General features: G+C 71.8%; 99 protein-coding genes, 3 rRNA genes, 2 pseudogenes and 1 riboswitch (2 of these 105 cut by a window edge). Of the genes and pseudogenes, 49 read left to right on the top strand and 55 right to left on the bottom strand.

Annotation, left to right across the window (positions count from 1 at the left end; translation table 11 throughout):
* Positions 1-23: the final stretch of a gamma carbonic anhydrase family protein gene (locus tag OG448_RS26320; RefSeq protein WP_376115059.1), read on the top strand. It extends 505 nt beyond the left edge of the window; only the last 23 of its 528 coding nucleotides appear in the window; the start codon falls outside the window, past its left edge; its stop codon occupies positions 21-23.
* A gap of 20 nt (positions 24-43) precedes the next feature.
* On the opposite strand, the gene OG448_RS26315 is transcribed toward OG448_RS26320, so the two are convergent.
* The gene (locus tag OG448_RS26315) at positions 44-697 is read right to left on the bottom strand and encodes a DedA family protein (protein ID WP_405557384.1); all 654 of its coding nucleotides are present in this window, start codon (positions 695-697) and stop codon (positions 44-46) included.
* A 158-nt stretch (positions 698-855) separates the two neighbouring features.
* On the opposite strand from OG448_RS26315, the gene OG448_RS26310 reads away from it, so the two are divergent.
* Complete coding sequence (locus OG448_RS26310; RefSeq protein WP_405557382.1) at positions 856-1,527, top strand: MBL fold metallo-hydrolase; 672 nt, start codon at positions 856-858, stop codon at positions 1,525-1,527.
* 6 nt (positions 1,528-1,533) lie between these two features.
* Here the strand turns inward: OG448_RS26310 and OG448_RS26305 are convergent, their stop codons facing one another.
* The gene (locus OG448_RS26305; RefSeq protein ID WP_030808882.1) at positions 1,534-1,986 is read right to left on the bottom strand and encodes a DUF4442 domain-containing protein; all 453 of its coding nucleotides are present in this window, start codon (positions 1,984-1,986) and stop codon (positions 1,534-1,536) included.
* Between the two features lie 129 nt (positions 1,987-2,115).
* Between OG448_RS26305 and OG448_RS26300 the strand changes: the two genes are divergently transcribed.
* Together OG448_RS26300 and OG448_RS26295 are read left to right on the top strand one after the other, a co-directional pair.
* Complete coding sequence (locus tag OG448_RS26300) at positions 2,116-3,111, top strand: hypothetical protein (RefSeq protein ID WP_405557381.1); 996 nt, start codon at positions 2,116-2,118, stop codon at positions 3,109-3,111.
* A gap of 19 nt (positions 3,112-3,130) precedes the next feature.
* Positions 3,131-3,454: pseudogene (locus tag OG448_RS26295) on the top strand (MFS transporter); the annotation flags it as partial.
* 30 nt (positions 3,455-3,484) lie between these two features.
* On the opposite strand, the gene snpA reads toward OG448_RS26295, so the two are convergent.
* The 3 genes from snpA to tuf form a co-directional block, all read right to left on the bottom strand.
* On the bottom strand, positions 3,485-4,282 hold the full coding sequence (gene snpA, locus OG448_RS26290) for a snapalysin (RefSeq protein WP_405557379.1): 798 nt from the start codon (positions 4,280-4,282) through the stop codon (positions 3,485-3,487).
* A gap of 665 nt (positions 4,283-4,947) precedes the next feature.
* Positions 4,948-5,793: a spermidine synthase gene (locus OG448_RS26285; protein WP_405557378.1), complete on the bottom strand. Its 846-nt coding sequence runs from the start codon at positions 5,791-5,793 to the stop codon at positions 4,948-4,950.
* Between the two features lie 61 nt (positions 5,794-5,854).
* Positions 5,855-7,033 carry an elongation factor Tu gene (tuf, locus tag OG448_RS26280; protein WP_405557376.1) on the bottom strand — a complete coding sequence of 393 codons (1,179 nt, stop codon included), beginning with the start codon at positions 7,031-7,033 and terminating at the stop codon, positions 5,855-5,857.
* A gap of 313 nt (positions 7,034-7,346) precedes the next feature.
* Between tuf and OG448_RS26275 the strand changes: the two genes are divergently transcribed.
* Both OG448_RS26275 and OG448_RS26270 read left to right on the top strand, forming a co-directional pair.
* Positions 7,347-8,117: a TVP38/TMEM64 family protein gene (locus OG448_RS26275; protein ID WP_405557374.1), complete on the top strand. Its 771-nt coding sequence runs from the start codon at positions 7,347-7,349 to the stop codon at positions 8,115-8,117.
* A 160-nt stretch (positions 8,118-8,277) separates the two neighbouring features.
* Positions 8,278-9,156 carry an undecaprenyl-diphosphate phosphatase gene (locus tag OG448_RS26270; protein ID WP_405557372.1) on the top strand — a complete coding sequence of 293 codons (879 nt, stop codon included), beginning with the start codon at positions 8,278-8,280 and terminating at the stop codon, positions 9,154-9,156.
* Positions 9,157-9,162: 6 nt separating this feature from the next.
* On the opposite strand, the gene OG448_RS26265 is transcribed toward OG448_RS26270, so the two are convergent.
* The 3 genes and pseudogenes from OG448_RS26265 to OG448_RS26255 all read right to left on the bottom strand — a co-directional run bounded on the left by OG448_RS26265 (position 9,163) and on the right by OG448_RS26255 (position 11,512).
* Complete coding sequence (locus OG448_RS26265; RefSeq protein ID WP_405557370.1) at positions 9,163-9,822, bottom strand: HAD family hydrolase; 660 nt, start codon at positions 9,820-9,822, stop codon at positions 9,163-9,165.
* 37 nt (positions 9,823-9,859) lie between these two features.
* A pseudogene (locus OG448_RS26260) lies at positions 9,860-10,081 on the bottom strand (DUF4291 family protein); the annotation flags it as partial.
* 33 nt (positions 10,082-10,114) lie between these two features.
* Positions 10,115-11,512, bottom strand: coding sequence for an FAD-binding oxidoreductase (locus OG448_RS26255; protein WP_405557369.1), 1,398 nt, complete (start codon positions 11,510-11,512; stop codon positions 10,115-10,117).
* A gap of 466 nt (positions 11,513-11,978) precedes the next feature.
* On the opposite strand from OG448_RS26255, the gene OG448_RS26250 reads away from it, so the two are divergent.
* Positions 11,979-13,310 carry a vanadium-dependent haloperoxidase gene (locus OG448_RS26250; protein ID WP_405557367.1) on the top strand — a complete coding sequence of 444 codons (1,332 nt, stop codon included), beginning with the start codon at positions 11,979-11,981 and terminating at the stop codon, positions 13,308-13,310.
* A gap of 418 nt (positions 13,311-13,728) precedes the next feature.
* Positions 13,729-15,300 (top strand): apolipoprotein N-acyltransferase, encoded by a 1,572-nt coding sequence (gene lnt, locus OG448_RS26245; protein ID WP_405557365.1) that lies wholly within the window; start codon positions 13,729-13,731, stop codon positions 15,298-15,300.
* Here the strand turns inward: lnt and OG448_RS26240 are convergent.
* The gene (locus OG448_RS26240; RefSeq protein ID WP_405557363.1) at positions 15,218-16,129 is read right to left on the bottom strand and encodes a Gfo/Idh/MocA family protein; all 912 of its coding nucleotides are present in this window, start codon (positions 16,127-16,129) and stop codon (positions 15,218-15,220) included. The two genes, lnt and OG448_RS26240, sit on opposite strands and share 83 nt — an antisense overlap.
* Positions 16,130-16,140: 11 nt before the next feature.
* Positions 16,141-17,316, bottom strand: a complete 1,176-nt coding sequence (locus OG448_RS26235; RefSeq protein ID WP_405557361.1) for an FAD-dependent oxidoreductase — start codon at positions 17,314-17,316, stop codon at positions 16,141-16,143.
* 113 nt (positions 17,317-17,429) lie between these two features.
* Here OG448_RS26235 and OG448_RS26230 point away from each other — a divergent pair, with 113 nt between their 5' ends.
* A complete protein-coding gene (locus tag OG448_RS26230) occupies positions 17,430-18,014 on the top strand; it encodes a TetR/AcrR family transcriptional regulator (RefSeq protein ID WP_405557360.1) in 585 nt (194 codons plus the stop codon).
* A gap of 118 nt (positions 18,015-18,132) precedes the next feature.
* Positions 18,133-18,570, top strand: a complete 438-nt coding sequence (locus OG448_RS26225) for a hypothetical protein (protein ID WP_405557358.1) — start codon at positions 18,133-18,135, stop codon at positions 18,568-18,570.
* 7 nt (positions 18,571-18,577) lie between these two features.
* Here the strand turns inward: OG448_RS26225 and OG448_RS26220 are convergent, their stop codons facing one another.
* From OG448_RS26220 to OG448_RS26190, 7 genes are all read right to left on the bottom strand, one after another.
* Positions 18,578-19,099: a hypothetical protein gene (locus tag OG448_RS26220; RefSeq protein ID WP_405557357.1), complete on the bottom strand. Its 522-nt coding sequence runs from the start codon at positions 19,097-19,099 to the stop codon at positions 18,578-18,580.
* Between the two features lie 125 nt (positions 19,100-19,224).
* Entirely contained in the window at positions 19,225-19,908 is a 684-nt protein-coding gene (gene ung / locus OG448_RS26215) for a uracil-DNA glycosylase (protein WP_405557355.1), read from the bottom strand.
* Between the two features lie 80 nt (positions 19,909-19,988).
* Positions 19,989-21,578, bottom strand: a complete 1,590-nt coding sequence (locus OG448_RS26210; RefSeq protein WP_405557354.1) for an ABC transporter substrate-binding protein — start codon at positions 21,576-21,578, stop codon at positions 19,989-19,991.
* A 199-nt stretch (positions 21,579-21,777) separates the two neighbouring features.
* On the bottom strand, positions 21,778-22,539 hold the full coding sequence (locus OG448_RS26205) for an SDR family oxidoreductase (protein WP_405557352.1): 762 nt from the start codon (positions 22,537-22,539) through the stop codon (positions 21,778-21,780).
* 37 nt (positions 22,540-22,576) lie between these two features.
* Positions 22,577-23,338: a 3-oxoacyl-ACP reductase FabG gene (fabG, locus tag OG448_RS26200; protein ID WP_030808836.1), complete on the bottom strand. Its 762-nt coding sequence runs from the start codon at positions 23,336-23,338 to the stop codon at positions 22,577-22,579.
* 144 nt (positions 23,339-23,482) lie between these two features.
* Positions 23,483-23,932 carry a DUF3037 domain-containing protein gene (locus OG448_RS26195; protein ID WP_391297851.1) on the bottom strand — a complete coding sequence of 150 codons (450 nt, stop codon included), beginning with the start codon at positions 23,930-23,932 and terminating at the stop codon, positions 23,483-23,485.
* On the bottom strand, positions 23,929-24,693 hold the full coding sequence (locus OG448_RS26190; RefSeq protein ID WP_405557350.1) for a HipA family kinase: 765 nt from the start codon (positions 24,691-24,693) through the stop codon (positions 23,929-23,931). The genes OG448_RS26195 and OG448_RS26190 overlap by 4 nt, the downstream gene beginning before the upstream one ends.
* 73 nt (positions 24,694-24,766) lie before the next feature.
* Between OG448_RS26190 and OG448_RS26185 the strand changes: the two genes are divergently transcribed.
* The gene (locus OG448_RS26185) at positions 24,767-25,156 is read left to right on the top strand and encodes a VOC family protein (RefSeq protein WP_405557349.1); all 390 of its coding nucleotides are present in this window, start codon (positions 24,767-24,769) and stop codon (positions 25,154-25,156) included.
* Positions 25,157-25,214: 58 nt separating this feature from the next.
* A complete protein-coding gene (locus tag OG448_RS26180; protein ID WP_405557347.1) occupies positions 25,215-26,444 on the top strand; it encodes a cytochrome P450 in 1,230 nt (409 codons plus the stop codon).
* Between the two features lie 6 nt (positions 26,445-26,450).
* On the opposite strand, the gene OG448_RS26175 is transcribed toward OG448_RS26180, so the two are convergent.
* Entirely contained in the window at positions 26,451-27,053 is a 603-nt protein-coding gene (locus OG448_RS26175; RefSeq protein WP_405557346.1) for a ScbR family autoregulator-binding transcription factor, read from the bottom strand.
* Between the two features lie 413 nt (positions 27,054-27,466).
* Between OG448_RS26175 and OG448_RS26170 the strand changes: the two genes are divergently transcribed.
* From OG448_RS26170 to OG448_RS26160, 3 genes are all read left to right on the top strand, one after another.
* The gene (locus OG448_RS26170; protein WP_405557345.1) at positions 27,467-28,183 is read left to right on the top strand and encodes an HAD family hydrolase; all 717 of its coding nucleotides are present in this window, start codon (positions 27,467-27,469) and stop codon (positions 28,181-28,183) included.
* Between the two features lie 132 nt (positions 28,184-28,315).
* The gene (locus OG448_RS26165) at positions 28,316-28,747 is read left to right on the top strand and encodes a Rieske 2Fe-2S domain-containing protein (protein WP_405557343.1); all 432 of its coding nucleotides are present in this window, start codon (positions 28,316-28,318) and stop codon (positions 28,745-28,747) included.
* Between the two features lie 16 nt (positions 28,748-28,763).
* The gene (locus OG448_RS26160) at positions 28,764-29,234 is read left to right on the top strand and encodes a pyridoxamine 5'-phosphate oxidase family protein (protein ID WP_405557341.1); all 471 of its coding nucleotides are present in this window, start codon (positions 28,764-28,766) and stop codon (positions 29,232-29,234) included.
* A 4-nt stretch (positions 29,235-29,238) separates the two neighbouring features.
* On the opposite strand, the gene OG448_RS26155 is transcribed toward OG448_RS26160, so the two are convergent.
* Complete coding sequence (locus OG448_RS26155; protein WP_405557339.1) at positions 29,239-30,141, bottom strand: LysR family transcriptional regulator; 903 nt, start codon at positions 30,139-30,141, stop codon at positions 29,239-29,241.
* Positions 30,142-30,215: 74 nt separating this feature from the next.
* Between OG448_RS26155 and OG448_RS26150 the strand changes: the two genes are divergently transcribed.
* The gene (locus OG448_RS26150; protein ID WP_405557337.1) at positions 30,216-31,157 is read left to right on the top strand and encodes a DMT family transporter; all 942 of its coding nucleotides are present in this window, start codon (positions 30,216-30,218) and stop codon (positions 31,155-31,157) included.
* A gap of 5 nt (positions 31,158-31,162) precedes the next feature.
* Here OG448_RS26150 and OG448_RS26145 read toward each other — a convergent pair whose 3' ends face one another.
* Positions 31,163-32,491 (bottom strand): aminotransferase class I/II-fold pyridoxal phosphate-dependent enzyme, encoded by a 1,329-nt coding sequence (locus tag OG448_RS26145; protein WP_405557335.1) that lies wholly within the window; start codon positions 32,489-32,491, stop codon positions 31,163-31,165.
* Between the two features lie 48 nt (positions 32,492-32,539).
* Here OG448_RS26145 and OG448_RS26140 point away from each other — a divergent pair, with 48 nt between their 5' ends.
* Entirely contained in the window at positions 32,540-33,241 is a 702-nt protein-coding gene (locus OG448_RS26140) for a pyridoxamine 5'-phosphate oxidase family protein (RefSeq protein WP_405557334.1), read from the top strand.
* A 15-nt stretch (positions 33,242-33,256) separates the two neighbouring features.
* Here OG448_RS26140 and OG448_RS26135 read toward each other — a convergent pair whose 3' ends face one another.
* The gene (locus tag OG448_RS26135) at positions 33,257-34,264 is read right to left on the bottom strand and encodes an EamA family transporter (protein ID WP_405557332.1); all 1,008 of its coding nucleotides are present in this window, start codon (positions 34,262-34,264) and stop codon (positions 33,257-33,259) included.
* A 70-nt stretch (positions 34,265-34,334) separates the two neighbouring features.
* A complete protein-coding gene (locus OG448_RS26130) occupies positions 34,335-34,886 on the bottom strand; it encodes a Clp protease N-terminal domain-containing protein (protein WP_405557330.1) in 552 nt (183 codons plus the stop codon).
* A 220-nt stretch (positions 34,887-35,106) separates the two neighbouring features.
* Between OG448_RS26130 and OG448_RS26125 the strand changes: the two genes are divergently transcribed.
* Positions 35,107-35,280, top strand: coding sequence for a hypothetical protein (locus tag OG448_RS26125; protein WP_405557328.1), 174 nt, complete (start codon positions 35,107-35,109; stop codon positions 35,278-35,280).
* A 24-nt stretch (positions 35,281-35,304) separates the two neighbouring features.
* Here OG448_RS26125 and OG448_RS26120 read toward each other — a convergent pair whose 3' ends face one another.
* Positions 35,305-35,928, bottom strand: coding sequence for a PadR family transcriptional regulator (locus OG448_RS26120; protein ID WP_405558967.1), 624 nt, complete (start codon positions 35,926-35,928; stop codon positions 35,305-35,307).
* Between the two features lie 152 nt (positions 35,929-36,080).
* On the opposite strand from OG448_RS26120, the gene OG448_RS26115 reads away from it, so the two are divergent.
* The 5 genes from OG448_RS26115 (at position 36,081) to OG448_RS26095 (ending at position 40,056) form a co-directional block, all read left to right on the top strand.
* Positions 36,081-36,767 (top strand): SMI1/KNR4 family protein, encoded by a 687-nt coding sequence (locus OG448_RS26115; protein WP_405557326.1) that lies wholly within the window; start codon positions 36,081-36,083, stop codon positions 36,765-36,767.
* Positions 36,768-36,846: 79 nt separating this feature from the next.
* Positions 36,847-37,584 carry a VOC family protein gene (locus OG448_RS26110; RefSeq protein ID WP_405557324.1) on the top strand — a complete coding sequence of 246 codons (738 nt, stop codon included), beginning with the start codon at positions 36,847-36,849 and terminating at the stop codon, positions 37,582-37,584.
* 64 nt (positions 37,585-37,648) lie between these two features.
* Positions 37,649-38,230, top strand: a complete 582-nt coding sequence (locus tag OG448_RS26105) for a DinB family protein (protein ID WP_405557322.1) — start codon at positions 37,649-37,651, stop codon at positions 38,228-38,230.
* Positions 38,231-38,337: 107 nt separating this feature from the next.
* Positions 38,338-39,168 carry an ammonia-dependent NAD(+) synthetase gene (gene nadE, locus OG448_RS26100; protein ID WP_405557320.1) on the top strand — a complete coding sequence of 277 codons (831 nt, stop codon included), beginning with the start codon at positions 38,338-38,340 and terminating at the stop codon, positions 39,166-39,168.
* A 75-nt stretch (positions 39,169-39,243) separates the two neighbouring features.
* Positions 39,244-40,056, top strand: coding sequence for a PhzF family phenazine biosynthesis protein (locus OG448_RS26095; protein WP_405557319.1), 813 nt, complete (start codon positions 39,244-39,246; stop codon positions 40,054-40,056).
* Between the two features lies 1 nt (position 40,057).
* Here OG448_RS26095 and OG448_RS26090 read toward each other — a convergent pair whose 3' ends face one another.
* Together OG448_RS26090 and OG448_RS26085 are read right to left on the bottom strand one after the other, a co-directional pair.
* A complete protein-coding gene (locus OG448_RS26090; protein ID WP_405558965.1) occupies positions 40,058-40,825 on the bottom strand; it encodes a CPBP family intramembrane glutamic endopeptidase in 768 nt (255 codons plus the stop codon).
* Positions 40,826-41,009: 184 nt separating this feature from the next.
* Positions 41,010-42,527, bottom strand: coding sequence for a glutamate--cysteine ligase (locus OG448_RS26085; protein ID WP_381075166.1), 1,518 nt, complete (start codon positions 42,525-42,527; stop codon positions 41,010-41,012).
* A 578-nt stretch (positions 42,528-43,105) separates the two neighbouring features.
* Between OG448_RS26085 and OG448_RS26080 the strand changes: the two genes are divergently transcribed.
* The 9 genes from OG448_RS26080 (at position 43,106) to OG448_RS26040 (ending at position 51,506) form a co-directional block, all read left to right on the top strand.
* Positions 43,106-43,690 carry a hypothetical protein gene (locus tag OG448_RS26080; protein ID WP_405557318.1) on the top strand — a complete coding sequence of 195 codons (585 nt, stop codon included), beginning with the start codon at positions 43,106-43,108 and terminating at the stop codon, positions 43,688-43,690.
* 374 nt (positions 43,691-44,064) lie between these two features.
* Complete coding sequence (locus OG448_RS26075; protein WP_030808771.1) at positions 44,065-44,265, top strand: DUF5999 family protein; 201 nt, start codon at positions 44,065-44,067, stop codon at positions 44,263-44,265.
* Between the two features lie 184 nt (positions 44,266-44,449).
* On the top strand, positions 44,450-44,980 hold the full coding sequence (locus OG448_RS26070) for a universal stress protein (RefSeq protein WP_405558963.1): 531 nt from the start codon (positions 44,450-44,452) through the stop codon (positions 44,978-44,980).
* 349 nt (positions 44,981-45,329) lie between these two features.
* On the top strand, positions 45,330-47,282 hold the full coding sequence (locus OG448_RS26065; RefSeq protein ID WP_405558961.1) for an amino acid transporter: 1,953 nt from the start codon (positions 45,330-45,332) through the stop codon (positions 47,280-47,282).
* A 68-nt stretch (positions 47,283-47,350) separates the two neighbouring features.
* Entirely contained in the window at positions 47,351-47,749 is a 399-nt protein-coding gene (locus OG448_RS26060; protein WP_405557316.1) for a molybdopterin-binding protein, read from the top strand.
* Between the two features lie 491 nt (positions 47,750-48,240).
* Positions 48,241-49,062: a molybdate ABC transporter substrate-binding protein gene (gene modA, locus OG448_RS26055; RefSeq protein WP_405557314.1), complete on the top strand. Its 822-nt coding sequence runs from the start codon at positions 48,241-48,243 to the stop codon at positions 49,060-49,062.
* Positions 49,059-49,913 (top strand): molybdate ABC transporter permease subunit, encoded by an 855-nt coding sequence (gene modB, locus OG448_RS26050; RefSeq protein WP_405557312.1) that lies wholly within the window; start codon positions 49,059-49,061, stop codon positions 49,911-49,913. Before modA ends, modB begins: the two co-directional genes overlap by 4 nt.
* A gap of 59 nt (positions 49,914-49,972) precedes the next feature.
* Complete coding sequence (locus tag OG448_RS26045; protein WP_405557311.1) at positions 49,973-51,058, top strand: ABC transporter ATP-binding protein; 1,086 nt, start codon at positions 49,973-49,975, stop codon at positions 51,056-51,058.
* A gap of 28 nt (positions 51,059-51,086) precedes the next feature.
* The gene (locus OG448_RS26040; RefSeq protein WP_405557310.1) at positions 51,087-51,506 is read left to right on the top strand and encodes a molybdopterin-binding protein; all 420 of its coding nucleotides are present in this window, start codon (positions 51,087-51,089) and stop codon (positions 51,504-51,506) included.
* Positions 51,507-51,567: 61 nt separating this feature from the next.
* On the opposite strand, the gene gcvP is transcribed toward OG448_RS26040, so the two are convergent.
* Positions 51,568-54,453 carry an aminomethyl-transferring glycine dehydrogenase gene (gene gcvP / locus OG448_RS26035; protein WP_405557308.1) on the bottom strand — a complete coding sequence of 962 codons (2,886 nt, stop codon included), beginning with the start codon at positions 54,451-54,453 and terminating at the stop codon, positions 51,568-51,570.
* Between the two features lie 174 nt (positions 54,454-54,627).
* Positions 54,628-54,722, bottom strand: a riboswitch (glycine riboswitch).
* Positions 54,723-54,841: 119 nt separating this feature from the next.
* On the opposite strand from gcvP, the gene OG448_RS26030 reads away from it, so the two are divergent.
* Complete coding sequence (locus tag OG448_RS26030; RefSeq protein WP_350907416.1) at positions 54,842-55,216, top strand: PRC-barrel domain-containing protein; 375 nt, start codon at positions 54,842-54,844, stop codon at positions 55,214-55,216.
* Between the two features lie 10 nt (positions 55,217-55,226).
* Here OG448_RS26030 and OG448_RS26025 read toward each other — a convergent pair whose 3' ends face one another.
* From OG448_RS26025 to OG448_RS25965, 13 genes are all read right to left on the bottom strand, one after another.
* On the bottom strand, positions 55,227-56,597 hold the full coding sequence (locus OG448_RS26025; RefSeq protein ID WP_405557306.1) for a DNA polymerase IV: 1,371 nt from the start codon (positions 56,595-56,597) through the stop codon (positions 55,227-55,229).
* A 75-nt stretch (positions 56,598-56,672) separates the two neighbouring features.
* The gene (locus tag OG448_RS26020) at positions 56,673-57,356 is read right to left on the bottom strand and encodes a MerR family transcriptional regulator (protein ID WP_086695648.1); all 684 of its coding nucleotides are present in this window, start codon (positions 57,354-57,356) and stop codon (positions 56,673-56,675) included.
* A gap of 263 nt (positions 57,357-57,619) precedes the next feature.
* Positions 57,620-58,093, bottom strand: a complete 474-nt coding sequence (locus tag OG448_RS26015) for a bifunctional nuclease family protein (RefSeq protein WP_004002801.1) — start codon at positions 58,091-58,093, stop codon at positions 57,620-57,622.
* Positions 58,094-58,190: 97 nt separating this feature from the next.
* Entirely contained in the window at positions 58,191-58,928 is a 738-nt protein-coding gene (locus OG448_RS26010) for a MerR family transcriptional regulator (protein WP_405557304.1), read from the bottom strand.
* A gap of 43 nt (positions 58,929-58,971) precedes the next feature.
* Positions 58,972-59,844 (bottom strand): FHA domain-containing protein, encoded by an 873-nt coding sequence (locus tag OG448_RS26005; RefSeq protein WP_405558959.1) that lies wholly within the window; start codon positions 59,842-59,844, stop codon positions 58,972-58,974.
* A gap of 82 nt (positions 59,845-59,926) precedes the next feature.
* Positions 59,927-60,802, bottom strand: a complete 876-nt coding sequence (locus OG448_RS26000; RefSeq protein WP_405557302.1) for a DUF881 domain-containing protein — start codon at positions 60,800-60,802, stop codon at positions 59,927-59,929.
* 5 nt (positions 60,803-60,807) lie between these two features.
* On the bottom strand, positions 60,808-61,140 hold the full coding sequence (locus tag OG448_RS25995; protein ID WP_030808725.1) for a small basic family protein: 333 nt from the start codon (positions 61,138-61,140) through the stop codon (positions 60,808-60,810).
* Positions 61,137-62,060, bottom strand: a complete 924-nt coding sequence (locus tag OG448_RS25990; RefSeq protein ID WP_405557300.1) for a DUF881 domain-containing protein — start codon at positions 62,058-62,060, stop codon at positions 61,137-61,139. Before OG448_RS25990 ends, OG448_RS25995 begins: the two co-directional genes overlap by 4 nt.
* Before the next feature lie 101 nt (positions 62,061-62,161).
* Positions 62,162-64,657 (bottom strand): sugar phosphate nucleotidyltransferase, encoded by a 2,496-nt coding sequence (locus OG448_RS25985; protein ID WP_405557298.1) that lies wholly within the window; start codon positions 64,655-64,657, stop codon positions 62,162-62,164.
* Between the two features lie 91 nt (positions 64,658-64,748).
* Positions 64,749-65,381, bottom strand: a complete 633-nt coding sequence (locus OG448_RS25980) for a CDP-alcohol phosphatidyltransferase family protein (RefSeq protein WP_031181999.1) — start codon at positions 65,379-65,381, stop codon at positions 64,749-64,751.
* A 108-nt stretch (positions 65,382-65,489) separates the two neighbouring features.
* Positions 65,490-65,606 (bottom strand): 5S ribosomal RNA (gene rrf / locus OG448_RS25975).
* A gap of 83 nt (positions 65,607-65,689) precedes the next feature.
* Positions 65,690-68,812 (bottom strand): 23S ribosomal RNA (locus OG448_RS25970).
* A gap of 293 nt (positions 68,813-69,105) precedes the next feature.
* Positions 69,106-70,631: ribosomal RNA gene (locus tag OG448_RS25965) — 16S ribosomal RNA — on the bottom strand.
* The 16S, 23S and 5S rRNA genes sit together here, the layout of an rRNA operon.
* 587 nt (positions 70,632-71,218) lie before the next feature.
* Here OG448_RS25965 and OG448_RS25960 point away from each other — a divergent pair.
* Complete coding sequence (locus OG448_RS25960) at positions 71,219-71,668, top strand: PTS glucose transporter subunit IIA (RefSeq protein ID WP_086696027.1); 450 nt, start codon at positions 71,219-71,221, stop codon at positions 71,666-71,668.
* Between the two features lie 88 nt (positions 71,669-71,756).
* Complete coding sequence (ptsP, locus tag OG448_RS25955) at positions 71,757-73,427, top strand: phosphoenolpyruvate--protein phosphotransferase (protein WP_405557296.1); 1,671 nt, start codon at positions 71,757-71,759, stop codon at positions 73,425-73,427.
* 76 nt (positions 73,428-73,503) lie between these two features.
* Here ptsP and OG448_RS25950 read toward each other — a convergent pair whose 3' ends face one another.
* Both OG448_RS25950 and OG448_RS25945 read right to left on the bottom strand, forming a co-directional pair.
* Complete coding sequence (locus OG448_RS25950; RefSeq protein ID WP_405557295.1) at positions 73,504-74,397, bottom strand: hypothetical protein; 894 nt, start codon at positions 74,395-74,397, stop codon at positions 73,504-73,506.
* 27 nt (positions 74,398-74,424) lie between these two features.
* Positions 74,425-75,630 (bottom strand): MFS transporter, encoded by a 1,206-nt coding sequence (locus OG448_RS25945; protein ID WP_405557293.1) that lies wholly within the window; start codon positions 75,628-75,630, stop codon positions 74,425-74,427.
* 111 nt (positions 75,631-75,741) lie between these two features.
* Here OG448_RS25945 and OG448_RS25940 point away from each other — a divergent pair, with 111 nt between their 5' ends.
* Positions 75,742-77,061, top strand: coding sequence for an aminotransferase class I/II-fold pyridoxal phosphate-dependent enzyme (locus OG448_RS25940; protein ID WP_405557292.1), 1,320 nt, complete (start codon positions 75,742-75,744; stop codon positions 77,059-77,061).
* 7 nt (positions 77,062-77,068) lie between these two features.
* Here the strand turns inward: OG448_RS25940 and OG448_RS25935 are convergent, their stop codons facing one another.
* The gene (locus tag OG448_RS25935; protein WP_405557291.1) at positions 77,069-79,036 is read right to left on the bottom strand and encodes an acetoacetate--CoA ligase; all 1,968 of its coding nucleotides are present in this window, start codon (positions 79,034-79,036) and stop codon (positions 77,069-77,071) included.
* A gap of 211 nt (positions 79,037-79,247) precedes the next feature.
* Between OG448_RS25935 and OG448_RS25930 the strand changes: the two genes are divergently transcribed.
* Positions 79,248-81,569 (top strand): glycoside hydrolase family 31 protein, encoded by a 2,322-nt coding sequence (locus OG448_RS25930; RefSeq protein ID WP_405557289.1) that lies wholly within the window; start codon positions 79,248-79,250, stop codon positions 81,567-81,569.
* Here OG448_RS25930 and OG448_RS25925 read toward each other — a convergent pair.
* The 6 genes from OG448_RS25925 to OG448_RS25900 all read right to left on the bottom strand — a co-directional run bounded on the left by OG448_RS25925 (position 81,563) and on the right by OG448_RS25900 (position 89,983).
* Positions 81,563-82,096 carry an NUDIX domain-containing protein gene (locus tag OG448_RS25925; protein WP_405557287.1) on the bottom strand — a complete coding sequence of 178 codons (534 nt, stop codon included), beginning with the start codon at positions 82,094-82,096 and terminating at the stop codon, positions 81,563-81,565. The two genes, OG448_RS25930 and OG448_RS25925, sit on opposite strands and share 7 nt — an antisense overlap.
* A 75-nt stretch (positions 82,097-82,171) precedes the next feature.
* Complete coding sequence (locus OG448_RS25920) at positions 82,172-82,780, bottom strand: GTP-binding protein (protein WP_405557285.1); 609 nt, start codon at positions 82,778-82,780, stop codon at positions 82,172-82,174.
* Entirely contained in the window at positions 82,758-86,420 is a 3,663-nt protein-coding gene (locus OG448_RS25915) for a hydantoinase B/oxoprolinase family protein (RefSeq protein ID WP_405557284.1), read from the bottom strand. The genes OG448_RS25920 and OG448_RS25915 overlap by 23 nt, the downstream gene beginning before the upstream one ends.
* Positions 86,421-86,444: 24 nt before the next feature.
* Complete coding sequence (locus tag OG448_RS25910; protein WP_405557282.1) at positions 86,445-86,843, bottom strand: DUF742 domain-containing protein; 399 nt, start codon at positions 86,841-86,843, stop codon at positions 86,445-86,447.
* 9 nt (positions 86,844-86,852) lie between these two features.
* Positions 86,853-87,287, bottom strand: a complete 435-nt coding sequence (locus OG448_RS25905; protein WP_405557280.1) for a roadblock/LC7 domain-containing protein — start codon at positions 87,285-87,287, stop codon at positions 86,853-86,855.
* Positions 87,284-89,983 carry a nitrate- and nitrite sensing domain-containing protein gene (locus OG448_RS25900; RefSeq protein ID WP_405557278.1) on the bottom strand — a complete coding sequence of 900 codons (2,700 nt, stop codon included), beginning with the start codon at positions 89,981-89,983 and terminating at the stop codon, positions 87,284-87,286. The genes OG448_RS25905 and OG448_RS25900 overlap by 4 nt, the downstream gene beginning before the upstream one ends.
* A gap of 415 nt (positions 89,984-90,398) precedes the next feature.
* Here OG448_RS25900 and OG448_RS25895 point away from each other — a divergent pair, with 415 nt between their 5' ends.
* Complete coding sequence (locus OG448_RS25895; RefSeq protein WP_405557277.1) at positions 90,399-90,929, top strand: hypothetical protein; 531 nt, start codon at positions 90,399-90,401, stop codon at positions 90,927-90,929.
* A 32-nt stretch (positions 90,930-90,961) separates the two neighbouring features.
* Here OG448_RS25895 and OG448_RS25890 read toward each other — a convergent pair whose 3' ends face one another.
* Together OG448_RS25890 and OG448_RS25885 are read right to left on the bottom strand one after the other, a co-directional pair.
* Positions 90,962-92,134: an NAD(P)/FAD-dependent oxidoreductase gene (locus OG448_RS25890; protein ID WP_405557275.1), complete on the bottom strand. Its 1,173-nt coding sequence runs from the start codon at positions 92,132-92,134 to the stop codon at positions 90,962-90,964.
* Between the two features lie 30 nt (positions 92,135-92,164).
* Positions 92,165-92,488: a bifunctional 3-phenylpropionate/cinnamic acid dioxygenase ferredoxin subunit gene (locus tag OG448_RS25885; protein ID WP_405557273.1), complete on the bottom strand. Its 324-nt coding sequence runs from the start codon at positions 92,486-92,488 to the stop codon at positions 92,165-92,167.
* A 385-nt stretch (positions 92,489-92,873) separates the two neighbouring features.
* On the opposite strand from OG448_RS25885, the gene OG448_RS25880 reads away from it, so the two are divergent.
* The 6 genes from OG448_RS25880 to OG448_RS25855 all read left to right on the top strand — a co-directional run bounded on the left by OG448_RS25880 (position 92,874) and on the right by OG448_RS25855 (position 101,421).
* On the top strand, positions 92,874-93,617 hold the full coding sequence (locus OG448_RS25880; RefSeq protein ID WP_405558957.1) for an IclR family transcriptional regulator: 744 nt from the start codon (positions 92,874-92,876) through the stop codon (positions 93,615-93,617).
* Positions 93,618-93,865: 248 nt separating this feature from the next.
* Positions 93,866-94,951 carry an S-(hydroxymethyl)mycothiol dehydrogenase gene (locus tag OG448_RS25875; protein ID WP_405557271.1) on the top strand — a complete coding sequence of 362 codons (1,086 nt, stop codon included), beginning with the start codon at positions 93,866-93,868 and terminating at the stop codon, positions 94,949-94,951.
* A 47-nt stretch (positions 94,952-94,998) separates the two neighbouring features.
* Positions 94,999-97,476, top strand: a complete 2,478-nt coding sequence (locus OG448_RS25870) for an FAD-dependent oxidoreductase (RefSeq protein WP_405557269.1) — start codon at positions 94,999-95,001, stop codon at positions 97,474-97,476.
* 36 nt (positions 97,477-97,512) lie between these two features.
* Entirely contained in the window at positions 97,513-98,682 is a 1,170-nt protein-coding gene (gene solA / locus OG448_RS25865) for an N-methyl-L-tryptophan oxidase (protein WP_405557268.1), read from the top strand.
* Positions 98,679-99,809 (top strand): aromatic ring-hydroxylating dioxygenase subunit alpha, encoded by a 1,131-nt coding sequence (locus OG448_RS25860; protein ID WP_405557266.1) that lies wholly within the window; start codon positions 98,679-98,681, stop codon positions 99,807-99,809. Before solA ends, OG448_RS25860 begins: the two co-directional genes overlap by 4 nt.
* A gap of 61 nt (positions 99,810-99,870) precedes the next feature.
* Positions 99,871-101,421, top strand: a complete 1,551-nt coding sequence (locus OG448_RS25855; protein WP_405557264.1) for an APC family permease — start codon at positions 99,871-99,873, stop codon at positions 101,419-101,421.
* A 57-nt stretch (positions 101,422-101,478) separates the two neighbouring features.
* Here the strand turns inward: OG448_RS25855 and OG448_RS25850 are convergent, their stop codons facing one another.
* From OG448_RS25850 to OG448_RS25835, 4 genes are all read right to left on the bottom strand, one after another.
* Entirely contained in the window at positions 101,479-106,131 is a 4,653-nt protein-coding gene (locus OG448_RS25850) for a hypothetical protein (protein ID WP_405557263.1), read from the bottom strand.
* A 52-nt stretch (positions 106,132-106,183) separates the two neighbouring features.
* On the bottom strand, positions 106,184-107,056 hold the full coding sequence (locus tag OG448_RS25845; protein WP_405557261.1) for a hypothetical protein: 873 nt from the start codon (positions 107,054-107,056) through the stop codon (positions 106,184-106,186).
* A gap of 124 nt (positions 107,057-107,180) precedes the next feature.
* A complete protein-coding gene (locus OG448_RS25840) occupies positions 107,181-108,710 on the bottom strand; it encodes a hypothetical protein (RefSeq protein WP_405557259.1) in 1,530 nt (509 codons plus the stop codon).
* 107 nt (positions 108,711-108,817) lie between these two features.
* Positions 108,818-109,510 carry a GntR family transcriptional regulator gene (locus OG448_RS25835; protein WP_405557258.1) on the bottom strand — a complete coding sequence of 231 codons (693 nt, stop codon included), beginning with the start codon at positions 109,508-109,510 and terminating at the stop codon, positions 108,818-108,820.
* Positions 109,511-109,678: 168 nt separating this feature from the next.
* Between OG448_RS25835 and OG448_RS25830 the strand changes: the two genes are divergently transcribed.
* Genes OG448_RS25830 through OG448_RS25810 form a run of 5 tightly spaced genes read left to right on the top strand, consistent with a single transcriptional unit; the run spans position 109,679 to position 114,092 of the window.
* On the top strand, positions 109,679-110,983 hold the full coding sequence (locus OG448_RS25830; protein ID WP_405557256.1) for an MFS transporter: 1,305 nt from the start codon (positions 109,679-109,681) through the stop codon (positions 110,981-110,983).
* Positions 110,980-111,819: a putative hydro-lyase gene (locus OG448_RS25825; RefSeq protein ID WP_405557254.1), complete on the top strand. Its 840-nt coding sequence runs from the start codon at positions 110,980-110,982 to the stop codon at positions 111,817-111,819. The genes OG448_RS25830 and OG448_RS25825 overlap by 4 nt, the downstream gene beginning before the upstream one ends.
* A gap of 28 nt (positions 111,820-111,847) precedes the next feature.
* Positions 111,848-112,615, top strand: a complete 768-nt coding sequence (locus OG448_RS25820) for a LamB/YcsF family protein (protein WP_405557252.1) — start codon at positions 111,848-111,850, stop codon at positions 112,613-112,615.
* Complete coding sequence (locus tag OG448_RS25815; RefSeq protein ID WP_405557251.1) at positions 112,612-113,229, top strand: allophanate hydrolase subunit 1; 618 nt, start codon at positions 112,612-112,614, stop codon at positions 113,227-113,229. Before OG448_RS25820 ends, OG448_RS25815 begins: the two co-directional genes overlap by 4 nt.
* Positions 113,226-114,092 carry a biotin-dependent carboxyltransferase family protein gene (locus OG448_RS25810; protein ID WP_405557249.1) on the top strand — a complete coding sequence of 289 codons (867 nt, stop codon included), beginning with the start codon at positions 113,226-113,228 and terminating at the stop codon, positions 114,090-114,092. Before OG448_RS25815 ends, OG448_RS25810 begins: the two co-directional genes overlap by 4 nt.
* Positions 114,093-114,125: 33 nt before the next feature.
* Here the strand turns inward: OG448_RS25810 and OG448_RS25805 are convergent, their stop codons facing one another.
* A protein-coding gene (locus OG448_RS25805) for a HEAT repeat domain-containing protein (protein ID WP_405557247.1) crosses the window boundary here: on the bottom strand, positions 114,126-114,618 show its final stretch. The gene runs 926 nt beyond the window's last position; 493 of the gene's 1,419 nt are visible here — the last part of the coding sequence; its start codon lies off the right edge, out of view — the gene reads right to left on this strand; it ends in the stop codon at positions 114,126-114,128.

Raw genomic sequence — 114,618 nt, 5'->3', positions numbered from 1 at the left:
CCCACCGGGCCGTGCACGAGTAGGAGGGCTGCGGGCGGGGCCCCTACGCCTGGTCGGCGCCGACCGGCTCGGCCTCGGGGGCCTCCGCCGTGGACTCCCCGCGCTTGGAGCGGCGCTTCATGACCACGAAGGAGCCGAGGCCGACGACGATCGCGGCGACCAGCGCCACCCAGGAGAACCGCTTGAGCCAGTCCTCCGCGACCATGCCGACGTAGTAGACGACGGCCGTGGTGCCGCCCGCCCAGACGACGCCGCCGAGGACGTTGGCGATCAGGAACTTCCAGTACGGCATGCGCAGGACGCCCGCGAGGGGCCCGGCGAAGATGCGCAGCAGGGCGATGAAGCGGCCGAAGAAGACCGCCCACATGCCCCACTTCTCGAAGGACCGCTCGGCGGTGGCGACATGCGCCTCACCGAAGTGGCGCGGGAACTTCCGCCCCAGCCAGGTGAGCAGCGGGCGCCCGCCCTTGCGGCCGATCGCGTACCCGATGGAGTCACCGATCACCGCGCCGGCCGTGGCGCAGGCGCCGAGGACGAACGGGTCGATACCGGTGTGCTGGGAGGACATGAGCGCGGCCGAGACGAGGACGATCTCGCCGGGCAGCGGGATGCCGAGGCTCTCCAGCCCGATCACCAGGCTCACCAGGGCGTAGACGGCGACAGCGGGCACCGAGTCGAGCCATTCCTGCACGTGCACCGCGGTTCCTCCCAGTCACTGTCGCACCCTGCCGGGCGCGCCGTACACGCGCACCCCTGGGAAGGCTACCCGGTCGCCGCACACCGCCGACGGGCACGGCCGCTGAGCCCACGGCGAACGAGCGCATGGCCGCGCGGGCGGACGCGCAGGCTGGAGGCATGGACCTGATCGAGGTACTGCCCACGCTGCACATGCTCCGCTTCCCCGTGGGGGCGGCCTACCTGTGGCGGGACGGTGACGAACTGACCCTGATCGACTCCGGTACGGCCGGCGGCGCGGCGGAGATCGAGGAGGTGCTCGCCGGAGAGCTGCGGCGGATCGTGCTCACGCACTGGCACGAGGACCACACCGGTTCGGCGGCCGACCTCGCCGCCAGGCACGGGGCGGAGGTGGTGGCGCACCGGCTGGAGGCGCCGGTGATCCGGGGCGAGGCGGCGGGGGCGCCGCCGGTGCTGGAGGAGTTCGAGATCCCGATCCGGGCGGGAGTTCCGGCGCTGCCCCCGGCTCCTGTGTGCCGGGTGGACCGGGAGGTGGAGGACGGGGACGTGCTGGAGTTCGGCGGCGGTGCGGTGGTGGTCGCGGTGCCCGGCCACACGGACGGGTCGATCGCCGTCCACCTGCCGGGGCCGGGGGTGTTGTTCACCGGCGACGCGGTGGCCAACGTCGGCCGGACCGTCCTGGGCGTCTTCAACACCGACCGCCCGCGGGCCGTCGCGTCGCTGCACCGGATGGCCGCGCTGGAGGCGGACACGGCGGTCTTCGGGCACGGCGACCCGGTCGTCCACGGCGCGGCGGCGGCCCTGCGGGCAGCGGCCGCCGCGACTCGGTGAGGGACGTCAGCCGTTGGGCCGCAGGGTCCAGACCACCGTCATCTCGCCGGAGACGGCGCCGTCCTCGCGCTGGATGGTGATGGCGACCGGGAACTCGGGGCGGCTGCCCGCGTCCAGTTCCGCGACGACCTCGGCGGCCGGGCGGCCCAGGGTGGCGGTGGCGGTCACCGGGCCGAGGGCGAGCTTCTTGTAGTCGATCTCGGCGCGCACCGCGAGCGGCACGGCCCGCGAGAGCTGCTCGCCGAAGGCGGTCAGCACGATGGCCCCGCTCGCGGACTCGGCCAGCGTGAACATCGCGCCGGCGTGCGGGCCGCCCAGGTGGTTGTGGTACTCGGACTGGTCCGGCAGCCGGAGCACCGCGCGCTCGGGGGTGACCTCGATGAACTCCAGGTTCAGGGTCCGCACCATCGGCACCGCGGCGGCCAGCATGTCGCCCATGGAGGCGCTCTCAACTGTCATGACCGCGATGTTACCGACGGGTAGCGGACCTGGCCAGCCCACCCCCTTCCCCGGTTCCCGCCGTTTCGGTACGCCCCTGACGAGGGACGGTGACCGAAACGTGTCCCGTGGCGCATTAGGGTTCTGGCCATGTGGCCAGGAGAGCAGCCGCCAGGGGGCGCGCAGAACCCGCAGGACAACCCGTACCAGCAGTCGGGTTACCAGCAGCCGAATCCGTATCAGCAACCCGGCTACCAGCAGTACCCGCAGCCGAACCCCTACGGGCAGCAGCCCCAGTGGGGTCCGCCGACGCTGCCGCCGCACAAGCCGGGGGGCGGGAGCAACCGGGTCAAGGTCGTCGCCATCGTGGCGGCCCTCGCGGTCGTCGTCACCGCCGGGGTGACGGGGTATCTGGTCCTCGGGTCCAAGGACGACGGCCACGACGAGGCCAAGGGCGGGAAGAAGACCAGCCAGTCGCCCACGCCCGAGCCGTCGGTGAGTTCGTCGGCGCCGGACGACAACCCGCGTGGCGGGGAGGGGGAGAAGCCGGTCGTCGCGGGCTGGAAGGTCGTCGTCAACCCGAAGTTCGGCACCGCGTTCGACGTGCCGCCACAGTGGCAGCTCGAGTCCACGGACACCTCCTACTTCATGGAGGACCACGCGGACGACGACAAGCTGATCACCTCGGTGTCCGCGCCCGCCGTCTACAAGTCCAAGTGGTGCACGGACGACAGCGACAAGGACGGCCGTACGGAGGACACCTCGCTGGCGGTGGCCGGTACGCGCGGTGAGAGCGGCGCGAAGAGCCCGGAGCAGGCCGCCGTGATGCGGGTGCCGTGGTACGTCTACGGCGGCTACACCCAGCCGGACAAGAAGAGCCTGACGTTCGACAAGAAGACCAAGCCCTTCACCACGTCCTCGGGCGTCAAGGGCGCCTACGCGTGGGCGCGTTCGTCGGGCAGCCCGCAGAAGGGCAAGTGCGCGAGCGACGGCAAGGCGATCTCCTTCGCCTTCCGCAACTCCGCCCAGGACATCGTGTCGTTCGACCTCTACGGCGCCAAGGGCGTGAAGGAGGAGGTCGACACGGCGACCATCATGAAGATCCTGTCCTCGGTACGCCTGCACGGCGACCCCACGGAGAGCTGACGGACGGCGTGTCATCGGGTTGGCAGTACCGGGGTCGCCCGGCCATAGTCGGCCGGTGATCCCGGACCCCTCCTCGCGCCCCTCCTGGGCGGGGTCGCAATACCCGCTGCTGACCGCCGCGGCCGTCGTCACCAGCCTCGGTGCCCACGGGTCGCTGACAGCGGCCGCGTTCGCCGTGCTGGACGCGGGCGGTGACGCCGGGGACGTGGGTCTGGTGGCCGAGGCCCGCACCCTGCCGCTGGTGGTGTTCCTGCTCATCGGCGGCGCGGTCGCGGACCGGCTGCCCCGACACCGGGTGAGGGTCGCGGCCAACGCCCTCAACTGCGTATCCCAAGGCGCCTTCGACTGATGGGTGACCTGCTGTTGCCGTGGATCAGCCGATACGGATCAGGACGGGTGCCGGCGCGGTGATCGCGGGCGTGCTGGGAGCCCGGGCAGCGCCCCTGATCGGTGCCTCGCCCCCACCGGCGACACCGCCTGTGAGCGGGCCGGCGGTTTCCGGTGATCGTGCCTTGCCCGGGTCCTGCGCGAGTCCGTTGGCCCACAACTGGTCGACACGGGAGCGCTCGGTGCCGTTCGGGTAGCGATTGGTGCAGGACGGGCCGGCGGCGCCTCCCGACATCAGCTCGCTGCACGGCCCGCCGTAGTCGTCCGGCAGGCCCAGCACGTGCCCGGTCTCATGGGCGACGACGCGGACCGAGTCGTACTGCTGGTTCTGGGTGTAGTCGAGGAAAACGTAGCCACTTCCGTGGTTGTTGGTGGAACTGTAGGACCCGCGCGGGTCGTTGCCCTCGCGGTAGGAGAAGTCGGCACCACCGCTCGACGCCTCCTGCAGCTTGACGTTGGACTCGGAGCTGTTCCAGATCGAGGCCGCGCTCGCTATCTGCGAACGGAAGCTCGGTGCCTGCGAGGCGTCGTAGTAGACGGTCACCGCCTGCGCATTCGGCTGGGCGGCACGCTTCTCGGTAACGGATTTGAGCACGGCCTCGAAGAACGCCTTGTTGTTCGCGGCCTCCTCAACCGACCCGGAGTACCGCGCCACGGAGGTACCGGTGGCAGCGGACGCGGTGTCGGCCGTCTGGGCACCGGCCGGCACCGCCGCGCCCAGCGCGCTGGAGGCCAGACCCAGACCGAGGGCGAGGAACCTCGCGGACGTTCGGGACGACTTCATGTGAGGGCTCCTACTCACTCGGTGACGTCGAGCGCCCGGTGTCCGGTCAGCTGCGTGTGACCACCGGTTCCGAACTGCGGCGACGTCCTGTGGGGCGTCATTCTTAGAGCGGCTCGACAAAGAGCGCAAAGGGTCCTCGCCACTACGTCGCCTCGTAGGTCCCCGGACCTCGCCAGGGCAGGGACGGGTCTTCGGTCCATACACGGCGGACAGGAGGGAAGCGCTGTCGCGGCGTCAGAAGCCCTACGTCAGCGGGCAACGAGGCGTGCGGACCGACCGGGGGCATCCCAGGACGTGGGGCGGGATCAACATCCGGGCCAAGACGGACAAATCCTTAGATGTCTTCCATGTTGTGTCTACTAAGCGAGCCGGTTGGTCGGCGGGGCGCTGTGACCGACGCCACAGAACAGGAGCTTCCGCTTCCTTCGCGCCCCACCGGCCCTGGGGCACACCCCCAGGGCACCCTCGGAGCTGGACGGCATCCTCACCGCTGAGCCGCGTCGCTCAGTCCCGATCGGGACGGAGGCCGGGCCCGGCGAGCGTCGGCCTTCGGCCGCACCCCGGCTCTGTGGGGCACCTCGGCGCTCATCGTCGCCGCCACAGCCCTGGTCCTCCTGATCCCGGACATCCGGCGACTGCGCCGCAGGGACACGACGAAGGCGGTGTCAGCCGATACCGAAGGCGCCTGCCGGGGGCTGGGGGGACGGGACGGCGTCGGTGTCGGAGAGGGGGCGGGCCGAGCCGATGAACTTGCTCAGCACCGGACCGTGTTCGACGCGCGCCGGGAAGGCGTCGGCGGCTGTGCGGCGGGTCAGGGGGGCTGTGTTCAGGGGGGCGTGGGAGGCGAGCAGGACCGCGTTGCCGAAGCGGCGGCCTCGTAGGACCGCTGGTTCGGCGATCAGGGCCAGGTTCTCGAACAGGGCGGTGAAGTTGGCCAGTTGGGAGCGGAGGAAGGTGAAGGGGGACGCGTCGGCGAGGTTGGCGAGGTAGAGGCCGTCGGGGCGGAGCACGCGTTCCGCTTCTCGGGCGTAGTCCAGCGAGGTGAGGTGGGCCGGCACTCGGGAGCCGCCGAAGACGTCCGCGATGACGATGTCGGCGCTGTCGTCGGGGGCAGACTCCAGCCAGGCTCGTGCGTCGGCGGCGTGGGTGGTGATGCCCGAGGCGGGCGGCAGCGGGAGGTGTTCGGTGACCAGGTCGAGGAGGGCCTGGTCGGCCTCGACCACGTCCTGCCGGGAGCCGGGCCGGGTCGCGGCGACGTACCGGGGCAGGGTGAGCGCTCCCCCGCCCAGGTGCAGCACGTCCAGCGTCCGGCCGGGCTCGGCCGCCACGTCGAGGGCGTGGCCGAGCCGCCGCGCGTACTCGAACTCCAGGTGCTCCGGCTCGTCCAGGTCGACGTAGGACTGCGGAGCCCCGTCGACGGTGAGCAGCCAGGCCCGGTCCCGGTCGACGTCGGGCATCAGCTTGGCGGTGCCGTGGTCGACGGCCCTGGTCACGGGTATCGGTTCGCTCACCCGGCCATTGTCGCCGGTACGACGGGGTGCGCGGAGCCGAGCCCCGCGCACCCCGTGCCGCTCAGCCGACCGAGGTGACCGTCCCCGCGCCCACGGTCCGGCCGCCCTCGCGGATGGCGAACCCGAGCCCCGGCTCCAGCGGCACCTCCCGGTCCAGCTCCACGGTCATCTCCACCGTCTCGCCGGGCCGGGCGACCGCCGCCTCGCCGAGGCCGATGTCCCCGGCCACGTCCGCCGTGCGGATGTAGAACTGCGGCCGGTACCCCGTGGACAGCGGCTTGGTGCGGCCGCCCTCGGACCCGGCGAGCACGTACACCCGCGCGGTGAACCGCCGGCTCGGCACCACACTCCCCGGCGCCGCGACGACGTGCCCGCGCCGGACCGCGTCGCGCGGCACCCCGCGCAGCAGGATCGCCACGTTGTCCCCGGCCTGCGCCTCCGGCATCGGCTTGCCGAAGGTCTCCAGACCGGTGACCACGCTCGCCGCACCCTCGACGCCCGCGCCGAGCACCTCCACCCGGTCCCCCACGCGCAGCGTGCCCCGCTCGACCGCGCCGGTGACGACGGTCCCGCGCCCGGTGATGGTGAGCACGTTCTCCACCGGCAGCAGGAACGGCGCGTCCAGATACCGCTCGGGCATCGGCACGTAGGTGTCGACCGCGTCGAGCAGCGCCTCCACGGACGCCGTCCAGCGCGGGTCGCCCGCGAGCGCCTTGAGCCCGGAGACCCGTACGACGGGTACCGACTCGCCCGGATACCCCTGGGCGGTGAGCAGTTCGCGCACCTCCAGCTCGACCAGGTCGGCCAGTTCCTCGTCCCCCGCGTCGGCCTTGTTGAGCGCGACCACGATGTGGTCGACCCCCACCTGCCGGGCGAGCAGCACGTGTTCGGCGGTCTGCGGCATGATCCCGTCGAGCGCGGAGACGACCAGGATCGCCCCGTCGAGCTGGGCGGCGCCGGTCACCATGTTCTTCACGTAGTCCGCGTGGCCGGGCATGTCGACGTGCGCGTAGTGCCGGGTGTCGGTCTCGTACTCGACGTGCGCGATGTTGATGGTGATGCCGCGCGCCGCCTCCTCCGGGGCCCGGTCGATGCGGTCGAACGGCACGAACGTGCCGGTGCCGCGCTCGGCGAGCACCTTGGTGATGGCGGCGGTCAGGGTGGTCTTGCCGTGGTCGACGTGGCCCATGGTGCCGATGTTCAGGTGCGGCTTGGTGCGCACGTATGCCGTCTTGGGCATGGCTGTCCCTCGTGGTCTTGGTGGTGCGTGGAGAGCACGGGACCCCTGGAACTCGCCGACCCTCCCCTCGCGGGGTCCGCCGGACTTTCCGGAGAGGGTCAGCTTCGGGCGCCGTCGACGGCTGCCACGAGGACGAGGACGGCAGCCTTCGGCGCGTCCGCGACTGCGGATGCTGCGAGGAAGGCGTACCGGAACATGACGCAGATCATGGCGGACGCGTCGTCCCACGTCGAACGGTTTTCCGCGACCTTCGGAGCGTCAACGGCCGTGAACCATACGCCGATCACACCCCTGTGTCGGTTACTGTCGCCGAATGCCCGATGCCACCACCCGCTCTGGGGGCACCGCCACGGCCGTTCCCCCGGTCGTAGTCCTGAGGCCGACCCCAGCCGTGCCCCTCACTCCCGTCACCCCCGCCGGTCCCGCCGTACGCGCGTGGCCGTCCGCACATCTCCGCCTCGCCCTGCTGCTCACCCTGCTCGCGGCCGCGGCCACCGCCGTCCTGGTCTTCGACCCGCAGCGCCTGCTCACCGAGGGCTGGCCGCCGCAGCTCGGCGGGTTCGCGGCTGCCGGGGTCTTCGCGCTGGCGTACGGGCTGTGCACCGTGGCGTTCGTCCCGCGCCCCCTGCTCAACCTGGCGGCGGGCGCGCTGTTCGGCTCCACGCTGGGGCTGACCTCGGCGCTGGCGGGCACGGTGCTGGGCGCCGGGCTGGCCTTCGGGCTCGGGCGGGCGCTCGGGCAGGACGCGCTCCGTCCGCTGCTGCGCGGGCGCTGGCTGAAGGCGGCGGACGGGCAGCTCAGCCGGCACGGGTTCCGCTCGATGCTGGCGGCCCGGCTGTTCCCGGGGGTGCCGTTCTGGGCGGCCAACTACTGCGCGGCCGTCTCCCGCATGCGCACGCTGCCGTTCCTGGTCGCCACGGCGCTCGGCTCGATCCCGAACACGGCCGCCTACGCCGTCGCCGGGGCCCGCGCCTCCGCCCCGACCTCCCCCGCCTTCCTCATCGCGCTGGCCGTGATCGGGCTGCCCGCGCTGGCCGGTACCGTGCTGGCCTGGCGCAAGCGCCACCATCTGCGCGCACGTTGACGCCACCGCCCGGACCTCCCTGGTCCACGCCCCGGCCCACTGGCGTTCATGACCATCGCATGACCAACCCCCTGTGAAGGCTTTGCCATCGGCGCCCGCTACGCTGCCCTGCGTCGCATGATCACCCCTACGCTCCCCAGCGCTTGGACGCCACACCTCCATGTCTTGGTTTGAATCCCTCGTCCTCGGACTCGTCCAGGGGCTCACCGAGTTCCTGCCCGTCTCCTCCAGCGCGCATCTGCGGCTGACGGCGGCCTTCTCCGGCTGGCAGGACCCCGGCGCCGCCTTCACCGCGATCACGCAGATCGGTACGGAGGCGGCGGTCCTCATCTACTTCCGCAAGGACATCGGGCGGATCATCTCGTGCTGGTTCCGCTCGCTGTTCGACAAGTCGATGCGGCACGACCACGACGCGCAGATGGGCTGGCTGGTGATCGTCGGCTCGATCCCGATCGGCGTGCTCGGCGTGACGCTGAAGGACCAGATCGAGGGGCCGTTCCGCGACCTGAGGATCACGGCGACGATGCTGATCGTGGTCGGCGTGATCATAGGCATCGCCGACCGGCTGGCGGCCCGCGACGAGTCCGGCGGCCGGCACCGCAGCCCCCAGCAGCGCAAGACCCTCAAGGACCTCGGCATCCGCGACGGCCTGATCTTCGGCCTCTGCCAGGCGTGCGCCCTCATCCCCGGCGTCTCCCGCTCCGGCGCCACCATCAGCGGCGGCCTCTTCATGGGCTACAAGCGCGAAGCCGCCGCCCGCTACTCCTTCCTCCTCGCCATCCCGGCCGTCCTCGCCTCCGGTGTCTTCGAGGTGAAGCACTCCCTGGGCGAGAACAGCGAGGTGGCGTGGGGCCCGACCCTCTTCGCCACGGTGATCGCCTTCGCGTCCGGCTACGCGGTGATCGCCTGGTTCATGAAGTGGATCTCCAACAAGAGCTTCATGCCCTTCGTCTACTACCGAGTGGCCCTGGGCATCATCATCATCGCCCTGGTCACAGCGGGCGTCCTGAGCCCGCACGCGGCGGAGTCGGCGGGCTGAGCCACCTCATGCCGAGCTGTTGAACTCCCTGATCAAGCCCGACAGTTCCAGCAGGCTCTCGACGCGGAACAGGGGAAGGCGCTGCGCGTCCTTCGTCGTCCAGGTCAGCCTGGCCCACGGGCCCCGGTGGAGCAGGGCCGTGTGCAGGCCGGCCGCTGCCGCGGGGCGGATGTCGTTGTCCAGGCGGTCGCCCACGTAGAGGATCTCGTCCGGTTCCGCCGGGACCAGGGAGGTCAGGCGGGCGAAGAAGGCGGGGTCGGGCTTGGCGACGCCCCAGTCGGCCGTGGTGCCGATGAGGTCGACGTCCGTGGCGAAGAGTTCGCGCAGGAGGCGGGCGGCGTGGGCTTCCTGGTTGCCGGCGATGCCGAGCCAGAGGCCGTCCGCGCGGAGGCTGGTCAGGGTGTCGCGGACGTCGGCGTACACGTCGGACTCCCCGAACACCTCCGGCATCCCGGCGTCGGCCCGCCGCTCCCGCTCCGCCGCGAGGTCGAAGCCGGGCCGGAACTCCTCGAACACCTCGCGGTGATCACGCCCTTGGGCCACCACCGCGCCGAACGCCGCCGAGAACGTGTGCCGGGGCACGCCCAGCCAGTCGGCCCAGGTCCCGTACTCCGTCGTCTCGTCCACCAGACACTCACCGACATCGAAGACCGCAGCGCGAATCATGGTCGCCAGGGTAGTGCGGGCACCCCGCCCCCGTGATCTACGCGCCCAGGTGAGTCAGCAGCCCCTCCACCACCGGGTACGGCCGCTCCGCCGGCAGCAGTGCCCTCGCCTCCGCCACGCGCCCGGCCCGTACCGCCCCGTGGACCTCCCGCGCCAGCGGAGTCACGTCCCGGATGCCCACGATCCACTCGTCCGCATACCGCGCGGCCGCCTCTCCGGTGAGCCCGAGCCGAAGGGAGCGGTGGGGCAACGGTTTCAGGTTGCCAGGTCCAGCATTCTGGAGTCGGGCCGCTCACGAGGTGGCGGGTGGGATGTTCTGGTTGGCGTGGAAGAAGTTGTCGGGGTCGTAAGTGTGCTTGATCGCGGCGAGCCGGTCGTAGTGTTCACGGTACGTACCCCGGACCCGGTCGGCGCTCTCCTCCTCGCCAAGGAAGTTGATGTAGGCGCCGCCCATGGAATAGGGGTGCAGATCACTCCAGTAGTCGACGCACCACTGGCGGACCAGGCCGGCGTTGGCGGGCTCGGGGTCGATGCCCGCGATGACGCCGGACCACGTGGCATGTCGATAGGCCCAGGCCGTGTCGTCTGCATCGACCCGGCGGGTGGCCCCGTCGATCGGGTACAGGTGCATCGTGGACAGGCCGGTTGGGAGGTTCTGGCCGTACGTCTCGTGTACGGCGATGGCCTCGTCGGGGACCGCGTCGAAGAAATCGCCGCGCCAGTACCACTGCAGCCCCTTCGGCATCAGCCCGTCGAACATGCTCTGCACGGCGGGGTAGGGCATGGGAGTGGTGAAGTGGAACACCGGCGGCCCGGGCGCGTTCACGACGGTCAACGCCTTCTCCAAGCGATCCCCTTCCAGGTCACCTGTGGAGCACCACACCACGCCACACACCTTCCGTCCGTGGATCGGCTCGGGGAAGGGCGGCCCGGGCGGTACCGTCAAGAGGGCGAAGAAGCCGCTGAGTTCCTCGGGCGCACCGGGCAGGAACTCCCGGTACCACTGGAGCACTTCACGAGTGCGGTCGACGGGCCAGACGGTCACCGCGAGGCCGACGGTGTCCACGGGGTGCAGCTGGAAGGTGAACGACGTGACCACGCCGAAGTTGCCGCCGCCGCCCCGCAGCGCCCAGAACAGGTCCGGGTGGTCGTTCTCCGATGCGGTGACGAACGTGCCGTCGGCGAGGACCACGTCGGCGGACAGCAGGTTGTCGATGGTCAGGCCGTACCTGCGGGTCAGATGCCCATGCCCGCCGCCGAGGGTGAGACCGCCGACCCCGGTGGTCGAAACGATCCCGGCCGGAGTGGCCAGGCCGAACGTGTGGGTCGCGTGGTCGAGGTCGCCCCACTGGCTTCCGCCGCCCACGCGCGCGGTCCTCGTCTGCGGGTCGACGTCCACCCAGCGCATCGGCGTCAGGTCGAGCATCAGCGCGTCGTCGGCTACACCCAGCCCCGGACCGCTGTGTCCGCCCCCACGCACCGTCAACTCCAGCCCGGTGTCCTGGGCGAACGAGAGCGCCGTCCTTACGTCCGCCGCGTCGACGCACCCCGCGATCACTGCCGGACGCCGGTCGATCATGGCGTTGTAGACGCTGCGGGCCTCGTCATAGCCCGCTTCTCCCGGAGCGAGGACGGGTCCCCGCAGTGCCTCACGCAGACTCTCAAGAGCCGGTCCGTTGATGCCGCCCATGCTCGAGCACCCTTCTGCTCACGCGCGCGGAGCGCTGACCGGGAGGGCTGCGAGGGGTGTACGACGCAGATCCGTGTGACCCTGCGGCGAGGACCAGCAGCAGAGGTCAAGCACCCCGCACCAATATTGTCCGGCTGCCCGCCGAGTCCCGCACGTCGGCCGTCGGCCCGAACGACGCTCAGTCCGCCGGAGCCCTCACGGACCGCGGCCTGGGTTCGCGCCTGCCCCTTGCAGCGCGGTTCGCCGGGGCCGGAGGTGGGCGCAGGGTCCGTCCGGCGATCTCCTTGCAACGGGCGGTGAGGCGTCCGAGGGCGCCATCGGCCTGTCCGGTTCGCGGCGAGGTGTCTTGCTCGCGCAGTGGGCCGTTGCTATGCCTTGGGCACTCAACTCCAGGGAGCACGCTGTGTATCAAGAGCCCCCTCTTCCCGCTCCTCCGCGTTCACGTGCCCGGGGATTCATCTGTGCCGTGGCGGCGATCGCCCTCGTGACGCTCACCGCCGCGACAAGTCCTCCCGACGCGCACACCCGGACCGCGGCGGACCCGGCAGCCGTGGTCCGCGAGTGGAACGCCATCGCCACCGACACGATCAAGACCAGCCTCGGCCCACGCCCCTCGGGGCAGGCAGCGATCTGGGAGGGATTCGTCTCCGTCGCCGTGTACAACGCCGTGGTGGGGATCGAAGGCGGCTACGCCCTGTACAAATGGCACGAGCGCGGTCCGGCCAAGGCATCCTCCGCGGCGGCCGCCGCCACCGCGGCCCACGACATGCTGCTCACCTACTTCCCCGCCTTCAAGGAGCGGCTCGACACCGCCTACGCGGACTCGCTCGCCGCTCTTCCGGCCGGTCATACCAGAGACCAGGGCGTGGACTACGGAAAGCGCGCCGCCGCCCGCATCATCGAACTCCGGGAAGGGGACGGAAGGTTCGCGGACGTTCCGTTCACCGCTGCCCCGGCACCGGGGGTCTGGCGGCCCACCCCGCCCGCGTTCCAGCCCTTCATCGACACCTGGCTCGCCAGGCTCCGCCCCCTCCTGCTCGCCTCCCCGCGGCAGTTCCGGCCCGGCGGACCACCCGCCCTCTCCTCGGCCGCTTACGCCGAGGATGTCCAGGAGCTGAAGACCATGGGCGTGAAGAACGGCTCGGGCAGGAGCGCGCAGCAGACCGAGACCGCCCTCTTCTTCAGCGGCAACCTGGTCGAACAGGTCCAGATCGCCGTACGGGACCACGCCGCCCGGCACCGGCTCGGCATCGCCGAGACGGCCCGGCTGTTCGCCGCGGTGAACGCGTCGGCGACCGACGCCGTCGTCACGGCATGGGACGCCAAGCTCCACTACGGCACCTGGCGGCCGATCACCGCCATCCGCCTCGCCGACACCGACGGCAACCCCGCGACGACGGCGGACCCGGCCTGGGAGCCGCTGCTCCTCACCCCACCACACCCGGACTACGTCGCCGGTCATACGACCGTCGCCGCCGCCGTGGCACGCGCCCTGACCGGCGTCCTCCGCACCTCGCACATCGACCTCTACGTCCCCTCCGAGGTCACCGGCACCACGCGGTTCTACGGGTCCGCCGACGACCTCAACCGGGACGTCGTCGACGCGCGTGTGTGGGGCGGCGTCCACTCCCGCACGGCGGACGTAGTCGGCTGCCGGGCCGGCACCCGCGTGGCCGCCTGGGCGCTGGACCACTACTTCCAGCCGGTCGCCAAGGACGGCACCCAGCCGTCCCTGCCGACGCGAGCGGCTCGGCAGGACAGCCTCGCCGAGCCGGAGTGCGGCGACGGCACCGACTGAACCACAGAGGCGCAGAGGATCCGGCGTCGAACCGGGTCCTCTGCGGATCCTGCCTCGAGCACTGGATCAGCGGGGAGACATTTCCCTTGCAGGGGCCACCCACTTCCGACAGTAGGTAAAGGGCCGTGAACTCGCCTTGATGTCCCACGTCATCCGGGACCGGCTCCACGCGGCGGGGGAAGCGACCCTCGCGGGCCGCCGGGACACCGAGCTCGGGCCGGTACGCCTGGTACACCGTGGGCGTGTGAGCCGCGCGGATGCGGAACTTCGGTTCTGGGGGCGGTGGGTTGGTCGATCATGGGACCAGATTCCGCCACCTACGGCCCGGCCTGCCACCTCATATCGCCCGCCGTCCCCTGTCGTAGCTCGCGCGAGGCGCGCACACTGGGGGTGAGGGCCCTGGGGAGGGAGACTCCGGATGAGGAGCACGAGGTCGTTCGGCCGGCTGCGGGACTCCCCCTGGCCGCGCTCCGGCGCCGCCGCCCTCGCGGGCGCGCTGCCCGTGCTCGCGTTCCCGGCACCCGCGCTGTGGTGGTTCGCCTACGTCGCCCTCGTCCCGTGGATCGCGCTGGCCCGTACCGCGCCGACCGGACGCCGGGCCGCGCTCGACGGCTGGTGCGGCGGGCTCGGGTTCATGCTGGCCGTGCACCACTGGCTGCTGCCGAGCCTGCATGTGTTCATCTTCCTGATAGCGGCCCTGCTGGGCGCGCTCTGGGCACCCTGGGGCTGGCTGGTGCGCCGCTTCCTGGGCGGCACCCCCTCCCCCGGTCGCGCCTCGGCCGCCCTGCTCGTGCTGCCCTCGGCCTGGCTGGCGGTGGAACTGGTCCGTTCCTGGCAGGGTCTCGGCGGCCCGTGGGGCATGCTCGGTTCCACCCAGTGGCAGGTCGGGCCGGCGCTGCGCCTCGCCTCGGTGGGCGGGGTCTGGCTGCTCAGCTTCCTGGTGGTCGCCGTCAACGTGGCGCTGACGGTGCTGATTTCGGTCCGCGCCTCCCGCGTCCCCGCCGTCGCCTCCCTGATCGCCACCGCCGCCGCGACGAGCGCCGCCTACGCCTGGGCTCCGCGCGCGGACGTGGACGGCCGGGCGCGGATCGCGGTCGTCCAGCCCGGCGTGTACGACGGCCCCGAGCAGCGGTTCGCGCGGGAGGAGTCGCTGACCCGGCAGTTGGCGGGGCGGGACGTGGACCTGATCGTCTGGGGCGAGAGCAGCGTCGGCCATGACCTCGGCGACCGCCCCGACCTGGCCCGCAGGATCGCCGCGCTGTCCCGGCAGACCGGCGCCGAGGTGCTGGTGAACGTGGACGCGCGCCGCTCCGACCGCCCGGGCATCTACAAGAGTTCGGTTCTCGTCGGCCCCGACGGCCCCACCGGCGACCGGTACGACAAGATGCGGCTGGTCCCGTTCGGGGAGTACATACCGGCCCGCGCGCTGCTCGGCTGGGCCACCTCGGTCGGCAAGGCGGCGGGCGAGGACCGGCACCGGGGCACGGAGCAGGTCGTGATGGACGCCGGGCGCCTGCGGACAGGCCCGCTGGTCTGCTTCGAGACCGCGTTCCCCGACATGGGCCGCCACCTCACCGAGGACGGCGCGGACGTGCTCCTCGGCCAGTCCGCCACCTCGTCCTTCCAGCACAGTTGGGCCCCCGAGCAGCACGCCTCGCTGGCCGCGCTGCGGGCCGCCGAGACCGGCCGCCCGATGGTGCACGCCACCCTGACCGGCGTCTCGGCCGTCTACGGCCCGGACGGCGAACGCGTCGGCCCCTGGCTCGGCACCGGCGCGAGCGCCGCCCAGGTGTACGACGTACCGCTGGCGCACGGCGTCACCCCGTACGTGCGGCACGGCGACTGGCCGGTGGGCGGCGCGCTGCTGGTGCTGGCGGTGCTGGGTGTGACGGAGGGCGTGCGGACGCTCAGGCCGCGCCGGACGGGTCCTGAGCCGCTCGTACCACGCGCTCGCACAGCTCGTGAGTCGCCAGCGCGTCCCGTGCGCTGAGCGGCTGACCCGCGCGGACGGCGTCGAGGAAGGCGAGGACGGCGCCCTCGATGCCGCGCTGCCGGGACACCGGGACCCAGTCGCCCCGGCGGCGCACGGTGGGCTGGCCCTTGTGGTCGATCACCTCGGCGAGGTTGATCACCTGGCGCTTGGTGTCCTGCCCGGAGACCTCCAGGATCTCCTCGGCCGAGCCGCTGAGCCGGTTCATCACGCCGAGCGCGGTGAAGCCGTCGCCGGAGAGCTGGAGCACGACGTGGTGGAGCAGCCCGTCCTCGGCACGGACCCGCACCGTGACGTCGTCCACCGGGCCGGGGACCAGGAAGCGCAGGGTGTCGACGACGTGGATGAAGTCGTCCAGGATCATCGAGCGCGGTTCCTCGGGGAGACCGACCCGGTTCTTCTGGAGCAGGATCAGGTCGCGCGGGTGCTCCAGGACCTGCGCGTAGGCGGGGGCGTAACGCCGGTTGAAGCCGACGGAGAGCGGCACGCCCCGGCGCTCGGCCAGCTCCACCAGCTTCTGGGAGTCGGTGAGTTCGTAGGCGAGCGGCTTGTCGACGTAGGTGGGGACGCCCGCCTCCAGGAGCCGGGTGACGATCTCCGGGTGGACGGCGGTGGGCGCGTGCACGAAGGCCGCGTCGAGACCGGCGTCCAGCAGCGAGTCCAGCGTCTCGTGCCGCTGCCCGGCGGGCAGGTGCAGCGAGTCGCCCACGGCGGCGAGGGTGGCGGGGGTGCGGGTCTGGAGGTGGAGGTCGAGGCCGGGCTGTGTGCCGAGGACCGGCAGATACGCCTTCTGCGCGATGTCGCCGAGTCCGATGCAGCCGACCTTCACCTGTGTTCTCCCTACCGCTGTCCCACGTTCTCGTCCTCGGAAGCATACGGCGGGCGCCAGTCGGCGATGCCGTCGAAGGACCGCAGCAGCAGCGCGGGGGCGGCCTTGGCAAGGGCGGCCACGGCGGTGTCGCGGACGGTTACGGCCGCGCGGCCGCCCGCCATGTTGAGGCGGGCCGCCCGGACGGCCTGGCGGGCGATGCCGGTGGTGCGCGGGAGCCGGGCCGCGGTGTACGCGGCGAGGTCGGCGCCGTGGTGGGCGAGCACGACGGCGTCCTCGACGGCCTGGTTGCCGCCCTGCCCGAGGGTCGGCGGCATGGCGTGCGCGGCGTCACCGAGGAGGGCTACGCGGCCGGAGTGGAAGGCGGGCAGCGGTTCGGCGATGTGGTGGACGTCGTGGCGGAGCACGTCCTCGGGGCGGGCGGCGGCGAGCACGACGGGGATCGGGTCGTGCCAGTCGCCGTACCGGCGCAGCAGTTCGGCCCTCTCGTCGTCCGGGGCGCGCCGTCCTGCGGGGGCGGTGGCGGCCGCGTAGGCGTAGACCCGTCCGTCCTTGAGCGGGTGGGTGCCCCAGATGCGGCCCCGGCCCCAGGTCTCGTGCGAGGCGAAGTGTGCGCCGGGCACCGGGATCAGGAGGCGCCAGGTGGTGAAGCCGGCGTACACCGCGCCGGGGTGGGCGGGGAACAGGGCTGCGCGGACAAGCGAGTTGACGCCGTCGGCGCCGATCACGAGGTCGGCCTCCCACACCTCTGCGCCTACGGTCACTTGGGCGGGCCGGTGGGTGTCGCCGGGGTGGGTGAGGGTGGCGGGGGACGCCGTGCGGACGGTGCCGGGCGGGAGGAGGGCGGCGAGGCGGTCGACCAGGGTGGTGCGGGGCAGCAGGACGAGGGGGCCGCCGAAGCGCGCGGCCAGCGCCTCGGGGTCGGACTTGGCCAGCCAGCGGCCGCCCGGGGTGCGCAGTCCGCCCTCGCCCTGCCAGGCGGCCAGGTCGCGGATCTCGTCGCCGAGGCCCAGCGTGTCCAGCGCGCGCAGGGCGTTGGGCGCGAGCGAGATGGCGGCGCCGACCGGCTCCAGCGAGGGCGCCCGCTCCAGCACGGTGACGTCCCAGCCGCGCCGGTCAAGGGCGGCCGCCGCGGTGAGACCCCCGATGCCGCCGCCGATGACCAGCGCCCGCGCCGCCTTCGCCATGACTCCTCCATGGAACGTGGGACTACTCCTGTAGTGGACCTCCACCGTACTACGCCCGTAGTGCCACCACCAGCCCCGCCGGGGTGCCACCGTCCCCCGGATAGGGTCGCCCCATGTCCGCACCCAGCCCGTCCCGCGCCGACCTCGTCGCCGACACCGCCCTCGCCCTGCTCGCCGAGCGCGGCATGCGCGGCCTGACGCACCGGGCCGTGGACGAGGCGGCCGGACTCCCCCTGGGCTCCACCTCGAACGTGGCCCGCACCCGCCAGGCCCTCCTCGAACTGGCCGTACGCCGGCACGCCGAGCGAGAGGCCCATCTGCTGGCCCCGGCCGGGATGCCCGACCCGGCGGGCGGCCCGGACGCCCTGGCCGACGCCCTCGCCCTGGCGGTCCACCGCTCCCTCACCGAGGGCCGCCCCCTCCTGATCGCCCGGTACGAACTCGCCCTGGAGGCCACCCGCCGCCCCGAGTTGCGCGCCTACTACGACGCCACCGGCGCCGTCTTCCGGGACCACCTGACCACCCTGCTCCGCGCGGCGGGCTCCCCCGCCCCCGAGCGCCACGTCCTCTCCCTCATCGCCTGGGCGGACGGCCTCATGTTCACCTGCGCGGTGGGCACCTTCAGCAACCGTCCGCCGGGCCTGGACGAAGTGCGGACCGGGCTGCGGGAGTTGCTCCGCGGCATGCTCGGTCACTGAGCGCGCGTCACCCTGCGTCCGCGCCACGCCCTCCCCGCGGGGCGAGAGATCACTCGTGTGGGGCATCGCGAGCACGTCGGTGGTGGATGGCGGGCGCAGGGGTGCGCAGAGTGGGCGGGTGGATCGAACTTCGTCTGCCGCGGCGCTGCTGGTGGCCGTCACGACTCTGACCGGGTGTATGACCGTGCACGGGCCGGCGGTGCCCGCTTCGGGGCCGGGCGGCCCGCCCTCGCGGGCGGCGGCGGCCCGGCCGGACGGGAGCGCGCTGCCCCGCATGGACCAGGAGCCGGGGCAGGAGTCGCTGGAACGGACCGGCCCCTCCCCCAGCGCCGAGAAGCCGCACCGCCCGGCGCCCGCCGTCGTGCCCGAGCCCCGGCGGACGCCCGTCGCCCCGGCCCCCCGCCGGGCGTACCCGGACCGGCCGCGCGCCGACACCCCGCACGCGCCCCGCGCAGTACCGCAGATCCCGAACGTGTGCGCGCTGGGCAAGAAGTACGGCGGCTGGCCCAAGAACAGCCCGCAGTCGACGATCTGCGAGCGGGCGTACGGGCGCTGAGCGCCGGCTAGTTCACCGGCCGCTGTCTCGGCGGTCCCCAGCCGTCGCCCTCCGCGGGGCCGGTGTCGGGGAGGCGGAGTTCCAGGCGGCTGATCGCGGCCCGGACGCCGGTGCCGTAGCCGTCGTCGGGGAGGGTGTCGGCCGCGCGGCGGGCGCGGCGCAGATGGGTGCGGGCGGCGTCGGCGCGGTCCAGCTTGAGGTAGTCGGCCGCGAGGCTGAGGTGCAGCGAGGGGTAGAAGCCGCGCACGCTCGCGGGGTCGGCGCCGGGGCGGCCGTCGGTCAGCTCGTCGGCCGCCGACAACGCCCTCAGGTCCCAGGCGAGTTCGTCCGCCGGGTCGTCCTGGGTGTCGGCCAGGTAGTGGGCGAGGGTGCAGCGGTGCAGCGGGTCACCGGACTCGGCCGTCTCGGCCCACAGCTCCAGCAGCCGGCGCCGGGCCTCCTCGCGGTCGCCGCCCCGGTGCAGCATGACGATCTGCCCGATCCGGCCCAGCAGGGCATCGGGCGCCGTCTGCTCCTGTCGCTCCGCCACCGCGCCCTCCGGACCCGTCATCCGGCCGCTCGTCGGCCGTCCGCCCATGACGCTAACCGCAGCCGGCGGCGATCCCGGGCAGGCGGCCCCGAACGGAACGGTGAGACCGCCTGGCCGGTCCCCGGTCAGCCCAGGTCGGGGATGCGCCAGTCGATCGGCTCGTGGCCCTGCGCGGCGACGGCCTCGTTGATCTGGGTGAAGGGGCGCGAGCCGAAGAACTTCTTCGCGGACAGCGGCGAGGGGTGCGCGCCCTTGACCACCACGTGCCGCGTCTCGTCGATCAGCGGCAGCTTCTTCTGCGCGTAGTTGCCCCACAGCACGAAGACCGCCGGGTCGGGACGGTCGGCCACCGCGCGGATCACCGCGTCCGTGAACTTCTCCCAGCCCTTGCCCTTGTGCGAGTTGGCCTCGCCGGAGCGCACGGTGAGCACCGCGTTCAGCAGCAGGACGCCCTGTTCGGCCCACGGCATCAGATAGCCGTTGTCCGGGACGGGCAGGTCCAGCTCCTGGTGCATCTCCTTGTAGATGTTCCGCAGCGACGGCGGGGTCTTCACACCGGGCCGCACCGAGAAGCACAGGCCGTGTCCCTGGCCCTCGCCGTGGTACGGGTCCTGGCCGAGCACGAGCACCTTGACCTTGTCGTACGGCGTCGCGTCCAGCGCCGCGAAGACCTCCTCGCGCGGCGGGTAGACGGGACCCTTCGCCCGCTCCTCCTCGACGAACTCCGTCAGCTCCTTGAAGTACGGCTGCTGGAGTTCGTCGCCCAGAACGCCCTGCCAGGACTGGGGCAGCATGGCGATGTCGGTCACGTCGGTCCCTCACGATCGGCGGTCACTTCCAAGGCTTCAGAACCTACAGGCGACCACTGACAACGCCGACGGCAGGCCGCTCACCAGCTCGTCTTCCGGTTCAGCTCCCACATCATCATGATCGTCGAGGGGTCGAGGGCGCGCTCGCCCCCGGAGATGTCCTCGCTCGCGGCGATGTACTGGCGCCCCTGCCAGAGCGGGATCAGCCGGGCGTCGTCCACCATGATCCGCTGGGCGGCCGTCAGGTCCTTCACCACCTGAACCCGGTCCCCCTGCGCCCGCGACCGGGGCAGCAGCTCGCCGGTGATCTTCTTGCTCACGTAGGGGGTGCCCAGCGCGTTGTGCTCGCCGACGAAGGGCGCGATGAAGTTGTCCGCGTCGGGGAAGTCCGGGAACCAGCCCCGGCCGAACACCGGGTACTCCCCCTTCTGGTAGCCGGTCACATAGGTCTTCCAGGGGCGGGCGCGCAGGGTGATGGTGAACAGCCCGGAGTCCTCCAGTTGCCGCTTCAGCTCCCGGAACATCACGCCGGTCTCGGAGCCGTAGCGGTCGGAGGCGTACCAGAACGTGAGCGGGACCCGCTGCTTGATGCCCGCCTCGGCGAGGATCGCGCGGGCCTTGCCGGCGCTGGGCTCGCCGAAGCGGTCGAAGTAGGAGGTGGCGTGGCCGGTCAGGCCCTTGGGGACCATCGAGTACAGCGGTTCGACGGTGTCCCGGTACACCTTGTGCGCGATGGCGCCCCGGTCCACGACCTGGGCTATGGCCTTGCGCACGGCGGCGTTCCCGGCCCAGCGGTCCTTGGGGTTGAACACCAGGTAGCTGATGTCGGTGCCGGTGCCGTCGACCAGTTGCAGACCGGCCGGGGCCTGCTGCTGGAGGGTGAGGATGTCGTCGGCGGCGAGTCCCCGGTAGGTGACGTCGATGCGCTTGTCGCGCAGGGCCTTGACCATCGCGGCGGAGTCCTGGAAGTACCGGATGGTGACCGCCCGGTTCTGCCGCTCGGCGAAGCCCTCGTACCGGTCGTTGCGCACCAGCACGGCCTGCTTGCCCTCGTCGTAGGACTCCAGCCGGTACGGGCCGGAGCCGTGCACGTCCGTGTCCTTGCGCAGCGAGCCCGCGGGGTACTCGCGCGGGTCGACGAGGGACATGGCGGGGGTGGCGAGGACGAACGGGAAGGTGGCGTCGGGCTTCTTGAGGTGGAAGACGATCTCCCGCGCGCCGGCGGTCTCCACCCGGTCCAGCCCCTCCAGCAGTCCGGCCGGGCCGCTCGGGGCGTTGATGGTGCGGATGCGGTCGATGGAGTGCCGGACGGCCTCGGCGTCGAGCGGGTGGCCGTCGGCGAACTTCAGCCCGGCACGCAACTTGCAGCGGTAGGTGCGGCTGGTGGAGTCGGTGAAGGAGCAGCTCTCGGCGGCGTCCGGCTGGGGGGTGGTCGCGCCGTTCGGGTAGGCCAGCAGGGTCTGGTACACGTTGCGGAACAGTTCCCAGGAGCCGTCCCAGGCGCCCGCCGGGTCCAGGGTGCTCGGCGCGCTCGTCGTCCCCACCACGATCGGGCTGCTGTCGTCCGGGCCGCCGTCGGAGAGCAGTCCGCAGCCGGGCAGCAGGGTGATGAGGGACGTCAGGGACACGGCCGCCGCGACCCTGCGCCGGACTCTGTTCCGCTTGAACACGCGCTCGCTCCTCGATCCGCCGTACCAAGGCGGCAGACCATACCGCAGCCCGAGACCTCCTGAACCTCCCCTGAAACATGGGTTGTTGAACGGTTATGGGATGACTACGTTGTCACGGTCGCGACCCCCTCCGGAACGCGCACGGGCGCCGCTCCCCCTGAAGGGGAACGGCGCCCGTGGTGGCGCGTGCCGGACGGGGTCAGCCCACCCCGGCGTTGAGGAAGATGCCGCCGTCCACGACGAGCGTCTGACCGGTTACCCAGTCGGACTGCGCGGAGGTGAGGAAGGCCGCGGCCCCGCCGATGTCGGAGGGGACGCCGAGCCGGCCGAGCGGGTAGGCGGCGGCCGCCTCCTCCTCCCGGCCCTCGTACAGCGCCTCGGCGAACTTGGTCTTCACGACCGCCGGGGCGATGGCGTTGACCCGCACCTTCGGCGCGAACTCGTGCGCGAGCTGCTGGGTCAGGTTGATCATCGCGGCCTTGCTCACGCCGTACGCGCCGATGAACGGCGAGGGCGCGATACCGGCGACGGAGGCGATGTTGACGATCGCGCCGCCGTTCTCCCGCTGCCAGGCGTGCCAGGTCTTCTGGGCGAAGCCGAGCGCCGAGATCACGTTGGTCTCGAACACCTTGCGGGCCACGTCCAGGTCGACGTCGGCGATGGGGCCGAAGACCGGGTTGGTGCCCGCGTTGTTGATCAGATAGTCGACGCGGCCGAACGCTTCCATGGCGCGTTCGACGGCCTCGGTCTGGTGGGCGAGGTCGTGGGCCTTGCCGGCGACGCCGATGACGCGGTCGGCGCCGAGCCGCTCGACGGCCTCCTTCAGCGCCTCCTCGTTGCGGCCGGTGATGACCACGCGGTCGCCGCGCGCCACCAGGGCCTCCGCGACACCGTAGCCGATGCCCCGGCTGGCGCCCGTGACGAGCGCGGCCTTGCCGGAGAGTGCGGGGAGTTCAGTCATGTCCGTGTGCTCCAGGGTTCCTCGGGGTCCGGACCGGCTAGTCGAGCGGTCCGCCCGCGACGTACAGCACCTGGCCGGAGACGAATCCGGCCGCCTCGCCGGTGAAGAAGGCGATGGCGTTGGCGATGTCCTCGGGCTCACCGACGCGCTGGACCGGGATCTGGGTGGCGGCGGCCTTCTTGAAGTCGTCGAAGCCCATGCCGACGCGGTCGGCCGTGGCCTTGGTCATCTCGGTGGCGATGAAGCCGGGGGCGACGGCGTTGGCGGTGATGCCGAACTTGCCCAGCTCGATGGCGAGAGTCTTGGTGAAGCCCTGCAGACCCGCCTTGGCGGCCGAGTAGTTGGCCTGGCCGCGGTTGCCGAGCGCGGAGGACGAGGACAGGTTGACGACCCGGCCGAAGCCCGCGTCCACCATGTGCTTCTGCACGGCCTTGGTCATCAGGAACGAGCCGCGCAGGTGCACGCCGAGCACGGTGTCCCAGTCGGACACGCTCATCTTGAACAGCAGGTTGTCGCGGAGCACACCGGCGTTGTTGACCAGGATGGTCGGCGCGCCCAGCTCCTCCGCGATCCGCGCGACGGCGGCCTCGACCTGCGCCTCGTCGGAGACGTCGGCACCGACCGCGAGGGCCTTGCCGCCCGCCGAGGTGATCTTCTCGACGGTGTCCTTGCAGGCGGCCTCGTCCAGGTCGACGACGGCGACGGCGTGACCCTCGGCGGCCAGCCGGACGGCGGTGGCGGCGCCGATGCCGCGCGCCGCGCCGGTGACTACCGCGACCCGCTGTTCTGTGGTGGACATTGCTGCTTCTCCTCGCCCTTGAGAGAACCCGGCCGGTCCGGACCGGACCCGCCGTGCGGTGAGCGACCGCTTAGTACCTTCAGCACCCGTGACGCTAGAAGCCCTGGCACCCGGTGTCAACGGGACACCGGGCGGTGTGATCCATTACCTCACCAGGAGGTCCAGCAGACGCTCCGTCTCGGCCACCGGGTCGGCGGTCAGCCCGGTGTGCACCGGTCCGGGTCGCACGACCGTGGAGCGGGGCGCGATCAGCCAGCGGAAACGCCGCCCGGCGTCGTCGCCGGCCGCCTGCCCGGCCTCCTCCCCGCCCGCGCAGATCCGCTCCACCGCACCGAGCGCGGCCCGCACCCCGGCCACGTCCGCGTCCGGGTCGAGCGCGAGGAGCCGGGCCTCGTCCAGGTGGGTGCGGGCGCCGACGTAACCGCGGGCGCGGCAGTAGACGATCACGCCCGCGTTGATCCGCTCGCCGCGCTCGACACGGGGGACGACCCGCAGCAGGGCGTACTCGTACACCTCGCGGTCGCCGCCCTGGCCGCCCCGGATGATGTGGCGCTCGACCACATCTCCGGCCATGTGGATGTGGTGCTCGCTCACTTGCTCTCCTTGAGGCCCTCGATACGTTCGTGGACGGTGCCCGCGCGGGCGAGCAGCGGGCGCGCGTAGGCACGGCGCAGGTCGTCGGGGGTGTCGAAGCCGGGCTCGTCGGCCAGCCAGGCGTCGGGGATCTGGGCGGTGACCTCGGCGAGCAGCTCCTCGGTGACCAGGGGGGCCAGGTCGGCCGCTGCGGCGGTGACGTCGGGCGCGAATCGGGCGAGGGCGTGGTCGGCGGCGTCGTAGGGCCGGGCGGCGGAGGCGTCCACGGAGGGCCAGTTGTGGTGCCAGATCATGGTGGCGCCGTGGTCGATGAGCCACAGCCCGCCCCGGTGCACCAGGAGGTTGGGGTTGCGCCAGGAGCGGTCGACGTTGTTGACCAGCGCGTCGAACCACACGATCCGGCCCGCCTCCTCGGGGTTGACCGGGAAGGCGAGCGGGTCGTAGCCGAGGGCGCCGGAGAGGAAGTCCATGCCGAGGTTGGCGCCCCCGCTGGCGCGCAGCAGGTCCTGCACCTGCCGCTCGGGCTCACCCAGTCCGAGCACGGGGTCAAGGCCGACGGTCACCAGCTCGGGCACCCGGAAACCGAGGCGCCGGGCGAGTTCCCCGCAGACGACCTCGGCGACCAGGGTCTTGCGGCCCTGCCCGGCGCCGGTGAACTTCAGGACGTAGAGCCCGAGATCGTCGGCCTCGACGAGCCCCGGCAGCGAGCCGCCCTCACGCAGGGGCGTGACGAACCGGGTGGCGGTGACTTCGGTCAGCATTTGCCCAGGCTATCTCGCGTACGACGACCCACCTCGGCCCCTGTTCCGGCCCCGCTCCTGCGAGGATCGGCGCATGACGAACACTCCGCTGCGCATCAACGCCCTCATCGTCGACGCCGCCGACCCCGAGCGGCTCGCCGCGTTCTGGTCCGAGCTGCTCGGCAGGCCGGTCGTGGGCCGCACGGGCCCCTACGTATGGCTCCGGCGCGAGGACGGCCTGGGCCTCGGGTTCCAGCGGGCCGACGGCCCCAAGTCCGGCAAGAACCGCGTGCACTTCGACGTCACCGCCGCCGACCCGGCCGCCGAGCAGCGGCGCGTCGAGGCGCTCGGCGGGCGCCGGCTGACCGAGTACGACGAGGGCGGGTTCCTGGTGATGGCGGACCCGGAGGGCAACGAGTTCTGCGTCATCCCCGACGGCCCCTTCGAGCTGGACGACGACGGCCGCGCCCACTACCTCGGCTGACCCGCCACCCCTACGATCGGCGACGCACCCCTCCCGGCCGTACGACGTCAGGAGCACCATGGAGACCTCGCCCTCCGGAGCCCCGCACCGCCTCTACCCCGCCGGGGGCTGCCCGCACGCCGACAACGCCCGCCTGCTGGCCCGCGGCGCGGTGGCGCCCGTCGAACTGCCGGGCAAGATCGAGGGGATGGCCGTCCTGGGCCACGACGCGCTGCGGGAGTTCCTCCAGCATCCCGACGTCGCCAAGGACGTGAGGCACTTCAAGGCGCTGCACGAGGGCCGGATCACGCCCGGCTGGCCGCTGCTGACGTTCGCCACCGTGCGCGGCATGACCACGGCCGACGGGACGGACCACCGGCGGCTGCGGTCCCTGGTCAGCCGGGCCTTCACCCCGCGCCGGGTGGACGGACTCCGGCCGCGCGTCGAGGAGTTGACCGACGCACTGCTGGACGACCTGGCGGCGGCCGACGGCGTCGTCGACCTCCGGCAGCGCTTCGCGCTCCCGCTGCCAATGGGTGTCATCTGTGAACTCCTCGGTGTGGACGAGCAGTTCCGTGACCGTCTGCACCGGCTCAGCGATCAGGTGGTGGCGACCGACATCGGGCCGGAGGCCGCGCTGGCCGCCAACCGCGAACTCGTCGCCGTCCTCGGCGAGATAGCCGCGAGCAGGGCCGCGCACCCCGGCGACGACCTGACCAGCGCCCTCATCGCGGCCCGTGACGAGGACGGCGACCGGCTCGGGCAGGAGGAGCTGATCGGCACGCTGGTACTGCTGATCGTGGCCGGGCACGAGACCACCCTGAACCTGATCACCAACGCCGTACGTGCCCTGTGCGCCCACCGCGACCAGCTCGACCTGGTCCGTTCCGGGGCTGCGAGCTGGGCCGACGTGGTGGAGGAGACCCTGCGCTGGGACTCGCCGGTGAGCTACTTCCCGTTCCGCTACCCGGTACGGGACCTCACCGTCGACGGTACGACGATCCCGGCGGGCACCGCGGTCCTGGCCGGCTACTCCGCCGCCGGACGCGACAAGGCGGCGCACGGCCCGGACGCCGACCGTTTCGACGTCACCCGCCCGGCCCGCGCCGACGCCGTGCGCAACCTGTCGCTGGGGCACGGCGCCCACTACTGCCTGGGCGCTCCGCTGGCCCGGCTGGAGGCCACGGTCGCGCTGGAGCGGCTGTTCACCCGCTTCCCGGACCTCGAACTCGTCGTGCCGGAGGAGGACCTGCCCCGGCACGCCGGCTTCGTGGGCAACAGCGTGCGGGAGCTGCCGGTGCGCCTCTGACCGGCCTCAGCGCTTGGGTGCCGCCTGGAGGGACGGCAGGGTGAGGTGCCACCACTCGGCCAGGCGGGCGGTGATGGGGGCGGTGCCCTCCAGCGCCTCGGTCAGCGAGCAGAGGCCGAAGAAGGCGCGCACCAGGGCGCGGGCGGTGGGGGCGGGCCTGATGTGCGGGGCCAGTTGGCCGGTGGCCCGTGCCTGGGCCAGCAGGCGGGTGGTGGCGGCGGTCCAGAGGGCGAAGGGATCGGGGAGCGTGGTGTTGATGACCTCGCGCTCGGCCCACAGCCTGGCGCCCCCGCGTGTCACGGGGTCCTCGGCCAGGGCTTTGGCGATGTCGTAGCTCAGCGCGACCAGCCGGTCCATCGGCGGGACCTTGTCGTTCGTATACCGGGCGGTGAGTTCGGGCCAGGTGGCGAAACGATCCTGGACGACGGCGAGGGCGATGCCCTCCTTGCTCGCGTAATGGAAGTACACGGCGCCGCTCGTCCGCCCCGACCTGCTGCTTATGTCGTTGACGCTGGTGCCCGCGTACCCGCGTTCGGCGAAGAGGGAGGCAGCCGCCTCCAGGAGTGATCGGCGCGTTGCCCTGGCCCGTTCCTGCAACGTCCCGTCCACCCTCGCTCAATGTTCCCGACGCCGAAGAATGTAGTGCGCCCGCGTGCGCCGGGGGCAACCCGCAACCACACTCGCGCGGTAATTGCGCATTTCTTTCGAGGATGAACGCTGGCGAGTGGTAAAGGGTGCGCAACCCCACCGATTCGGTACTTCGCCGGTGGAGCGGCGGCCCTCGTGCATGGGGGACGGCCTTGTAGCGAACATGCCTCAACTGTGGTTTCACACAAAGCCGTTGGCGACCCCGGTGACCACTCCCGCCTCCGCTCGCCCCGAGTGCGCATACACCCCGAAACCCCTCACCGTCGATAACTCTTTGTAGTCATTTCTTCACTCTGAGCATGCAAATAACGTAGCCGACACGATGTTTCCGTTTCCCGAGCTATGCCGGGAATGCCCGTTCCAGGGAGGTCATTGTGTCCACCACGGGCCATCATCTGCTGGGCTGGTCCCCCAAGGCCGTCGTCTTCGACTGCGACGGCACGCTGATGGACAGCGAACGCCACTGGCAGGAGGCCCGCAGCCGGGCCTTCCGGGGCTTCGGCCTCCAGGCCCCGCCCGGCTTCGCCGACCAGGCCAAGGGGGTGCACTACGCCGACTGCGGGCGGCTGATGGCCGAGGCGGTGCACAAGCCGGAGCTGACCACCGACCTCACGGCGGCACTCCTCCACCACTTCCTCGCCCTCGTCGCGGACGACCCGGTGACGATGCCGGGCGCCGTCGAACTCGTGCGGCTGCTCTCCGGCAGACTCCCCCTCGCCGTGGCCAGCAACTGTCCCTCGGAGGTGGTGGAGGCGAGCCTCGAACGGGCCGGGCTGCGCGGCCACTTCGCGCACATCGTCGTCCCCTCCGCGACCCCGGCCGGCGAGACGGGTACGGTCCGCCCCAAGCCGTGGCCGGACGTGTACGAGACGGCGGCCCGGCTGTGCGGGGTGCGCGCGGAGGAGGCACTGGCCGTCGAGGACTCGCTGACCGGCGTGGAGTCGGCCGGCCGTGCCCGGCTGCGCGTGCTGGGCGTCGGTCCCCGGCCGGACGGGGACGACGCCCACCGGGCCGACCTGTGGGTACCGGCGCTGCACACACCGGAGTTGCTGACCTGGGTGCACACCTGGGCGCCGCCCGCCGCGAGTTGATCCGGGGTACGGCTCTTACGCCGCCCTCATGCCCGGGCGGCGAGGATCGGGGCCGTCGATGAACGTCAGGTGCCACGGGGCCGTACCCCTGGACGGATCAAGAACGCTCACCCCGGCGGAAGGAAACGCCCCATGACCAGCGCAACGCCCCGACCCACTGCCGGACCGGACCGGCGTACCGTGATCGCGGCAGCGGGAGCGGCCGGACTCACCGTGGCGCTGGCGGCCTGCGGTTCGGACGACGGCGGTTCGGACGCGGTCGGCTCCGGTTCCGCCGGGGACGCCCTCGCCAAGACCGCCGACATCCCGGAGGGCGGCGGCAAGATCTTCAAGGACAAGGGCGTGGTGGTCACCCAGCCCAGCGCGGGCACGTACAAGGCCTTCTCCGCCAAGTGCACGCACCAGGGCTGCGCGGTGGGCAGTGTCGCGGACGGGGTGATCGTCTGCCCGTGTCACAACAGCCACTTCTCGGTGGCGGACGGCAGCGTGAAACACGGGCCGGCGACGGCTCCGCTGCCCGAGGAGAAGATCACCGTGGCCGGCGACGAGATCAAGCTGGCCTGACCGGGAAGGGGGCCACATGACCGTCACGCAGCAGCGCCGGGGCCGGAAGATCATGATGACGCCCGGTGAGCTGGACGAATTCCTGACCAGTCAGCGCACCTGCCGGGTGGCGACCGTCTCGGCGGACGGCACCCCGCACGTGAGCGCGCTGTGGTTCGCCTGGGACGGCACCTCGCTGTGGCTCTACTCCGTGGTGCGCAGCAGACGCTGGACCCAGCTCCGGCACGACTCCCGGGTGGCGGTGGTCGTCGACTCCGGTGAGGAGTACGACCAGTTGCGCGGGGCCGAGCTGTCCGGGCGGGTGGAGTTCGTGGGCGAGGTGCCCCGCACCGGGGAGCTGTGCGCCGAACTCGACACGGCGGAGACGCTGTTCGCGCGGAAGAACTTCGGCATGGACGAGATGCCGCACGACGGCCGGCACGCCTGGGCCCGACTGACCCCGGAGAAGGTCGTGTCCTGGGACTTCCGCAAGCTCAGCGGACGTTGAGGGTTCAGCCGAGCCGCGCGGCCGCCGTGCGCAGGGCGTCGACGGCGGCCCGGATCGAGGGCCGTCGGTCGGCGTCGGCGCGCCACAGCACGTAGACGTGCCGCCGCACCCGCTGCTTGAGCGGGACGAGGGCGACGCCGGGCGGTACGGGGTCGCGGCCCAGCAGGGGTGCGATGCACACGCCGAGCCCGGCGGCGACCAGCGCCAGTTGGGTGTGGGTCTCGCCCGCGCGGTGGCCGACGAGGGGTTCGACACCCTTGGAACGCAGGGTGAACAGCAGCCACTCGTGGCAGAACTCGCCCTCGCCCCAGGTGATCCACTCGTCCCCGGCGAACTCCGCGAGGTCGACCTCGTCCCGGCCGGCCAGCGGGTGCCCGGCGGGCAGGGCGACCTCAGCGGGGTCGTCCAGCAGGGGTTCCTTGACCAGGCCGTCGGGCACCGGCATCGGCTTGTTGTACCAGTCGAGGACGACCGCGAGGTCCAGGTCGCCGCGCGCGACCCCGGCGACGCCGAGTTCCGGCTCCAGCTCGCAGGAGCGGAGCCGCAGGGCGGGGTGCTGGGTGCGCAGTGTGGCGAGCGCGGCGGGGAAGAGGCCCCGGGCGGCGGTGGGGAACGCGGACATCCTGAGTTCCCCGGCGACCTGGCCCCGGTGTGCCTCCAGGTCGGACTGGGCCAGCTCGACCTGGGAGAGGATGCGGGCGGCGTGCTCGGACAGCAGGCGTCCGGCGTCCGTGAGCCGTACCCCGCGCCCGTTCTTGGCGAGCAGGCGCTGCCCGGCCTCCCGCTCCAGCTTGCCGAGCTGCTGGGACACCGCGGACGTGGTCACGTGCAGCGCCTCGGCGGCGGCGCTGACCGAGCCGTGCCGGGCGAAGGCGTGCAGGGTGCGCAGGCGCTCCAGGTTCAACATGTAAGCGATCCTAAACGGTACCGCGCTTGGATTCTCGATTGTGCTACGAAGTTGCGTCCAGCATCTTTGACGGCATGAGCACGGTCACCCCTTCCCGGACCCAGTCCCCCGCTGACACTTCGACCCCCGCACGCCCGCCCCGTCTGCTCGACTGGCGGCTGCGCTTCGGCCTGCTGTCCCTGATCTGGGGCTTCAGCTTCCTGTTGATCAAGGTCGGTACGGGAGCGTATGCCCCCTTCCAAGTCACCTTGGGTCGCCTGCTGTTCGGCACACTGGTGCTCGTGGCGGCCATGGCCGTGAAGCGGGAGCGGCTGCCGCGCGGCGCCCGTACCTGGGCCCACCTGACGGTGGCCGCGTTCTTCCTGAACGCCCTCCCCTTCTCCCTCTTCGCGTTCGCCGAGCTGACGATCCCCTCCACGCTGGCCGGCATCTGCAACGCCACCTCCCCGCTGTGGGGCATGGCCTTCTCGCTGGTGGCCCTCTCCGAGGACCGCCCCACCCGCATCCGCGTCGCCGGACTCGGCCTCGGCTTCCTCGGTGTCCTGACGGTTCTCGGCGCCTGGCAGGGCTTCCACGGCCTGGACGCCCGAGGCACCGCCCTGGCCCTCCTGGCCTCCCTGAGCTACCCGGTCGGCTGGATCTACGTCCGCCGCACCCTGGCCGGCACGACCAATTCCCACCTCTCGATGACGGGCGCGCAACTGCTCCTCGCGACGCTCCAACTCGCGCTCGTCACCCCGCTGTTCACCAGCATCCCGGCCCACTTCCCGGTAGTCCCGCTCCTCGCCGTCGCCGCCCTGGGCGCCCTCGGCACGGGCGTGGCGATGCTCATCCAGTACGGCCTCGTCGCCGAGGTCGGCCCCACCACGGCCCAGATGGTCACCTACTTCGTCCCGGTGATCGCCACCGTGGCCGGAGTGACCATCCTCGGCGAATCCCTCCGCTGGACCACCCCGGTGGGCGCGGCGATCGTCATCGCGGGGGCGGCACTGACCCAGGTCAGGCGTAAGGGCTGACCGCCCTACCCGTACGACCGCCCCGGAGACGGCCGCACCGCCGCCGCCACCGCGTCCGCCAGCGGGACGATGTCCGCCTCGGCCAAGGGCGAGACCGTGATGCGAACGGCGGGTGGGGAGTTCAGGCGGAAACGGGCGCCGGGGGCCACGGCCCAGCCGGACTGGAGGAGGCGGGCGACGGCGCCGGTCTCGTCGGGGACCGGGACCCAGACGTTCATGCCGCTGCGGCCGTAGGCGGTGACGCCGCGCTCCGCGAGGGCGTCGAGCAGCCGCCCGCGGCGCGTGCTGTAGGACGCCGCCACCTCCGGGCCCACCGCGCCGTCGGCCCAGAGGTGGGCGACGGCGTGTTGGAGCAGGTGGCTCACCCAGCCGGGGCCGAGCCGCTGGCGTCCGCGGACCAGGTCGACGGTGCGGGCGTCCCCGGCGAGGACGGCGAGCCGGAGGTCGGGGCCGTAGGTCTTGGAGACGGAGCGGACGAAGGCCCAGTGCGGGGTGGCGCCCGCCAGGGGGTGGGCCGGGAGGTCGACGAAGCCATGCCCGTGGTCGTCCTCGATCAGCACGGTGCCGGGATGCTCGCGCAGCACGGCACGGAGTTCGCGGGCGCGGCCGGCACTCACCGAGGCGCCCGTGGGGTTCTGGGCGCGGGTGGTGACGAGCAGGGCGCGGGCGCCGGAACGCAAGGCGGCGTCCAGCTCTGCGGACAGCGGCCCCGCGTCGTCCACGCCGACGGGCACGGGCCGCAGCCCGAGCGCCGGGATCAGGTCCAGCACGCTCCCCCAGCCGGGGTCCTCCACGGCGACGGCGTCGCCGGGCCGCAGATGGGCGGCGAGGACGCGTTCGATGGCGTCGAGCGAGCCGGAGGTGAGGGTGAGCGGCCCGGCCGGAACCCCGTCGGCGTCCAGTGCGGCGCGGGCCGCGCGGACGAGGTCCGGGTCGGCCGGGTCGTCGCCGTACAGCGCCGGGGCGCGGTCCGCGCGGGCGGCGGCCTCCGCGAACGCCGGGCCGAGGGCGGGCAGCAGCGCCGGGTCGGGGTTGCCGGTGGACAGGTCCCGCGCACCCTCCGGCACGTCGAGGCGCAGCTCGTCGCGGCCGGTGGTGGCGGGCTTGGGGCGGACCCTGCTGCCCCGGCGGCCGGCGGTCTCGATCACCCCGCGCTCGCGCAGGGTGCGGTAGGCGGCCGCGACCGTATTGGGATTCACGTCAAGCCGGGCCGCCAACTCCCGCATGGGTGGCAGCGGTTGGCCCGGCAGCAGCTCTCCCGAGCCGACCGCGTGTTCGACGCTGGCCGCGATCTCCGCTGCGCCACGCCCCTGAATCGGATACTCTCCTAGCACAAACGTAATTATGCACTAGTGCAATACAGCAGTCCAGGGAGGGCCGCCATGCAGGGCACCGGACAGGCAGCGCCGCAGGCCGACTACGCACCGACCGACCGCACCGTGCCCACCAGGGCCCCGCAGCGTGCGTCGTACGACAAGGAGGCGGTGCACGCGATCCTCGACGAGGGCTACCTCTGCCACCTCGGCTTCGTCCGCGACGGCGCCCCGGTGGTGCTGCCCACGCTGTACGGCCGGGTGGGCGAGCGGCTCTACGTGCACGGGTCCACGGGTTCGCGCCCGCTGCGGATGACCGGCGCCGCCGATCCGGGGCTCCCGGTGTGCCTGACGGTCACCCATGTCGACGGCCTGGTGCTGGCACGCTCCGCCTTCCATCACTCGATCAACTACCGCTCGGTGGTGGTGCACGGCGTCGCCCATGAGGTCACCGATCCCGAGGAGCGCCGGATAGCGCTGGACGCCGTGGTGGACCAGGTCGTGCCGGGCCGCTCGACCGACTCCCGCCCCGCCAACCGCAAGGAACTGGCGGCGACGGCGGTGATCCGGCTGGACCTCCGGGAGGTCTCGGCCAAGGTCCGCACCGGCGGCGTCAACGACGAGCCGGAGGACCTCACCCTGCCGCACTGGGCCGGAGTCGTCCCCGTACAGAAGACCTACGCGGCCCCGCTCGCCGACGCCGACCTGGCACCCGGCACCGAACTGCCGGACTACCTGACGGAGTTGACGAAGAAGGCCCCCACCGCCTGACACGCGCCCGGGAGCCTAGGCGGCGGTGCCCCGCGCCGACAGCTCCCGTTCCGCGCCGCCCGCCGCGACCGGCTCGTCCAGCCCCTTCGCCGGCGCGGAGGACTGCGCGATGAACGCCCCGAGGAGGACGACCGCACCCCCGGCCACCTGCGGCAGCGACAGGTGCTCGCCGAGCAGCACCCAGGCCAGCACGGTCGCGATGACCGCCTCCAGACACGCGACGACCCCGGCGACCTGCGGCGACAGTCGCCGTACCGACAGCACGCCGGTGACGTAGGCGGCGACCGTCGCGACGAGCACGATCCAGGCGAGCAGCGCGAGGGCGGGCACCGGGGTGCCGTCGAGGTGCGCGGTGCCGGTCAGCACCGAACGGTCCATGGTCCAGGGCCGCGCCACGAGGGTGAGCACCACGGCGCCGACCATCAGGCCGTACGCGATCACGCCGAGCGGGTCGGGCGCCCGCTCCCCCGCGTCGCCGCCCTGGTCGGACAGGACGAAGTAGCCGACCTGGCAGCAGGCGGCACCGAGGGCGAGCAGCAGGCCGAGCGCGTCGAAGCGCAGCCCGGACCACACCTCGACCACGCAGGCGAGCCCGCCGGCCGCGAGGACCACGCCGAGCGCGGCCGCCCTGGTCACCGGCCGCCGCTGCACGAACCGCACCCAGCCGAGCACCAGCGCCGGGGCCAGGTACTCCACGAGCAGCGCGACGCCGACCGGGATGCGGGAGAGCGCGGCGAAGTAGCACGCCTGCACTCCGGCCACCGCGAGCAGCCCGAACCCGGCGAGCAGCGCCGGGCGCTGCCAAAGCAGCGCGCGGTGCCGCACGGCGAGGGGCAGCATCACCAGGGCGGCGCCGGTGACCCGGAGCCAGACGACGTGCAGCGGGTCCAGGCCCGCTTCGATCAGCGGCTTGGCCGCGACTCCCGACCCGCCGAAGGCCAGGGCGGAGACCAGCGCGAGGCTCAGCCCGGCGCCTCGGCCGTGGCCGCTCCCACTGTTTCCGGACGTACGCACGCGCAACATGATGACAGGCGATGACATGAGCGTCACCCCCGTTGACACCTGTCTCAGGGGGTGGACGCGGGTGCGCGTCTCAGCGGCCCGTGGTGCGAGGTGCCTTCCTGGCGGCCAGGGCGCCCGCCGGGATTCCGGCGTGCTCCAGCACCTCGACGGCACGGGAGCGCGGGTCGGCCACCAGGGCGGCGAGCAGATCGAGGCCGGTGGCGTGGAGTTCGCCCCGGCGGGCGGCGGTGTGCCGGGCGTCCCGCATGGCCTCGGCCGCGAGGGGCGACCAGCGCTCGGGGCCCTCGAAGGTGCCGTCGCCCCGCACGGGTCTCGGTACGGCACCCGGCGCGCCGCCGCCCTCCGCCACGCGCTGCCAGCCGAGCCCGTAGCCGATGCTGCGCTGCACCAGGTAGCCGAGCACTCGCACCAGTGGGGGACCGATGGCGGCACGGGCCTCGGGGTCCGCGTCGAGGAGCGAGTGCAGCAGGTGGGCGGTGTCGATCTGCCGGTCGCCGTCCCGCACGGCGCGGCGGCGGGCACCGGCGACGACCGCGGCGAGCGTCGCGTCGAGTCCGGTGTCGTCCGGTGCGCCGGCGCCGCCCTCTTCGGGGACGGCCCGGCCGGCTGTACGGGGTTCCACGGCCCCACCCCATCAGTCACGGCGACCCCTTCACATCCGCGAGGGGAACCATTCGCGCGTCCCACGCAGAGTGGAGACCCGCGTACGCCGTCTCCTCCTCACGGATGAGGCCGCGCCTTCTGCCTCGGGGGCGCGTCCGGCCCGTCGCGCGCCCCGGCGCAACCGCACGGCTCCCTCACACGTCTCACATGAAGTGGAGGAACGATGCCCGTGCTGGCTGGTGGGCCTGCCGGCGGTCGACGGCAAGCAGTACGTCTACCGGGTGTACGCCCCGGGGGACGCACTGCCCGCCGACCTGTTCTGGGACGCCTGGCACTGCCATGACGAGGGCCCCTTCCCGCGGGCGTGGGACCTGTTCGACGCGGCGGTGATACGCCGGGTGCCGGTGGCCTGAGCCCCGGCCCTCGCGGGCAAGGGCTCAGTCCTCGTCGGCGAGGATGAGGTACAGCCTCTTGCGGGCGTCGTTGAGGACGGCCAGCGCCTTGTCCCGCTGTTCCTTGGTGCCGGTCTTCCAGACCTGCCCGAAGGCTTCCATCAGGCCGGACCCGGCCTGGCGGATCTCGCTGAGCGCCTCCCAGTCGACGCCCCGCGAAGCCTCCTCCCAGGGGGCGTCCGGCCCCTCCTCGGCGGCGGTGCGGCCGGCCTCGGTGAGCGCGAACAGCTTCTTGCCGCCCTCACTCTCGCTGGCGATCAGGCCCTCGTCCTCGAGCAGTTGCAGCGTCGGGTAGACCGAGCCGGGGCTCGGCTTCCACGCGCCACCGCTGCGCTCGGCGATCTCCTGGATCATCTCGTACCCGTGCATCGGCCGGTCCTTGAGCAGCGCCAGGATCGAGGCCCGCACATCGCCACGCCGCGCCCGTCCCCTCGGCCCGCCACGCCCCCGGCCGCCCCCGAAACCCGGCCCACCGAACATCGGCCCGCCGAACCCGGGTCCCCCCGGACCGAAGGGCCCGAACGCCCCCCGCTCCCCCTCGAACCCACCCCGGTCGTGCCGCCCGGGACCGGCACCCCAGTGCCCTCGCTGAAATCCATGCCCGTGCATCACGATCACTCCGTTCTGTCGTCGATCCATCACATCCGATCGCGTTCCTTACGCGACACGTCGACGATATATCGGCAACACCCTCACCGACAAGCCCCTGCGTGAAGAAGAGCGCGGCCCGGCTGTCCGAGCGGCGGGCTACGCTCCGCGACATGGATGACCAGTCGTGGGTGGGCGTGCGGGAGCGCGTGGAGGCATTGGCGGCCGCACCGGTGCAGGACGGACCGAGCCCCGCCGTCTTCGGAGCGAACGGCCACCGTTTCCACCTCGATCCGGTCCTGTCCCCGGCGGACCTGGCCCATCTGGAGGCGCGCATCGGCGTCGAGTTGCCACCGGAGTACCGGACGTTCCTGCTCCAGGTGGGCGCCGGAGGCGCGGGACCCGCCTACGGGGTCTTCCCGGTGCGGCGGACGGATGGCGTGTGGCGGTGGGCGGGTGACGGCGCGGACCTGGCCGACTGGTCCCGACTGGCCGAGCCGTTTCCCGCGGAACCGCTGGACCCGGCGGCCCTGAAGGCGCTCGTCGGGCAATGCCCCCGGGAGGAGGACTTCGAGGACGGCGACGGGACCGAGGACTTCGACGCCGCCTACGAGGCGTGGGACGAGCGGTGGGAAGAGGTGATGTGGAACCCGGAGCGCACGGTCGGCGCGATCGTCCTGTGCCACCAGGGCTGCGCTCTTCGGCAGTGGCTGGTGATCAGCGGTCCCGAACGGGGACGGATGTGGAACGACGACCGGGCGGACGATGTGGACCTGGCCCCGCTCCTGGACGAGGACGGCCGGCCGGTGACGTTCGCCCGCTGGTACCTGGACTGGCTGGGCCACGCCGAACGTAGCTGACGACGACCGAGGTTCGCTGTCCCAGGACACCGGGAAACCGGCTGGCCGCCCCTCGCCACGCGGGCATACGATCGCCCGCATGACGACGCGTCTGGTGCAGATTTCGATGAAGGCCCGGGACAAGTCCGCGCTCGGCCGGTTCTGGGCCGAGGCGCTCGGCTGGCAGGTCACCGGGGACACGCCCGACGAGACGAACGTCGAGCCGGAGGGCATCACGTACCCCTCCCCCGAGGCCGTCTGTATCGACATCCTCGACGTCCCGGTCCCCAAGACGGTGAAGAACCGCGTCCACCTCGACCTCGCCACCACCTCCGAGGCCCACCGTGCGGAACTGCTCGCCCGGCTGGCGGAGTTGGGCGCCACCCCCGCCGACATCGGCCAGGGCGACGTCCCCTGGACCGTCCTGGCCGACCCCGAGGGCAACGAGTTCTGCGTACTCGAACCCCGGGAGCTGTACCGGGACACCGGCCCCGTCGCCGCGGTGGTCGTCGACTGCGCGGACCCGCACGCCATGGCCCGCTTCTGGGGCGAGGCCATGGACTGGAACGTGCACGAGGTCACCGACGACCTCGCGCGCCTCCGTTCCGCCAAGGCCGTCGGCCCCTACCTCGAGTTGGTCCGCACCCCCGACGCGAAGACCGGCCTGAACCGCGTCCACTTCGACCTCCGCCCCTACCCCGGCGACGACCTGGCCGCGGAGGCGGACCGCCTCCGCGCCCTCGGTGCCACCGACCTCGACTTCGGTCAGGGCGACGTCTCCTGGACAGTCCTCACCGACCCCGAGGACAACGAGTTCTGCCTCCTGGTCCCGCTGTGATCCGCACCGCGACCATCCACCGCCGGGAGACCCCGGCCGACGACTTCCGGGACGGACCCACCCCATGACCTCCCCCGACCCCAAGGCCGACCTGCTCCGCTACCTGAGGTCCGCCCGTGAAGCCCTGCTCTGGAAGCTCGACGGGCTCTCGGAGTACGACGCCCGTCGCCCCCTCACCCCGACCGGCACCAACCTCCTGGGCCTGGTCAAGCACGCGGCCGGGGTGGAGCTGGGGTATCTCGGGGACACCTTCGGGCGGCCCTCGGGGCAGCCGCTGCCGTGGCTCGCGGAGGGCGCCGAGGTCAACGCGGACATGTGGGCCACCGCCGAGGAGTCACGCGCGGACATCGTGGGTCTGTACCGCCGTGCCTGGGCGCACGCGGACGCGACGATCGAGGCGCTCCCGCTGGACACCGTCGGCCGGGTGCCCTGGTGGCCGAGCGGCCGGGACGAGGTGACCCTGCACCACGCCGTCGTACGCGTCCTCGCCGACACCCAGCGGCACGCGGGGCACGCCGACATCGTCCGGGAGCTGGTGGACGGCACCACCGGGACGGACCGGGGCAACGCCGGCATGCCGTCGGACGACCCCGCCTGGTGGGTGGTGCACCGGGCACGGGTGGAGCGCGCGGCGCGGGAGGCGTGACCCGTCGCGGGAGGCGTGACCCGTCGCGCACCGGCCCGCCCGGCGTTTGCCAGAATGGCACCGGCCCGCAGGTGAGGGCCGCCGCCGAAGTGTGAGGAACGAGCAGCATGACCGACCTGGCCCCCACGCCGCTGCAGAAGGAGATCGCCCGCGAGCTCCAGGTGCCCGAGTTCTTCGACGCGGAGCAGGAGATCGAGCGCCGGACGGCCTTCCTCGCCGAGCGCCTGACCTCCACGGGCCTGCGCTCACTGGTGCTCGGGATCAGCGGCGGGGTGGACTCGACCACGGCGGGCCGTCTGTGCCAGCTCGCGGTCGAGCGGGCCCGCGCGGCCGGCCACGAGGCGACCTTCTACGCGATGCGGCTGCCGTACGGCGTCCAGGCCGACGAGGCCGACGCCCGGCTCGCGCTGGAGTTCATCCGCCCCGACCGCACCCTGACCGTCGACATCCGCCCCGCGAGCGACGCGGCGCTGGACGCGGTCGTGGCCGGCGGCGTGGTCTTCCGCGACGCGTACCACCAGGACTTCGTGCAGGGCAACATCAAGGCCCGCCAGCGCATGATCGCCCAGTACGCGGTGGCCGGCGCCCAGGACGGCCTGGTCGTCGGCACCGACCACGCGGCGGAGGCGGTCTCCGGCTTCTTCACCAAGCACGGCGACGGCGCGGCCGACGTCGTCCCGCTCACCGGCCTCACCAAGCGCCGCGTCCGCGCCGTGGCCGACGCCCTCGGCGCCCCCGCCGAGCTGGTCTGGAAGACCCCCACCGCCGACCTCGAGACCCTCGACCCCGGCAAGGCCGACGAGACGGCCCTCGGCGTCACCTACGACGACATCGACGACCTCCTGGAAGGCAAGCCGGTCCCGGAGCCCGCGTACACCACCATCGTCGACCGCTACCACCGCACGGAACACAAGCGCCGGCTCCCGCTCGCTCCCTGAGCCCCCGCCCGGCCAAGGCCACCCGTCCTGAACTGGCCTTGGCCGTGCGGTCGTGCGACCCCCTAGGGTCTGCGCATGCGCATCCGAATCGTCGACGCCTTCGCCGACCGCCCCTTCACCGGCAACCCCGCCGGGGTCCTGCTCCTGGACGACGTGTTCCCGGACGACGACTGGCTCCAGCAGGTGGCCGCCGAGGTCAACCACTCCGAGACGGCTTTCGCCCACCGGCTGCCCGAGGGCGGCGAGGCCGACTGGGCGTTGCGATGGTTCACCCCGGTCACGGAGGTGGCGATGTGCGGACACGCCACCCTCGCCACCGCACACGTGCTGTACACCACCGGCGCCCACGAGGGCCTCGTCCGGTTCGCCACGCGCAGCGGGGTGGTCGTCGCCACGCCGCACGAGGACGGGGAGATCACCCTGGGCTTCCCCACCGCGCCGCTCACCGAGGTGGAGATCCCCGCAGGACTCGCCGACGCGCTGGGCGCCGAGCCGGTGGCCGCGTTCGACACCGGGCCGAACGTCGGGGACCTGCTGGTGGAACTGGCCGACGAGAAGACCGTGCTGGAGCTGGCCCCGGACCACCGGGAACTCGGCGGCTGCTCCAGCCGGGGCGTGATCGTGACCGCCCGCGCCGAGGACCCCACCCTGGGCTCCGACTACGTCTCCCGCTGCTTCTTCCCGAACGTCGGCATCGACGAGGACCCGGTGACCGGCAGCGCCCACACGGCACTCGCCCCCTACTGGACCCCCCGCCTGGGCCGCGACGACCTCACCGGTCTCCAGGCATCCCGCCGCACCGGTCTGATCCACACCGGCCTGCGCGGCGACCGCACCCTGCTCCGGGGCCGCGCGGTCACCGTCATGGACGGCGAACTCCTGGCGTAGCTCAGGGAGTCGGCAGCCAGCCCACCTTGCCCGCCAGCAGGGCGTATCCGACGAAGGCGCCGATGTCGAGCAGCGAGTGGGCGACGACCAGCGGGCCGACCCGGCCCCAGCGGCGGTACAGCCAGACGAACACCACGCCCATCACCATGTTGCCGATGAAGCCGCCGATGCCCTGGTAGAGGTGGTACGAGCCCCGCAGGACCGCGCTGGCCACCAGCGCGGTCCCCGGGCTCCAGCCCAACTGGCCCAGCCTGCGCAGCAGATAGCCGACGACGATGACCTCTTCGAGCACCGCGTTCTGCACCGCCGACAGCACCAGCACCGGGTACTTCCACCACACGTCGGGCAGCGCCTCGGGCACCACGGTGAGGTTGAAGCCGAGACCGCGCGCGGCCAGGTAGAAGGCGATCCCGGTACTGCCGATCACGGCCGCGACGGCGGCGCCCCGCGCCAGGTCGGACCAGGGCCGCCCCCGGTCGAAGCCGATCACGCGCAGGCTCTCGCCCTCCCGGCACAGCAGATACGCGACCAGCGCCACCGGCACCAGCGCGGACGCGATCCCGAAGAGCTGCCAGGCCAGGTCGAGCCAGGGCCGGCCGGGCGCGGCGGAGGCGTTGAGGGTGGCGGCCTGGTCCTTGAGCCCGCCGGGCTTGGTGACCGAGCCGATGAAGCTGATGAGCGCGGACACCCCGCTCGCCCCGAGCGAGAGCGCCAGCACGATCAGCGTCTCGTCCCGCAGCATCCGCCGGGAGGGCTGCTGCCATGCCATGGACTCGGCCACCGGTTCCGCCTCCACCCGCGTTCCGGGCGCCGGGCGGCTCGACCTGCCCCCGCGCGCCTGCGTTCGGGCAAAGGATCGCAGAAGGACCCGGCCGGCCCGCGCACCGGGTGGCACACGGCACGGCCGTACGCGGACGGAACACCCGCGTACGGCCGTGACCCCGGAAATGCCCTCAGCCCAGCGGCACCGGCTCCGGCAGCCCCACCGGCCAGGTGTGCACCGGTTCCCCGGCGTGCATCAGCTCGGCGTACCGGCGCGTCGTCGCGGCGAGCGCCTCCTCCCGGCCGTGGCCCTTCTCCAGCGCCCGGTGGAAGGTGGCCGCCTGCCAGGAAGCGCCGTTGACCCGCTTGCGGCAGCGCTCCTCGATGACCCCGAGGTAGAAGTCCCGGTCGGCCGCCTCGATCCCCCACGCGTCCAGTCCCGCGGCGGCCATCGGCAGCAGCTCGTCGCGGACCAGGGTGACGGCGTCGACCTCGGCCGTACCGCCGTAGCGGCCGCGCCGGGGCCAGGTGAAGCGGGCGTCGATGCCGTACCGGCAGGCCGCGTCGAAGTTGGCCTCGGCGGCCTCGAAGGGCAGCCGGGTCCACACCGGGCGGGACTCCTCGGCGAGCGCGCGCACCAGCCCGTAGTAGAAGGCCGCGTTGGCGATCACGTCGGTGATGGTGGGCCCGGCGGGCAGCACCCGGTTCTCCACCCGGAGGTGGGGAACGCCGTCGGCGATGTCGTAGACCGGGCGGTTCCAGCGGTACACCGTGCCGTTGTGCAGGACGAGTTCGGCCAGCTTGGGCACTCCGCCGGCGTCGAGGACCTCCAGCGGCTCCTCGTCGTCGCAGATCGGCAGCAGGGGCGGGAAGTAGCGCAGGTTCTCCTCGAACAGATCGTGGGCGGAGGTGATCCAGCGCTCGCCGAACCAGGTGCGCGGCCGTACGCCCTGGGCCTGGAGTTCGGGCGGGCGGGTGTCGGTGGCCTGGAGGAAGAGCGGCGGCCGGGACTCGCGCCACAGCTCGTGCCCGAACAGGAACGGCGAGTTGGCGCCGACCGCGATCTGCGCGGCCGAGGCCGCCTGCGCCGCGTTCCACACGTCGGCGAACCGGTCGGGCGTCACCTGGAGATGGAGCTGCACGGAGGTGCAGGCCGCCTCGGGGACGATGGAGCGGGAGGTGCAGCGCAGATGCTCCACGCCCTCGATGTCGAGCCGGAAGTCCTCACCGCGCGCGGCGACGATCTGGTCGTTGAGGAGGGCGTACCGGTCCACTTCGGAGAGGTTGGACGAGACCAGGTCGTCCCGGCCGAGCGTGGGCAGGATGCCGGTCATCACGATTCCGGCGTCCACCTCGCCCGCCTTGCGGTCGGCGTAGGCGAGGGAGGTGCGCAGCTCCTCCGCGAGCCGGTCGAATACCCGGTCGCCCAGCCGGTGGGGGGCTATGTTGACCTCCAGGTTGAACATGGCGAGTTCGGTCTGGAAATCGCGGCTGGCGATCCGCTCCAGTACCTCGCCGTTCAGCATTTTCGGCATACCGTCGGGGCCGGCGAGATTCAATTCGATCTCCAGTCCCATCAGGTTCTTGGGACGGTCGAACCGTTTCTCGGCCAGCAGTCGCTCCAGTCCCGCCAGGCACTTCTGGAGCTTTTCGCGGTAGCGCTGGCGATCGGACAGGTCGAACGGGCCTGCCACGACCTTCTCCCCCATGGAAGTGTCCCTCCTCGGATGGGCGGCCCGAGGGTCCGGCCGCCGGGGCTCCCGGATCGGTTGGGATGATGCCCAGCGGAAGCGATCGATAACGCCGCATCCGGCCTCGCCGCCCATTATTCTGACGGAAGTGTCCTGCGGCACATTCACGAGGCATGCCGCATCACGCATCTTCGGGTGCCCTGATCGCCTCGTGAAAAACGCCGACGACAATCGGCCGACCGCGCGGGCGGGGTACGACGAGGTCAGGGGACCCCTGCGGCCGGGAAATCGGGATGTTCAGCACGTATCCGCGACCGGATATCGCCTTGCTCGGACTATGGGAATCGGATAGCCGAAACAACGGGTGAACACGTGTCGTATAAACTTCGCGGACAGGGCCGAAGGATGGTTCCTCGGTACCGGTTTCTGACGCGTTTCCGCCGCATTCCGGCCGTCCGGTGACGACCGGCAGATCTCCGTCGCAGTCGCGTCCGCTCCGGACCCCGCCGCCCCCGGCCCTCCACCTGTGAGCAGACAGTGCCGTCCGCCCCACCCTCATCGCGCCGCCGCGCCTGTCGAACGAGAGGCGACCCACCATGCCGCTGCACGTGCCCCCCGCGCCCGCGCCCGCACTGCACTCCGTCCTCACGGCCCTCGGTTCCCCCACCGCGGTCCGTGAGGCGCGCACCCCCACCCTGCGTGCCGCGCAGGGTCCGGTCACGCCCGAAGTCCCGCTCGCCCTGCACGTGTTGGACCACATCACCCCCGAGGGCCTGTCCGCGACGCGGCTGACGGGCTGGCGGTTCGTCATCCGGGCCGGCGACCGCCCGGTCGCGGCGGCCGACACCGTGCTCACCCCGGACGGCTGGGCCTTCTCGCACTTCTTCGAGGGCCCCTACATCCCGTCCACCGAGCGGGCGCTCCAGCAGGCCGAGGCACTGCTCCAGCCCTACCAGCCGCGCCTGCTGTCGGTGCCGGGCCTGTACATGCTCACGCTGTGGCTGCACGGTGACCCCACCGCCGACCCGGCCGAGGGCCACCCGGTGGCCACCGACCTCCTCGTCCCGCTCGCCCCGGCGCCGCCCGGCATCCGGGCCCACCGGCCGCACCGGGTCTCGGAGTTGCTGCCCGTGCTGACCCATCGTGCGACTCCCGTGCCCCTTCTCGGCTCACCCGCCTGACCGACCCCCCGCGTACCCCGCTTCCCGGCGCGGAAGCGGGGTACGGTCTTTTCTCCGGGTACGCCGGATTTCTGCCCGGGGTGCGGGTATTTTCCGTGAGCCCCACACATTTCGCTCGTGCGAGTAATTGCCCGCTCCTACGAGCGAATAGGCGCCACTCCACCGAATGGACTAGCCCTTTCCGGTCACACCGAACCACCCAAAGGGACAGTGGGGTTGGATTGAACCGTCCGCGCGGGTGACACGTCATGAACGAGTAAGGAGCGGTGCTGCGAAATCCCTGCGGAACGACGCCCAGCGGGCAACACTGGATTCCGACCGATGTTTCACCACGGGGGACGGACATGACCACGACAAAGCGAGAGATCCCGCCCATGTGCCAGCATCAACCGACCTGCCCGCCAGCCGAGTCCGCCGACCGCGAGTCGGCCCGTCTCGTGGCGCACCACCCGGAACAGGGGTGGAGTCTGCTGTGCAACGGCGTTCTGCTCTTCGAGGACACCGGTGAGCTGCTGCCCGACGGCCGGGTCATCGCCCCCCACCGACCGCTCGGCGCACTCATGACCGCCGCCTGAGCAGCATCCGGGCGGGCCGGCGAGGCCGCCCGACGATCGCAGGGGCCGGACGCACACATGGTGCGCACCGGCCCCGACTCGCGTCCGGGGCCGGCGAGCGGGGCGCCGGCTGGTCGAATCGGCCGGACGGGAGTGGGATGGAACAAGGATGCGCGAGCGGTCCGTCCCCGAGGAGCGTGAAGTGATGTCCGGTTACGACGCCCCCCTGGCCACGCGGGTGGTCGTCGGTGTGAGCGGGTCCCTGGGCAGCGTCACGGTCCTGCGCCGGGCCACCGCGCTCGCCCACCGCCTGGCCGCCGAGCTGTGGCCGGTGCTGGCCTGGACGCCGCCCGGCGGTGATCCGACCGGCCGGCGCTCCGTCGTCGCCGACCCGCTGACCGAGGAGTGGCAGCGGATGGCGGAACACCGGCTGACCTCCCTGCTCGACGACCTCTTCGGCGAGGAGGGCCCCGGCCTCCCCCTGCACGCGGTGATCGTGCGCGGCACGCCGGGCCGGGCGCTGCTGGCGGTCGCGGACCGCGAGGACGACCTGCTGGTGGTCGGCGCGGGCCGCCGCGGGCTGCGCCGGGCCTTCTCCGGCCGGGTCTCCCGGCAGTGCCTCGCCCGCGCCCGCTGCCCGGTGCTCGCGGTGCCGCCCTCGCCGCTGGAGTCCGACCTGACGGCCGTCCACCGCCGCAACGCCTGGCACTGGCGCCTGGACATCCGCGGCCTCTGACCCCGATGCGCTGGGCTGCGGACCACCCCCGCGCGGGGCAGCATGGACAAGGTGCGGACGACCGCCCGACGATCTTGCCCGAGATGACGCTCGGTGTCCGCTCCCGGAGCCCAGAACACCCCTCCCCCGGCGCCGCCCGCACACCGCGCCTCCTGTCCACACAGGCTCCGGGCCTTCACTTATGGGCGCGTCAGCAGCCCCCGTCGGCCCATTCTTAACGCAGGATTGACGCCTCCCCGGCCCGGAATCCATGGGGCAAGCGTCACTCTCCGCATACGCTGGTCCGGCTGTCCGCGTGACCGCAGGCAGTGACCGCAGGCAGCCGAGCCGCACCACCTGGAGCACGCCGATGGCCACGACCGAGCACCCTCCCAGCCGTCTGCGCGGCTGGATGCTGCAGGGGCTCTCCGACATGGGCAAGCGGGGCGGCCTGACCGGTCCGCACGCCGAGCCGGAACCCCCGCACCGGGGCCAGCGCTGGTGGCGGGTGATGTGCCTGACCGGCGTCGACTACTTCTCCACCCTCGGCTACCAGCCCGGCATCGCCGCCCTCGCGGCCGGCCTGCTCTCCCCGCTGGCGACCATCGTGCTGGTCGTCGTCACCCTGGCGGGCGCCCTCCCGGTGTACCGGCGGGTGGCACAGGAGAGCCCGCACGGGCAGGGCTCCATCGCCATGCTGGAACGGCTGCTGTCCTTCTGGAAGGGCAAGCTGTTCGTGCTGACCCTGCTGGGGTTCGCGGCCACCGACTTCCTGATCACCATCACCCTCTCCGCCGCCGACGCCTCCACCCACCTGGTGGAGAACCCGCATCTGACCAGCACCCTGCACGGCCACCAGATGCTCATCACGCTGATCCTGGTGGCGCTGCTCGGCGCGGTCTTCCTCAAGGGCTTCCTGGAGGCCATGGGCGTCGCGGTCGCCCTGGTCGGCATCTACCTCGCGCTCAACCTCGTCGTGGTGATCAGCGGCCTGTGGCACGTGCTGACCGCCGAGCACGTGGTCACCGACTGGACCGACGCGCTGACCGTCCAGCACGGCAACATCTTCGTGATGATCGGCGTGGCCCTGATCGTCTTCCCCAAGCTCGCCCTCGGCCTCTCCGGCTTCGAGACCGGCGTCGCCGTGATGCCGCACGTCCAGGGCGAGGAGGGTGACACCGAGGAACGCCCGGCGGGCCGCATCCGGGACACCAAGAAGCTGCTCACCACCGCCGCCGTGATCATGAGCTGCTTCCTGATCACCACCAGCTTCATCACCACGCTGCTCATCCCGGCCGCCGAGTTCAAGCCCGGCGGCCAGGCCAACGGCCGCGCCCTCGCCTTCCTCGCCCACGAGTACCTGGGCAACGCCTTCGGCACGGTCTACGACGTCTCGACCATCGCCATCCTGTGGTTCGCCGGCGCCTCCGCCATGGCCGGCCTGCTCAACCTGATGCCCCGCTACCTCCCCCGGTACGGCATGGCCCCGCACTGGGCCCGCGCGGTACGCCCGATGGTGATCGTCTTCATCCTGATCGCCTTCCTGGTCACCTGGCTCTTCGACGCCAACGTGGACAAGCAGGGCGGCGCCTACGCCACCGGTGTGCTGGTGCTGATCAGCTCGGCCGCCATCGCGGTGACCATCGCCGCGCGCAAGGCCGGCCAGCGCGGCTGGACCATCGGGTTCGGTGTCATCTCCGCGGTGTTCCTGTACACCACGGTCGCCAACGTCATCGAGCGCCCGGACGGTGTGAAGATCGGCGCCTGCTTCATCGCGGGCATCATGCTGGTCTCCCTGCTGTCCCGGCTGGCCCGCTCCTTCGAGCTGCGGGTGACCAGCGTGGCGATGGACTCGATGGCGGAACGGTTCGTCCGGGACATGGCCAGCCGGAAGATCCGGTTCATCGCCAACGAGCCCGACAACCGCGACCGGGCCGAGTACCGCGACAAGATCGAGCAGATCCGTACCGACAACGACATGCCCGAGCAGGAGGACTTCGTCTTCGTCGAGGTCACGGTGGCCGACCCCTCGGAGTTCGAGACGTGCCTGACGGTGCGCGGCGAGGTCCTGCACAACCGCTACCGGGTACTGACCGTGGAGTCCTCCTCCATCCCCAACGCCCTCGCCGCACTGCTGCTGCACGTACGGGACCTGACCGGGCGTACGCCGCACATCTTCTTCGAGTGGACGGAGGGCAACCCGTTCGCCAACTTCCTGCGCTTCTTCCTCTTCGGCCAGGGCGAGGTCGCCCCGGTCACCCGCGAGGTGCTGCGCGAGGCGGAGCCGGACCGGGCCCGCCGCCCCCGCGTGCACACCGGCTGACCCGTCCGGGCACTGTCGCGTCCCGCGCGGCGCCCGGCCCGCCGACCTCTCGATCTATGGTGACCAGCATGCAGTCCTACACGATCGGCCAGGCAGCCCGGCTCCTCGGCGTGAGCTCCGACACCGCCCGCCGCTGGGCCGACGCCGGGCGGATGGCCACCCACCGGGACGAGTCCGGGCGGCGTCTGATCGCCGGCCAGGACCTCGCCGCGTTCTCCGTCGAGCTGGCCCAGTCTGGCGGGACGGCCGAGGAGGAGACCTCGGTCACCTCCGTGCGCAACGCGTTCCCCGGCATCGTCACCGCCATCAAGCTCGGCGACGTGGCCGCCCAGGTGGAGATCCAGGCGGGCCCCCACCGGCTGGTCTCGCTGCTCACCCGCGAGGCGGTCGACGAAATGGGGCTGGAGGTCGGCATGGAGGCCACCGCGCGGGTGAAGTCGACCAACGTGCACGTCGACCGCTTCTGAGCGGCCCCGGAAGCGGGTCCGGGTGCCGCCGGCCCGTCAGCTCGCCGCGAGCGACGCCCGGTCGGCCGGCAGGGGTGCCGCGGCACCGAAGTGACAGCCTCCGTCGACCCGGATGCCGGTGCTGCCGCTGATGTGCCGGGCCCCGCAGCGGTCCCGCGGCAGCACCCACACCGCGGCCAGGCCGGGTCCAGCGGCGTCCCGTCGATCGTGACCGCCGGCAGGGCGGGGGCGTCCGCGAAGTCCGGGCCGATCTCGGCCCGGCTCAGCACCGCCCGATGACCGCCCAAGCTGGTGTCCGCTTCGAACTGCGGCCCCCGCACACCTCCGGACAACGCATATGCCAGCTCCAAGTAACTACTTCACAGCTCATGCGATATGAAACCTGACTTACGTCTGGCAAATGCGGCGGTATCATCGGCCTCGTGGCCGATCCCCGGCCCCCTGGAAAGGCGCGAGCGTTGTTCCGCCGACACGAGGAGTAGAGGACCGTGATGACCCGTTCCGCACGCCGGACCCGCCGGATGCTGCCGCTGGCCGGTGCGGGAGTCGCCGCCCTCCTGGCCCTCAGCGCCTGCTCCCACCCCGACGGGTCCACGACCGCCCAGGCCGGCAGCTCCGATTCCGCCTCCCCCAAGCTGTCCGGCACGGTCACCGTGTTCGCGGCCGCCTCCCTCAAGGAGAGCTTCACGACGCTGGGCAAGCAGTTCGAGCAGCGGCACCCCGGCACCAAGGTCGCCTTCAACTTCGGTGGCAGCGACACCCTCGCCGCCAGCATCACCAGCGGCGCCCCGGCGGACGTGTTCGCCGCCGCCAGCCCCAAGACCATGTCGATCGTCACCGACAAGAAGGACACGACGAGCGCCCCGTCGACCTTCGCCCGCAACCAGCTCGAGATCGCCACCCTGCCGGGCAACCCCGACAAGGTGTCCTCGCTGAAGGACCTCACCGACCCGGGGCTCAAGGTCGTCCTCTGCGACAAGACCGTGCCGTGCGGCGCGGCCGCACAGAAGGTGCTCGACGCCGGCGGCATCAAGGTGACGCCGGTCTCCTACGAGCAGGACGTCAAGGCCGCTCTGAACAAGGTGGAGCTGAAGGAGGCCGACGCGTCCCTGGTCTACAAGACCGACGTGAAGTCCGCCGGCGGCAAGGTCCAGGGCGTGGAGTTCCCCGAGTCCAAGGACGCGATCAACGACTATCCGATCGCCCCGCTGAAGAACACGCAGAACGCCGACGCGGCCGCCGCCTTCATCGCCCTGGTGAAGTCACCCGAGGGCCAGAAGGTGCTGACCCAGGCCGGCTTCCTCAAGCCGTGACCGAGCTGAAGCAGGCCGCCGCCGCGGCCCGTCCCAGTAAGGACGGCCCGCGGCGCCCGCGTGTCCGCGCCCATCGTGGCGTGCCGGTCGCGCTGCTGGTGCCGGGCCTGCTCGCCATGGCGTTCCTGCTGGTGCCGCTGCTCGCCCTGCTGGTCCGCGCCCCCTGGCGCAGCCTGCCGTCCCAGCTCACCAGCACCGAGGTGTGGCAGGCGCTCCAGCTCTCCCTGATCAGCGCGACCGCGGCCACCGCCGTCGCCCTGGTGCTCGGCGTGCCGCTGGCCTGGCTGCTGGCCCGTACGGAGTTCCCCGGCCGGGGTCTGGTGCGGGCGCTGGTGACCCTCCCGCTGGTGCTGCCCCCGGTCGTCGGCGGTGTCGCGCTGCTGCTCGCGCTGGGCCGCAACGGCATCGTCGGCAAGTCGCTGGACGCCTGGTTCGGCATCACCCTGCCGTTCACCACCGCCGGTGTGGTCATCGCGGAGGCGTTCGTCGCCATGCCCTTCCTCGTCATCAGCGTCGAGGGCACCCTGCGGGCGGCCGACCCGCGCTACGAGGAGGCGGCCACCACGCTCGGCGCGTCCCGCTTCACCGCGTTCCGCCGGGTCACCCTGCCGCTGATCGCCCCCGGCATCGCGGCCGGTGCCGTGCTGGCGTGGGCCCGCGCGCTCGGTGAGTTCGGGGCCACGATCACCTTCGCGGGCAACTTCCCCGGCCGTACCCAGACCATGCCGCTCGCGGTCTACCTCGCCCTCCAGAACGACCCGGAGGCCGCCATCGCGCTCAGCCTGATCCTGCTGGCCGTGTCCATCGCGGTGCTGGCCGGCCTGCGGGACCGGTGGATGAGGGGAGCGTGACGGTGCCGCGAGGACGGAGGACACCGACCACGACGGCGCCGACGGAGGACGACCGCCCCATGACCGACATCGACGCGCCCTCCGCCCTGCTGAAGGCGGCGGACGACCAGGGTCTCGACGCCCGTCTCGTGGTCGACCGGGGCACCTTCCGGTTGGACGTGTCCCTGCGCGCGGCCCCCGGTGACGTGGTCGCGCTGCTCGGCCCGAACGGTGCGGGCAAGACCACCGCTCTGCGCGCCCTCGCGGGCCTCGTCCCGCTCTCCGAGGGCCATCTGCGGCTGGACGGCACCGCCCTGGAGCGCATCCCGCCGGAGAAGCGTCCGGTCGGCGTGGTCTTCCAGGACTACCTGCTCTTCCCCCACCTGACCGCGCTGGACAACGTGGCCTTCGGGCCGCGCTGCCACGGCACCGGCAAGGCCGAGGCCCGCGCGCAGGCCGCGGCCTGGCTGGAGCGGATGGGCCTGACCGAGCACGCGGGCGCCAAACCCCGCCGTCTCTCCGGCGGCCAGGCCCAGCGGGTCGCGCTGGCCAGGGCGCTCGCCACCCGGCCCCGGCTGCTGCTCCTGGACGAGCCGCTCGCCGCGCTGGACGCCCGTACCCGCCTCGAGGTCCGCTCCCAGTTGCGGCGGCATCTGGCCGAGTTCGAGGCGGCCGCCGTACTGGTGACGCACGATCCGCTGGACGCGATGGTGCTCGCGGACCGGCTGGTGGTGGTCGAGCACGGCCAAGTGGTGCAGGAGGGGACGCCCACCGAGATCGCCCGGCACCCCCGCACCGACTACATCGCGCAGTTGGTCGGCCTCAACCTCTACCGGGGCGAGGCCGACGGGCACGAGGTACGGCTGGACGGCGGGCCGTCGATCACCACCACCGAGGACCTGTCGGGGCCGGTGTTCGTGGCGTTCCCGCCGGTCGCCGTCACCCTGTTCCGGGACCGTCCGACCGGGGCGAGCGCCCGCAATCTGTGGCGCTGCGAGGTGGCCGGTCTGGAGACCCACGGCGACCAGATCCGCGCGGACCTGACCGGGGAGATCCGGCTCGCCGCCGATCTCACCACGGCGGCCGCCGCCGAGCTGGACCTGCACACCGGGGCGCCGGTCTGGGCGACCGTCAAGGCGACGCAGACCCACGCATACCCGGCATAAGGCCGCTCAGCCACTACGGTGTGGCCCCATGAGCATGAGCATCCGCAACCAGCTTCCCGGCACCGTCACGGCGGTCCACCCCGGCGAGGTCATGGCAACCGTCAAGATCCGGCTGGACGGCGGTCAGCAGTTGACCGCGGCGATCACCGAGGAGGCCACCAAGGAACTCCGGCTGGCCGAGGGCACGCCCGTGCACGCCCTGGTGAAGGCGACGGAGGTGTCCCTGGCCACCGGGCCGGTCGACCACATCTCCATCCGCAACCAGCTCGCGGGCACGATCAGCGAGATCACCATGGGCACGGCGATGGCCTCGGTGAAGGTCGCGGTGCCGGGCGCCGAGGTGACGTCGGCCATCACCCACGAGTCGGCGGCCGAGCTGAAGCTGGCGGAGGGCGACTCCGTGGTGGCGCTGATCAAGTCCACCGAGGTCTCGCTGGCCACGGCCTGAGCGGACACGAGGAAGGCCCCCCGCCCAGAACCGGGCAGGGGGCCTTCTCTCATACGCGTGCTCAGTCCTCGTACACGTCCAGCGGCGGGCAGGAGCAGACCAGGTTGCGGTCGCCGAACGCCTGGTCGATACGGCGCACCGGCGGCCAGTACTTGTCGGCGGCCGAGACCCCGGCCGGGAAGACGGCCTCCTCACGGCTGTACGCGTGCGTCCACTCGCCGCCCAGGGCGGCCGCGGTGTGCGGGGCGCCGCGCAGCGGGTTGTCCTCGGCGGGCCAGACGCCGGAGGCGACCTTCTCGATCTCCGCGCGGATGGCGATCATCGCGTCGCAGAACCGGTCCAGCTCGCCCAGGTCCTCGGACTCGGTCGGCTCGATCATCAGCGTGCCGGCCACCGGGAAGGACATGGTCGGCGCGTGGAAGCCGTAGTCGATCAGGCGCTTGGCCACGTCGTCCACGCTGACGCCGGTCGCCTTGGTCAGCGGGCGCAGGTCGATGATGCACTCGTGCGCGACCAGATTGCCGGGGCCGGTGTAGAGCACCGGGAAGTGCGGCTCCAGGCGCTTGGCGATGTAGTTGGCGGACAGCACGGCCACCTGGGTGGCGCGCTTGAGGCCCTCGCCGCCCATCAGACGGACGTACGCCCAGGAGATGGGCAGGATGCCGGCGCTGCCCCAGGGCGCCGCCGAGATCGGGCCGACGCCCGTCTCCGGACCGGCCGCGGGCTGCATCGGGTGGTTGGGCAGGTACGGCGCCAGGTGGGCGCGGACCGCGACCGGGCCGACGCCGGGGCCGCCGCCGCCGTGCGGGATGCAGAACGTCTTGTGCAGGTTCAGGTGGGAGACGTCACCGCCGAAGTGGCCCGGCTTGGCGAGACCGACCAGGGCGTTGAGGTTGGCGCCGTCCACGTAGACCTGGCCGCCCGCGTCGTGCACCCGGGCGCAGATGTCGGCGACGTGCTCCTCGAAGACGCCGTGCGTCGACGGGTAGGTGATCATCAGCACGGACAGCTCGTCGTGGTGCTGCTCGATCTTCGCGCGCAGGTCCTCGATGTCGATCTCGCCGTCCCCGGCGGTCTTCACGACGACGACCTTCATCCCGGCCATCACCGCGCTCGCGGCGTTGGTGCCGTGCGCGGAGGACGGGATGAGGCAGACGGTGCGCTGCGCGTCGCCGTTGGCCCGGTGGTAGGCGCGTACGGCGAGCAGCCCGGCCAGCTCGCCCTGGGAGCCGGCGTTGGGCTGGAGGGAGACCTTGTCGTACCCGGTGACCTCGGCGAGCCGGTCCTCCAGCTCGCGGATGAGGGTGAGGTAGCCCTCGGCCTGCTCGGCGGGGGCGAAGGGGTGCAGCGCGCCGAACTCGGGCCAGGTGACCGGCTCCATCTCGGTGGTCGCGTTCAGCTTCATGGTGCAGGAGCCGAGCGGGATCATGCCCCGGTCGAGCGCGTAGTCGCGGTCGGACAGCTTGCGCAGGTAGCGCAGCATGGCCGTCTCGGAACGGTGCTCGTGGAATACCGGGTGGGTGAGGTAGTCGTCGGTGCGCAGCAGCGCCTCGGGCAGGGTGTCCTGGGCCGCGCCGTCGAGCGCCTCGATGTCGCCCTCGACGCCGAAGGCGGCGAAGACGGCCTCGAGCCGGGCCCGGTTGGTGGTCTCGTCGCAGGCCATGGAGACGTGGTCGGCGTCGACGAGGCGCAGGTTGACCCCGCCCTCGCGGGCGGCGGCGACGACCTCGGCGGCCCTGCCGGGCACGCGCGCGGTGAGGGTGTCGAAGTAGGCGCCGTGCACGATCTCGACACCGCCGGCGCGCAGGCCCTCGGCGAGGATCGTGGCGTAGCGGTGAGTACGGCCGGCGATGGTCCGCAGGCCGTCGGGGCCGTGGTAGACGGCGTACATGCCGGCCATGACGGCGAGCAGCACCTGGGCGGTGCAGATGTTGCTGGTGGCCTTCTCGCGGCGGATGTGCTGCTCGCGGGTCTGGAGCGCGAGGCGGTACGCGCGGTGCCCGTCGGCGTCGACGGACACGCCGACCAGGCGGCCGGGCAGGCTGCGGGCGAACTTCTCGTGCACGGCCATGTAGCCGGCGTGCGGCCCGCCGAAGCCCATGGGCACGCCGAAGCGCTGGGTGGTGCCGATGGCGATGTCCGCGCCCAGCTCGCCGGGCGAGGTGAGCAGGGTGAGCGCGAGCAGGTCGGCGGCGACGGTGACGAGGGCGCCCAGCTCGTGCGCCTGCTCGATGACCGGCTTCAGGTCGCGTACGGCACCGGAGGCGCCGGGGTACTGGAGCAGGACGCCGGTGACGGCGCGCTCGGCGATGTCGGCCGGGATGCCGTCGCTCAGGTCGGCGACGACGACCTCGACGCCGGCCGGCTCGGCGCGGGTCTCGATGACGGCGATGGTCTGCGGCAGGGTGTCCGCGTCGACCAGGAAGAGGCCCTTCTTGTTCTTGCCCATGCGCCGGGAGAGCGCCATCGCCTCGGCGGCGGCGGTTCCCTCGTCCAGCAGGGAGGCACCGGAGGTGGGCAGCCCGGTGAGGTCCGCGACCATCGTCTGGAAGTTCAGCAGGGCTTCGAGCCGGCCCTGGGAGATCTCCGGCTGGTACGGCGTGTAGGCCGTGTACCAGGCGGGGTTCTCCATGACGTTGCGCAGGATGACCGGCGGGGTGAAGGTGCCGTAGTAGCCCAGGCCGATCATGGAGCCGAGGACCTGGTTGTGGTCGGCGAGACCGCGCAGCTCGGCGATCACCTCGGCCTCGGTGCGGGCGCCGGGCAGGTCGAGGGCGTCGGCGTTCTTGATCACGTCCGGCACCGCGGCGGCGGTCAGCTCGTCGAGGGAGCCGTAGCCGACCTGCGCGAGCATCTTGGCCCGCGCCTCCTGGTCGGGCCCGATGTGGCGGTGCTCGAAGGGGATGCCCGCTTCGAGTTCGGCGAGCGGGATGCGAGGGGCGGTCATGTGCGGAGGCCTCCTGGTCTGACGCGACCTGCGAGGGGCACCACGGCTCGGGTGCCCACCGGCCTCCCCCTCTGTCATCTCGTACCTGAGAGCTTCGCCGGGGGCCTGCGGACCCCGACTTGCACCGTCGGTGAGAGCGGGAGCCGTGACGCCCGCCCTGCTTTCCAGAGTGACCTCGTCCGTGCGGTACGGGGGCCTGAGAGATTCCGGGGAGGAGTTGCTCCTTCGGCGCCTCCGAATGGCTCGGAGGACTCTCCCGCACGGGGTCAGCAGCCGAGTTCAGCCTACCAGCGGGGTCCTGAGCGCGGCGTTCGAGTGGCCGCCCGGCTGATTCTGCTCTTTTGTAGTGCTTACGGATGAGTTGCGACCATGTGGAGGGAGAGGGATCGTGCAGACCGACATCGATCCGCGCAGCCTGATCGGCCGCAAGGCGTTCGACCGCGCCGGCACCAAGATCGGCACCATAGACGAGGTGTACCTCGACGACGCGACCGGCGTCCCGGAGTGGGCGGCGGTGCGCACCGGCCTCTTCTCCCGCGACGCGTTCGTCCCGCTGGAGCCCAGCGAGCTGGTCGACGGCGCGCTCCGCGTCCCCTTCGAACGCGCCCTCATCAAGGACGCCCCCGACTTCGGCGTCGGCCGCCACCTCTCCCCCGAGCAGGAACTCCAGCTCTACCACCACTACGGCCTCGACGTGGGCCCCTCCGCCAGGCCCACCCCGGACCGTGACTTCGGCAAGGTCGCGGGCACCGAGGAGTCCTGAGCCCCTCCCCTCATCCGGCGTCCGTCTCCCCCTCCGCAGCGGCCGCCTCCACCTGAGCCACCAGCGGGAGCGGGTCGGCCGGTTCCAGGCCGGCGTCGTCGGACCGGAACGTCCGTACCCGGCCCGGCGCCGAGAGCGGAGTCTCGAAGCGCACCGTGACCCGCCCCAGGCCACTGCCCTGCACCCACCCGTGCCCGTACTCCGGGTGCCGTACGTCCTGGCCCGCCCGCCACTCCGGCGCGGCGGGCTCGGATCTCTCCGGGCCGAAGTCGGGGGCGCTCTCCTCCGGGGTCTCCTCGGCCAGCTCCCCCGCCGCCTGGGCGAACAGGTCCTCCTGGGTGTAGTCGGCCAGCCCGGACACGCCGACGCCCAGCAGCCGGACCCCGCCCGTGGTGTCGACGGAGTCCAGCAGCCGCGCGGCCGCCTCCCGGATGACGGCGGGGTCGTCCGTGGGCCCCCGCAGCGTCTCGGAGCGGGTCAGGGTGGAGAAGTCGTAACGCCGCACCTTGAGCACGATGGTGCGGCCGGAGAGACCGGCGCCGCGCAGCCGCCGTACGCACCGGTCGGCGAGCCGGCGGACCTCAAGACCGATGCGCAGCCGGTCGTGGATGTCGACGGCGTAGGTGTCCTCCACCGACACCGACTTGGCCTCGCGCTCGGCCACCACCGGCCGGTCGTCGCGGGCCAGCGCCATCGCGTACAGCGCGTGCCCGTGCGCCTTGCCGAGCAGCCGGACCAGTTCGTCCTCGCCCGCCTCGGACAGTTCCAGCACGGTGGTGATCCCGGCGCGCCGCAAGTGGTCGCCGGTGGCGGGGCCGACGCCGGGCAGGGTGCGCACGGGCATCGGGGACAGCAGGGCGCGCTCGGTGCCCGGTTCGATGAGGACCAGGCCGTCGGGCTTGGCCCGCTCCGAGGCGATCTTGGCCAGCATCTTGGAGGCGGCGAGCCCCACCGACCCGGTCAGTCCCGTCACCGCCCGGATGTCGGCGCGCAGCCGGGCCCCGGTCTCCCGCGCCGACGCCTCGTCCCAGGCGACGTTCCCGGCCTCCAGGTCCACGAACGCCTCGTCCAGGCTCAGCGGCTCCACCAGCGGGGACAACTCCCGCAGCAGCGCCATCACCTGGTCGCTGATCGAGCGGTACAGCGCGAAGCGCGGCATGAGGTACGCGGCGTTCGGCGCGAGGCGCCGGGCCTGCGCGGTGGGCATCGCCGAGTGCACCCCGAACACCCGTGCCTCGTACGACGCGGTCGCCACCACCCCGCGCGGCCCGATCCCGCCCACCACGACGGCCTTGCCGCGCAGGCTCGGCTTGGACGCCTGCTCCACCGAGGCGAAGAAGGCATCCATGTCGAGATGGAGGATGGTGGGCGCGTTTCTCACAGGTCCGATGCTGCACCACACCACTGACAACGGCCCCACGCGGGGACGCCCTGTGGAAAACGGTGCCGGCCGGTCTCAGACGGCGCGGTTGCGCCGCCGCGCCAGTTCATCGGCCGGGTTGTGCCCGATGAGCGTCTCACCGGTGTCGACGCGCTCGCCGTGGAGCTGGGACAGGGCGCTCTCCACATCCCGCCAGACCACGCCGACGGCGATCCCGAAGATGCCCTGGCCGCCCTGGAGCAGCGCGTGGACCTCGTCCGGGGAGGTGCACTCGTAGACCATGGCGCCGTCGCTCATCAGGGTCATACGCTCCAGGTCGCGGAACCCGCGCTCCCTGAGGTGCTGCACGGCCGAGCGGATGTTCTGGAGCGAGACACCGGTGTCCAGGAACCGCTTGACGATCTTCAGCACGACCACGTCGCGGAAGCTGTACAGCCGCTGGGTGCCCGAGCCGTGCGCGGGCCGTACGCTCGGCTCGACCAGTCCCGTACGGGCCCAGTAGTCGAGCTGCCGATAGGTGATCCCGGCGGCCGCACAGGCCGTGGGACCGCGGTATCCGATCTCCTCGGACGTCATGGCCGCCGCCCCTTCACCGTCAGGCACCACCGTCGGCCGCTGCGGAGCGTGATCGGCCACGCCGCCGAGCTGTGGGTGTCCCCCGCCCGGTCGAAACCGTGCGCTCGGGGGAAGGTACGGGCCGCTGTCCCCGAAACCGTGTCCGGGGGCACCCCCAGCCGTACCGTCGCCGCTCATCCTCACGCCGACCTCCGTCCTTGACCTGCCTTGTCGACGGTAGGCAGTCACCAGGGGTGCGTCAACGATCGCCACACTCGGCACGCCGAGTGATAATCACCCTGAGAGTGGTTTCTCGTGTCCCACCGCGGGGAAAGGCTAGCCGAATGCGCTCGCGGAGAGGCGTAGGACGCTCTCACGGGACGTTGGCATGTGCCCCCGCGCGGGCGTCACGGTGCGCCACGAGCCGGCCGGATGCGGACCCTTCGTCCACCCGGCCGGCCCCGGCGTCACTGGCTGCTGGTACCGAAGTCCTCGGGCGAGATCTGGTCGAGGAACTCGCGGAACTTCTCCACCTCGTCCTCCTGCTCGTCCGGGATGGCGATGCCCGCGTCGTCCAGCACCCCGTCACTGCCGTAGATCGGCGTGCCGGTGCGCAGGGCGAGCGCTATGGCGTCGGACGGCCGCGCGCTCACCTCGACCCCGCTGGCGAACACCAGCTCCGCGTAGAAGACGCCCTCTCGCAGATCGGTGATGCGTACTTCGGTCAGCTCCTGGCCGACCGCCTCCAGCACGTCCTTGAACAGGTCGTGCGTCAGCGGACGCGCGGGAGCCATGCCCTGCTGGGCGAAGGCGATCGCCGTCGCCTCCCCCGGCCCGATCCAGATAGGGAGGTAGCGGTCGCCTCCCACTTCGCGCAGGAGCACGATCGGTTGGTTGGAGGGCATTTCGACCCGGACACCTACGACATCGAGCTCGTTCACACAGCAACCCTAGGCCGTGCTCGGGACGTTTGGGTAGTCGGGCAGGGAACAGGTGGGCGATCCGGCGCAAGCCGACCGGGTGGGGGCACACCGCCCGTCAGGGCAGCCGTACCCCGAGCGCGGCCTTCACGAGCGCCGAGTGCAGCTTCATGGTGAGCGCCGCCAGCTCCTTGGTACGGGCCTCCGCGAGCGTCCTGGTCTGCGGATTGCGGTGCCGCTTCAGGGGGGCGACGACCTGGTCGACCAGCCCCGCCTCTCGCTCGGCGGCCGCCTTCATCACCCGCAGGTGGCGGGGTTCGATACCGAACCGGCCCAGTTCGGCCACCAGCGCGGCCACGGTGACGGCCTCGGCGTCGTACACGCCGTCGGCCAGGGGGGCGAGGAGCCCGTAGGACTCCCACTCGCGCAGTTCGGCCTCGTCGATGTCGGCCGCCGCCAGCAGTTCGTCCCGGCCGATCCGGGCGACCGTGGACCGCTCGGGCTCCTCCGGCTCGCCGTCGCCGCTGCGCTGCCGGCCGACCAGGGGCAACGGGGCGGCCTCGCCGCGCTCCATGGCGTCCAGATGCTCCCGGATCACCTTGAGCGGCAGATAGTGGTCCCGCTGCATCCTGAGGACATGGCCGAGGCGATCCACGTCACGGGAGCTGAACTTGCGGTACCCCGAGGGGGTCCGCTGCGGCTCGATGAGCCCCTCCGACTCCAGGAAGCGGATCTTGGAGATGGTGACTTCGGGGAATTCGTCGCGCAGCACGTTCAGCACCATGCCGATGCTCATCAGCCCACTGTCCCTGGCGGCGGTACCGCTTCCGGCACCGCCGCTCGGTGTTTGAAGCATGGACCTTCCCTGGGGTTCCCCCGGACGGGCGTCCGGGGGTGGGTCAGACTCCTTGCCGGCTCGCGTAGAAGACCAGCCGGTACTTGCCGATCTGCACCTCGTCACCGTTGGCCAGCGCCACCTGGTCGATCCGCTCGCGGTTGACGTAGGTGCCGTTGAGGCTGCCCACGTCGGCCACCGTGAAGGAACCGTCGGGCGAGCGGCGGAACTCCACATGGCTGCGGGAGACCGTCACGTCGTCCAGGAAGATGTCGCTCTGCGGGTGACGCCCCGCCGTGGTCAGGTCGCTGTCCAGGAGGAAGCGGCTGCCGGAGTTCGGACCCCGGCGGACCACCAGCAGTGCCGAGCCGATCGGCAGCGCGTCGACCGCCGCCTGCGCCTCGGGCGACAGCATCGGCATCGCCGTCTGACCGGTCACCTCGGAGTCGTACGCCTCGATGCCGGAGATGGAGATCGTGGAGGTGGTCTCCGACGGACGCTCCGGCGCCACACCGGGACGCAGGGGCGCCCCGCAGTGGGAGCAGAAGCGGGCGTTCTCCGCGTTGCGGTTCCCGCACCTCGTACACACCAGGTCCGACATGGACGGAGCCTCCTGCCGCGACGGTTGCCCGAAACCTATGCCGCCGCCCTGGCCAGGGTCAACGGACGCCGCGCCCTGTCCACCGGAAGTGCCACCACCCGGACCAGTCACCTGGTCCCGGAACAGCGGACGCTGCCCTTCCTCGTCGGGCTGTGCGCGATGACGGGCCGTCGCGTTGTCGTTGCCCTCTCGCGCGCTCTTGCCGAACAACTTCCCAAACAACTTCACGGGCGATTCCCCTTGACCGAAACAGACCCGCCCGTGGGGCAGGACGAACCCAGAATGCCTACACCGACCGATCCGGACATCTTCACAACGTCCGTATCCACCCGACAGTTTCCACCACGCACCACCCCTTCGGTGCGGCGACCCCCCGCAACCTCATGCCCCCGCCCGACGCCGCCCATGCACCGCCGGTTCACCGGGAGGACGACCGAGCGTAGTCAGGCAGCTTCGCTTGCCGCAAGGCATCCACGACGATCTTGTCCGAGCGCTCCACACTCACCGTGGCCTGCTCCTTCTCCAAGCTCTGCACCACGCCTCCAGGGATGTTCAACGCCGGTTCGAGGTCCTGCGGCTTGCCGATGACCTCGAAACGATAAGGGGCGTTGATCTTGTTCCCGTCGACCGCGACGCTACCGTCTGTATCCGAGAAGTATGTGTTCGCCACCACGCGCACCCCATTGACCTGTATCGCCTCGGCACCGGCCGCGCGCAGTTCCTGGATCGCGTCGAGCAGCATGTCGGACTCGACGGCTCCCTTCGTGTCCTGGACGGTCATGGTGATGCCGGGACCGGTGGCACCCACGGTGCCCGCGAGTATGCCGAGTTGGCGCTCCTTCTCGGCGGTCTGCCGGCGCGCCTCGGCGGCCTGGTCCGAGCTGCTCTGCAACTCCTGACGCTGCTTCTCCAGTCCCTGCTTCTCGTCCTCAAGACGCTGAGTACGGTCGTCCAGTTCATCGAGGATGCGGACCAGATCCTCCTGGCGGGCCCCGCGCAGCGCGCTGTCGCCGTCGCTGTTGGAGGCCACCTGCACGGCCAGCCCGAAACCGAGCCCGAACAGCAGCAGCGCCACGATGAGTTGGGCGCGCGTCAGCCGGGGCGGCCAGAGACCGTCGATCAGCCGCTGACGCCCGGTGAGCTGCGGCTGGGGCGCCTGCTCCGACGCGGGCCCGGCGGGAGCGGGTTCGGGCGCGGGCTCCGGGGCCGGCCGGGGCGCGGGGGCTTGGGGCGGCAGTTCCGCGGGCAGTTCCTTGCGCAGCCCGTTCTCCGGCCGCTCCTCCTGGTCGCTCATGCCGGTCACGCCCGGAAGACGTGGCGCCGGATCGCCGCCGCGTTGGAGAAGATCCGGATGCCCAGGACCACGACGACACCGGTGGACAACTGCGCGCCCACGCCCAGCTCGTCGCCCAGGAACACGATCAGCGCGGCCACGACCACGTTGGACAGGAACGACACCACGAAGACCTTGTCGTCGAAGATGCCGTCCAGCATCGCCCGCAGCCCGCCGAACACGGCGTCCAGCGCCGCCACGACGGCGATGGGCAGATACGGCTCGACCACCGCCGGAACCTCGGGCCGGACCAACAGTCCGGCCACCACTCCCACGACGAGGCCCAGTACGGCGATCACGATGTGCCCTTCTCAGTCTTCTCGGCCTGCTCGGCGCTCGGCTGTGCTGTTCGTACGATCACACTCGGTGCGGCGGGCAACCGGACGTCGCCCTCCGCGGAGATGGCGGTGCGGATACCGAAGTTGTCCTGGAGCGCGTGCAGATACAACCCGTCGGCGCTGTTCTGGAACGCGGTGCTCAGCTTTTGCCCGTCCCCCACCGCCAGCACCGTGTACGGCGGCACCAGCGGCCTGTTGTCGACCAGTATCGCGTCACCCGCGGCCCTGATCGCGGACAGGGCGGTCAGCCGCTGCCCGTTGATGGACACCGCCTCCGCGCCGGACGCCCACAGCCCGTTGACCACGCGCTGCATGTCCCGGTCACGCACCCGCCCGGTGTCGGAGAAGCCGGCGGACTCACGCGGATTGGTGCCGTCTCCCCCGGTGCTCGCCTCCTTGGCGTCGTTCACCACGAGCTTCACGCCTGGCCCACGTACGGCGGTGGCACCCGACAGCAGGCTCACGAGGTCCGCCTGGCTGCCCCCGGTCTGCCGCAGCGCCGCCCGCTGCCGTGCGCCGACGTCCTCACGGAGCTGGTCGACACCGCTCTCCAGCTTGTCCGCGGCGGTGGTCTCCCGGTCGATGCGGTCGATCAGCTCCTGGCGCTCCTTGGCCACCACGGGCGCCGCGACATGCGCCTGCGACGCCCCGACCGTCACCACCAGGGCCGCGAGCACGAGGCCGCCCGCTAGGCCCAGCTTGGCGCGGAGGGTCTTCGGCAGACCGCCCTCACCCGCGGACTTCCTGCGCGCGGCGGCCTCGGCGTACCCGTCGTCGAGGCTGTGGTCCATGACGCTGGTGATCAACGACATGGAGGCGTCCGGACGCCTCGGCCGCGCGGGGCTGCTCCGAACGGGGGGTTGCTGCGGCATGCCGCACATCGTCGCATGCCGCGAGCGGTGTCTTCGAACGAGCCCCATACACCTGCCGGACAGCACCCCCAGCGGGGACACTGTCCGGCAGGTTCACAGCGTTGTGGCGATCAGCGTCCGGCGCTGTCCACCACGGCCGACCACTCGTCCAGCAGGGCCTGCGCGGAGGCGTCGTCGGGGCCCTCCGCCCACAGGTGCGTGACCGCCTCGGCCGGGTCGGGCAGGACCATCACCCAGCGGCCGTCGCTCTCCACGACCCGCACGCCGTCGGTGGTGTCCACGGAACGGTCGCCCGCCTCCTCCACGACCCGGCGCATGACCAGACCCTTGACCGCCCACGGCGTCGCCAGGTCCCGCTTGAGGACATGGGCCCGCGGAATCCGGGCGTCGATCTGGCTCAGCGTGAGCTGTGTCCGCGCCACCAGCCCGATCAGCCGCACGAACGCCGCCGTGCCGTCGTAGACGCTGCTGAACTCGGGGACGATGAAGCCGCCCTTGCCGTCACCGCCGAAGATGGTCTCCTCCTCGCCGCCGACCCGTGTGAGGTCGTCGGGCGAGGTGGTCGTCCACTCCACCTGGGTGCCGTGGTACGCGGCCACCTGCTCCGCGATCCGGGTGGTGGTCACCGGCAGCGCCACCCGGCCGCTGCGGCGCTCGGCGGCGACCAGGTCGAGCATCACCAGCAGCGCCCGGTCGTCCTCGATGATGCTGCCCTTCTCGTCCACGAGCGACAGCCGCTCGCCGACCGGGTCGAACCGCACCCCGAACGCCGCCCCGGAGGACGCCACGATCTCTCCGAGCCGCTCCAGGCCCTTGCGCCGCATCTCCTCGGTCTCGGTGGGCCGGGACTCATCCAGACCGGGGTTGATGGTCAGCGAGTCCACGCCGAGCTTGCCGAGCAGGCTGGGCAGGACCAGGCCGGCGCTGCCGTTGGAGGCGTCGACGACGACCTTCAGCCCGGACTCGGCGATCCCGGTCGTGTCCACGTTCCGCAGCAGCGACCCGGTGTAGGAGTCGTAGACGCTCGACGGGAAGTACAGGTCACCGATCTCGCCGGGGAACGCCCGCCGGTACTCCTGGCGCGCGAACACCCGGTCCAGCTTGCGCTGGCTGCCCTGGGAGAGGTCCGCGCCCTTGGCGTCGAAGAACATGATGTCCACGGAGTCCGGCACACCCGGCGAGGTCCGGATCATGATGCCGCCGGAGCTGCCCCGCGCGGTCTGCTGCCGGGCCACGGGCAGCGGCACGTTCTCCAGGTCACGCACGTCGATCGCGCTCGCCTGGAGCGCCGAGATCACCGCGCGCTTGAGCGCACGGGCGCCTCGGGAGTGGTCACGGGCCGTGGTGACCGTGGTGCCCTTCTTCAGCGTGGTCGCGTACGCGCCGGCCAGCCGCACGGCCAGCTCCGGCGTGATCTCCACGTTCAGGATGCCGGTGACCCCGCGCGCCCCGAAGAGGTGCGCCTGGCCCCTGGACTCCCAGATGACCGAGGTGTTGACGAAGGCGCCGGCCTCGATGGTCTTGAACGGGTACACCCGGACGTTGCCCTGGATGATCGACTCCTCGCCGATCAGGCACTCGTCACCGATGACCGCGCCGTCCTCGATCCGCGCGGCCCGCATGATGTCGGTGTTCTTCCCGATCACACAGCCGCGCAGATTGCTCTGCTGGCCGACGTACACGTTGTCGTGGACGACGGCCTTGTGCAGGAAGGCACCGCTCTTGACGACCACGTTGGAGCCGATGACGGAGTGCTCGCGTATCTCCGCGCCCGCCTCGACCTTGGCGTAGTCACCGATGTAGAGCGGCCCGCGCAGCACCGCGTCGGGGTGCACCTCGGCACCCTCGGCGACCCAGACGCCGGGCGAGATCTCGAATCCGTCGATGTCGACGTCGACCTTGCCCTCGAGAACGTCGGCCTGGGCCTTCACATAGCTCTCGTGGGTGCCGACGTCCTCCCAGTAGCCCTCGGCGATGTAGCCGTAGATGGGCTTGCCTTCCTTCATCAACTGGGGGAAGACATCTCCGGACCAGTCGACGGGGACATCAGGATCGACATAGTCGAACACCTCGGGCTCCATCACGTAGATGCCCGTGTTCACCGTGTCGGAGAAGACCTGGCCCCAGGTCGGCTTCTCGAGGAAGCGCTCGACCTTGCCCTCCTCGTCCACGATGGTGATGCCGAACTCCAGCGGATTGGGGACCCGGGTCAGGCAGACCGTGACCAGGGCTCCCTTCTCCTTGTGGAAGTTGATCAGCTCGGTGAGGTCGAAGTCGGTCAGCGCATCACCGGAAATGACGAGGAAGGCGTCGTCCTTGAGCGCGTCCTCGGCGTTCTTGACGCTTCCGGCGGTACCGAGTGGCTTCTCCTCATTGGCATACGTGAGCTCCATGCCGAGTTCTTCGCCGTCACCGAAGTAGTTCTTGACGAGCGACGCCAGGAACTGCACGGTGACCACGGTCTCGTTGAGCCCATGCTTTTTGAGCAACCTGAGCACGTGCTCCATGATCGGGCGGTTCGCCACAGGCAGGAGCGGCTTGGGCATGCTAGAGGTCATGGGGCGCAGGCGTGTGCCTTCGCCTCCGGCCATCACGACGGCCTTCATGTCGGAAGCGTCCTCCTCGAAGAGACGACGGTCTAGCCGACTTCACCCGCCAAGATTGTCCCGCACTTTTACGTCGCGGGCCATCGAAGCGTCACGTCGTGGACGATCGCGGAGTTCCGTCGGCCAACGAGTCCGCGCGCACCAGACGGCGGACCTGGACCATATAAAGCACTCCTGCCCACCAATACAGGGTTGTACCCCATCCGGCGAACGCCCATCCGAAAACAGCGGCGAGTGACGCGATCCAACCGCTTCCGTCACTGAGCAGCAGCAACGGGAAGGCGTACATCAGGTTGAAGGTGGCCGCCTTGCCGAGGAAGTTCACCTGGGGCGGCGGATAGCCGTGCCGGCGGAGGATGCCGACCATCACCAGCAGAACCAGTTCTCGGGCCAGCAGCAGCGCGGTCAGCCACAACGGCAGGATCTCCCGCCAGGTGAGGCCGAGGAGCGTGGAAAGGACATAGAGCCGGTCGGCGGCCGGGTCGAGAAGCCGGCCGAGGCTGCTGACCTGGTTCCAGCGCCGGGCGAGCTTGCCGTCCAGATAGTCGCTGACTCCGCTCAGTGCCAGGACCAGGAGAGCCCAACCATCACTCTTGGGGCCTCCGAACTCCGGCCTGAGGATCAGCCACAGGAACAGAGGGACACCGGCGAGCCGAGCCATGCTGAGGATGTTGGGGATGGTGAGGACCCGGTCCGTCTGGACGCGGGTCTCCTGGACCTCCACCCGGAAGCCTCCTGTACGAAAAGTGCCGACAATGCCCCTGACCCTACCGCAACGCAAAAAAGCTCCGGCTCTCGGGCTGTATGCCCAAGAGCCGGAGCTGTAAAAGGAGTTCGGCGGCGTCCTACTCTCCCACAGGGTCCCCCCTGCAGTACCATCGGCGCTGTGAGGCTTAGCTTCCGGGTTCGGAATGTAACCGGGCGTTTCCCTCACGCTATGACCACCGAAACACTATGAAACTTTCAAACCGTCATGTGTGGCACATGAGGCTGTTCGTGGTTTCAGAACCAACACAGTGGACGCGAGCAACTGAGGACAAGCCCTCGGCCTATTAGTACCAGTCAACTCCACCCGTTACCAGGCTTCCATATCTGGCCTATCAACCCAGTCGTCTACTGGGAGCCTTACCCTCTCAAGGAGGTGGGAATACTCATCTCGAAGCAGGCTTCCCGCTTAGATGCTTTCAGCGGTTATCCCTCCCGAACGTAGCCAACCAGCCATGCCCTTGGCAGGACAACTGGCACACCAGAGGTTCGTCCGTCCCGGTCCTCTCGTACTAGGGACAGCCCTTCTCAATATTCCTACGCGCACAGCGGATAGGGACCGAACTGTCTCACGACGTTCTAAACCCAGCTCGCGTACCGCTTTAATGGGCGAACAGCCCAACCCTTGGGACCGACTCCAGCCCCAGGATGCGACGAGCCGACATCGAGGTGCCAAACCATCCCGTCGATATGGACTCTTGGGGAAGATCAGCCTGTTATCCCCGGGGTACCTTTTATCCGTTGAGCGACGGCGCTTCCACAAGCCACCGCCGGATCACTAGTCCCGACTTTCGTCCCTGCTCGACCCGTCGGTCTCACAGTCAAGCTCCCTTGTGCACTTACACTCAACACCTGATTGCCAACCAGGCTGAGGGAACCTTTGGGCGCCTCCGTTACTCTTTAGGAGGCAACCGCCCCAGTTAAACTACCCATCAGACACTGTCCCTGATCCGGATCACGGACCCAGGTTAGACATCCAGCACGACCAGACTGGTATTTCAACGACGACTCCACACACACTGGCGTGCATGCTTCACAGTCTCCCAGCTATCCTACACAAGCCGAACCGAACACCAATATCAAACTGTAGTAAAGGTCCCGGGGTCTTTCCGTCCTGCTGCGCGAAACGAGCATCTTTACTCGTAGTGCAATTTCACCGGGCCTATGGTTGAGACAGTCGAGAAGTCGTTACGCCATTCGTGCAGGTCGGAACTTACCCGACAAGGAATTTCGCTACCTTAGGATGGTTATAGTTACCACCGCCGTTTACTGGCGCTTAAGTTCTCAGCTTCGCCACAACGAATTGTGACTAACCGGTCCCCTTAACGTTCCAGCACCGGGCAGGCGTCAGTCCGTATACATCGCCTTACGGCTTCGCACGGACCTGTGTTTTTAGTAAACAGTCGCTTCTCGCTGGTCTCTGCGGCCACCCCCAGCTCACCGTGTAAAACGGATCACCAGTGATGGCCCCCCTTCTCCCGAAGTTACGGGGGCATTTTGCCGAGTTCCTTAACCATAGTTCACCCGAACGCCTCGGTATTCTCTACCTGACCACCTGAGTCGGTTTAGGGTACGGGCCGCCATGAAACTCGCTAGAGGCTTTTCTCGACAGCATAGGATCATCCACTTCACCACAATCGGCTCGGCATCAGGTCTCAGACTATGTGCAAGGCGGATTTGCCTACCTTGCGTCCTACACCCTTACCCCAGGACAACCACCGCCTGGGCTGGACTACCTTCCTGCGTCACCCCATCACTCACCTACTAACCGCTTGGGCCGGCGGCTCCACCACTTTCCATTCCCCGAAGGGTCCGGAACGGCTTCACGGCCTTAGCATCACGATGCTCGATGTTTGACGCTTCACAGCGGGTACCGGAATATCAACCGGTTATCCATCGACTACGCCTGTCGGCCTCGCCTTAGGTCCCGACTTACCCTGGGCAGATCAGCTTGACCCAGGAACCCTTAGTCAATCGGCGCAAACGTTTCTCACGTTTGTATCGCTACTCATGCCTGCATTCTCACTCGTGAACCGTCCACAACTCGCTTCCGCGGCTGCTTCACCCGGCACACGACGCTCCCCTACCCATCCATACAGGCGTTGGCCCTATTGTATGAATGACACGACTTCGGCGGTACGCTTGAGCCCCGCTACATTGTCGGCGCGGAATCACTAGACCAGTGAGCTATTACGCACTCTTTCAAGGGTGGCTGCTTCTAAGCCAACCTCCTGGTTGTCTCTGCGACTCCACATCCTTTCCCACTTAGCGTACGCTTAGGGGCCTTAGTCGATGCTCTGGGCTGTTTCCCTCTCGACCATGGAGCTTATCCCCCACAGTCTCACTGCCGTGCTCTCACTTACCGGCATTCGGAGTTTGGCTAAGGTCAGTAACCCGGTAGGGCCCATCGCCTATCCAGTGCTCTACCTCCGGCAAGAAACACACGACGCTGCACCTAAATGCATTTCGGGGAGAACCAGCTATCACGGAGTTTGATTGGCCTTTCACCCCTAACCACAGGTCATCCCCCAGGTTTTCAACCCTGGTGGGTTCGGTCCTCCACGAAGTCTTACCTCCGCTTCAACCTGCCCATGGCTAGATCACTCCGCTTCGGGTCTTGAGCGCGCTACTGAATCGCCCTATTCGGACTCGCTTTCGCTACGGCTTCCCCACACGGGTTAACCTCGCAACACACCGCAAACTCGCAGGCTCATTCTTCAAAAGGCACGCAGTCACGACGCACTGAGTAAACTCAATGCGCGACGCTCCCACGGCTTGTAGGCACACGGTTTCAGGTACTATTTCACTCCGCTCCCGCGGTACTTTTCACCATTCCCTCACGGTACTATCCGCTATCGGTCACCAGGGAATATTTAGGCTTAGCGGGTGGTCCCGCCAGATTCACACGGGATTTCTCGGGCCCCGTGCTACTTGGGTGTCTCTCAAACGAGCCGCTGATGTTTCGACTACGGGGGTCTTACCCTCTACGCCGGACCTTTCGCATGTCCTTCGCCTACATCAACGGTTTCTGACTCGTCCTGTCGCCGGCAGACGACAGAAGAGAGATCCCACAACCCCGCACACGCAACCCCTGCCGGGTCTCACACGTATACGGTTTGGCCTCATCCGGTTTCGCTCGCCACTACTCCCGGAATCACGGTTGTTTTCTCTTCCTGAGGGTACTGAGATGTTTCACTTCCCCTCGTTCCCTCCACACTGCCTATGTGTTCAGCAGCGGGTGACAGCCCATGACGACTGCCGGGTTTCCCCATTCGGAAACCCCCGGATCAAAGCCTGGTTGACGGCTCCCCGGGGACTATCGTGGCCTCCCACGTCCTTCATCGGTTCCTGGTGCCAAGGCATCCACCGTGCGCCCTTAAAAACTTGGCCACAGATGCTCGCGTCCACTGTGCAGTTCTCAAACAACGACCAGCCACCCATCACCCCGAACCCTTACGGTCCGAGTGCACTGGGGCCGGCGACTGAGGAAAACCATTCCCTCAGACACCCAACAGCGTGCCCGACACTCTCCCCACCCTCGTCCGTTCCACGCCGAAGCAGTACTAGGAGAAAAGCAGTGAGTGTGCCGAATAATCAACGTTCCACCCATGAGCAACCAGCATCGAACATTCGCCGATGTACTGGCCTCTGACCGAGCGAACTCGGTAAGAAGTGCTCCTTAGAAAGGAGGTGATCCAGCCGCACCTTCCGGTACGGCTACCTTGTTACGACTTCGTCCCAATCGCCAGTCCCACCTTCGACAGCTCCCTCCCACAAGGGGTTGGGCCACCGGCTTCGGGTGTTACCGACTTTCGTGACGTGACGGGCGGTGTGTACAAGGCCCGGGAACGTATTCACCGCAGCAATGCTGATCTGCGATTACTAGCAACTCCGACTTCATGGGGTCGAGTTGCAGACCCCAATCCGAACTGAGACAGGCTTTTTTAGATTCGCTCTACCTCACGGTTTCGCAGCTCATTGTACCTGCCATTGTAGCACGTGTGCAGCCCAAGACATAAGGGGCATGATGACTTGACGTCGTCCCCACCTTCCTCCGAGTTGACCCCGGCAGTCTCCTGTGAGTCCCCATCACCCCGAAGGGCATGCTGGCAACACAGAACAAGGGTTGCGCTCGTTGCGGGACTTAACCCAACATCTCACGACACGAGCTGACGACAGCCATGCACCACCTGTACACCGACCACAAGGGGGGCACCATCTCTGATGCTTTCCGGTGTATGTCAAGCCTTGGTAAGGTTCTTCGCGTTGCGTCGAATTAAGCCACATGCTCCGCTGCTTGTGCGGGCCCCCGTCAATTCCTTTGAGTTTTAGCCTTGCGGCCGTACTCCCCAGGCGGGGAACTTAATGCGTTAGCTGCGGCACCGACGACGTGGAATGTCGCCAACACCTAGTTCCCACCGTTTACGGCGTGGACTACCAGGGTATCTAATCCTGTTCGCTCCCCACGCTTTCGCTCCTCAGCGTCAGTAATGGCCCAGAGATCCGCCTTCGCCACCGGTGTTCCTCCTGATATCTGCGCATTTCACCGCTACACCAGGAATTCCGATCTCCCCTACCACACTCTAGCTAGCCCGTATCGACTGCAGACCCGAGGTTAAGCCTCGGGCTTTCACAATCGACGTGACAAGCCGCCTACGAGCTCTTTACGCCCAATAATTCCGGACAACGCTTGCGCCCTACGTATTACCGCGGCTGCTGGCACGTAGTTAGCCGGCGCTTCTTCTGCAGGTACCGTCACTTTCGCTTCTTCCCTGCTGAAAGAGGTTTACAACCCGAAGGCCGTCATCCCTCACGCGGCGTCGCTGCATCAGGCTTTCGCCCATTGTGCAATATTCCCCACTGCTGCCTCCCGTAGGAGTCTGGGCCGTGTCTCAGTCCCAGTGTGGCCGGTCGCCCTCTCAGGCCGGCTACCCGTCGTCGCCTTGGTGAGCCATTACCTCACCAACAAGCTGATAGGCCGCGGGCTCATCCTTCACCGCCGGAGCTTTTAACCGCAGACCATGCGATCCGCAGTGTTATCCGGTATTAGACCCCGTTTCCAGGGCTTGTCCCAGAGTGAAGGGCAGATTGCCCACGTGTTACTCACCCGTTCGCCACTAATCCCCACCGAAGTGGTTCATCGTTCGACTTGCATGTGTTAAGCACGCCGCCAGCGTTCGTCCTGAGCCAGGATCAAACTCTCCGTGAATGTTTACCGGTAATCCGGTGCACACACACGAGAGCGGAACCATCGGAGGAATAGTCCGATGGTTCACAGCGTCCTCGCTGTGTTTTTTCAAAGGAACCTCGTCCCAGTCAGTGACTGGAGACGGGGTTATCAACATATCTGGCGTTGATTTTTGGCACGCTGTTGAGTTCTCAAGGAACGGTCGCTTCCTTTGTACTCACCCTCTCGGGCTTTCCTCCGGGCTTCCCTTCGGTGTTTCCGACTCTATCAGATCTTTTTCCGATCCGATTTCCTCGGTGCTTTCCAGGTTTTCACTTCGGCGTTTCCGCTTCCGCGTTTCCCTTTCCGGCGGTCCAAACTCTAGCAGGGTTTTTCCGTGTCCCTGACCAGTCGTTCGCAAGCATGCGAGAACTGATCCCGAGATAGGATCTGACGAGTTTGGGTGCTGCCGAGGATGGGCGCGCTGTCGCGCCGCCCGGTCTCAGGCAGGACGATGACTGTACACAAGTCCTGACGACGACGCAAACCCCCGAGGATGGTGGTCTAGACCACTAGCTGCTAACTTCTCTGAGGAACCGCCACCTACCCCACTCATCGGGAGGCCCCCCATGACCAACGTGACGTCCCCCCTCGCCGGACGCGCCATCGGACTGGCCAACGTGCCCGATCCGGTCTTCTCCGGGGCCATGGTGGGCCCCGGTACCGCGATCGACCCGGTGCGTGAGCCGTCCGAGGTCGTGTCCCCCGTGGACGGCGTCGTCGTCTCCCTGCACCCGCACGCGTTCGTCGTGGTCGACGAGAGCGGGCACGGTGTGCTCGTCCACCTCGGTATCGACACGGTCCAGCTCAACGGCGAGGGCTTCGAGCTGCTCGTGAACAAGGGGGACACCGTCGCACGCGGCCAGGCCGTCGTGCGCTGGGACCCGGCCGCTGTCGAGACCGCCGGCAAGTCCCCCATCTGTCCCGTCGTCGCGCTCGAGGCCACGGCCGAGTCCCTCGCCGAGCTGCGTGAGACCGGTGACGTGAAGACCGGCGACAGCCTCTTCTCCTGGTCCTGATCTCCTTGTCCTGACGGCTCGGCCGTCCTACGGCATGTTCGACAACCAACGCGGCGGCGGGGGCCGCCGCATTAGCGGAGACGGTGAGATGGAGACAACGCTGCGAGGCGTCGGTGTGAGCCACGGTGTGGCGATCGGCGAGGTCAGGCACATGGGCACGGCGGTGCTGGAGCCGCCGGCCAAGCAGATCCCGGCTCAGGACGCGGAGCGCGAGCAGGGCCGTGCCCGGCAGGCCGTGGACGCCGTGGCCGCCGACCTGACGGCACGCGGCAATCTGGCCGGCGGCGAGGCACAGGCCGTGCTGGAGGCCCAGGCCCTGATGGCCCAGGACCCCGAGCTGATGTCCGACGTGGACCGGCGGATCGCCGTGGGCAGCACCGCCGAGCGCGCGGTGTACGACGCGTTCGCGGCGTACCGCGAGCTGCTCGCCAATGCCGGTGAGTACCTGGCGGGGCGGGTGGCCGACCTGGACGACGTGCGCAACCGCATCGTGGCGCGGCTGCTCGGTGTGCCGATGCCGGGGGTGCCGGACAGCGACCACCCCTATGTACTGGTGGCCCGTGACCTGGCTCCCGCCGACACCGCGCTGCTGGACCCGGCGCTGGTGCTCGGCTTCGTGACCGAGGAGGGCGGGCCGACCAGCCACAGCGCCATCCTGGCGCGGGCGCTCGGCGTGCCGGCCGTGGTCGCGCTGCCCGGCGCCGGCGAGCTGCCGGAGGGCACGTTGATCGCGGTGGACGGCAGCTCGGGCGACATCTTCGTGAACCCGACCGAGGAGACGACGGCCCGGCTGGAGTCGGCCGCCGCCGAGCGGAAGGCCGCGCTGGCCGCGTCGAGCGGACCAGGTGTGACGGCCGACGGGCACAAGGTGCCGTTGCTGGCCAACATCGGCGGTCCGGCGGACGTGCCGGCCGCACTGGAGGTCGGGGCCGAGGGTGTGGGTCTGTTCCGCACCGAGTTCCTGTTCCTGGACGACAGCAAGAACGCGCCGTCCGAGGAGAAGCAGGTGACGGCCTACCGGCAGGTGCTGGAGGCGTTCCCCGAGGGCCGGGTCGTGGTGCGGGTGCTCGACGCGGGGGCGGACAAACCGCTGGAGTTCCTGACGCCGGCGGACGAACCGAACCCGGCGCTCGGTGTGCGGGGTCTGCGGACGCTGCTGGACCACCCGGAGGTGCTGCGGACGCAGTTGACCGCGCTGGCGAAGGCCGCCGAGGGACTGCCGGTGCACCTGGAGGTCATGGCGCCCATGGTGGCGGACCGTGCCGACGCCAAGGCGTTCGCGGTCGCCTGCCGGGAGGCTGGGCTGCGGGCGAAGTACGGCGCGATGGTGGAGATCCCGTCGGCCGCGCTGCGGGCGCGGTCGATCCTGCGGGAGGTCGAGTTCCTGTCGCTGGGCACGAACGACCTGGCGCAGTACACGTTCGCGGCGGACCGGCAGGTGGGCGCGGTGTCGCGGCTCCAGGACCCGTGGCAGCCCGCGCTGCTCGACCTGGTCGCGCTGTCCGCCGAGGCGGCGCGGGCCGAGGGCAAGAGCTGCGGGGTGTGCGGTGAGGCCGCGTCCGACCCGCTGCTGGCGTGTGTGCTGACGGGTCTGGGTGTCACCTCCTTGTCGATGGGCGCCGCGTCGATCCCGTATGTGCGGGCGACGCTGGCGAAGCACACGCTGGCGCAGTGCGAGCGGGCCGCGGCGGCCGCGCGTACGGCGGACAGTGCCGACGAGGCGCGGGCGGCGGCTCAGGCGGTGTTGTCCGGCGAGTAGCCGGCTCCCCGCGCACGTCTGTGTTCGTGGTGGTCAGGGGCGTCCCATCCTTCGGGTGGGGCGCCCCTGGCGCGTTTCAGTGGTGGTGTCCGCGGTCCTGGTCGTCGTCCGTGAGGTCGGGGGCGGCTCGGTAGTCGACGCCTGATTCCGGGGCGATGAGGTCGCCGGTGTCGATGTCGGTGCAGTAGGCGTCGAAGACCTCGGAGGCGGTGAGCGGCTGGAGGTGCCCGGCGCGCAGGCGCCAGCCGTGGACCCGGTCGGGGCGGTCCGGTGCGCTGACGCGGATGACGAGTCCGCCGGGGCTGCGGGTGGCGAGGCCGAGGGCGAGGACGCTGGTGAATTCGAGTGCTTCGGCCTGGTCGGGTTCGGCGGTGCCGTGGGCGTCGGCGTCGGCGTGGAGGACGGCGACGAGGGTTTCGGGTGGTCCGGCGACGCTGCACACGAGGTGCTGGGCGCCGGGTGGCGCGGTTTCCAGGACGCGGGCGAGGAGGGCGGAGGCGCGGATGAAGGCGGCGCGGCCGATGTCCTCGCCGCAGGTGGCGCAGGGGCCGAGGCGGGTCAGGAGGGTGGTGGCGTACTCCCAGGTGGCCTGGCGGACGGCTTCGCCGACGAGGGCGGGCAGGAGTGCGGTGAGGGGTTCGCCCTCGTAGGGGATGGTGGGCCCGAGGGCCGCGAGTTCGGCGGTGAAGCGGCCGCGGCTGGCGGGGGCTTCGGGGTCGATGCCGGTGGCGGTGCAGAACTCGGCGTACTCCTCGGGGTCGAAGAGGGCGAGTGCGGTGTGACTGCCTTGCGCGGCGCGGGATTTGAGGACGGCTTCCATCTGGCGCAGGTAGGTGGTGTGGTCGTCGAAGGTGAAGCTGCGGTAGCGCCGCATGGCGCGGAAGTCGTGTTCGTCGGTGAGCAGGCCGACGGTGCCGGCGATCTCGCGGCGCAGGACGCGTCGCATGGTCTGGTGGTCGGTGTGCGCCATGGTTTCCCCCTGTGTGTGCGCTGTCGATCAGTGCTCACTCACCGTAACCGGGGGCACTGACAACGGGGGCGGGCGGAGTCGGTCGCGGACCAGGCGGTGCTGGACTCCGCAGGTCAGGGCGATGGTGGTGCCCAGGGCGGTCCAGCCGAAGGGACCGAGGGTGAGGGCGGCGGTGACGGCGAGCGGGCCGAGGGAGCGCTGTGCGGCCTGGGCGAGGCCGTGGACGCCGAGGTAGGTGCCCTGGGCGTCGTCGGGGGCGAGGGCGACGGAGAGCTCCCAGGAGACGGTCGCGTGCAGCATCTCGGCAAGGGTGAAGAGGGTGGCCGAGGCGGTGAGCAGGCAGGTCGCGCGGACGGGGTCACCGGTGGTGGAGAGGGTCATGGTGAGGCCGCCCAGGGCGAAGAGGGCGGAGAGCGGGAGGAGGAGCCGGCGGGACGCTTCGGTGGTGGCGCCGAAGCGGGCGAGCGGCACTTGGAAGGCGACGACCAGCGCGCTGTTGAGCACGAGCAGCAGGGGTGCCAGGCCGTGCGGGACACCCGGGGTGTGGGCGATCCAGAGCGGCAGGCCGATCTTGAAGTAGGTGTCGTCGAGGAAGAGCACGGTCTCGGTGCCGACGTAGGCGAGGTAGGTGCGGTCACGCCAGGGGGTGCGGGGGCGGGCGCGGGGTGTGTCCTCGGCGGTGGCGGCGACGCGGCTCGCGGACGGGGGGTCGGCGCAGGTGAGGGTGAGGAGGGCGACGAGGACGAAGGAGAGCGCGTCGCCGGTGAGGAGCCAGCGGTAGGCGGTGGTGGTGCCGAGGGTGAGGGCGGCGGCCGCGGCGAGGCCGCCGAGGGCCCAGCCGGCGTTGGCGGCGGTGCGGTTGACGGCCTGGTAGCGGACGCGGTCGGGTCCGGCGACGCGGGTGGCGTAGAGCTTGGTGAGGATGCTGGCGGCGCGGTCGCCGAGGGCGCCGAGCGCGGAGTAGGCGACCAGCAGGCTGTAGCGGTCAGTGGTGAGGAGGGCGAACGAGGCCACGGAGCGCAGGAGTTGGAGCGCGATCAGGACGTGGGTGAGGCGGAAGCGGTCGGCGAGACGGCCGCCGAGGGGTGCGCCCGCGATACCGAGGGCGCCGGAGACCGCGGCGAGGGTGCCGATCTGGGCGGCGGAGAGGTGGGAGACGTAGGTGAAGTACAGGACCGAGACGGAGGCCCACAGGCCGCTGCCGATCCGGTCGAGGAGGGTGACGGTGAGCATCCGGCGTCCGTCGCGGCCTCCCGGTATGCGCGCTCGATGGTTGGCTGCGCCGGGCTTCGCGGCCACGGTTCCCCCTTGCCTCGACTTATGTACTGATACATAATCATCTACGTGGCAACACAATATGAGATCAGTGGTACGACCGCCAAGGGGATTACGCGTTCCGTCGAACGGGGCGTTTCCGAGGGCGCGTTGGCACCGGGGGCCGCTCTGCCTCCGGTGCGGCGGCTCGCGGAGGAGCTGGGGGTGAGTGCGGGCACGGTGGCCACCGCGTACAAGGAGCTGCGGCGGCGCGGGATCGTGGTGACGCTCGGCCGGGGCGGGACGGTCGTGGCGGAGGCCCCTTCGGTGGCGTCCCGGCGCCCGCCCAAGGTGCCGGAGGGGCTGCGGGACCTGGCCGGCGGGCACCCCGATCCGGCGCTGCTACCCGCGCTGGTGCCGCCCTCGCGCCTCTCCCCCGGTGTCCGCTCGCACCGCTCCAGTCCCCGGCTCGCTCGGCTGGAGGACGCGGTGCGTGAGTGGATCGGGGCGGACGGGGTGCCGGTGGAGCAGGTGACGTTCGCGCACGGGGCGCTGGACTTCGTCGGCCGGGTGCTCTCGGCCGAGCTACGGCCGGGGGACGCCGTGGCGATGGAGGACCCCGGCTATCACCATCTGCTGGACCTGGTCGCGGCGTTGGGCTTGCGCGCGGTGCCGGTCGCGGTGGACGGCGAGGGGATGCGCCCGGCGGAGCTGCGGGGCGCGCTGCGGGCCGGGGTGCGCGCGGTGGTGCTCAGTCCACGGGCGCAGAATCCGTTCGGCGGTGCCTTCTCACCAGCGCGCCGGGACGCGCTGGCCGAGGTGCTGCGGGAGGCGCCGGAGGTGCTGGTGCTGGAGAACGACCACGCCTCCGACATCGCCGGCGCGCCCCTGCGCTCGCTGGCCGCGACGGGTCTGGCCCGCTGGGCGCATGTCCGGACGGTGAGCAAGTTCCTGGGCACCGACCTGCGGTGGGCGGCGGCCGCGTGCGACCCGGTGACGCTGGCCCGGCACGACGGACGGCTGCTGCTGACCTCGGGCTGGGTCAGTCACCTGCTCCAGGAGACGGTGCACGGCCTGCTCACGGACCCCGCCACGGGCGCGCTGGTGGCACGCGCGCGTGCGGAGTACGCGCTGCGCCGGACCGCGCTGGCCCAGACGCTGGGAGAGCGGGGCATCCCGGCGCACGGCGAGAGCGGGATGAACCTCTGGGTGCCGGTGCGGGACGAGTCGGCCGTGGTGAACGGGCTGCGTTCGCGCGGCTGGTGGGTCGCGGCCGGGGCGCGGTTCCGGCTGGCGTCGGCGCCGGGGGTGCGGATCACGACCACGGAGCTCGAGCCGCCGGAGGCGGTGCGGCTGGCCTCGGACTTCGCGGCCGTGCTGGGCGAGTCCGAGGCCACCTACGGGGGCTGAGGCCGAGTCAGGCGCGCTTGCGGGCGAGCTGCTCGTAGAAGCCGAGCAGGGTCAGGTCGTCGATGGAGCCGGGGTTGACCGCCTTCTCCAGCGGGGTGCCCTGGAGGAGGCGTTTGACCGGGACCTCGATGCGCTTGCCGGTGAGCGTGTGCGGGACGCCGGGCACCTCGATGATCTCGTCCGGGACGTGCCGGGGCGAGAGCTGTTCCCGGATGGCCTTCTTGACGCGGTCCCGGAGGGCGTCGTCCAGGGCGGCGCCCGGGGCGAGGTGGACGAAGAGGGGCATCCAGTAGCCGCCGTCGGGCTGCTCGATGCCGATGACCAGGGATTCCTTGATCTCCGGGAGGCGCTCGACGACCTCGTAGATGTCGGCGGAGCCCATGCGGACGCCCTGGCGGTTGAGGGTGGAGTCGGAGCGGCCGTGGATGATCACCGAGCCGCGTGAGGTGACGGTGATCCAGTCGCCGTGCCGCCACACGCCGGGGTAGACGTCGAAATAGCTCTCGCGGTACCGGCTGCCGTCGGGGTCGTTCCAGAAGCGGATCGGCATGGAGGGCATGGGGTTGGTGACGACCAGCTCGCCCACCTCGTCCACCAGCGGCGCGCCGCTCGGGTCCCAGGACTGGAGGTCGGTGCCGAGGCCGGGTGCCTGCAGTTCGCCGGTGTACACGGGCAGGGTGGGCACGGCTCCGGCGAAGCAGGAGCAGACGTCGGTGCCGCCGCTGACGGAGGCGATCCACAGGTCGTCGCGGACCTCGTCGTGCAGCCAGCGAAAGCCGTCCGGGGGCAGCGGGGAGCCGGTGGTGGCGACGCACTGGACGGTGGAGAGGTCGAAGTCGCGGGCCGGGTGGACGCCCGCTTTCCGGCAGGCCATGACATAGGCGGCCGAGGTGCCGTAGAGGGTGGTGCCGGTGCGTTCGGCGACGCGCCACTGGGCGCCGGTGTCGGGGTAGCCGGGGCTGCCGTCGTACAGGACGATCGTCGTGCCGGTGAGCAGGCCGGAGACGAGGAAGTTCCACATCATCCAGCCGGTCGAGGTGTACCAGAAGAAACGATCCTCGGGGCCGAGGTCGCAGTGCAGGCCGAGCTGCTTGAGGTGTTCGACGAGGATGCCGCCCTGCGACTGGACGATGGCCTTGGGCAGGCCAGTCGTGCCGGAGGAGTACAGCACCCACAGCGGGTGGTCGAAGGGGACCTGCTCGAAGACCGGCTCGGTGTCGCCGGCCGTCAGCTCCGCCCAGTCCAGGGCGCCCTCGGGGGCCTCGGTGCCGAGCAGCGGGATGTGCACGACCGCGCGCAGGGTGGGCAGTTCGCGACGGAGTTCGGCGACGGTCTCGCGGCGGTCGTGCTCCTTGCCGCCGTAGCGGTAGCCGTCGACGGTGAACAGGACGACGGGCTCGACCTGCTGGAAACGGTCCAGGACGCTGCGGGCGCCGAAGTCGGGCGCGCAGGAGGTCCACACGGCGCCGACGGCGGCCGTGGCGAGCAGGGCGACGACGGCCTCGGGGATGTTGGGCAGGTAGCCGCTGACCCGGTCGCCCGGGCGGACGCCGAGGTCGCGGAGGCGGGCGGCCAGCGCGCCGACCTGGCGGCGCAGTTCGCCCCAGGTCACCGGGCGGAGCTCGTGGCTCTCGTCGACGTACAGCAGCGCGGGCTCGTCGGCGCGGTCGGCGGCGGCGCGCAGGGCGTGCTCGGCGTAGTTGAGGGTGGCGCCGGGAAACCACTCGGCGCCGGGCATGGCGCGGTCGCCGAGCACGCGCGCGTAGGGCGTCGAGAAGCGGACGTCGAACCACCGGGTGACGGCCGTCCAGAAGTCCTCCGGCTCGGCGACGGACCACTGGTGCAGCGCCGGGTAGCCGCCCTCGGCCGGGGCGCCGTGGTGCTCGGCGGCCCATGCCTGGAACCGGGTGATGCGGGCACGGGCGATCCGCTCGTCGGTGGGCTGCCAGAGCGGCTGCGGATGCGCGGTGGACATGATGCGGCTCCCGGACTGTACGCGTCGTTGCGTCGTCCGCGCACGGCTGAGGGGTGCGCGGGACAGGGCTGACAGGGACGATGCCATGTGATCGACTTCGGCACCAGGGCACGCCCCCACATGGTGCGTGTGTCAACGATGTGGTCCCACCACGGTGAACGGCAGTTGAACGGCACACGCGCGTGGCACGCACAGTGACAGGGTGAGCAGCATGAACGGTCGTGACCTGGTGCGTTCGTGGGGCGGGGTCGGCGCGGGACGCGCCGCGCGGGGAATGCGGGCGGTGCGGGCCGCGTGGCACCGCAGGCGCAGTGACGCCGTGGGGCTGCCGCCCCGGGGTGCGGAGCGGGCGCGGGTGCCGGGCCAGGTGCGGGACGCGGAGCCCGAGCCCGGCGGCGGGGTGATCCGGTTCGCGCGTTCGGAGCTGCGGATCGTGGTGGCGGTCGGCGGGGCGGTGTTCCTCGGCTGGGACGGGGCGGGCCCGGAGCCGTCGTACGCGCTGGCCGGCGGGGCGCCCGAGGTAGATCCCCGTGCGCTGCTGGAGCCGGACAAGGACGGCGGCTGGCGGGTGGTGGCCGAGCGGGTGACCGTCGCGGTGTCCCGGCACGGCGCGGTGGAGATCCGCACGCCCGGCGGGCTGGTGCTGCGCCGGGAGTTGCCGCCGCGCTGGTGGGAGCCCCTGGGCGGGGGCGCCGCGCGCTGGACGCAGCGGGCCGAGGTGGCGGCCGACGCCCGGTCCTTCGGGCTGGGCGGCCGGACCTCGGGGCCCCGGCTGCGGGACGGCGCGTACCGGCTGTGGAACGGGACGATACCCGTGGCCATGCCGGTGCAGCTCGTGGTGGCGGACGCCTCGGCGCATCTGGTGTTCCACGACACGCCCTGGGACGGGACGGTGGTCCTACGGGAGGGCGAGGAAGGCGCCGGGTCCGGGCACGACCGGGCCGGGCGCTGCGAGATACGGATGGACGGGGGCCCGCTGCGCTGCTGGGTGATCGTGGGCACTCCCGCGCGCGTGCTCGGCGCCTGGGCGTCGCTGACCGGCGCGCCCGCGCTGCCGCCCGCCTGGGCGCTGGGACACCAGCACGCGCGGGACTTCACCGGCGAGCAGGAGATACGCACGATCCTCGCGGGCTACCAGGAGCGCGATCTGCCGCTGGACGCCGTGCACCTGGACGCCGGCCACCACGACGACGGGCGCCCCTTCAGTGTCGACCAGGACCGTTTCCCCAAGCTGCCGGTGCTCGCGGAGGAGCTGCGCCGGGACGGGGTGCGGCTGGTGTCGGCCGTGGACGCGGCGGTACGGGTGGTGCCGGGTGACGCGGTGTACGAGGGCGGCTCGGCCGTGGACGCGTTCGTGCGGGACGCGTCGGGGCGGACGGTACGGGGTGAGGGGCGGGCCGGTGAGTCGGTGTTCCCCGACTTCACGCTCGCGCGGGCGCGCGCGTGGTGGGGCGGGCTCTACGAGGAGCGGCTGGAGCAGGGGTTCGCCGGGTTCTGGCACGGCGCCCACGAGCCCTCCGCGCGGGACGCGTTCGGGGAGCCGCCACTGCCGCGTTCGGCCCGGCACGCCCTGGAGGGGCTCGGCGGAGACCACCGGGAGGCGCACAACCTCGACGCCCTCTGTATGGCGCGGGCCGCGTACGAGGGGCTGTGCGAACTCCTCCCCGAGGAGCGGCCCTTCGTGCTCTCCCGGTCCGGCTGGGCCGGGACGCAGCGGTACGGCGGCGTCTGGTCGGGGGACGTGGGGACGGGCTGGCCGGCGCTCAGGGCGTCGCTGTCCCTGGTGCTGGGGCTCGGCCTGTGCGGGGTGCCGTACTCGGGGACGGACGTCGGCGGGCCAGGCGGTGATGTGTCGCCGGAGCTGTATCTGCGGTGGTTCCAGCTCGGGGCGTATCTGCCGCTGTTCCGCACGCGCACGGGCGCGCGTGCGGGGCGGGAGCCGTGGGAGTTCGGGGCGGAGGTGCTGGGGCACGCGCGCGTGGCGCTGCTCGTACGGCGCCGCCTGTCGCCGTACTTCGTGACGCTGGCGCACCTGGCCCGGTGGACGGGGGCGCCCCCTGTGCGGCCGCTGTGGTGGGGGGCGCCGGAGGACCGGGCGCTGCGGGATTGCGAGGACGCGTTCCTGCTGGGTGACAGCCTGCTGGTGGCGCCGGTGCTGGACCCCGGTACCGAGCGGCGGGCGGTGCGGCTGCCCCGGGGGCGCTGGTACGACACGGTGACGGAGCGGGCGTACGAGGGGCCGGGGCAGGTGCTGGTGGAGGCCCCGCGGGGGCGGATTCCGGTGCTCGCGCGCGCGGGTGCCGTCGTTCCGGTGCGGGGTGCGGACGGCACTTTGGAGCTGGAGGTGTGGGCGCCCGCGCCGGCGCGGTCCGGGGGCGGTCTCGTGGTGCCCGACACGGGGGAGATCGAGCGGTACGTCACCCGCTGGGACGGCACACGCGTGGTCGTCACCAGGGAGGGGGACGGCGGCTCCGCCGAGCCGTCCCGGCCGGTGCGGGTGCGGGGGCTGGACGGGGCCGCCTCCGGTCAGTAGCGGCCCTCGAACCAGGCGCGGACGGCCAGGGTGTGCAGCGGGAAGGCGAGTTCCTCGGGGCCGCGCAGCAGGTGCCAGCCCTCGGTCTCATCGGTGGCGGCGGAGGCCGGGAGCGAGTCGGCGGGGCGTTCCGGGAGGAGCCCGAAGAGGAGCAGATGACCATCGGGTGAACTCATGGCGTCCACCAGCCGCAGGTCGCGGGCGTCGGCCTCGATGCCGGTCTCCTCGCGCAGTTCGCGGACGGCGGCGTGCTTCCAGTCCTCACGGTCGTCGACGAAGCCGCCGGGCAGCGCGACGCCGCCGAGCTGCGGGGCGACGGTCCGGGTGATGACGACCAGGGCGGCGCCGTGGGTGTCGTACACGGGCTGGAGCACGACGGCCACCGGCAGCGGGTTGCGGTAGGCGGTGGTGCCGCAGGCAAGGCAGGTGCGCGGCCAGCCGGTGACGCCGTCCCCGTAGGGGGCCCCGCAGCTCGAACAGTGGGAACCGGGGCCGGAGTTGGCGGCCGGCTGCTGAATCTCGGACACGCGCGGACTGTATCCGATCACGGCGGGCGTGTCGCGGGGTGCCGGTGGGAAGGGTGGGGCGGACCGCCCCACGGGTCAGGTGGCGAGGGCGCGGCGGCGTTCGGCGGCCAGTTCCATGGCGTGCTGGACGACGCCGATCAGTACGGTCTTGACCGATTCCCGGTCGCGGGCGTCGGTCAGCAGCACGGGCACGTCCGGATCGAGGTCGAGCGCCTTGCGGACCGACTCCGCCGGGTAACGGGCAGCCCCTTCGAAGCAGTTGACGCCGACGACGAACGGGATCGACCGCCGCTCGAAGTAGTCGACGGCGGCGAAGCAGTCCTCCAGGCGCCGGGTGTCGGCGAGGACGACCGCGCCGAGCGCGCCTTCGGACAGTTCGTCCCACATGAACCAGAACCGCTCCTGGCCGGGCGTGCCGAACAGATAGAGCACGAGGTCGGCGCGGAGGGTGATGCGGCCGAAGTCCATGGCCACGGTGGTGGTGCGCTTGCTCTCGATGCCCTCGATGTCGTCGACGGGCCGCCCGGCCTCGGTCAGCACCTCCTCGGTGCGCAGCGGCCGGATCTCGCTGACCGCGCCGACCATGGTGGTCTTGCCGACGCCGAACCCTCCGGCCACCAGGATCTTGAGCGTGACGGGCTCGACGGGGGGCTTGCCGCGTTCAGCTCGTCGCTCGAAGACCATCGCTCGCTTCTCCTGCTCGGTGGGGGTCGGTCGACCGGGTGTGGGCGTGGGTGTCGGAGGGGTCGGTCGGTGGCCTGCCGTAGCCCCCGCCACCAGGGGTTTCGACGACGAGTACATCACCGGGCGCGACCTCGGCCGAGCCGCTGGCGCCCAGGTCGGTGACCGTGCCGTCGGCGTGCTCGATCCGGTTGGCGCCGAGGGCGCCGGGTGCGCCGCCCGCCATACCGTACGGGGGGACGCGGCGGTGCTGGGAGAGGGTGGAGACGGTCATCGGTTCCAGGAAACGGATGCGGCGGACCGCGCCGTCGCCGCCGCGCTGCCGTCCGGCGCCGCCGCTCCCCCGTCGTACCGCGAACTCGTCCAGGCGGACGGGCAGTCGCCACTCCAGCACCTCGGGGTCGGTGAGCCGGGAGTTGGTCATATGGGTCTGCACCACATCGGCGCCCGGAAAGGTGTCGCCCGCACCCGAACCGGAGGCGATCGTCTCGTAGTACTGGTGGTCGTCGTTGCCGAAGGTGACGTTGTTCATCGTGCCGGAGCCCTCGGCCTGCACGCCGAGCGCCGCGTAGAGGGCGCCGGTGATGGCCTGGGAGGTCTCCACGTTGCCCGCGACCACGGCGGCGGGCGACTCGGGGGCGAGCATGGAGCCGGGCGGTACGACGATGTCGAGGGGGCGCAGGCAGCCGTCGTTGAGCGGGATGTCGTCGGCGACGAGGGTGCGGAAGACGTACAGCACGGCCGCGTGGACGACGGCGGAGGGGGCGTTGAAGTTGGTGCCGAGCTGGGCGGAGGTGCCGGTGAAGTCGATGGTGGCCCGGCGCGCGGCCCGGTCGACCCGCACCTGGACGCGGATGACGGCGCCCGAGTCGGTCTCGTAGGCGTACTCGCCGTCGTCCAGGGCGTCGATGACGCGCCGGACGGATTCCTCCGCGTTGTCCTGGACGTGCCGCATGTACGCCTGCACGACATCGAGGCCGAACTCCTCGATCATGCGGCCCAGTTCGTCGGCGCCCTTGTGGTTGGCGGCGATCTGGGCGCGCAGGTCGGCGAGGTTGGTGGCGGGGTTGCGCGAGGGGTGCGGGGCGTCGGTGAGCAGGCGGCGGGTCTCCTCCTCGCGGAGGCGACCGCCCTCGGTGAGCAGCCAGTTGTCGAAGAGGACGCCTTCCTCCTCGATGGTGCGGCTGCCGGCCGGCATGGAGCCGGGGGCGATGCCGCCGATCTCGGCGTGGTGCCCGCGCGAGGCGACGTGGAAGAGGATCTCGGGGTCGCCGGGCCCGCTGCCGAAGACCGGGGTGATCACGGTGACGTCGGGCAGGTGGGTGCCGCCGTGGTACGGATCGTTGACGGCGTAGCTGTCGCCGGGCCGCATGCGCGCACCCCGGCGGCGGACGACCTCTTTGACGCTGGTGCCCATGGAGCCCAGGTGGACGGGGATGTGCGGGGCGTTGGCCACCAGGTTCCCGTCCGGGTCGAACAGGGCGCAGGAGAAGTCCAGGCGTTCCTTGATGTTGACCGACTGGGCGGTGGACTCCAGTTGGGCGCCCATCTGCTCGGCGATGGACATGAAGAGGTTGTTGAAGACCTCCAGCAGGACCGGATCGACTTCTGTGTCGGGTCGGGAACTCTCCGTGACGGCCGTCCGTTCCATCACCAGATGTCCGTGGTCGTTCGCGGTCGCCTGCCAGCCCTCGTCGACGACGGTCGTGGTACTGGCCTCGGTGATGATCGCGGGGCCGGTGACGGCGTCGCCGGGCGGCAGGGCCTCCCGGCGGTGGAGGGGTACGTCGCGCCAGGCGCCGCCGGTGTGCAGGCGGACGGTGTCGGGTGCGGCGGGGGTGCCTTCGTACGGGGCGAGGGCGGAGAGATCGGGGGGCGGGGTGAGGCCGGTGGCTTCCACGGAGAGGGCTTCGACGACGATGTCGCGGTCGAGGGTGAAGGAGTAGGTGGCGCGGTGGCGTTCTTCGAAGGCGCGCCGCATGGCGTCGGGGTCGGTGAGGTCGACGGTGAGTGTGGTGTCGGTGCCGTCGTAGCGGAGCTGAGCGCGGCGGGCGGTGCGGATGCGGTCCTCCGGCACGTCCTCGGCGCGGAGTTCGGCGCGGGCAGCGGCCTCCAGTTCGTCGGCGGTGTCGCGGACTCCGGGCATCGCCGCCTCGGTCAGGGGTGCCTCGACGGACTGCTCGCGCATCGCCGTGATGTCGGCCAGGCCGATGCCGAGCGCGGAGAGGACACCGGCCATGGGCGGCACCAGGACGGTGCGGATGCCGAGGGCGTCGGCGACCCGGCAGGCGTGCTGGCCGCCGGCGCCGCCGAAGGTGGTGAGGGCGTAGCGGGTGACGTCGTGGCCCTGCTGGACGGAGATCCGTTTGATCGCGCCCGCGATGTTGGCGACCGCGATGCGCAGGTACCCCTCGGCCACCTGCTCCGGGGTGCGGTCGTCGCCGGTGGCCTCGCGGATCTCGCGGGCGAGCGCGGCGAAGCCGTCGCGGACGGCGGCGGCGTCCAGCGGCTGGTCTCCGTCGGGGCCGAACACGGCCGGGAAGCGGGCGGGCTGGATACGGCCGAGCATGACGTTGGCGTCGGTGACGGTGAGCGGACCGTCCGCGCGGTAGCAGGCCGGCCCGGGGTCGGCTCCGGCCGAGTCGGGGCCCACCCGGTAGCGGGAGCCGTCGAAGTGGAGCACGGAGCCGCCGCCCGCCGCGACGGTGTGGATGTCCAGCATGGGGGCGCGCAGCCGGACGCCCGCGATCCGGGTGGTGAAGACGCGCTCGTACTCCCCGGCGAAGTGCGAGACGTCCGTGGAGGTGCCGCCCATGTCGAAGCCGATGACGCGGTCGTGCCCGGCGAGTTCCGACATGCGGGCCATGCCGACGATGCCCCCCGCGGGCCCGGACAGCACGGCGTCCTTGCCGCGGAACTGCCCGGCCTCGGTGAGCCCGCCGTTGGACTGCATGAACATCAGCCGCACGTCCCGCAGTTCGTCGGCGACATGCCGGATGTAGCGGTGGAGCACGGGCGAGAGGTAGGCGTCGACCACGGCGGTGTCCCCGCGCGGGACGAGTTTCATCAGCGGGCTGACCTCGCTGGACAGCGAGATCTGCGGGAAGCCGACCCGCTCGGCCAGCTCGCCCACGGCCCGCTCGTGGTCCGGATGGAGGTGGCTGTGCAGACAGACGACGGCGACCGCGCGGATGCCGTCCTCGAAAGCCCGGCGCAGCTCGGCCTCCAGGGCGGCCAGGTCGGGGGCGCGCAGTTCGGTGCCGTCGGCGGCGATCCGCTCGTCCACCTCGACCACGCGCTCGTAGAGCTGCTCGGGCAGTTCGATGTGGCGGGCGAAGATGTGCGGGCGGTTCTGGTAGGCGATCCGCAGGGCGTCGCGGAAGCCACGCGTGATCACCAGGAGGGTGCGTTCGCCCTTGCGCTCCAGCAGCGCGTTGGTGGCGACGGTGGTGCCCATCCGGACCGCCTCGACGGGCGCCGGGGAGCCGTCGAGCAGTGCGCGGACGCCCGCCACCGCCGCGTCGGCGTACCGGGCGGGGTTGTCGGAGAGCAGTTTGTGGGTGAGCAGGCCGCCGTCGGGGCGGCGCGCGACGATGTCGGTGAAGGTGCCGCCCCGGTCGACCCAGAACTCCCAGCCTGTCACGTCACTACCCCGCTTCCGCGCTGGTCACAGCGCCCGGAGGCCGTCGATCACGTCGCGCAGAATACTCTCGTCCGGCAGCTCGGCCGGGGGCACCGGACGCGTCACATGGACGAGTTCGGCGTGCACGAGGTCCCCGATCAGGACGCGTACGACTCCTACGGGCAGGTCGAGTCCGGCGGCGAGTTCGGCGACCGACTGCGGTTCGTCCCGGCAGAGGCCGACGATCTCCACCTGCTCCGGCGCCAGCGTCGGGTCCTCCTCGGGGTCGCCGGCGTCCGGTTCGGTGACGACGACCGCGATCAGGTCGAGGACGTGCTGGCCGGGGCTGCTCGTGCGGCCACGTGTCATGGCGTACGGGCGGACGACAGGACCCGCCTCGTCGTCGAACCAGTGGCCGCCGCTTCTCTGACCCTCTCCGCTCATGCTGTCCGACTACCCGCCCACGGGCGGCTCGCTGCGCGGGGCGCTGCCCAGATGGACGCCGACCCGCTTCACCAGCAGCGTCATCTCGTAGGCGACCTGGCCGACGTCGGAGTCGGCGTCGGAGAACACGGCGAGGCAGCTTCCGTCGCCGGCCGCGGTGACGAAGAGGAAGGCGTCGTCCAGCTCGACCACGGTCTGCCGGACGTTGCCCGCCTCGAAGTGGCGGCCCACGCCCTTGGCGAGGCTGTGGAAGCCGGACGCCACGGCGGCCAGGTGCTCGCTGTCCTCCCTGGTCAGGTCGGTGGACACGCCCATGGCCAGGCCGTCGCCGGACAGGACGACGGCCTTGCGGATGCTGGCGACCCGGTCGACCAGGTCGTCGAGGAGCCAGTTCAGCTCCTTCTTCCTGCTGTCCGTGTGGCCGGTCGCGTTCGGTGCGGTCATCGACCGTCTCCCTCAGTCGTTCCTTGTGCTGTGCCGCTGGGGGCTCGGTCGCCCTCAGCGTTCTCCTCGCGGCCGCGCTCCCAGCCGCGCTGGAGCGAGGCCATCCGCGAGCGGACCTCGTCGGCGTCGCGTACGGCGGGCTCGAAGGTGTTCTCGGGACGCCGGTCGGGCTCGCGCCGGAGCTGCGGCGCCAGGTTGGCCTGGCGTACGCGCCTGGGCAGCGGGGCGGTGCCGTCGGGCGCCGGGTCGGCGGGAGCGGCGGCCCCGTGGGCGGCCGCCGCACTGATCGGGTCGGGGGTGTCCGGGCCGGGCCGGGTCCGGCGCGGCAACTCCGGGGGCAGCGCGTCGGCGCCGGCGGACGGGGTCTCGGGCCGCTCGGCGGTGGCGGTGCGGGCGGTCCGGGGCGTGGGGCGCCTGCCGGAGTCGCCGCGGCGGCGAGTGGGCAGCGGTGGCGGGCCGTCGGCCTCGGCGCCGAAGGGTTCGGCACGCGAGGCGACGGGTTCGCCGTGGGAGCTGACCAGCTTCGGCGGCTCGCGCCGGGGCGGCGGGACGAACGCGGCCGGATCGTGGACGTCGGCGGGGGCGAGGCTGCGGGCGCGGAAGATGCCGCCGAGTTCGCTGTCGTCGTCCGCCAGCACGCTCGGGAACTCCTCGGCGGGCGCGTCGAGGGCGGGGCGGTCCACGGTGGCACCCAGCTCCGCCGGTCCTTCGCGTTCCACGGGCCGGGTGGTGCCGCGTTCCCTGGTCCGCTGGGTCTCCTTGGAGAGGTCGCCGAGCCGGATGCCGATGCCGTTGGTGTCGGGGGCGTCGTCGGTGAGCAGCGCGTCCGGGATGAGGACGACGGCCGTGGTGCCGCCGTAGGGAGAGGGCTGGAGGGAGACGCGTACGTGCTGGCGGCGGGCGAGGCGGCTGACCACGAACAGACCGAGCCGGTCGGTGTCGGACAGCTCGAACTCGGGGGTCTCCGCGAGCCGGAGGTTGGCGTCGAGCAGCGCCTCGGCGGTCATGCCAAGGCCGCGGTCGTGGATCTCCAGGGCGAAGCCGTTGGCGACCCGCTCCCCCACCACGTGCACATTGGTGTGGGGCGGGGAGAACAGGGTGGCGTTCTCCAGCAGTTCGGCCACGAGGTGGGTGAGGTCGGAGACGGCGGGGCCGATGACGGCGACGCGGGGCAGCCGCCGTACCTCCACGCGCTCGTAGTCCTCCACCTCGGCGACGGAGGCCCGGACGACGTCCATGAGCCGTACCGGGCGGCGCCACTGGCGGGAGGGCGCGGCGCCGGAGAGGATCACCAGGCCCTCGGCGTGGCGGCGCATCCGGGTGGTGAGGTGGTCCAGCCGGAAGAGGTCCGCGAGTTCGTCGGTGTCCTCGGTGCGGCGCTCCATGGTGTCCAGCAGGGTGAGCTGCTTGTGGAGGAGCACCTGGCTGCGGCGGGCGAGGTTGACGAACACCTCGGAGACCCCGGCGCGCAGCTCGGACTGCTTCACGGCGGCCTCGACGGCGGCCCGCTGGAGGGTGTTGAGGGCGCGGCCGACCTCGCCGATCTCGTTCTGGTCGTACTCGGGCCGGGGCACCTCGCTCTCCACGTCGACGGGTTCGCCCGCGGAGAGGCGGCGCATGACGTGGGGCAGCCGGACGGCGGACGCCTCGTGCGCCTCCGTCCGCAGCCGTTTGAGGTCGCGGATGAGACGGCGGCCGACGCGCACGGACAGGACGAGGGAGACGAGGAGGGCCGCGAGGCCGAGGACGCCGGCGACGGCGGCCTGGGCGATGACGCCGTAGGTGACGGGTCGTACCCGGTCGCGGAAGCGGGAGCCGGCCTGGTCGTCCATGGTGCCGAGGTCTTCGAGGACGCCGCCGGCGACGGCGTGCCAGCTCGCGGTGGTGACACCGCGCGGGATACCGGCGCCGGTGTCGATGACCTCGCGTTCCGCCGCCCGCAGGGGGGCGGTCGTGGCGTTGCGCCAGTAGCTCTCGTAGCGGTCGCGTTCCGGGGCGGGCAGCAGCGGGAGGCTGACGTCGTAGAGGAGGGTGCGCTGGGCGACGAGGTCGGAGACCTCGCGGGCTTCCTCGCGGGAGAGGCTGCCGACCACCAGCGCGGAGCCGAGGATGGCGTCCTCGCGGGAGAGGAGTTCGCGGGCGCGGCCCGTGTTGACGAGGGCTCCGGCCTGCTTGTCCATCTCCACGTCGTCGACGCCGTCCACCGCGGCGACCAGGGCGTAGCAGGGGTCGACCAGGCGGTTGTAGAGGTCGAGGGCCCCGGCGCGGGTGACGGTGCGCTCCTCGACGCTTCGGCGCAGGGACTCCAGGCCGCCGAGGGCGTCGAGCGCGGTGGTGAGGCGTCCGCCGTCCTCGCCGCGCAGCGCGTCGCGGGTCCTGGGGTCGTGGGCGTTGGCGCGGAGAGTGGCCAGGGCGCGGTCGGTGGCGGTGCGGGAGCGGTGCAGCTCGGCGAGGGCGTCGGCGGCGCGCGGGTCGGCGAGGTAGACGAGGCTCTGCCGGCGCTCGTGCTGGAGGTCGCGGACGGTGTCCTCGGTGGGGTGGCCGATGTCCTTCACGGCGCGTGAGACGCGCAGCGACCGGGCGACCTCACTTCCCGTCAGTACGGTGGCGAAGGCCCAGACGGCGGTCAGGGCCACCAGCGGCACGAGAAGCAGCGCCACGATCTTCCGGCGGATCGACTTCCCGCTAAACCGCATGGCCTCCCCCAGCTCGACCCCTCACCCGGGGTACGTGTGTCCGACTCGGAACGGCGCGAGCCTACTACCGCCCCACAGATGTCTCGAAGGGGCGTCTGATCGGCGAACTCCCTTACGGGAGGCGGTAGATGGCGAGTTGTCCGGGCATTGGGGGAGATTGCGGCCGTGACGGGAGGGGTCCAGGGGAAGCGGGCCGAAACAGTACGGACACCGGTTGGCTGGAAATTTTCACAAGTCGGGAATCTTCGAGACGCCTCGTGCGTCGTTCACATGGGGAGACGGGGAGGGAATCGGCCACACCAGCCGCATCCTTCGCCCCGGCCGCGTAAAACAGCGCAAGCCGGGCAGCCACTGGGGAGTCGGGGCCTGCGGGTTCCGGGCGAGCGGTCTGCCGGCGGTGGGGAGTGACACGGTGATGGGCACGGCTGAGCGGCGCGATGCGCCCGAGGTGAGCGTGGCGGAGCGCCCGGCGCGTATTCCGGGCCAGACGGGTCCGGAGCGCGGGATACCGGCGCGCACGCCGGGGGGCGTGAGACCCGGGCGGCAGCAGGCGGCGTACCGGCCGCTGTGGGTGGAGGAGCCCGCCCGGCGGCGCCGGATGGCGGACCCGGTGCGTACGGCCGCGGTGCGGGCGGTGCTGATCATCGCGGTGACGCTGATCCAGGCGATGGTGGCGTTCCTGTGCACGCTGGCCGGGTCCTGGGCGGCGTTCCCGATGGTGATCAGCAGCGTGGCGAGCACGGTGGTGGCGACCTGGGCGGTGGTCGACGTCTGGGTGACCCGCCAGGTGTGGAACCAGCGGTACGGAGTGGTCTCCGAGCCGAGCAGCACGGCCCGGCAGCTCCGCCGGGAGCGCCGGGCGGCGCGGCGCCGCGAGCGCACCGCACGGCGTGACCAGGAGCGGATAGCCCGGCGGGCCGGCGCGAAGCGGCTGTCCCACCCCTGAAGTCGAGGGTGGCCCGCGCGGGCCGGGCCCGCTCACGTCGTGGCGGTCTCCACGGCCCGGCCGAGTGCGCGCCGGGCGCGGGTGAAGGGCCGGGGGCGGTCCACCGCGAGTACGGCGACGGTGGTGCCGTCGCGTTCGTAACGGGCCAGGAAGCCTCCGTCGCCCGGCCCCTCGTCGGAGAGTTCGCCCTCGGTGACGCGGACGGTGTCCCCGGCCCGGTACCGGCCCGCGAACTGGATGCGGGAGCCGTACTGGTCCGACCAGAAGTAGGGCACCGGCCGCAGGGTGGCGAGGGTGCGTCCGGCGAGCAGGTTGGTGACGGCGACGCGGGGCTGCTCGGTGGCCGAGGTCCAGTGCTCGGCGCGGACGCCACGCACGCGGGCCACATCGCCGACGGCGACCACCTGGGGCAACGCGGTCACACATCCGTCGTCGCAGAGCACGCCGTCGCCGAGGGCGAGCGTCGAGCCCGCCAGCCAGGCGGTGTTCGGGACGGCGCCGATGCCGGCGATCACGATGTCCGCGGTCAGGGTGTGGCCGTCGGCCAGCTCCACGGTCGTTGCCCACCCGGTGCGGCCGATGCTCGTCACTCCGATGCCGGTGCGGAGCCGTACGCCGCCCCGGCGGTGCAGCGTGGCGCACACAGCGGCCATTTCCGGGCCGAGTTGGGGCAGCAGGGGCAGCGGAGCGGCTTCGATCACGGTGACGTCGTGGCCGAGGGCGGCGCAGGACGCGGCGGTCTCGGCGCCGATGAAGCCGCCGCCGATCACGACGACCCGCTGTGGGGCCCCGGTGAGCCGGATGCGCAGGGTGCGGGCGTCGTCCAGGGTGCGCAGGGTGTGCACGTCGGGAGGGGCGCCGGGGAGTTGGCGGGCCGTGGCGCCGGTGGCGATGACCAGGCCGTCCGTGGCGATGGTGCGGCCGTCCTCCAGCAGTACGGTGCGGGCCCGGGTGTCGAGGCCCCGCGCGCGGACGCCGAGCAGCCACTCGGCGTCGAGTTCGGCGGTCTCCTCGGCGTCCGTCAGGGCGAGTTGGTCCTCGTCCGCCCGGCCGGAGAGGAAGTCCTTGGAGAGCGGCGGGCGGTCGTAGGGCGGGTGCGGTTCGTCGCCGACGACGACCAGCCGGCCGTCGTACCCCTGCGCGCGTAGCTCGCGTGCCGCGTACAGCCCGGCGAGGGAGGCGCCGACGATGGTCACGGTCCTCATGTGCGGTGACTCCTTGTCCCCGGGGCGCGTTCAGGCGGCGGTTCCCTCGCGCACCGTGACATGGACGTGGATCACGCCCTCGTCCACGGTGACGAGATGGGTGCGCAGGGCGTGCCGGGCCGGGGGGCAGGTCGGGGTGCCGGTGCGCAGGTCGAACGCGGCGGCGTGCAGCGGGCATTCGATCAGGCAGCCCTCCAGCCAGCCCTCGGAGAGTGAGGCGTCCTGGTGGGTGCAGGTGTCGTCGACGGCGTAGAGGGAGCCGTCGTCGGTGCGGAACACGGCGATCGGCGGGGCGGTGTCGAGCCGGACGGACTCGCCCTCGGGGAGGTCTTCGAGACGGCAGACGGGAATCACGGGTCCCCCCTCTCGGTCCGGGACGCGCGGTCCGGACCGGACAGGTGCAGACGGCAGGGATACGAGGGTGCGGCAGAGGGTCGCGGGCGGAGTGGACCGGGCAGAGTGGCCCGGGCAGGTCCAAGTGATCCGCACCCCTTCCGGGATACGGACGCTTGGGTAACATGATGTTCCGCATGGCGCACGAACATGCGCTGTGCGCAACAGAATCCGCGCGGGACGGCCGTCGCGTCAAGGGCTTCCCGCAGACGCGGCCCGAACCGGGCCGGCAGGTGGTGGGAGTCGAGCCATGAGCCGCACGCAGCAGCGGTCCGACCGCGGCGACGAGACCAGGACGAACGACGAATCCCCGGAGCGGAGCAGAGGCCGCGGCGCGGCCGGTTCCGTGCAGTCGGTGGACCGCGCCGTGAGCGTGCTGGAGATCCTCGCCCGGCACGGTGAGGCCGGCGTCACCGAGATCGCCGAGGAACTGGACGTGCACAAGTCCACCGCGTTCCGGCTGCTCGGCGTCCTGGAGAACCGGGGCCTGGTGAGCCAGGCCAGTGACCGCGGCAAGTACTTCCTGGGAGCCGGGGTGCTGCGCCTGGCCGGAGCGGCTGCGGTCCGGCTGGACATCTCCCAGGAGGGCGTCCCCGTCTGCCGCGAGGCCGCCGACGAACTCGGCGAGACGGTGAACATCGCGGTGCTGGACGACGACGCCGCCGTCAATGTCATGCAGGCCCGTGGCACCGCCTCCGTCACCGCGCAGAACTGGCTCGGCAGACGCACCCCGCTGCACGCCACCTCCAGCGGCAAGGTGCTGCTCGCGCACATGCCGTCCACGCTGCGCGAGGGCTTCCTCGCCCGGCCGCTGCCCCGGTTCACCGAGCGCACGGTCACCGGCGCGGCCCTGCTGCGGACCGAGCTGGAGTCCGTGCTGGAGCGCGGATACGCCATGACCACCGACGAGCTGGAGCTGGGTCTCGCGGCCGCGGCCGCGCCGATCCGGGCGCACGACGGCAAGGTCATCGCGGCGATCAGCGTCTCCGGGCCGGTGTACCGGCTGGGCCCGGAGCGGCTGTCGGTGGTGGCGAAGCGGATGGTGGCGGCGGGCGAGGAGCTGTCCCGGCGCATGGGCTACGGCGTCTGACGGAGGGCCGGACGGACGTTCGGCGGGCCCGGCCACCAGGGTGATCACGGCGCGGCACCAGGGAGTTCCCGGTGCCGCGCCGCCGTGTGCAGGGGGTTCGACTCCCCGTGTGTCCGGGCGGTTTCAACGCCCCGGACTCGTCTTGCCAGAGGTTGACGCGCACCTCTTGACGGTGCTGTCACGGCGTTCTCACTATGTTCCTCACCACGCAACCCGTCGTGCAGTGCGCAACAGCAGAGGAGCTTGTCGTGCCACACGAGGTCCGTGCCGTAGTCGCCATGAAGCGCGGGGCGCCCGTCGAGCCGCGGACGGTCGTCGTCCCCGATCCGGGTCCGGGTGAGGTGCTGGTCGACGTCCGCGCGTGCGGGGTCTGCCATACGGGCCTGCACTACCGGGAGGGCGCGATCACGGACGACTTCCCGTTCCTGCTGGGCCACGAGGCGGCCGGGACGGTGGCGGCGGTGGGCGCGGGGGTGGAGGATCTGCGGCCGGGCGACTACGTCGTCCTGGCCTGGCGGGCGCCGTGCGGCAGGTGCCGTTCCTGTCGCCGGGGCCGGCCCTGGTACTGCTTCGACTCCCGCAACGCCGCCCAGCCGATGACCCTGACCGACGGCACCCCGCTCACCGCCGCCCTGGGCATCGGGGCGTTCGCCGAGAAGACGCTGGTCGCGGCGGGCCAGGCGGTGAAGGTCGACCCGGCGGCCAGACCCGAGGCCGCCGGGCTCATCGGCTGCGGGGTGATGGCCGGTTACGGCGCCGCGGTCAACACCGGCGGGGTCGGCCGGGGCGACTCGGTGGCCGTCATCGGCTGCGGCGGCGTCGGTGCCGCAGCCGTCGCCGGTGCCTGTCTGAACGGCGCGATGAAGGTCATCGCCGTCGACATCGACGACCGCAAGCTGGACCAGGCGGAGCGGTTAGGCGCCACGCACACCGTCAACTCCCGTGGCACCGACCCCGTCAAGGCGGTACGCGAACTCACCGGCGGCTTCGGCGTCGACCTGGCCATCGACGCGGTGGGCCGCCCGGAGACCTTCACCCAGGCCTTCTACATGCGTGACCACGCCGGACTCCTGGTCCAGGTCGGCATGCCCGAGCCCGGCCTGAAGGTCGAACTCCCCCTCATCGACGTGTTCTCGCGGGGCGGCGCGATCAAGTCCTCCTGGTACGGCGACTGCCTGCCGAGCCGCGACTTCCCGTTCCTCATCGACCAGTACCTCTACGGCCTGCTCGACCTCGGCGCCTTCGTGTCGGAGACCGTCGCGCTCGACGAGGTCGAGGAGGCGTTCGGCAGGATGCGGCGCGGCGAGGTGCTGCGCTCGGTCGTCGTCCTCTGACCCGAGGCGCCCCGACTCCCGTCCCCCACCCCCGCACAAGGAGGGGCATGTCCGCCACGCCCGAAGACCGTCCGCATCCGCCCCCCGAGACCTCCCCCCGCGTCGTCGTCATCGGCGCCGGAATCGTCGGCTGCTCCCTCGCCGACGAGCTGACCGCGCGCGGCTGGACGGACGTCACCGTCCTCGAACAGGGCCCGCTGCCCGCCCCCGGCGGCTCCACCTCGCACGCGCCGGGGCTCGTCTTCCGGACCAGTCCGTCGAAGACGCTGACCGAGTTCGCCCGCTACACCGTGGAGAAGTTCGGCTCGCTCAGCCACGACGGCGTCCCCTGCTTCGAGCCGGTCGGCGGCCTGGAGCTGGCCACCACCCCGGAACGCCTCGCCGACCTGCACCGCAGGGCCGGGCTCGCCGCGGCCTGGGGCGTGCGCGGCGAGGTGGTGAACACCGCGCGCTGCAAGGAACTCTGGCCGCTGCTCGACGACTCGGTGGTGCTGGGCGGCTTCCACACGCCCGGGGACGGGCTGGCCCGCGCCCTGCCCGCCTGCCGTGCCCAGCTCGACCGGGCCACCGCGCGCGGCGCCCGATTCCTGGACCGGCACACCGTCACCGGCATCGAGCGGGCGGACGGCCGGGTCACCGGCGTCGTCACCGACCGGGGCGTCTTCCCGGCCGACCACGTCGTCTCGGCGGCCGGCTTCTGGGGGCCGGTGATCGGCCGGATGGCCGGGGTCGACGTGCCGTTGCAGCCGCTGGCGCACCAGTACGCGCGGACCCGGCCGCTGCCCGAGCTGAGCGGGGCACACGCGGAGGCGACCCTGCCCATCCTCCGCTTCCAGGACGCCGACCTGTACTTCCGGGAGCACCACGACCGGATCGGCATCGGCTCGTACGCGCACCGGCCCTTGCCCGTTGACCCGTTCGGTGTGCCGAGGTACGAGGAGGCACGCGCGCGGGGGATGGAGATGCCGTCCTCGTACCCCTTCACCGAGGAGGACTGGGCGCCGAGTTGGGCGGATGCCCGGCGGCTGGTGCCGGCGTTGCGCGGGGCGGAGGTGGAGAGCGGGTTCAACGGGGTGTTCTCGTTCACCCCGGACGGCATGCCGGTGCTCGGACAGGCCCGTGAACTGCGCGGTTTCTGGCTGGCCGAGGCGGTGTGGGTCACCCACTCCGCGGGGGTTGCCAGGGCGGTGGCCGAATGGATGGTCGACGGCCGGCCGTCGATCGACGTGCACGACTGCGACGTCACGCGATTCGAGGACGCACAGCGTTCACCCGCGTACGTCCGTGAACGCGGTTCGCAGCAGTTCGTCGAGGTGTACGACGTCACCCACCCCCTCCAGCCGATGGAGCGGCCGCGCCCGCTGCGCGTCAGCCCCTTTCACGCCCGGCAGGAGCAGCTCGGCGCCTTCTTCCTGGAGGGCGGCGGCTGGGAGCGCCCGCACTGGTACGAGGCGAACGCCCCGCTGGTGGCGGACCTGGGCCCGCTGCCGGAGCGGGACCCCTGGTCGGCCCGCTACTGGTCCCCCATCGCCGCCGCCGAGGCCCGCGCGACCCGCGAGGGCGTCGCCCTGTACGACATGACCCCACTGCGCCGCCTGGAGGTCACCGGCCCCGGCGCCCTCGGCTTCCTCGATCGCATGACCACCAACAGGCTCCGCAAGAAGCCGGGCGCGGTCACCTACACCCTCCTCCTGGACGAGACCGGCGGCATCCGCTCCGACCTCACCGTGGCCCGCCTGGCCGAGGACCACTTCCAGGTCGGCGCCAACTCCCCCGCCGACCTCGACCATCTGCTCCGGCACGCCCCCGCCGGAGTCCAGATCAGGGACATCACCTCCGGCACCTGCTGCATCGGCGTCTGGGGTCCGCTGGCCCGGGACCTGGTGCAGCCGCTGACCGGGGACGACTTCTCCCACGAGGGCTTCGGCTACTTCCGGGCCCGCCGGGCCCACATCGGCCATGTCCCGGTCACCGCCATGCGGCTCAGTTATGTCGGCGAGCTGGGCTGGGAGCTGTACACCACCGCCGACCTTGGCCTCAGGCTCTGGGACACGCTGTGGGAGGCGGGCCGGGAGCTGGGGGTGATCGCGGCCGGACGGTCGGCGTTCAACTCGCTCCGGCTGGAGAAGGGCTACCGCGCCTGGGGCACCGACATGACGGCCGAGCACACCCCGGCCGAGGCGGGCGTCGGCTTCGCCGTCCGGATGGACAAGGGCGACTTCGCCGGCCGCGACGCCCTGCGCGACCGCCCCGAGCCCACCCGCCGACTCACCCCACTGCTGCTGGACGACCCGGCCGCCGTGGTACTCGGCAGGGAACCGGTGTCGGTGGACGGCACGACGGCGGGCTACGTGACCAGCGCGGCCTACGGCTACACGCTGGGCCGGTGCGTCACCTACGCGTGGCTCCCGGCGGGCCTCACCCCCGGCATCGGCGTGCACATCGAGTACTTCGGCGAGAAGGTCCCCGCGACCGTCGCCGAGGAGCCGCTGTTCGACCCGGAGATGACCCGCATCCGCCGCTGACGGCCGGCCCGGCACGACCCCAGGAGGTCCGCAGAAGTGTCCCCCACCTACGACGTGATCGTCATCGGCCTAGGCGGCATGGGCAGCGCCGCCGCCCACCAGCTCTCCGCACGCGGCGCCCGGGTGCTCGGCCTGGAGAAGTTCGGCCCGGTGCACGACCGGGGCTCCAGCCACGGCGGCTCCCGCATCACCCGGCAGTCCTACTTCGAGGACCCGGCGTACGTGCCGCTGCTGCTGAGGGCCTACGAGCTGTACGAGGAGCTGGAGCGGGCCACCGGCCGGGACGTCGCCATCCTGTGCGGCGGCGCGATGGTCGGCCGGCCGGACTCCCGTACCGTCTCCGGCTCGCTGCGCTCGGCCACCGAGTGGGACCTGCCCCACGAGATGCTGGACGCCAAGGAGATCCGGCGCCGCTTCCCCACCCTGACCCCGGCCGACGACGAGGTGGCCCTGTTCGAGGCGAAGGCGGGCCTGCTGCGCCCGGAGAACATGGTCGCCGCGCACCTGCAGTCGGCCACCCGGCGGGGTGCGGAGCTGCGGTTCGAGGAGCCGGTGGTGCGCTGGGAGCCGTACCGGGACGGGGTGCGCGTGCACACCGGCGAGAGCACGTACACGGCCGGGCAGTTGGTGATCTGTCCCGGGGCCTGGGCGCCCCGGCTCCTCGCGGACATCGGCGTGCCGATCACCGTGGAGCGGCAGGTCATGTACTGGTTCCAGCCGTCGGGCGGCACCGGGCCGTTCGAGCCGGAGCGCCATCCCGTCTACATCTGGGAGGACGCGGACGGCGTCCAGGTGTACGGCTTCCCCGCCATCGACGGACCCGGGAAGGGCGCCAAGGTCGCCTTCTTCCGCAAGGGGCAGGCCACCACGCCGGAGACCATCGACCGGACGGTGCACGCGCACGAGGTCCGGGCCATGGCGGACCAGATGTCCGCGCTGATCCCGGACCTGCCCGGCACCTTCCTGAGGGCCGCCACCTGCATGTACTCCAACACCCCGGACGAGCACTTCGTGATCGCCCGGCACCCCGCGCACCCGGAGTCGGTCACGGTGGCCTGCGGTTTCTCCGGGCACGGCTTCAAGTTCGTCCCGGTCGTCGGCGAGATCCTGGCCGACCTCGCGCTGACCGGTTCCACCGCGCACCCGACCGGCCTGTTCGACCCCGCCCGCCTCACCGCCCCGGCCGCCCGAGGAGCCCAGCCATGACGACGACCCCGGTCTCCCCCAGCCTGATCGCCACTCTCCCCGGCCGCTACTACACCGACCCCGAGGTCTTCCGGCGCGAGCAGGAGGCGTTGCTGGAGTCGATGTGGTTCTGCGCCGTGCGCAGCGCGGACCTGGACCGGCCCGGCGCCTTCCGGACGGTCCAGGCCGGCCGGGAGAGCGTGCTGATCACCCGCGACCGCACCGGCGCCCTGCGGGCCTTCCTCAACGTCTGCCGCCACCGGGGGGCCCGGCTGTGCACCGAGGAGTCCGGCGCGGTCCGCCGCAGTCTGCGATGCCCGTACCACGCCTGGACGTACGGGCTCGACGGCAGGCTGGTCGCCGCGCCCGACCTGACGAAGATGCCGGACGTGGACCGGGACCGGTACGGGCTGATCAAGGTCGCCCTGCGCGAATGGCTGGGCTACGCCTGGGTGTGCCTGGCCGACGAACCGCCCTCCTTCGAGGAGACGGTGACGCACGCGGCCGTGGAGCGGCTGGGCGACCCGGCGGCCATCGAGCACTACGGCACCGAGCACCTGGCTCTCGGCAGGCGGGTCACCTACGACGTGCGGGCCAACTGGAAGCTGATCGTCGAGAACTTCATGGAGTGCTACCACTGCGCCACGATCCACCCCGAACTCACCGAGGTGCTCCCGGAGTTCGCGGACGGCTACGCGGCCCAGTACTACGTGGGCCACGGCGCGGAGTTCGGCGCGGGGGTGGAGGGGTTCACGGTGGACGGCAGCGCGGGCTTCGGCCGGCTTCCGGAGGTGGCCGAGGAGCAGGACCGGCGCTACTACGCCATCACGGTCCGGCCCAACGTCTTCGTCAACCTCGTACCCGACCACGTCATCCTGCACCGGATGTTCCCGCTGGCCGAGGACCGCACGGTGGTGGAGTGCGACTGGCTGTACGCGCCCGAGGTGGTGGCGTCCGGGGCCGATGTGTCGAAGTCGGCTGAGCTGTTCCACCGGGTCAACGTGCAGGACTTCGAGGCGTGCGAGCGCACCCAGCCCGCCATGTCCTCGCGCGCCTATCGCGGGGGCGGGGTGCTGGTGCCGACCGAGCACCACATCGGGGCGTTCCACACCTGGCTGCTGCGGATGCTGGGCGAAGAGGCTCCGTGAGCGCCGATCCGGGGTAGGACACGGCCGCTCCCGTTTCCCTCTGCCCCCAGGAGTCACACCGATGACCAAGGCAGCACCGCCGTCAGGTACGCACGGGCACGACGACAGCGAACTCGCGGAGTTCGGGTACCGGCCCGAACTCAAGCGCACGCTGGGCAACTTCCACACCTTCGCCGCCGGGATCAGCTACATCTCGATCCTGACCGGCACCTTCCAGTTGTTCTACTTCGGCTACGGCAGCGGCGGCCCCGCCTACTGGTGGTCGTGGCCGATGGTGTTCGTGGGCCAGTTCGCGGTGGCCCTCTGTTTCGCGGAGCTGGCGGCCCGCCATCCGGTGGCGGGCTCGGTCTACAACTGGTCGAAGCGGATCGGCAATCCGCACCTCGGCTGGCTGGCCGGGTGGATGATGCTGATCGCGTCCATCGTGTCGATCGCGGCGGTGGCGCTCGCCTACCAGCTCACGCTGCCGCAGATATCGTCCGCCTTCCAGTTCGTCGGGGACGGCACCGGCACCTACGACGTGGCGACCAACGCGGTGGTGCTGGCGACCGTGTTGATCCTGTTCACCACGCTGGTCAACGCCTTCGGGGTGAAGCTGATGGCCACGATCAACACGGCGGGGGTGTTCATCGAGCTGGTCGCCAGTGTGGTGCTGATCGTCATGCTGGCCGTCCACATCACCCGTGGCCCGCAGGTCGTGGTGGAGACCAACGGCACCGGCGCGGGCCACGGCGCCGGTTACCTCGGCGCGTTCATGGTGGCATCACTGGCGTCGGCGTACGTGATGTACGGCTTCGACACCGCCGCCTCGCTCGGCGAGGAGTCGCTGAACCCGTCCCGGAACGCGCCCCGCGCCATCCTGCGGGCGATCATCGCCTCGTTCGTGCTGGGCGGCCTGGTGCTGCTGCTGGCGCTGATGAGCGTCTCCAGCCTCAAGGGCGACAAGCTGTCCACGGACGGCCTCCAGTACGTGGTGCTGGACGTGCTCGGTCCGACGGCCGGCAAGGGGATGCTGTGGTGCGTGCTGATCGCGGTCACCGTGTGCGCGCTGGCCGTGCACACGGCGGCGATCCGGCTGGCGTTCGCCATGGCGCGGGACAACAACCTGCCCGCGTCGTCGCTGCTGGCCCGCGTGAGCCCGCGGTTCCGGACCCCGGTGGTGCCCGCGGTGGTGATCGGGGTGCTGGCGCTGGCGATCCTGGTGGTCAACATCCGCCAGCCGCAGATCTTCACCGTGGTCACCAGCATCGGCATCATCATGATTTACCTGGCCTACCTGGGCGTGACCGCGCCGATGCTGGTGGCGCGACTGCGCGGCCGGTGGACCCCGGCCGGGGAGGGCCGGTTCTCGCTCGGCCGCTGGGGGCTCGTCGTCAACGTGGTCGCGGTGGTGTGGGGCGCGGGGATGACACTCAACCTGATCTGGCCGCGCCCGGCGGTCTACAACGCGAGCGCGCCCTACCACTGGTATCTGCGGTGGGGAGCGGTGCTGTTCGTCGCGATGATCGCGGGGGGCGGCTTCGCCTACTACTGGTTCGTCCAGCGCCACCGCACCGGGGTGCTGGCCGAACACCGCCTGGAGACACCTGTGTCCGCTCCCACGTCCGACTGAACAGGGGCCCGGGGAACTGCGCGACCGACCCCCACCGGCCCGCAGCTCCCCACCCCCCTAGACCCCCTGGGACACGCCCGCCGACGGCCGCTTGTACATCCTCGTCGCGGTGATCTCACTCCGCACCGCCTCCCCGTCCTGCCGCTGCTGCGGCAGACCCGGCCGGAGGTGCTCCTCCACGCTGATGTACTTCAGCCCGGCCCGGAGGTCGGCGTCGTTGCGCAGCCGGATGACCAGCGGGAACTCGGCCAGCGCGGTGGTGTCGAACAGGCCGGTGGTGTACAGCAGTTGGACGCCCAGCGCGTCGGACACGGCCCGCTGGAGCTCCAGCAGATACGTCGCGTTGGCGCGGCCGATGGGGTTGTCCAGGAACAGCGTGCCCGCGTGCCGGTGCTTGTCGCGGCCCCGGTCGTTGGAGCGCAGGGCGGCCATCGTGCAGTACAGCGCGATGGCGGCGGTGAGCAACTGGCCGCCGGAGAACACGTCGCCCATCTGGCCGACGGGGACCCGCTCGGCGCGCAGCACCGCGTCCGGCTTGAGGATCTCCACCGCGACGCCCCTGGGCTGGAGCGCCGCCGCGACCCCGCGCAGCAGCAGGGACATGCCGTCCCGGCGCAGGTCGGAGTTCTTCTTGACGGCGGCACGGGTGGCCTCGTCGATGACCTCGCCGAGGCGCTCGGTGAGCGTGGCCTGGTCGGGCTCCTCGAAGCGGATGCGGAGGAACTCCTGCCCGGACCACTCGCCGAGCCCCTCGGGCAGCCGGGAGAGCCGCTGGGCGGAGCGGAGGGTGGCGAGGGAGGACTCGACCAGGCCCCGCAGCCGGTCCACGATCGAGTCGCGGTTGCGCTCCAACTGGGCCAGCTCGTCGGTGAGGACGCGCAGCCGCGGCGCGAAGGCGTCGGCCCACTTCTGGGCGTGCTCGGGCAGCGCGGCGGCGGGCAGTTCGCGGATCTGCTGCCGGGCCGGGGTGCGGACCTGCTCGTAGCGGGTGGAGTTGGCGTGCCGGACCAGGATGTCGCTCGCCTCGCGGACGGCGGTGTCGGCGGCGGAGAGGTCGGCGGCGCAGCCGCGCAGCGAGCGGCGGGCCTCGGCGGCGGACTGCCGGGCCTCCTCCAGGGTGCCGGGGTAGGGCTCCGCGTCCTCCCGCTCGTCCTCGGCTGCCGGTTCACGCAGCAGGTCGCGGAGCATCGCCGCGATCTCGTCGAAGCCGCCCGCGCCGTCCTCGGCGGTGCGGTGGGCCTGCTGGAGCTCGGCGTGCGCGTCGCGAGCCTCGGTCAACGCCTCGGTGCGGGTGGCGAGTTCGGTGGTGGCGGTGCGCAGCAGGGCCTGGGCGTGCTCCGCGTCACGCGGCTGGAGGTCCTCGGGCAGCTCGGTGTGGGCGCCGCCGTCCTCGGGGGCGTGCCGCTCGGCCTCGCCGCGCAGCCGGCCGAGCTGCTCGCTCGCCGTCGACACGCGGGTCTCCAGCAGTTGCACCAGTTCCTCGGCGCGGGCGGCGGCCGCCTGCCGGGAGGGGCCGTCCGAGCCGTCGGGCGACTGGAGGAGTTGTTCGGCGCGGGTGCGGACCTTGTTGCTGAGCCGGTCCAGATCGGCACGGGCGGCGCTCTCGTCGCTCTCCGCGCGGGCCTGTTCGGCGCGCAGGTCGGCGCCGACGCCGACCTTCTCGTACAACTGGGACGCGGCACGGTACGCCTCGCGGAGCGCGGGCAGGGACACCTTCGGGGCCCCGTCCTCGGCCTCGGGCACGTCGTCCGGGGCGCCCGCGATCTCGGCGCGCTCGGCGCGCAGGGCGCGGGCGGTGCGGCGGGCGTCGTCGGCGCCGCGCTGGGTGGCACGCCGGTCCTCGTCGGCGGCGCGGGCCCGCTCCAGGCAGGACTGGGTACGGGCCTCGGACTCGGCGGCGTCGTCGGCCAGTTCGCGGAGCTTGACCTGCCAGGTGGCGCGTTCGCGCAGCCGGTGCGCGAGTCCGGCGAGGGCGTCGGCGACCCGGCTGGCGCGCTGGGCGGCCTCCTGGCGTTCGTCGCGCAGCCGGGTGGCCTCGGCGGCGGTCTCCTCGGCCTCGGCGCGGGCGGTGCGGGCCTCGGTGAGTTCGGCCTCGGTCTCCTCGGCGAAGGCGCGGGCCTCCTCGGCGCCGGCGGCGAGTTCGACGATCCGGCCGGCGGGGCAGCCGGTGCGCCAGGAAGCGAGCCGGGCGGCGAGTTCGCGGTCCTTGCCGAGGCGGGCGGCGAGCGCCCGGATCTCGTCGTCGCGTTCGGTGGCCCGTGCGCGCAGGGCCTGGCGTTCCTCGTCGGCGGCGTGTTCGTCGTGCATGGCCGGGTTCGGCGGCACGAGGAAGACGTCGGTGGGCTGCGTCTCGGCGGCGGGGGCCGGGGCGAGGAGGGCGGCGGCGGTGCCGACGGCGACGGCGGAGCGGGGCAGCAGGGCCGCCTCGCCCAGGGCCTCGCGGGCGCGGGCGTGGGTGTCCGGGTCGGTGATGATCACACCGTCGACCAGCTCGGGGCGGGTGGCGAGCACGCGCGCGTGGTCGGCGGGGTCGACGGCCTGGGCGAGGTAGCGCCAGCCGGGCAGCGCGGGGATGCCGTGCTCGCCCAGGTACTCCACGGTGGCCAGCACATCGGGGCCGGGCGGCAGCAGGCCGCCGTCGCCGAGCGCGGAGAGGATGCGGGTGTCGTCGGCGGCGGCGGTGCGCAGGTCGAACAGGGTGCGCTCGGCGGCGGACACGGCGTCGTCCAGGAGGCCGCGCAACTCGTCGGCGAAGCGGTCCAGCTCCTCGGCGGTGAGCGGACTCTCGGCGGCCCTGTCACGTACGGGCTCACCGGCGTCGGAGCCGTCGCGGGGGGCGGGGACGGCAGAGCGCGCGGAACCGGCGGCGGGCAGGCTGAGCAGCTCCGCGAGGCGCTCCTCGGCGGCCAGCGCCTCCGCGAGCCGGCGCTCGGCCTCGTGGGCGCGCTCGGCGGCCGTGGCGGCGTCGGCCGCGCGGGCGGCGGTGAGTTCGGCGCGGGACTCGGCGGCGGCCGTCTCGCGGGCGTGCTCGACGGCCGCGCGGGCCGCCTCGCGGGCGGTGTCCCAGGCGGCGACGGCCGTCTTCTCGGCGTCGCTGGCGGCGAGCGCGGCCCGTGCGGGGTCGGCGTCGGGGGCGCTGTCGTCCAGCCAGCCCGCGCGCACCGCCTCGGCCGTCTCCTGCTCGACCTCGGTGAGGCGCTGGCGCAGGTGCCCGATCTCGCTGCGGGCCCGCTGGGCGTCGGTGGCGGCGGCGGTGGAGTCGCGGTACGCGGCGTCGCTGACATCCTGGAGGGCGGCGGAGCGCTCCTCCTCCTCGTTGGCGAGCGCCTCGGCGTTCTCGGCGGCCGCGTGCAGGGCGCGTACGAGGGCGACGGCGGCCTTGGCGCGGGCGGCGAGCGCGGGCGCCGCATCCCGCTCGGCCTCCTGGATGGCGGCCGACACGCGGGCCACCCGGTCGGCGGCGGCGCGGTGGCGCAGCACGGCCTCGGCGGCCTGCCAGGCGGAGTACAGGGTGCGGGCGTCGGCCAGCTCGCGCTTCTGCGCGGCGGCGGCCTTCTCGGCGGCGGCCAGCGCCAGGGAGGCGTGCCGGTAGGCGAGTTCGGCCGCGATCAGCGAGCTGCGCTCGCGGGCGCCCTCGGCGTGGGTGACGGCGTCGGCGGCAGCCGTGACCCGCTGGGCGAGGTCGGTGGCACGGACCCGCTCGCGCACGGCCCGCGCGGACAGCCGCCGGGCCAGGGTGCGGGTGCGGCGCTCGGCGCCGGTGTGCACTTCCCGCGCGCGGGCGCGGGCGTCGGCGGCCTCGACGATGCGGCCGAGCAGGTCGACCGAGCCCGCGGTGAAGTCGCGTTCGGCGATGAGTTCGCCGCGGCGGCCGAGCTTGTTGCCGAACCCGCTGACGAGGTCCGCGAGACCGTCGGTGTCGCGGGTGTCGGTGACGGCGCGCAGCAGCAGGTCGGTGAAGTCGGAGTCCTTCTTGACCGCGAAGAGGCCGGCCGCCTCGCCCTCGTCGGCGTTCATCTCGCGCTGGTAGCGGAAGAGTTCGGGGTCCAGGCCCAGGTCGCCGAGGTGCTCGGTCCAGCGCTCGTGGGTCTCCTCCCAGTGCGCCTCCAGGTGCGGGTAGTTCTTGCCCGCCTCGGTGAGGGCGTCCCGGAAGCCCTTCATGGTGCGCCGGCGCCCCTGCGCCCCGGAGGCGCCCTCCACCAGCGGCCGTACGGCGGTGGACTCCGCGACCGGGAGATTGTCCAGGCTCAGACCGGGACCGGGCCGGAACGAGTACCAGGCTTCGGCGAACTTGCGCGGGTCGTTGGAGACCTGGCGGCCGCGCCACTCGCTGACCTTGCCGACGACCACGCACTCGCCGGTCTGCACATGCTGCCACTCCAGCGCGACGTGCCCGCAGTCGTCGGCGAGCAGGAACTTGCGCAGCACGCCGGAGCTGGCGCCGCCCAGGGTGTTGCGGTGGCCGGGCAGCATCACCGAGAAGATCAGCTTGAGCAGGACGGACTTGCCGCCGCCGTTCTCCAGGAACAGCACTCCGGCCGGCGCGGGGCGGCGCGGCGGGCCGACCGGCTCCTCCTCGAAGAACTCCGCCTGCGTGGGCGCCGGGTCGGGCACGGGGGCGCCCACGCCGCGCATGTCGAGCACGGTGTCGGCGTAGCGCGCGCCGGCGGGCCCGATGGAGTAGAGGCGGACGCGGGACAGCTCGTACATGGCGGACTCTCGTCGTAAGTCTTCGAAAAGGTGCGGTGGTTCGGGGAGCGGGTCAGGAGTGGAAGGGCAGTCCGGCGTCGGCCACCAGGTCCAGGTCGTCGGTGTCCTCGGCGGGCAGCAGGCTGGCGGTGCCGCCGGTCTCGGTCACCACGCCCAGCTCCAGCAGTTCGCTGAGCGCGGCACCGCCCGCCATGTCCCGCACCTGGAGCTGGTAGCGGGCGGTGGTGCGGTAGGTGCCGCCATGGTCGTCGCCGGTGCGCTGGAGGAACCCGGAGTCGGTGAGGAAGCCGAGCGCCTTGGCGACGATGCCGGTGGTGGAGGCGGCCGGGCGCCGGGCGTCCTTGGTGGCGCCGGTGGCGCTGCGCCGGGCCCAGATCCGCCAGGCGGCCTCCAGGCCGGGGGCGTCGGTCACCGGGTCGGTGTTCTCCCCGGACTGCTCGGCCCGCTCCTCCAGCCGGCGGCACGCCTGCCGTACGAAGGCGTCCACGCCGTTGACCGTGACGCGCCCGATGTAGGAGTCGTCGGCCAGGTCCTCGGGCCGGGGGAACGCCAGCGCGGCCACGGCCAGGTGGGCCAGGCCGTGCAGGAACCGGTCGGCGGAGTCGGCGGTGGTACGGCGGGCGTAATCGCCCATCCGCACGGCGAACACCGAGTCCTCGGCGGCCGTCACGGCCATCCCGGCCCGCGGCGACACCTCCAGCACGACGAGCCCCAGCCCGGTCGCCACGGCATCGGCCAAGCGGGCGAAGGAACCGTCCTCCCGGTACCGCCGCAACAGCTCGGTGTACTCCTGGTCCCGCGCGGGCTGCAACTTCGGCTGAAGCCCGAACGCGACCAGCCGGGCCGCGTCGGCGGCGTCGGCAGGGGTGACGGCCGGCGGCGGCGCCGGCGCTTCGACGTCACTCCACTCGACGTGCTCGGTCACGGTCGGATCTCCTCGGGCATCTTGAAAACAGGGGTGCGGGTGACTTCGTCAGGGGCGCGGGGCCGTGTTCGATCACGCGGCTCGGCCGCGTGGGCGCGACAAGCCACGACGGCGGGAAAGCCACTCATCCCGCCACCGCCCGATCGCTGGCCATCCCCACCGCGTCCAACAAGGCGGTCCCGACGATGAGATCGGCCCCGCCGAAGTCGGGATCGTCCAACTCCGTACCGTCATCGACAGCGAACAACAACTTCGCCTCCCCCTGCCGATAAGCGGTCCCCACAGCGGGACTGGCCGCATGAATGGCCATCAGCGCGACCAGATACGCCAGCTCGAACCCCTCGGCCGCCCGAGCCTCGGCCAGCAGCCCCGACAACCGCCGCGGAGCATCCGCGGGCAGATCCAGCAGAGCGCGAGCCGCAGCGACCTGCTCCTCCGAGAACCGACTGTCGTCCGGAGTGGCGATGAGATCCGGTTCCGGCATCTCCGCCCCGAGATGCTCCCGCTCGACCGGCGGCGTGAGCAGGATGTCGACCAGATCCCCCACCCGCACCGACACCGGCGTACGCAACCCCACCCCACTGGCGAAGAACGCGTCGGTGACCCGGATCGCCTGCTGAAGCGGCAACGGCAAGGTGGGCGCGACCAGGTGCCCGTAGAGGTCCATCCCGGCCGTACCCGTAGGCGTGGCGAACGCCTGCCGGTCCTGCTCCGCACGGAACAGCGGCCCCGCCTCCAGCAGCCGGGACTGGAGCTGGGTGTGCCGCCGGATGCAGTCCTTGACGATGTCGACCAGCTCGGCCGCGCGCCGCTTGTGCTCCGGCTCCTCCGTCTCGTCGCGGGCCTTGCGGATGTTGGTGAGGATCGCGTTCTCGTGGCGGTAGCGGTCGGCCACGTGGTCCAGCGCCTCGGCGATCATGTCGGGCACGGAGTTGAGCCAGTCGACCGCGCGGACGTTGCGCCGGGTGGCGTCCAGGGCGCGCCGCAGGGTCTCGGAGTACTGCACGGTGCGGTAGCGGGCCTGCTCGGCGGCGAGCTGGGCGTCGGCCAGCCTGCCCCGGTTGATCAGCACCTCCAGCTTGACCTCGGCGGCGATCTGGGCGCTGGTGACGTCGGTGTCGAGGGCGCCGACGAGGACGTTGACGGCTTCGTCGGTGGTCCGCAGGTACACCGTGCCGCCGGGGCCGGGGACCTCTTCGATGAGCTTGAAGTCGTAGTCTCGGCGGACATAGGTGCCGTCGGAGGCGAAGGTGCCGTACACCGCGCGGAAGCCGCGGTCGGCGCTGCCGACGTTGATCAGGTTCTCCAGCACCCAGCGGGCCACGCGCTCGTGCTCGGCGGTGGTGCGGTGGGGGGCCTGGGCGGCGATGCGCGGGACGAGGCGGGCGACGATCTGCTCGTGGTCGGCGCCCGTGTCGAAGTCCATGTTGAGCGTGACGAGGTCGATGGCGGCGAGCGCCACCTCGGCCATGCCGTACGTCGAGTACTCACCGGCCAGGTTGGCCTTGCGGGCGTCCAGGTCGTGCAGCGGGGCCGTGCAGGCGAGCGCGCGCAGCCGCCGCGCCAGCCCCTCGTCGGCGGCCGGGCCCGGCGCGGGGCGCGGCGCCGCGCTGAGCTGGGGCGGAACGCTGTCCGTCGGTGCAGGCGAAGTCACGGTGCACAGATTAGGTCCTCGGTCCGACAACAACCCAAACGGTGCGGAAGCGACGGGCGTCACAGTGGCGTGAGAGACCCTTCACCGGGGCCGCAACACCCGTCGCCTCACTGCTCGTCGACCCGGCGGCGGTAGACCTCCAGCACCCGTTCGAGCGAGTCCGCGAGATAGGTCGACAGCAGTTCCTCCGCCCCGGCCCGGTTCCCGGTGCGCAGGGCGTCGAGGATCTGGCGGTTGCGGGCGAGGTAGGGCTCGTGGAGGCGGCGCGGGTGGTCCACGTGGTGGAAGGCGAGCCGGAGTTCGGCGAAGACGCTGCGCATCAGCTCGTCGGTGCGTTCGCTGCGGGCCAGCGCGACCAGTTCCCGGTGGAAGTGGAAGTTGGCCGTCCCCAGCGATTTCCAGTCACTTTCCCGCGCCGCCGACTCCCCCTCGGCGACCGCCCCGGCGAGCCCGTCGAGGGCGTACGGGGGCGCGCCGAGGCCGCGTACGACGGCGCACTCGACGAGGGCGCGGGTGCGGTAGATGTCCTCCACGTCCGCGACGCTCAGCACCCGGACGAAGACGCCCCGGTTGAGTTCGTGGACGAGCAGCCGTTCATGGGTGAGCAGCCGGAACGCCTCGCGCAGGGTGTTGCGGGAGACCCCGAGGGCGCCGCCGATGCTGTCCTCCGACAGCCGGGCGCCTGGCGGGAAGTAGCCCTCCGCGATCCGGCTCCGGAGGATGTCGGAGACGCGTTCGGCGGTGCTGGTCCGCCCCAGGAGGGCGCGGTCGTCGGCCAGTTGACCCAACTGCTCTGCCATGCCCGGAATTCAACCGCAGAGCCGGGGCCGAGACAATGTACCCATTGAAGGATCGTTGAACGATCCTCTACGGTGCTCCGCACGGCCCTCCCCCACGAGGCCCGCCTCCGCACGACCCCGCACTGCTCACCGACCCGCACCCCCTCACGCTTCTGCGAGGTGCCGCCCATGAGCACGACTCCCCCATCCGAGCTGACCGTCGTCCCGGACCAGGCCGCCCACGAGGAAGGCCCGTTGGGCTGGTTCCGCGCCCTCGGCCCGCGCGGCCGCCGCGCCTTCGCCGGGGCCTTCGGGGGCTACGCCCTCGACTCCTACGACTACTTCACGCTGCCGCTGACCATGGTCGCGCTGGCCGCGTACTTCGACCTGGACAGCGGCCAGACCGGGCTGTTCACCACGGTCACGCTGGTGGTGTCCGCCGTCGGCGGCGCCCTGGCGGGCATGGTCGCGGACCGGATCGGCCGGGTCCGGGCGCTGATGATCACCGTCGTCACCTACGCGGTGCTCACGGTGGCCTGTGGCTTCGCCCCGAACTACGAGACCCTGCTCCTCTTCCGCGCCCTCCAGGGGCTCGGTTTCGGCGGTGAGTGGGCGGTCGGGGCGATCCTGGTCGCCGAGTACGCGAGCGCGCGGCACCGGGGGCGCACCCTCGGCGTGGTGCAGAGTTCCTGGGCGGTCGGCTGGGGTCTGGCCGCGGTCGTCTACACGCTGGTGTTCTCCTTCGTCGGGGAGGACCTGGCCTGGCGGGTGCTGTTCTGGACCGGCGCGCTGCCCGCGCTGCTGGTGGTGTGGCTGCGCCGCCGGGTGCACGACGCGCCGCAGGCCGCGGCGGCCCGTGAACACAGCCCGGAGCGCGGCTCGTTCGCGGCCATCTTCCGGCCGGGCACGGCCGAGGAGCCGGGCCTGCTGCGCATCACCCTCTTCGCCGGTCTGCTGTCGACCGGCGTGCAGGGCGGCTACTACACGCTGGCCACCTGGGTGCCGACGTACCTGAAGACCGAGCGCGGCCTGTCCGTCGTCGGCACCGGCGGCTATCTGGCGTTGCTGATCTCCGGGGCCTTCCTCGGCTATCTGACCGGCGGCCACCTCACCGACCGGCTGGGCCGGCGCCGCACCATCTGGCTGTTCGCGCTGCTGTCGGCGGTCTGTGTGCTGGCGTACGCGAACATCCCGCCCGGCGCGGACACCCTGCTGCTGGTGCTGGGCTTCCCGCTCGGCTTCTGCATGTCGGCCATCTTCAGCGGCTTCGGCTCCTACCTGAGCGAGCTGTACCCGACGCCGGTGCGGGGTACGGGACAGGGCTTCACGTACAACACCGGGCGGGCGGTGGGCGCGCTCTTCCCGACCCTGGTGGGCTTCCTGGCCGACAGTTGGGGCGTCGGCGGCGCGCTGGCGTTCGGCGCGGCGGGCTACGGGCTGGCGGCGCTGGCACTGTTCGGGCTGCCGGAGACGCGCGGGCGGGAGCTGGCATGACGCGCCCCGACCTGACCGGCGACCGCCCGGTGGCCCTGGCCGAGACCGGCGCCCCCGACTGGAGCCCCCGGACCGCGCGGGCCCGCTTCCGGGCGGGCCTGACCGGCCCCACGGCGGGTGTCGCCGCGGGCCACACGCAGGCCAACCTGATCGCGGTGCCCGCCGACTGGGCCTACGAGATGCTGCTGTTCTGCCAGCGCAACCCCCGACCCTGCCCGGTGCTGGACGTGACGGACACGGGGGCGGTCACCACCGTCCTCGCGCCGGGCGCGGACCTGCGCACCGATCTCCCGCGCTACCGGGTGTGGCGGGACGGCGAGCTGGTGGCCGAGCCGTCCGACGCGCGGGAGTACTGGCGGGACGACCTGGTGGCGTTCCTGCTGGGGTGCAGCTTCACCTTCGAGTGGGCGCTGGCCGAAGCCGGCGTGCCGATCCGCCACGTCGAGCAGGGCCGCAATGTGCCGATGTACGTGACCGACCGGCAGTGCCGTCCGGCGGGGCGGCTGCGCGGGCCGATGGTGGTGTCGATGCGCCCGGTGCCCCCGGAGCATCTGCGGGCCGCGATCCGGGAGAGCGGGCTGCTCCCGGCCGTGCACGGCGGCCCGGTGCACTGCGGTGACCCGGCCGCCCTCGGCATAGCGGACCTGGCCGGGCCCGACTTCGGCGACCCGGTGGCGATGGCGCCGGACGACATCCCGGTGTTCTGGGCGTGCGGGGTGACCCCGCAGGCGGCGGTGATGGCGTCCCGGCCGCCGTTCGCCCTCACGCACGCGCCGGGGCAGATGTTCCTGACCGACGCCCGCGACGAGCAGTACCGCGTGGTCGGCGTCGACTGATGCGCGTACCCGAGGAGGTCCGTACCCGATGACCGTGACCGGACCGGTCGATCTCAACGCCGACCTGGGCGAGGGCTTCGGCCGCTGGCGACTGACCGACGACGAGGGGCTGCTGTCCGTCGTCACCAGCGCCAATGTGGCCTGCGGCTTCCACGCCGGGGACGCGGCCACCATGCGCCGGGTGTGCGAACTGGCCGCCGCGCGCGGGGTGACCATCGGCGCCCAGGTCTCCTACCGCGACCTCGCCGGTTTCGGCAGGCGCGCGATGGACGTGCCGTCCGCCGAGCTGGCGGCCGAAGTCGCCTACCAGATCGGCGCGTTGGAGGTGTTCGCGCGGGCGGCGGGCGCCCGCGTGGCCTACGTCAAGCCGCACGGCGCGCTCTACAACCGGGTCGTACGGGACGAGGAGCAGGCCCGCGCGGTGGTCGACGGGGTACTCCTGGCCGGCGCCCGGCTGCCGGTGCTGGGCCTGCCCGGCTCGCGCCTGCTGGAGGCGGCCGGGAAGGCGGGCCTCCGCGCCGTCCCGGAGGCGTTCGCGGACCGCGCGTACACCGACGAGGGCACCCTCGTCCCGCGTGACCGGGAGGGTGCCGTGGTCAGCGACCCGGAGGCGGTGGTGGAACGCTCGCTGGACCTCGCCCGCTCCGGCGAGGTGACCGCGCTCTCCGGCGCCCGCATCCGGGTCCGGGCCCGCTCCCTGTGCCTGCACGGCGACACCCCCGGCGCGGTCGGCCTGGCCCGGCGGGTCCGCACCCGGCTGGCCTCGGCGGGCGTACCGGTGGAGGCGTTCGCGTGAGGGCGCTGCCGGTGGGCGCGCACGCCCTGCTGGTGGAGGCCGCCTCCGCCGAGCAGGCGCGGGCCCTGCACGCGGAGCTGCTGCGGAGGCGGGCGGCGGGCTCGCTGTCCGCACGCGAGATCGTCCCGGCGGCCCGTACGGTCCTGCTGGACGGCGTGGACGACCCGGTACGCCGGGCCGCCGAACTGACCGCCGCCGAGCCTCCGCCCGCTCCCGAGGCCACCTCCGCCCCGGTCGAACTCCCGGTCCGCTACGACGGTCCCGACCTCGCGGAGGTCGCCGCGCACTGGGGGGTGTCCGTGGGCGAGGTCGCCGCGATCCACGCGGACACGGAGTTCACGGTGGCCTTCTGCGGCTTCGCCCCCGGCTTCGGTTACCTCACCGGCCTGCCGGAGCACCGGTACGTGCCGCGCCGGTCCACCCCGCGTACGGCGGTCCCGGCCGGGTCGGTCGCGCTGGCCGGGCCGTACACCGGGGTGTACCCGCGCTCGTCGCCGGGCGGCTGGCAGTTGATCGGCCGTACGGACGCCGTGCTGTGGGACACCGCGCGGGAACCGGCCGCCCTGCTGGCGCCGGGCACGCGGGTGCGCTTCACCCCGGTGGGGGTCGCGTGACGGACCGTGCGCTGATGGTGGTGCGGGCGGGTGCGCTGACGACCGTGCAGGACCGGGGGCGGCCCGGCCACGCCCACCTCGGTGTCCCCCGTTCCGGCGCCCTCGACCCGCCCGCCGCCGCGCTCGTCAACCGGCTTGTCGGCAACTCCCCGGACGCGGCCGTACTGGAGACGACGCTCGACGGCTGTGCCGTACGGGCCCGTTCGGCGGTCACCGTCGCGGTGGGCGGGGCGCCCTGCGCGGTGACGGTGGGCGGCCGCCCGGCCCCGTGGGGGGCGCCGGTCCGGGTGGCGGCGGGCGACGTGCTGGAGGTGGGGGCAGCGGTGGCGGGGGTGCGGTCGTACGTCGCGGTCTCGGGCGGGGTCGCGGTGGAGCCGGCGCTCGGCAGCCGGGCCACGGACCTGTTGTCGGGCCTCGGCCCACCGCCGCTCACCGACGGCATCGTGCTCCCGCTCGGCCCGCCGACGACCGCTCCGGCCCGCCTCGACACCGCCCCGCAGCCGGCGCCCCCGGCCGAACTGGTGCTCCGGGTGACGCTGGGCCCGCGCGAGGACTGGTTCACCGCGCAGGCCCTCAGAGACCTGACGACCCGTACGTACCGCGTCTCCCCCGCCAGCAACCGCATCGGCCTGCGCACGGAGGGTCCCACGCTGGAACGGGCCCGGTCGGGCGAACTCCCCAGCGAGGGAATGGTGTTGGGGGCGATCCAGGTACCGCCGGACGGCCTGCCCCTGATCTTCCTGGCCGACCATCCGACGACCGGCGGCTACCCGGTCCCGGCGGTGGTCCACCCGGCGGACCTGCCGGGCGCGGCCCAGGCGAGGCCGGGGACTCCCCTGCGCTTCGTGCCCGTACACCGCTGAAGGGGGCCCGCCGGTGATCCGGCGGGCCCGTGCTCACAGGGTCTGCGGGTCCTGTTCGAAGCGGCTGCGGACCGCCGTCTGGACCTCGTCCTCCTCGGCGGGATCGGCGGCCAGGCGGCGGAGGCGTTCGACGACGCGGGCGTCGCCGGTCTCGGCATGGCGCGCGGCCAGTTCGCGGGTGGTCTCCTCGCAGTCCCACAGGCACTCGACGGCGAACCCGGCGGCGAAGGAGGGGTCGGTGGCCGCGAGCGCGCGGGCCGCGCGGCCGCGCAGATGGGAGGAAGCCGTCTCCCGGTAGACGTGGCGCAGTACGGGCGCAGCGCAGGCGATGCCCAGACGTCCGGCGCCGTCGACCAGGGTCCACAGGGTCGGCGCGTCGGGCCCTTCGCCCCGTACGGCCTCGCGCAGGGCGCCGAGGACGAGGTCGCTGTCCTTCGCGCCGCCCCGGCAGGCGAGGACGCGCCCGGCGGCGGCGCCGAGCGCGTCGGGCCGCTGGGCCCAGCGGCGGGCGCGGTCGACGGCGGCC

Origin of the sequence: Streptomyces sp. NBC_01171, from assembly GCF_045039805.1 — a bacterium.
Lineage (GTDB): Bacteria > Actinomycetota > Actinomycetes > Streptomycetales > Streptomycetaceae > Streptomyces.
This window is presented reverse-complemented; position numbering and strand designations above follow the sequence as displayed.

Excerpts from the sequence above, each read along its gene's own strand:
- OG448_RS26305 (WP_030808882.1), bottom strand. The coding sequence starts at position 1,986 with ATGACAGTTGAGAGCGCCTCCATGGGCGACATGCTGGCCGCCGCGGTG.
- OG448_RS26060 (WP_405557316.1), top strand. The coding sequence starts at position 47,351 with ATGCAGTCCTACACGATCGGCCAGGCAGCCCGGCTCCTCGGCGTGAGC.
- OG448_RS25895 (WP_405557277.1), top strand. The coding sequence starts at position 90,399 with ATGGGCACGGCTGAGCGGCGCGATGCGCCCGAGGTGAGCGTGGCGGAG.
- OG448_RS26185 (WP_405557349.1), top strand. The coding sequence starts at position 24,767 with ATGACGAACACTCCGCTGCGCATCAACGCCCTCATCGTCGACGCCGCC.
- OG448_RS25820 (WP_405557252.1), top strand. The coding sequence starts at position 111,848 with ATGACCGTGACCGGACCGGTCGATCTCAACGCCGACCTGGGCGAGGGC.
- OG448_RS25890 (WP_405557275.1), bottom strand. The coding sequence starts at position 92,134 with ATGAGGACCGTGACCATCGTCGGCGCCTCCCTCGCCGGGCTGTACGCG.
- ptsP (WP_405557296.1), top strand. The coding sequence starts at position 71,757 with ATGGAGACAACGCTGCGAGGCGTCGGTGTGAGCCACGGTGTGGCGATC.
- OG448_RS26165 (WP_405557343.1), top strand. The coding sequence starts at position 28,316 with ATGACCAGCGCAACGCCCCGACCCACTGCCGGACCGGACCGGCGTACC.
- OG448_RS25960 (WP_086696027.1), top strand. The coding sequence starts at position 71,219 with ATGACCAACGTGACGTCCCCCCTCGCCGGACGCGCCATCGGACTGGCC.
- OG448_RS26105 (WP_405557322.1), top strand. The coding sequence starts at position 37,649 with ATGACCTCCCCCGACCCCAAGGCCGACCTGCTCCGCTACCTGAGGTCC.
- OG448_RS26205 (WP_405557352.1), bottom strand. The coding sequence starts at position 22,539 with ATGACTGAACTCCCCGCACTCTCCGGCAAGGCCGCGCTCGTCACGGGC.
- OG448_RS26150 (WP_405557337.1), top strand. The coding sequence starts at position 30,216 with ATGAGCACGGTCACCCCTTCCCGGACCCAGTCCCCCGCTGACACTTCG.
- OG448_RS26275 (WP_405557374.1), top strand. The coding sequence starts at position 7,347 with ATGCCCGATGCCACCACCCGCTCTGGGGGCACCGCCACGGCCGTTCCC.
- OG448_RS25905 (WP_405557280.1), bottom strand. The coding sequence starts at position 87,287 with ATGACCGCACCGAACGCGACCGGCCACACGGACAGCAGGAAGAAGGAG.
- OG448_RS26065 (WP_405558961.1), top strand. The coding sequence starts at position 45,330 with ATGGCCACGACCGAGCACCCTCCCAGCCGTCTGCGCGGCTGGATGCTG.
- OG448_RS26155 (WP_405557339.1), bottom strand. The coding sequence starts at position 30,141 with ATGTTGAACCTGGAGCGCCTGCGCACCCTGCACGCCTTCGCCCGGCAC.
- OG448_RS26110 (WP_405557324.1), top strand. The coding sequence starts at position 36,847 with ATGACGACGCGTCTGGTGCAGATTTCGATGAAGGCCCGGGACAAGTCC.
- snpA (WP_405557379.1), bottom strand. The coding sequence starts at position 4,282 with ATGAAGTCGTCCCGAACGTCCGCGAGGTTCCTCGCCCTCGGTCTGGGT.
- OG448_RS26085 (WP_381075166.1), bottom strand. The coding sequence starts at position 42,527 with ATGGGGGAGAAGGTCGTGGCAGGCCCGTTCGACCTGTCCGATCGCCAG.
- OG448_RS26010 (WP_405557304.1), bottom strand. The coding sequence starts at position 58,928 with ATGCTTCAAACACCGAGCGGCGGTGCCGGAAGCGGTACCGCCGCCAGG.
- nadE (WP_405557320.1), top strand. The coding sequence starts at position 38,338 with ATGACCGACCTGGCCCCCACGCCGCTGCAGAAGGAGATCGCCCGCGAG.
- OG448_RS26310 (WP_405557382.1), top strand. The coding sequence starts at position 856 with ATGGACCTGATCGAGGTACTGCCCACGCTGCACATGCTCCGCTTCCCC.
- OG448_RS26140 (WP_405557334.1), top strand. The coding sequence starts at position 32,540 with ATGCAGGGCACCGGACAGGCAGCGCCGCAGGCCGACTACGCACCGACC.
- lnt (WP_405557365.1), top strand. The coding sequence starts at position 13,729 with ATGAGGAGCACGAGGTCGTTCGGCCGGCTGCGGGACTCCCCCTGGCCG.
- OG448_RS26255 (WP_405557369.1), bottom strand. The coding sequence starts at position 11,512 with ATGGGCGGCATCAACGGACCGGCTCTTGAGAGTCTGCGTGAGGCACTG.
- OG448_RS26230 (WP_405557360.1), top strand. The coding sequence starts at position 17,430 with ATGTCCGCACCCAGCCCGTCCCGCGCCGACCTCGTCGCCGACACCGCC.
- OG448_RS26070 (WP_405558963.1), top strand. The coding sequence starts at position 44,450 with ATGTCCGGTTACGACGCCCCCCTGGCCACGCGGGTGGTCGTCGGTGTG.
- OG448_RS25830 (WP_405557256.1), top strand. The coding sequence starts at position 109,679 with ATGAGCACGACTCCCCCATCCGAGCTGACCGTCGTCCCGGACCAGGCC.
- OG448_RS26075 (WP_030808771.1), top strand. The coding sequence starts at position 44,065 with ATGTGCCAGCATCAACCGACCTGCCCGCCAGCCGAGTCCGCCGACCGC.
- OG448_RS25850 (WP_405557263.1), bottom strand. The coding sequence starts at position 106,131 with ATGTACGAGCTGTCCCGCGTCCGCCTCTACTCCATCGGGCCCGCCGGC.
- OG448_RS25900 (WP_405557278.1), bottom strand. The coding sequence starts at position 89,983 with ATGCGGTTTAGCGGGAAGTCGATCCGCCGGAAGATCGTGGCGCTGCTT.
- OG448_RS25910 (WP_405557282.1), bottom strand. The coding sequence starts at position 86,843 with ATGAGCGGAGAGGGTCAGAGAAGCGGCGGCCACTGGTTCGACGACGAG.
- OG448_RS26120 (WP_405558967.1), bottom strand. The coding sequence starts at position 35,928 with ATGCACGGGCATGGATTTCAGCGAGGGCACTGGGGTGCCGGTCCCGGG.
- OG448_RS26040 (WP_405557310.1), top strand. The coding sequence starts at position 51,087 with ATGAGCATGAGCATCCGCAACCAGCTTCCCGGCACCGTCACGGCGGTC.
- OG448_RS26235 (WP_405557361.1), bottom strand. The coding sequence starts at position 17,316 with ATGGCGAAGGCGGCGCGGGCGCTGGTCATCGGCGGCGGCATCGGGGGT.
- fabG (WP_030808836.1), bottom strand. The coding sequence starts at position 23,338 with ATGTCCACCACAGAACAGCGGGTCGCGGTAGTCACCGGCGCGGCGCGC.
- modA (WP_405557314.1), top strand. The coding sequence starts at position 48,241 with ATGACCCGTTCCGCACGCCGGACCCGCCGGATGCTGCCGCTGGCCGGT.
- OG448_RS26160 (WP_405557341.1), top strand. The coding sequence starts at position 28,764 with ATGACCGTCACGCAGCAGCGCCGGGGCCGGAAGATCATGATGACGCCC.
- OG448_RS26000 (WP_405557302.1), bottom strand. The coding sequence starts at position 60,802 with ATGAGCGACCAGGAGGAGCGGCCGGAGAACGGGCTGCGCAAGGAACTG.
- OG448_RS25920 (WP_405557285.1), bottom strand. The coding sequence starts at position 82,780 with ATGGTCTTCGAGCGACGAGCTGAACGCGGCAAGCCCCCCGTCGAGCCC.
- OG448_RS26090 (WP_405558965.1), bottom strand. The coding sequence starts at position 40,825 with ATGGCATGGCAGCAGCCCTCCCGGCGGATGCTGCGGGACGAGACGCTG.
- OG448_RS26135 (WP_405557332.1), bottom strand. The coding sequence starts at position 34,264 with ATGTTGCGCGTGCGTACGTCCGGAAACAGTGGGAGCGGCCACGGCCGA.
- OG448_RS25835 (WP_405557258.1), bottom strand. The coding sequence starts at position 109,510 with ATGGCAGAGCAGTTGGGTCAACTGGCCGACGACCGCGCCCTCCTGGGG.
- OG448_RS26180 (WP_405557347.1), top strand. The coding sequence starts at position 25,215 with ATGGAGACCTCGCCCTCCGGAGCCCCGCACCGCCTCTACCCCGCCGGG.
- OG448_RS26265 (WP_405557370.1), bottom strand. The coding sequence starts at position 9,822 with ATGATTCGCGCTGCGGTCTTCGATGTCGGTGAGTGTCTGGTGGACGAG.
- OG448_RS26300 (WP_405557381.1), top strand. The coding sequence starts at position 2,116 with ATGTGGCCAGGAGAGCAGCCGCCAGGGGGCGCGCAGAACCCGCAGGAC.
- OG448_RS25950 (WP_405557295.1), bottom strand. The coding sequence starts at position 74,397 with ATGGCGCACACCGACCACCAGACCATGCGACGCGTCCTGCGCCGCGAG.
- OG448_RS26115 (WP_405557326.1), top strand. The coding sequence starts at position 36,081 with ATGGATGACCAGTCGTGGGTGGGCGTGCGGGAGCGCGTGGAGGCATTG.
- OG448_RS26270 (WP_405557372.1), top strand. The coding sequence starts at position 8,278 with ATGTCTTGGTTTGAATCCCTCGTCCTCGGACTCGTCCAGGGGCTCACC.
- OG448_RS25945 (WP_405557293.1), bottom strand. The coding sequence starts at position 75,630 with ATGCTCACCGTCACCCTCCTCGACCGGATCGGCAGCGGCCTGTGGGCC.
- OG448_RS26095 (WP_405557319.1), top strand. The coding sequence starts at position 39,244 with ATGCGCATCCGAATCGTCGACGCCTTCGCCGACCGCCCCTTCACCGGC.
- OG448_RS25860 (WP_405557266.1), top strand. The coding sequence starts at position 98,679 with ATGACGACGACCCCGGTCTCCCCCAGCCTGATCGCCACTCTCCCCGGC.
- tuf (WP_405557376.1), bottom strand. The coding sequence starts at position 7,033 with ATGCCCAAGACGGCATACGTGCGCACCAAGCCGCACCTGAACATCGGC.
- OG448_RS25870 (WP_405557269.1), top strand. The coding sequence starts at position 94,999 with ATGTCCGCCACGCCCGAAGACCGTCCGCATCCGCCCCCCGAGACCTCC.
- OG448_RS26080 (WP_405557318.1), top strand. The coding sequence starts at position 43,106 with ATGCCGCTGCACGTGCCCCCCGCGCCCGCGCCCGCACTGCACTCCGTC.
- OG448_RS25985 (WP_405557298.1), bottom strand. The coding sequence starts at position 64,657 with ATGAAGGCCGTCGTGATGGCCGGAGGCGAAGGCACACGCCTGCGCCCC.
- OG448_RS25855 (WP_405557264.1), top strand. The coding sequence starts at position 99,871 with ATGACCAAGGCAGCACCGCCGTCAGGTACGCACGGGCACGACGACAGC.
- OG448_RS25935 (WP_405557291.1), bottom strand. The coding sequence starts at position 79,036 with ATGTCCACCGCGCATCCGCAGCCGCTCTGGCAGCCCACCGACGAGCGG.
- OG448_RS25930 (WP_405557289.1), top strand. The coding sequence starts at position 79,248 with ATGAACGGTCGTGACCTGGTGCGTTCGTGGGGCGGGGTCGGCGCGGGA.
- OG448_RS25825 (WP_405557254.1), top strand. The coding sequence starts at position 110,980 with ATGACGCGCCCCGACCTGACCGGCGACCGCCCGGTGGCCCTGGCCGAG.
- OG448_RS26190 (WP_405557350.1), bottom strand. The coding sequence starts at position 24,693 with ATGCTGACCGAAGTCACCGCCACCCGGTTCGTCACGCCCCTGCGTGAG.
- OG448_RS25990 (WP_405557300.1), bottom strand. The coding sequence starts at position 62,060 with ATGTGCGGCATGCCGCAGCAACCCCCCGTTCGGAGCAGCCCCGCGCGG.
- gcvP (WP_405557308.1), bottom strand. The coding sequence starts at position 54,453 with ATGACCGCCCCTCGCATCCCGCTCGCCGAACTCGAAGCGGGCATCCCC.
- OG448_RS26045 (WP_405557311.1), top strand. The coding sequence starts at position 49,973 with ATGACCGACATCGACGCGCCCTCCGCCCTGCTGAAGGCGGCGGACGAC.